This is a genomic window from uncultured Aquimarina sp. (assembly GCF_947492115.1).
Lineage (GTDB): Bacteria > Bacteroidota > Bacteroidia > Flavobacteriales > Flavobacteriaceae > Aquimarina.
Map to the genome: position 1 here is coordinate 1 of NZ_CANLMM010000009.1, position 115,343 is coordinate 115,343.

The window sequence follows — 115,343 nt, forward strand, 5'->3', positions numbered from 1 at the left end:
CGTAATCTCTCTTCTTCAGCTAGTCTTGCAGCCTCAGCCTCTTGACGTAATCTCTCTTCCTCAGCTAATCTAGCAGCTTCTGCTTCTTGACGTTGTCTCTCTTCCTCAGCTAGTCTAGCAGCTTCTGCTTCTTCATCTTTCTGCACAGAAACTTCTCTTTCTAATGATTTCTGAGATTGCTCTCTTCTTCTCTGCTCGGCCATTTCCTGCTCCAGTTTTTTCTGAGAGGCTAATCTTTCTTCCTCAGCTCGTTGTTCTGCAATCTCCAACTCAAGCTTTTTCTGTGCAGCTAATCGCTCTTCTTCTGCCTTTTGCGCTGCCATCTCCTGTTCTAGCTTTTTCTGTGCAGCTAATTGCTCTTCTTCTTCAGCTTTTTGCTTAGCTTCTGCCTCAGCAATTTGTGCTTGTCTAGCATCTTCCTCTTTAGCTGCTTCTTCAGCTTGTCTTTTCGCTTCAGCCTCTGCTTCCGCTTCTGCTTCTTGTCTTTCTGCTTCCGCTTCTCTGGCAGCTTCTTCAGCAGCTATTCTTGCCTCCTCAGCTTGTCTTCCAGCTTCCTCTTCAGCAGCTATTCTTGCTTCTTCTGCTTCTCTCGCTGCCGCTTCTTGAGCTTCTTTTTCTTCTTCTGCTCTTTTCTGCTCAGCTAATTCTAACTGAATCTTCTTCTGCGCTGCTAATCTTTCTTCTTCTGCTTTTTGCTCAGCCATCTCCAACTCCAATTTCCTTTGAGCAGCAAGCTCTTCTTCTTTTTTCTTATTCAGTAATTTTACTTCCTCTTCTCTCTGTAGCGCAAGCTCTCTTGCCTTTCTCGCTTCCTCTTCTTTTGCTTCCTGAATTGATCTCTCTAATTTATTCATTGCTCGTTGAGCCTGACTTAGAGAGTCATTCCTAGTACTTTGTAATTCTCTTATTAGTTTATTTTGATCTAAAATTTCTTTCTTCAATCTTCTTATTTCAGAATCTCTTTGTAAAGAACTTTTTGATGATAAGTTTCTTCTTTTTCTTCTACGTTCTTCTTTAGCGAAATTAAATGCCAAACCAAATTCGTGAGTTGCGCCAAATTCTGCTACACTTGCATCTCCTCCAATTCCAGGTTCTACAGTATATCCCACAGAAACAACTTTGGTAATATTAGCACCTATTCCTATTGATCCTCCATAGAAACTATTATAACCTAATTGTGCCCAACCGTATTTTTGAATTTCAAATAACACGTTTCCACCATATCTTAAATCTTGCTCACCTGGTTTAGAGGCGTAAACCATCCCTCTTAATTCATTTTCCGTTCTTCTCCAATCCAATTCAGTAGTATACATTACATGTCCAGAATATTCGAAATTATCCGTAAGCAATTCACTAGCCGTAACATTATAAGTAACTAAATTTCCAACAGAAACCCCTACATCAAAATTTCCGTAATTAAAATTTACACCTGGTCTAAGAAGAAAAACCGAACTGTTTTCATAATTATTTATGATGTCATCATCTGCTTGTGCTTGGTCTAGGTTACTTTTTAAAGCACTTTGAGAATAATTTAAATTTACACCAAAAGTGAAATTCATATCTCTGTTTAGTTCGAGATTGTATGCGTAATTTAATGTAGCCCCAAAAAACCTAAAAATTCCAACATTCTGTTGAAATAATCCAATTCCAATTCCTGTTTTTTCTTCAAATCTCGCTGAATAATTAAGGAAATATGTCTGAGAATTATCACTAAAACTGGAACGAGGATTTCTATTATAGATGTTTATAGAGTTTTTGTTTTCTCTTACTAAAGAAAACGTAGGATTAAACAAAAACCTATTATATTTTAAAGAATTATGTAACGGAATATCCGAAGGTAATATACCTGATGTATTGGAAGATCCATCTTGTGCAGATACTAGATGTGCACAAAAAATGAAAATAGATATATAGAGTATTTTTTTTATCATAAATTATCTCATTACTGTAATTGTCCCCTTTTTAACAACTGTATTACTTCTTGATATTATATAATAGTATATAAGTTCACTTGCTTGTGAGGCAGACTCATTTGGCCAATCAGCATTATAACCACCATTCTTTTGGAAATCTAACTTTCCGTTGGATGAATATATGCTTACTTCGACATCATTATCTGTAAAGGAATTTGGCAAAACCCATGAATTGTTTGCAGCATTTCCTCCAGGTGTTACAACATTAGGTATTAATTCGGATAATGCACCAGGTCCTCTAACCTCTGCGATCAGAGTATCTGTAGTACAAAGAGAGGAACTTATTCTTGCAAAGTAGTCTCCTTCTTCAGAAACCGTAAGCGTATTGGTTATTTCGCCATCGATTAATACTTCTGTACCATTTTGAATTACATACCACTCATACGTAAAATTGGTACTCGCTGGAGCTGTTAGTGTAACTGTTTGTCCATCTTCCAAAACAGCAGGATTTATATCTAAAACAATGCTATTGGATAAAAAGTCAATAGGTAAATTGTTAGAAACCGTATCTGGTAAACCTCCTGGATTAAAAATAGCCCTCAACTCGAAACTTCCTCCATTATCAGCACGAGAAACATCTAACGACAAAGAAGTCTCACCTGTAGAGACTCCATCATTAAACCACTCGAAATCAAAAAAGTTAAATTGTTCTGTAGTTAAGGGAACACGATCCCCTGTAGATGTTATACCAACCATTTCTTCTAAAGCAATAGTTATTGTGTCCTGATCACAATCGACGACCTCTCCAGGAGCAATCGTTATATCAAATCTTTCTGCTGCTACCACAACCGTTTCTGTTACTAGTTCTGACATACAAGGATCATCCGGAAATAAAGCATCAATTTCTAATCTATAATCTCCAACACCATTTGCAGGAACATCAAACGTAATAGTTGAGCCAGTAGTAACTCCTTGAATTATAATATTAGTATCACGAATCCATCTGAATGTACTTCCTATCGGGGCATCCGTCTCTACAGTTAGTGTTAAAATTTGTGTTGGTAGTAGTACCAATCCTGGCGGTAAAGGAGTTGTAATACTCGATCCTTCATTAGTAACCGTAACTGGATTTGTAACCAACGTACAATCTTCACTTAGATCTATACGTAATTCATATTCACCTCCAAAATCGTTATCAGGTAGCGTAATTGTTGGAGAAGTTTCTCCATCCAAGTCCACTCCATCTTTAATCCATTGATAACTATAAGAAAAGTCTATTTCACTAGCCTGTAAAACTTTTGTCTCATCAGGACAAAAAGAAAAATCTGGAGCTGTTGTAACAATAGAAATTTCACCAGTATTGACCAAAGACGCAGAGATCCTATTAGATTTATTAAAAACAAAAACATTATTACATAAACCTACCGAAACTCGTGCTTGGTAATCTCCTTCTTCCGTTATGAGTAGTCTTGGACTATTCTCACCAGGTATTAATGCTCCGTCCCTTAACCATTCCCAGTTAAAATTATTAACATCTACTTCGTTATTATTTTGATCTAAAACGACTACCGCCACTTCTTTAGCAAATGAAGCTACATTACAAAAAATGATATCGTCACCGCTATTCAAGCGAATTAAAAGATTATCATCATCGAAAAAATGAAATGGAATGGGGTCTGAAATTTCACTAATAATATTAGCTTCTGTAGCTATCACTCTTAGTCTATAATCGTCACTATTTGCATCCTGTGGAACAACTACATTAGGAAATTGAATAACCACTCCCGCCCCACTTGCCTCATTAGGAGGATCCACTGCCTGACCTATATCAGTAATTTCGGATGCATTCGCAAAACTTCCAGAAGGGTTGGAAAGCTGTAAAATAAAATCATTATTTGAAGGTAGTGCAACACCTGCTGACATATCCGCAGTAAAATCGAAGCTATTCGTCAATGTACCGCAAGCTTGAGCGCCTGATACCAAAGTAGGTGCTTCAATATTTCGTTGAGCTAAGGCTTCTTGAAATCCAAGAGCCAAAACAATCAAGACAAAGACTAAGTTAAGTTTCCTTCTCATAGCGATTATATCACTTAAATACGTGTGAAAATATGCACTACTAATCAAACGATTTGGGGCGTTTGTTAATAATATTGTTAATATAAATATACTAAAGTCATAAAATTATAAATTAAAAATTTATATCAAACCAAATTTTCATTTTTTTTTGTAATAATATTCTTACTAAAAGTTGAGGACAATAATTACATGTGTGAAAACCGTAGTTGATACATCTATAAAAAGATAGTAAAGCATTATTAACCAAATACTTAAATATAATCATTTTACAACAAATGTGGTTCAAAAAACTAGGAAAACAGTAGATAAATCTGAAAAAAAACAAAATTTTTATCCAAATTTCCTAAAAATACCATTGATATTCTGACATTTTATAGGATTGAAAAAAATCTAAAAACGGCAACTTTATCCGATTAAGTGTTTTTTTTTATTCCTTTTTTGAACTAATTTTTATAGCTTATCTAGAATATATGTAAGTAAAAATATTTTAGGGAATTTTCCCTAAAAATAATATAAAAAAAGAACTCACTTTACTATGCAATTTTGCACATCTTTACTTGAATATAAAACGACTTAAAACGATATTTATACTAGTAAAACAAACCAAAATCATTCTTTTTTGTGTTTATTTATACAAGTAAAACCTTCCCGCAATTTTCCTTAAGCTTCATACAATCCTTTTCTTAATTTTAACAACAAAACATAAAAAAACCCTATAATTAATATTATAGGGTACGATATGGTGTTTAACTTGGTACTATTCTTTACTTTCTTCTGATGGCTTTTCACCATTAAGTTCAGTAATAATTTTATCAGTTAAGTCTAGCTCTTCTTTAGCATAAAAGATATTCTTTACTTCTGTTTGACCATAAATGTAAGTATATCCATTCTTTTTACCATAATCTTTAATAAAATCTTCAACCTTAGCAACAATAGAATCAATCTCGGTCTGACTACCTTGTTGAATCTCTTGCATTCTAGTTTGCTGTTCTCTTTGCAGTGCTTGTTGTTTTACCATTAACTCCTGCTCTTTTTTCTCTCTATTTGATTGTGTCATGGATTTCATTATATTTTGATATCCTTGAACCTCAATTTGAAATTGTTTTGCTTTTTCCTCTAACTCTGCCCTTACTTCATTATTCTTCTTTGTCCATTTTTCTTTCGCAGCTTTCATTTCTTTAAAATCTGAAACAACTTTTGTATTATTTACAAATCCTGTTTTTTCGGCCTGCTGATTACATGAGGTCATTACAAGTAATCCTATAGCGATGCATAAAAATTTTCTCATTATTCTAAATTTAGTTCTGCGCAAAAATATCAAAGTTCAGTATATGTTATCATTATAACATCATCAAATTACCTCGTCATAAGAAAAAACAATAATTATATCTTTTACAATTATCAAAATCAATTAAAAACGACTCAAAACAAAGCATTTTAAGCTGTTTTTAGAAATTTCCTATAGATTGGGTAACTTTTATTGCAAAAATGTCCTTAAAAAACTTTAAAAACAGAATTAATCGTTTTTTAGCACATAAATATGTGAAGAATACTGTTTTGATCTTCGTGCTTTAAGATTAGATATAAAACCTAGCCGAAAAGCTTTTATAAAATTCATTTTCCCATTCCTATACTTTTCGGATAATAATGAGACATAAAAAGAATCAAATAAAAGTGGTAATGTTTTTTGAAGTTTTATTTTTTCTTCCTGAAAAAGGTTTTCTATCGCCTTTTCAGAAAAATGCCATAAATGCCTAGGTACATCATAAGCAGCCCAATGCGAATTATAGTATTCTGCATCGTATGACTTAAAATTGGGAACAGCGATTATGAGGTGACCATTTGGTTTTAAGAGTCTCTTCAATTCTTTAATTTGAGCAGACAAATCGGGTACGTGCTCAAGAACATGCCACATTGTAATCACGTCAAAATTATTAGAAGATAAGTTAGATGTCGTAGTTTCTAACAAGACTCCTTTCTTTTTTGCTTGTTCCTTAGCTTGATCGTTGGGCTCAACTCCTATTACATCCCATTTTTGTTTTTGGGCTTGCATCAAAAAATCTCCAGTTCCAGCACCAATATCTAACAGAGTGCCTGGTTGATTATTTAATTCAGTTATTAGACGAACCTTTTTTCTTAATGAGTAACTTTTTACAATGTGATACAACTTTTCGAAAAACGTTCTTTTGGAATCGGTATGAGAAATATAATCATCACTTTCATAATATCTCCCCAAGACATCTTCGGATGGTTTAGGGACTGTTACAAGCATATCATATTTTTCATCCTTATACAATTTAAACAGCTCACCAGAAACTGTATAATCTTTACATTCTAAATAATATTCGTTTTCGTTATTCATTATCTATTCTAAACCAACTAAAAATCCTTTACTATTTCTATTTATGTTCACTGATTGACATGATATTAGTTTTTGTTCTATACATCGAAAATTATAATCAAGTATTAAATGTTCCACGTGGAACTAAGATTTTGTAGCATCAAAAACTTCAATATTTAAGAGTTTGCTTAATTCTTTGGCCTTTTCTAAAGCTTTATCATACTTCTCTGATTGAAACAACGTTGTTTTTTTATTTTCCTTAAAAAAACGAACAACATACTTATCATGTCTTTCTTTTGTTCCAATGGCACTTACCGTACTCCAATCATTATTCTGCACAAAACTTCCAGAAAACACAGAAACATAATCTGGAAATTCTAAATTCAGCTTTGTCTTAAAAAGCACCAAACCAAACACAGAAAATAATTTATAATTCTCGAAATGACTATTTATCTTATAGGAAGTTGAAAATCCAAAAAAAAGAGAAGAGACAACAACCAACAATATTCTTGACCACAATTCTTCTCTTCCAAAAAAAAGCATTAAAACAGAAAACACAAAAACTATTGTTACTAAAATCTTCCCTTTTAACGCTCTTTCTTGTTTACATATTACATAATTACTCATCGACCCATATAAACTAAAAGGACAGAAATATCACTAGGCGATACTCCACTAATTCTTGATGCCTGAGAAATTGTAGCAGGTTTTATTTTCGTCATCTTCTCACAAGCTTCATACGAAAGTGATTTCAATTTTGTATAATCAAAGTCCTTTGGAATTTTAATATTTTCCAATCGATTTAGTTTGTCAGCATTATTTTTTTCTTTTTCTATATAACCTGAATATTTAACCTGTATTTCTGTTTGTTCTAACACTTCCTTGTCCAATTCATTTTTTTCAATATAATCCGCTACTTTTTCCAAGCGTCTCATATCTTCTAAATTAATTTGAGGTCGTGCAAAAATCTTGAACATTTTACCACTTTGGTTAATCGGAGAAGATCCTTTTTCCTCCAATACTGGATTCGCTTCTATAGGAGTCACACTTGTATCTTTAAAAAACTGAACAAAATTATCAGACTTCCTCTGCTTTTCTTCCATTCTTAATAAACGATCATCCGAAGCCAATCCGATTTTGTGAGCAACAGGAGTTAACCTAAAGTCAGCATTATCTTGTCTTAATAAAGTTCTATACTCTGCTCTTGATGTAAACATTCTATATGGTTCTTCTGTTCCCTTAGTTATCAGATCATCTATTAAAACTCCAATATAAGCTTCGCTTCTAGTTAAAATAAATGACTCCTCTTCTTTAACTTTTAGCGCTGCGTTTATTCCTGCCATCAAACCCTGAGAAGCTGCTTCCTCATACCCTGTAGTTCCATTTATCTGTCCTGCGAAAAATAAACCATCAATTAACTTTGTTTCCAAAGTATGTGTTAACTGCGTAGGTGGAAAATAATCATATTCTATTGCATAACCTGGTCTAAAGAATTTCACATTTTCAAACCCCACAACTGAACGTAATGCTTTAAATTGAACATCCTCTGGTAAAGATGTAGAAAATCCATTTACATACACTTCTACTGTATTCCACCCTTCTGGTTCAATAAACATTTGATGTCTTTCTTTATCGGCAAATCTATTAATCTTATCTTCAATTGAGGGACAATATCTAGGACCGATACTTTTAATTCTTCCATTAAACATTGGAGATCTATCGAACCCTTCTCTAAGTAAATCATGAACCTCCGGGGACGTGTATGTCATAAAACAAGATCTTTGTTCAGTAAGTGGTTTTGATAAATCAGAATAACTAAACTTTTCTGGATTATCATCTCCTGGCTGTTCAATCATTTTAGAATAATCTAGGGATCTTCCATCTACACGAGGTGGAGTTCCGGTTTTCATTCTTCCTGAATCAAAACCTAAATCTATCAATTGTTCTGTAATACCAGTTGCCGCTCTTTCTCCTGCTCTTCCTCCTCCAAATTGCTTCTCTCCAATATGAATCAAACCATTCAAAAAAGTTCCATTCGTTAACACAACAGTTTTTGCTTTTACCTCAATTCCCAATGATGTTCTTACTCCCACAACTTTCTCTCCTTCGATCAAAAGTCCATTCACCATTTCTTGATAGAAATCCAAATTTGGTGTTTGTTCCAAAAGCAATCTCCATTCTTCAGCAAATCTCATTCTATCACTCTGAACTCTTGGACTCCACATAGCTGGCCCCTTTGATTTATTCAACATCTTAAATTGTATAGCAGTTCTATCACTTACAATACCACTATAACCTCCTAAAGCATCAATCTCTCTTACTATTTGTCCTTTCGCTATACCACCCATTGCTGGATTACAACTCATTTGAGCTATATTTTGCAAATTCATTGTAATCAACAACGTGCTACAACCTAAATTAGCGGCTGACGCCGCAGCTTCACTTCCTGCGTGTCCTCCTCCAACAACAATCACATCATACTCTTTATCAAACATACCTGATCTACATTTGTTCCACGTGGAACATTTAAATTATATAAAAAATTTGTTCCACGTGGAACAAATTATAAAAACAAACTAAAGATGTTCCACGTGGAACATCTTTAGTTTTTCATTTTCTTTTTGTCTCATAACAAGCTTCTCTTCTTCTGTTTTGTCTTTGTAACCACAAAAATGCAACAGTCCGTGAACCATAACCCGTCTTAATTCTTCCTCAAAATCCACGTCGTATATCTCAGCATTCTCCTTTACCCGATCTACAGATATAAAAATATCACCAGCCAGTTCATTACCCATCGTATTATCAAAACTAATTATATCTGTATAGGTGTCGTGGTTTAAATATTTCTGATTAATGTCCAACAAATAATCGTCTAAACACAATATTAAACTGATTTCACCAATTGACTTCTTCTCTGAAACAGCCACCTTGTTCAACCAACTTACAGTCGACAACTCATTAATATTCGTAGCCACCGATTCATAAAAAAAATTAATCATTTTCCTTTTTAAAATATTCTTGAACCTTTCTTTTGTGATTTTGCCGCAAAGGTAATACTTGTCTGTTTAATATCTCAGTAGTATTAAAATATTGTTGCGCCTTTTGAAGTTGACTGCTTGTGTCGTTTTTAAACAATGTTTGATTTGTTTTACTTTCCCTTCTGTTCTCTTCACCCTGTTCTAATGTGGCATCTTCTAGTTTTAATAACTCATGTTTTAGATTCAACATCTTACTAAGGGTGTTATTATTAAATCCTTTTTCTAATAACTCATTTTCTACTTGCTCCATTTTCTTTAACAACGCACTACCCTTACTACCTCCTATTCCTTCTTTTTTAAGTTTATCCTGTAACGCACTCCTTAATTGCTGTTGCTGCTTATATATCTCATATAGCTCTCCATCATTATTTTCTTGTTCACTATCGGCCTCTCCTTTACCATTTTTACCATCTTTACTTTCTCCTTTTTTGTTCCCACTCTCTCCTTTTCCTTTTTCTCCATTTTCTCCAGAACCGCCTTGGTTAGACTGACCCTGTTGTTGTCCCTCCTTTTTACCCTGCTTCTCACCCTTCTCAGTTCCATCTTTCATTTGCTCATTTAATTCTCCTTGTTTCTTTATAATATCCGGTAACTGAAAACCTCTTGACTTTCCACTATTCCCCTTACCTGCAGCAGACATACTGTTTTGCATTTGGTCCAATGCCTTACTTAAAAAATACGCTAAGTCATTAGAACCCGTTACTGCATATTGTTGATTAGCGGTTCCCTGTATTACTTGATTCTCAGACAAGCGTTCTAATGATTTATCTATATTAAACTCTATATCCGTTAATTTACTAGTCACTTCATCAGATATCTTAGGTTGACGTAACGCTAATGCATATAAACTATCATCTATATGAATAAAATTTTCTCTTAAGACACTTTGCTTTTTCAGTTTTGATGAGTAAGTTGGATTATTATTATTTATTCCTTTGAAACCTTTCATTAGCCCTTCTTGTTCCATTGAAAAATCTACCAGATTATCTAGAATCTGCCTCAACATTTCCATGTCTTCCTGTTGCTGTTCTCCACCAGCCATTTGCATCTGCATCTGCATTCCACTACTCATTTGTTTCATTTTCTGAGCTGCACTTTTCTGATTTTTCTTAGCATCAGATTTGTTATTTTTATCTAGGTTATCGCTCGCTTTCTCTTGTTCCTCTTTAATCCCATCCTCATCTTTTTGCTCCTGATCCAAGTTCATAGGCTTCTTTAGTTTTTCATTATCCTTTCTTAACTCCTTCATTTCATCCTGAAACTTCTCGAACTTTTCATTTAATTTATCCTGCTTTTCCTTGGTGTTTTCTTCTTCCTTTTCAGACAACTCTTCCTGTTCTTTAGCAAGCTGACTCAACTCCTCTGCTAATTTCTCATGCTTCTGAATTACGTAATATCTTTTAGTAAGCTCCAAAAGCTGTTCTAAATTCTTCTTCAAATTCTTATTTTCTTTCGCAAGCTCCTCCAACTTTTCTGTTAATTCCTCCTTCTGGATCTTCTCTGATAACTTATTTATCTCTTCTAATAACTTTTCATTTTTCTTTAGCTTTTCCTCATTACGCTCCATCATTTCTTTTAATGCATCTTTAAAAGGTTCCTCCTCTTTCTTATCATCCAATTGCTCCAGATTATCTTTTAGCTTTTTAGAGAAATTCTGCATCATCTTTTCCTGTTCCTTTTGTCGTTTTAGATAGTCCTCTAATTTCTTTTTATCGTTAAAATCTAATTGTTTTTTTTCCTTTTGAATCTTACTAAGTTCCTTCAGATCACTTTCCTGTTCCTCGAATTTTTTCAATGATTTATTCAAACCTGAAATCGCCTCGTTTTGTTCATTTAACCTTTTCTTATCTTCCTCTAAATTTGTCAATTTTCTGAAACTAAAAACTTGGCTTTTTGTTGATTTACTTCCATTCACTCCATCATTATCATAAACTTCAAAATAAAAATCATAATTAATCCCATTATCCAAATCAATATCACCTGGAAAAACATAGATAAATTCGTCAAAAACAGAAGAATTAATACTAATCTTTTTCTTTATTTTTTCATCATCTTTATCGCTATTGTAATACACCAAATTCAGACCTCTTAAACCATAATCATCACTTACTCTTCCAAAAAAGTAAAGTGTACTATTATCTACACTATCCTTCTCTGAAGTTAAATTAATTTCTGGATACTGATCCTTAATAACATTTATGCTAAAAGATAAATTGTCATAATCCTTAATGTTCTTATTCGATGATGTTATCTGATAATCCCAATTTCCATATAACCTATTTCCATATTTAAAAGTAGATTTATCCTTCATAAACGCTATTACCGAATCTTTCGAAATCATATTAACGTATTCCGTATTTCTTGTATTCACTGACCAAGACACCTTTGTTCCTTCCGGAACTATTGCATTCCCCGAACTATTAACACTTTCATCCTTCTTTTGTGTATACTCCGGATAATCAAGATTCATTTTAAAATCCAACAATGTTGGCACTGGAACAACTTTTAATTCATAATCCTTAGAAAACACATCACTCGATGATAACCTAAAACTCATTGACTTCTTTGGCTGTATAAAAGTATATTCGAAATCCCCTACCTTCTTACTTTTCATGAAATAAGTTTCTCCCTCATAATTGATACTCACACTCTCGGGAATCACATCACCACTGGTGCCTACTTTTACAACAAAATCTTCATTCTCCAATGCATTTAAATTATCATTTACCACAAAAAATTGAAATGGTGCCGGCGGTTCATATGCCGTTCCATAGTTAATAACTCTATTATAACTTTCTGAATACCAGTTTCTTTTATTAAATAAACTTACTAGTAAAAAAACGGAAACCGGAATAATGATATACTTAAGATATTTCACATTTTTCTTAAAGTCTATTGCCGTTTTAAACGGTACAGGACTTAACTCTTGGGATTTTTGTTCTATACTCGCTAACAATAATGAAGATGAGGAATTATTTTCGCTTAACTGTAACAGGTTTAACAATTTATCATTTACTTTTGGAAAATGATCTCCTATAATTTTCGAAGCACTTTCATAATCTATACCTCTAGCAAGCTTGAATAATTTAAACAAAGGAATCACTATAAACTTCGAAAACAGACTTAACTCTACAATAACGAACATCCAAAATAATATCGTCCTCCATAGTTTACTTAACCAAAAAACATATTCTATTAACAGTGTAATCAAAAAATACAACAACCCAATAGCGGCAAAAAGAATTACGCCTTTAATCAATTCATTTGTATAATATTTCCTTATAAAACTTTCTAGTTTATTCTTGATTAACTCAAAACTGCTCATAACTTCACCTTTTCTTTTTCAGTAATTTATAAAACTACAACTTTATTTCTTATAGATTTGTTATATTTATTATAATTCAAAACCCTAGATTATAACTTGTTATGAAAGATCTTAAATACATATCTGCATATAGCATACCTTTAGTTGCAGTTTTAAGTATCTATCTAATGGATATTTATACCTACCTAACCCCTATCTATGTTTTTGGTATTATACCAATAATTGAACTTTTTACTCCTTCGTCTGAAGAAAATTTAGACCCTGATACCAGATTAACTAAATCCAAGAAAAAAATATTCGACTGGCTTTTATATATAAATCTCCCTTTGATTTATTTAATACTATTTTATGCTCTTTATACCATTTCCTCAAATGATTTAAAAACCTTTGAAATTGTAGGAATTATTATATCGACCGGAATAGTTCTTGGTGCCAATGGAATAAACGTCGGTCATGAATTAGGGCATAGATTTTCTAACGAAAGATTTATCGCTAAGGCTCTTCTACTTCCTTCATTATACATGCACTTTTATATAGAACACAATTTTGGACATCATCTTAAAGCTGCTACTAAAGATGACCCTGCTACAGCTCGTTATAACCAACCTGTATACATTTTTTGGATCACATCTGTAATTGGACAATATATAAGTGCTTGGAAAATTCAAAAAACACTTCTTAAAAAAGAGAATCGTTCATTTTTATCATTCAAAAACGATATGTTTTGGTATATGATTATCACAATATGCTATTTAGGTATGACCTATTCTTTTTTCGGTTTAACAGGACTATGGGCTACTATATCATGCGGTACTGTTGGCTTTTTACTTCTAGAAACTATCAATTACATAGAACATTATGGTCTTGTTCGTAAGAAAAATAACTCCGGACGTTACGAAAGAGTTCGCGAAATACATTCCTGGAACTCCAATCATCTACTAGGCCGTATTCTTCTTTTTGAACTTACTCGCCATAGCGATCATCATTATAGAGCCTCTAAAAAATATCAAATTCTTGATCACCATGACCAAAGCCCTCAACTACCATTTGGCTACCCTACCTCCATGGTACTTTCCTTATTTCCACCATTATGGTTTATGTTAATGAATAAACGTGTTCCACGTGAAATGAAACCTTTGTAACATTACATAATTAATTACTTTAAATCCTTTTTATACACTTTCATAAGATCGTATCTTTGTCATTTCTTTTATAACCTTACGGTTTAAAACATTTAACTATGACAAACAAACCACGTGTACGATTTGCTCCAAGTCCTACCGGTCCGCTACATATTGGTGGTGTAAGAACAGCTTTATTTAATTACTTATTTACTAAAAAAAATCAAGGAACTTTTGTTCTTCGTATAGAAGATACAGATCAAAACCGTTACGTTCCTGGAGCTGAAGATTATGTAATCGACGCATTAAACTGGTGCAATATTCCTTTTGATGAAGGTCCAGGAAAAGAAGGCAATTACGGCCCTTACCGACAAAGTGAACGAAAACATTTATACAAACAATATGCTGACCAACTTATCCAAAATGGTCATGCCTATTATGCTTTTGATACTTCAGAAGAATTAGATCTACATCGTAAACAACATGAAGAAAACGGAAAAACGTTCGTTTACAACTGGCATAATAGAGAAAAACTGAATAACTCACTGTCCTTATCGGAGAATGAAATATCGCAAAAAATTAATTCTGGCGAACCTTATGTTATTCGTTTTAAATGTCCTGTCGACGAAACTCTTCAACTTATTGACGAAGTACGCGGTACTATAACTATCGAAACTAATGTACTTGATGATAAAATCCTTTTTAAAAGTGATGGTATGCCAACATATCACCTAGCTAATATTGTGGATGATCATCTTATGGAAATTACTCATGTAATTCGCGGTGAAGAGTGGTTACCTTCTCTACCGTTACATGTGCTATTATATAGATCATTAGGATGGGAAACTCCAAGTTTTTCTCACCTACCACTTATCCTGAAGCCTACTGGAAAAGGTAAGTTAGGAAAACGCGATGGTATCAAAGGAGGTTTTCCTGTATTCCCCCTACAATGGATAGATCCAAAAACGAAAGAAATCGCCTCTGGTTATAGAGAAGATGGTTATCTACCAGAAGCTGTTATTAACATGCTAGCGTTCTTAGGATGGAATCCAGGAACAGAACAAGAAATCTTTTCCTTAACGGAACTTATTCAATCATTTGACCTTGGACGAGTGAATAAAGCGGGAGCCAAATTTGATCCTGAAAAAACAAAATGGTTTCAACAACAACATTTTCAAAATACAGACGACTCTCTACACGTGGAACAATTAAAAAATATTCTACAAAATAAGAACATATCTTCTTCCTTTGATTTAAACAAAATTGTTGGTCTTATTAAAGAAAGAGCCGTTTTTACAAATGACCTTTGGGATCTTAGCTCTTTCCTATTTATTGCTCCTTCTGAATATGATGAAAAAGCAGTTAAAAAAGCATGGAAAGAAGACACAGCATCTCTCATGCACGAACTAACAAGGATACTAACTGATATTGATGATTTTTCATCAGAAAATGTTTCCAACATCGTTAAAAGTTGGATCAAATCAAAAGAAATTGGTTTTGGTAAAATTATGATGCCTCTTCGAATATCATTAGTTGGATCTCTACAAGGTCCAGACCTATTTGAGATCATGTCCATCATTTCAAAAGAAGAAACGATTAAAAGAATTGAATCTACAATAGAAAGAATATAACATTTATTTTACGCATTATCTTACTATAGCCTGTTACACAATTAACAGGCTATTTTGTTTTATTCTGTAACGTTTATGAATAAAATCATACAGATAAAGTAATGATCTTAAACTTTGTCATCTATGGAAAAACAATATAAAGTACTTAAAATATCAAATCTTTGGTCTACTGAAAAACTTCGCAAACAGGTTGAAGATACTCTTAATAAAGCGTCCAAAGATGGATGGGAAATAATTTCTGTAGCATTCGGTACCTCTAGCAGCTCTGGAATGTCCACCGCCATGATTACTATTGCGAAATAAAATTTATCTATTTACAATTAATTAGTAAATTCAAAGTATCTAATAACATTTAATATCAAAACCAATGACACTATATTTTATACCCATAATTATCCTAGGATTTCTTATACTGGTATCCGGGATATTTACAGTAAAACAACAGACAGCAGCTGTTGTTGAAAGATTTGGAAAATTTTTAAGTATTCGTAACTCCGGATTACATTTTAAAATTCCAATCTTTGATCGAATTGCCGGTCGTATTAATCTAAGAATACAGCAATTAGACGTTATTGTTGAAACAAAAACCAAGGACGACGTATTTGTACGTCTAAAAATATCAGTACAATTCCAAGTTATAAAGGATAAGGTTTATGACGCCTTCTATAAACTAGAAAATCCACACGATCAAATTACATCTTATGTATTTGATGTAGTACGTGCAGAAGTGCCAAAGATGAAACTTGATGATGTTTTTGAAAGAAAAGACGATATTGCTATCGCTGTAAAACAAGAATTAAATGAAGCGATGGTTAATTATGGTTATGATATCATAAAAACTCTTGTTACTGATATCGATCCAGATCTTCAAGTAAAAGAAGCAATGAATAGAATTAACGCTGCAGAAAGAGAAAAAGTTGCAGCCGAGTATGAGGCTGAAGCTGAACGTATTAAGATTGTAGCAAAAGCTCGAGCTGAGGCAGAGAGTAAGAGATTACAAGGTCAAGGTATTGCAGATCAACGAAGAGAAATTGCTAGAGGTCTAGAAGAAAGTGTGGATGTTTTAAACAACGTAGGTATCAATTCTCAAGAAGCCTCTGCTTTAATTGTTGTTACCCAACACTATGATACTTTACAATCTATAGGTGAAGAAACCAACAGTAATTTAATTTTACTACCAAATTCTCCTCAGGCAGGAAGTGATATGCTAAACAATATGATTGCATCCTTTACAGCATCCAACCAAATAGGAGAAGAAATGAAACGCCAAAATGCCAAAAAAGGTATTGGTAGAAAAAACACAGAAGAATAAGAATTTCTTATTATAAAACTAAATCCGATCACCATAAATGATCGGATTTTATTTTTTTACTAATTTTCAAAATATCTAATGAGATAAATTACTAATTTTGTAAAAAAACTAAAATAAACGGTTTTAAGCGCATTTTAAAAAAAAGATATAAAATCATACTATGCAACTTTTATTTAAGCTCATAGTCTTTTATATAGATCCGTTTATGATAGATAGAACTAATTAAGAAAAATAATTAATCAATTTTTCTTATATATAAAAAACAGTCATTTATAATCGCAAGTCATGAAAAATTACTTACTCCTCTTTCTGTTAATCTCAGGAAGTGTTTTTTCCCAAAGCATGTCCAAATTAGAAAAACTAGCTTTACGAGATGCAAAGATCGTATCCAAAGCTTCTGTACAAAAAGATGTTAATACTCTTTTACTTCATACACATCCTAAAATATCCAAAAAGATAGGAAACGAACAATTGAAACAAGAATTAGAAGATACCTTTAGAGCTATGACTGCTCAAAAAATTAAAATTGTTAGTTCACAGGTTGATGAAGTAACTGATATACGAAAAGAAAAAAAAGAATATCGCTGTCTAGTAAAAAATACCATAGAAATGGATTATAATGGTCGTACGGTGAAATTTAAATCCTCTTTATTCGGATTCTATAATAAGAAAAAAGAAAAATGGTACTTTATAGACGCTAATAAATTACTAGATGATGAGGATACTAAAAAAGTATTTAAAAATTTCAATACTGATATAGAAATTCCTCAAGATGAGCAAATTGCAGATTTCTAACAGTATACATTAAAACAAAAAAAAGACGGACTAACATCCGTCTTTTTCTTTTTATGATGGTAATCAAAACTTTATAATCCTAATCCACTCGCTACTTGCTCAGCCTCTGCTCTTAATAACTCGTTAGCATCTTCTCTACCTTTCTTTATAAAATCAATAGCATCCTGATCAGGCGTTATACCCTTATGTTCTAATATAACACCAAGCGCTAAAGTTGTCACTATTCTCGTTCCTATTTTCTTAGCAGCTGTTCCATATAACGGAACCAATTCCTCAATATCAACATCTTTAGCCACTTCCAATATTTTCGATTTAAGAGCCTCTCTCTTCTCTTCTGATAAGTTGGTGTACTTCTTCCCTGCTCTTTTAATCTCATTAATAGCAGACACTTCTATCTTTGTATTCTGAGGCTTTTGAGTATTGCTATTAGTATTCTGGGTAGTAGGTTTAACTTTTGCCCAAGTATCTCTTAAACCAACAGTTTTATTAAAAATTAGGCTGTCGGGAGTACTATCAGGATCCACGTTAAAATAACCCAATCTCTGGAACTGAAATCTTTCTAAAAGTGTTGATTCTTTTAAACTAGGCTCTACATAACCCATAATTATTTGTAAAGAATTTGGGTTCAAGAATTCCATAAAATCTTTCTCCTTGTGACTATCAGGAGCCTCATCGTTAAATAACCGATCATACAATCTTATTTCTGCAGGAATCGAGTGTTTTATAGATACCCAATGTAATGTTCCTTTTACATTGCGTTTAGATTCCTCTGTGCCGCTACCCGATTTACTCTTAGGATCATACGTACAATGAATCTCAGTTATTACTCCATTACTATCTTTTATAACATTCTCACCTTTAATAATATAGGCATTCTTAAGTCGTACTTCTTTACCTAATGTAAGTCTAAAATATTTACGCCCAGCTTCCTCCTTAAAATCTTCTCTCTCTATATATAATTCTTTAGAAAAAGGTACCTTTCTATTTCCTGCAGCTTCATCTTCTGGATTATTTTCAGCCTCTAACCATTCTTCTTCACCATCAGGATAATTAGTTATAACCAGCTTTACTGGGTCTAAAACAGCCATTACTCTTGGTGCTGTTTTATTTAAATCTTCGCGAACACAAAATTCAAGTAATGATACATCTATCACATTCTCCCTTTTTGCCACACCAACAGTATCTACAAATTTTCTAATTGATGCAGGAGTATATCCTCTTCTTCTTAATCCAGAAATTGTAGGCATTCTAGGATCGTCCCACCCTTTTACTACACCTTCATTCACCAATCTAAGCAACTTACGTTTACTCATAATAGTATAACTTAGATTTAGTCTGGCAAACTCTCGTTGTTTAGGTCTAATACTTGTGTTATCATACACCTGATCCAAAAACCAATCATACAATTTTCTATGTGGTTTAAATTCTAAAGAGCACAAAGAATGTGATATATTTTCTATGTAATCACTTTCTCCATGTGTCCAATCATACATAGGATAAATACACCATTCATCACCCGTTCTATGATGAGATTTTTTAAGGATTCTATACATCAAAGGATCCCTCATAAGCATATTAGGATCTGCCATATCAATCTTGGCTCTTACAACATGTTCTCCTTCTTCAAAATGCCCATTTTTCATTTTTTCAAATAGATCCAGATTTTCTTCCACTGTCCTATCTCTAAATGGACTATTTATACCAGGTTCTGTAGTTGTCCCCTTTTGTTCTGCTATAGCCTCTGAAGATTGACTATCTACATAGGCTTTTCCATCTTTTATTAATTGAACAGTCCAATCATATAACTGCTGAAAATAATCTGAAGAATAACATTCTTTATCCCATTGATATCCTAACCAACTAATATCCTCTTTAATCGCATCCACATATTCTTGCTCTTCTTTTGCTGGATTGGTATCATCAAAACGTAAATTTACTGGAGCATTATATTTTAAACCCATACCAAAACTAATTCCTATAGCTTTAGTATGACCTATATGCAAATATCCATTTGGTTCTGGAGGAAAACGAAAACGTAAATCTTCTTGATTCATTCCATTGGCCAAATCTTCTTCGACAATATGCTCTAAAAAATTGAGTGATTTTTTTTCTTCTGTCATTTGATAAAAATAAAACACAAAACTACCTAATATTTCCAATGATACACAACAATTATATAATTACTCTTTAATTGTTACAATAACCTAATACAAAAGGGGTGTTTCCTTGTAAATTCTTTGCAAAGATTCTATTACCTTTGTAAAAAAATTTTGTGGGGTTAATTACACTAAAAAACATCAAGGTTTATGCATATCATGGATGCCTTGTAGAGGAGAAAAAAATTGGTTCTGATTATAGGGTTGATCTAAAAGTTAAAGCTGATTTAAACACATCAGCTCATTCTGACCAGCTCTCAGATACTGTTGATTATGTGCATCTTAATCTTATCGTAAAAGAAGAAATGGCTATACGTTCTAAACTACTAGAACATGCCGCAGAACGAATTTTAAATCGTATATTAGAAGAGTTACCATTGGTGGAAAAAGCCACGGTAGATGTCTCTAAAATTAATCCACCTATTGGCGGAAATGTACAAATGGTTACAATTACCAGAAGTAAAAAAAGATAAATACATCTGAAGTATTCATAAATTTTTTTACATTTGCCGTCTAAGATCAAAAAGGGTGTCGTGGCCGAGTGGCTAGGCAGTGGTCTGCAACACCATCTACAGCGGTTCGAATCCGCTCGACACCTCAAAAAAAAGTCCTGTTAAAATAACAGGACTTTTTTATTTAAAACCAGAATCTGGTGTAATTTTCTCTATTCTATCTTGAATTTTCTGCTCCATCGTATCAGGAAGCACTCCTTTTACAATCAAAAAAATTCCAAAAACAACCATAATCATACTAATACTTCTTTTGATTAGGTATGTCCGCTTTGGAGTTAGTTTTCTTTTTAGTCTTTTTGCAAGTAACATTTTAAGTATATCAACAAATAGATAGGTAATTAAAACCATTGCAAAAAATACAATGATTCTATTTGTATTCATGTCCATCTGAGGTCCAGCTACTACAATAATGCCAATCCAAAATCCTAAAACACCAATATTGATGAAGTTTAATAAGAACCCTTTTATAAACAATACTAAGTAATTATTCTTATTAATAATTTCTACGGAAGTATCTCTAAGCTTATTGTAATTTTTTCGTTCCTTGATAAAAGATATAGCACCATAGGTCGCTAAAAGCATACCTCCAAATACAAAAAGTGCAGGATCATCCTTTATTTTTTCTAATATTTGATTGGTACTAAAATATGCAATTAAAATGAAGACAATATCTGCAAAAATAACTCCAAGATCTACAGCCAATGCTGCTCTAAACCCCTTGATTGCCGCAGTTTCTAATAAAACAAAAAAAACAGGTCCAATTAAAAAGGCAAGCACAAAACCTAAAAATATTGCTGCTTGAGCATCTTGAAACATAGAAAAGTAGATATATTTCTTACAAAGTTAGAAAATACTACTTAGTTTACCTCTATAATTTTACCACCAAAAACTTTTTTTCCATCTACTTCCTTCGGATTTCCATAAATTCTAATTGTTCCACCAGCAGCAGTATTTGCTTTTACATATTCACTTGCATTAACATTAGCTCTTCCTCCTGCACTAATTTTAACCTGAGTACTTTTTGTTTTTAGATCTTCTCCCATAAATTGTCCACCAGCTTTTACAGTGACTTCTTGCTCATCAGCACTACCTTCTAAATGCAATCCACCGCCACTAACAGCTCTAGCTAACAATCTACCAGTTTTAATTTCAGCATAGATATCACCACCTTCTTGCGCTCGTAAATCTAATTCATCTGCAGAGATCATATCTTTCACCATAATCTTTGCTCCTTCATTCACATCTAACTTTGATATTGACTTATAATAGACAATTACTTCTGTATCATTATTATCCCAAGTATTGCTTAATGACATTTTTATTTTTAATACTTCATCCTTAAGCACTACATCTACTTCTCTTCTACTAATCCCCGAAATTTCAACCTTGTTTTCTGAACCCTTCAATAATTTTACTTCGATCTTATCAAAAACTTTTAGTTCATTAAAATCACCTACATTTTTAGTGATTACTTTTTGCGCTTGCAGTCCTGATACTACCAATAAAAATGTAAGAATTATTACTTTTTTCATTTCCCTATTACTTTTAGATTTGATAATTGTGTGATTTTTATTTAATAAACGATTATTACGTTTATTTTATTCTAATTCTTCTTTACTACCAAGCAATGTAAAATCTAAATGCCTCTTCACTAGATCTGCATTCTTAACTTTTACATACACTTCATCTCCTAACTGATACATTTTTTTAGAACGTTGACCAATTATAGCATATTCATCCTGATCAAAAATATAGTGATCATCATTCATGTCTTTTAATCTGATCATTCCTTCGCATTTATTACTTATAATTTCTACATAAATCCCCCATTCTGTTACTCCAGAAATTACACCTAAAAACTCTTCATCTTCATGATCTTTCATGAATTTGATCTGCATATATTTAATAGAATCTCTTTCTGCACTTGCAGCTAAATTCTCCATTGAGCTACTATGATTACACTTTTCTTCATATTCTTCTTCTGCCACAGTTTTTCCATTATCCAAATAATGTTGTAACAAACGATGTGCCATAACATCAGGATATCTTCTGATCGGTGAAGTAAAATGTGAATAATAATCAAAGGCTAATCCATAATGTCCAATATTATGAGTAGTATATTCTGCTTTACTCATACTTCGAATTGCAAGGGTATCAACCAAATTTTGTTCTTTTTTTCCTTGAACATCTTTTAACAAACCATTTAATGATTTTGTGGTTGTTTTTCGATCTCGCAAATCCAACTTATATCCGAACCTTCCAATTATGTTTTGTAAAGCAGCAAGTTTTTCATCATTAGGTTCATCATGTACTCTATATACAAATGTTTTCTTTGGATTTTGTTTTCCAACGAATTCTGCGACCTTTTTATTAGCTAATAGCATAAACTCCTCAATAAGCTTATTAGCGTCCTTAGAAGTCTTAAAAAACACTCCTACTGGGTTATTTTCTTCGTTTAAACTAAATTTAACTTCGACTTTATCAAAAGAAATAGCTCCTTTCCCCATTCTTTGAGTCCGCATTATTTTTGCTAATTCGTTCAATTTTAATACTGCATCAGCTATTTTTTGATCCGCACTATATGCATTTCCAGTTAATGAAATTTCTTTCGGAATACTGTTTTTACCAGTCTCGATGATATGTTGTGCTTCTTCATACGCAAAACGTGCATCTGAGTAGGTTACTGTTCTCCCAAACCATTGTTTTTTAATTTCTGCCTTGTTATTTAATTCAAAAACAGCAGAAAACGTATACTTTTCTTCATGAGGTCTTAACGAACAAGCATTATTTGATAATACTTCTGGTAACATGGGAACTACTCTATCTACTAAATACACCGATGTAGCTCTTTCATAAGCTTCATCATCCAGAATAGTTCCTGGTTTTACGTAATGAGAAACATCTGCAATATGAATTCCTATTTCGTAGTTTCCATTTTCTAATATTTCAAAAGAAAGTGCATCATCAAAATCTTTAGCATCTTTAGGATCGATAGTAAACGTTAGCGTTTTACGCATATCTCTCCTTTTTTTGATTTCTGATTCCTGAATGGAAGTATCTAGTTCATTTGCATAATTTTCAACTTCAGATGGAAACTCATAAGGTAATCCATATTGGGCTAAAATTGCATGAATTTCTGTATTATGTTCCCCAGGTTTACCAAGTACTTTTACTACTTTTCCAAATGGAGAATCTGCTTTTTCTGGCCAATCTTCAAGCTTTACTAAAACTTTATCTCCGTCTTCAGCATCTTTTATCTTGTTCTTAGGGATAAAAATATCTGTATACATTCTAGAATCTTGTATATTTACAAATGCATAGTTCTTCTGTATTTCTATAACTCCAACAAACTCATTTTTACTTCTAGAAATGATTCTAGAAATTTCTCCTTCGCTCTTACCTCTGCGTTTTCTTTTGTATACATAAACCTCTACTTCATCACCATTTAGTGCTTTGTTAAGATTATTATTTGGTACAAAAATATCATCCTCTAATTCCTCTACAATCACATATCCTGTTCCTTTAGAAGTTAATTCTAATACTCCTGTATAAGTGTTGATATTAGGAACTATTTTGAATTTTCCTCTATCTACCTCTTCTATCTCTTTTTTAGCCGCTAATTGCGTCAACTTTTTAATTATTTGATTTCTACTACTGGGATCATCTACCCCAAACTTGGCGGCAATCTGTTTATAATTAAAAGTTTTGTTAGGTTCTGATTTAAGTATCTTAAGTATTCCTTGTGTGATGTTTTCAATTTTGGGAGACTTTTTCCTTCTTCCTCTTCTTCTTTTTCTTTTCATTAATGTCTTTTAAATTTTATCATATAAAATTACAGCTTATCTTTTTAGGTTCACTGTTTTCTATATAAACTTTTATTTAATATTAAATTTTATTCTTGTTTAAAGTTAAAAAAATATTATATCTGTAAATCAAATGTTTACGTTTAAAATATTTAAACAAATCTTATTATTTTTCTTAAAATTTACTTAATTTTAAAATACGAAGATTGTTATTTATTCGTTTGGTACTAAGTAGTATGATACCTAAAGTCAAAAAAATTCATAAGATAATATTTCTGTTTACCCTAATATTCCTATTAGGCTTATATTATGCTACAGTATATATTGGAAACACAATGGACGAACATACAGATACCAATAAAAAATCAGAAATAAACGGTACGATCTTATCCGATAAGGAAGCAACACAAATCAACTAAGTCTTTTTTTAGATAATTTGTATATTGTAAATCATCAATTATCTGGACTTTTTTCATGAAAGATTTTATAACTATAGCAACCTTTACATATCCAAACGATTATGCAATATTACGACTTCTTTTGGAAAGAGAAGGAATTTCTTATTTTTTTGAGAATGAAACAATGATTGGCGTATTTCCATTTTACTCAAACGCTCTTGGCGGAATCCATCTAAAAATCCATCCAAAGGATAAAATTAGAGTTCAAGAAATCATAGATGATCTTAACACAAATTCTCATCTAAGAATTATCTAGTTTTATTATCCATACTTTTTATAGTTTTCAACATATATCATATATATATCTTTTTCTTTTTTTAAAATTTAAAATAAAAATGATGATTATAATATAGTGTTGATAGCGGTATAACTTTTCTATTTTTTTTTTGCTTTTTAAGTTAGATTGATTTTTCAGAAATATATTAACAACATATAAAAAGGTTAAATACTTGATAATCTTATTAGAATTAATTTTAATTAACAGATGTTCATAGTTTATAAACACATCTTTTTATTGATATTTTTGCATAAAAATCACAGTTGATAACAATAAATTAATGTTTAAAAACTTCACAAGAAAAAGTCATTAATAAATTTTGATTTGATGTCAAGACCTTTGTATTCTAATTTAAATTAAGATGTCCAAATAAAGTTTCTTTAATTTAGCAACTATTTATTCACATCCAATGTTAACAGAAGGTAAGGAGTTATTAACATTGGGGTAACGTTAAGGTAATTTATTGATTTTTTGAAGTTTACTTTTTTTGTTTGAAGTATCTTTGTTTTCAAATTATAAATCTAGAATCTTTAATAAAATAAAAATTTAAAAGTTGTGAAAATAGCTATTGGAAATGATCACGCAGGAACTGAATATAAATTCGGAATAATAACTTATTTAAAATCACAAGGAATAGAGGTTGTTAATTACGGAACAGATGAAAATAGTAGCGTAGATTATCCAGATTTTGTTCATCCGGTTGCGAAAGATGTTGATAATGGAACTGTAGATTATGGAATACTTATTTGTGGAAGTGGAAATGGTGTTTCTATGACAGCAAATAAATATAAAAATGTGAGAGCTGGTCTATGTTGGACCAAAGAAATAACGGAATTGACCCGCTTACATAACAATGCTAATGTGATTAGTATACCTGCTAGATATACTTCGTTACCACAGGCGGTAGAAATGGTTAAAACGTTTTTAACTACTGATTTCGAGGGTGGAAGACACGAGAATAGAGTTAATAAGATCTCTATGTGTTAATCATTTTCTTTTATGAGCGATATAAATTTTGAAATTAAGCGTTTTGATGGATTGTCAACTCAGGAGTTGTATAAAATTTTGCGCTTACGCGCAGAAGTCTTTGTTGTTGAACAAAATTGCGTTTATCAAGATATAGATAACAACGACCAAAAAGCACTTCATGTTATAGGTTATAAGAACGATGATATTGTGGCATACACAAGAATATTCGATGCAGGTGATTATTTTGATGAAAGCAGTATTGGTAGAGTTGTAGTTTCAGAAAAGGAACGAAAATATGGTTACGGACACGATCTTATAAAGCATAGTATCTCAGCGATAAAAGAGCACTATAAAACCGATAAAATAAAAATTTCTGCCCAATGTTATTTGAAAAGATTCTATGAAAAACATGGATTTATACAACAAGGTAAGGAGTATCTAGAAGATGGAATTCCTCATATAGCAATGATAACTTCATAAAAAATAAAACCCAGCAATAAAGCTGGGTTTTTATATGTTTACTATGAAAGTGTACTAACTATTTTAATATACTTTCATACTTAGATTTATTACCTAATATTTCTTTACTTTTTTCAATTTCAGGATTATTATTGATATAATAGTTATACAATCCTTCTCTATACGAATAACGTTTTACAATTTCGTCTGTAAGCAAGTTTGCAATTTCAGTTTTATAAGTATCTAACCCTTTTGCCTTAGAGGTTTTTATTGTAGCAAGTAATGCATTATAACTTTCTTTAATATCGGTATCCAGCTTGTCTCTTCTAGCAACTTCTAATGATTTTTTTAAAGATTTTTCTGTTGCTGTTTCATAATCAAAACCACTTTCTTTTACGAATTTTTTAAAGTCTTCATAATCTTTATCGGTAAACTTAAACTTGTTAACATCCATGTTCTCATGTTCATAATAATACTTTGTACCATAATCAAATATTGCGTCTGATTGTAATAATGAAGTGGTTATATTACTAAATTTAGAAGTTTCCATTTCGATATCTGGTTGTATTCCTCCTCCATCATAAACGGTTCTTCCATTTTTTGTTTTAAAAGCTTTAAAATCTTTTTCACTGATTCGAACTGCTTTATTGTTTTCATCTCGATTCCAATAATCCAATGCTTGAATACATCGACCACTTGGTGTATAGTATCGGGAAATAGTAATTTTAAGTTGCGTACCGTACGTTAATTTTTTTGGTCTTTGTACCAATCCTTTTCCAAAACTTCTGGCTCCTATTACTACTCCTCTATCTAAATCCTGGATACTTCCTGCAACAATTTCACTTGCAGAAGCGCTTCGACCATTTACAAGTACTACTAAAGGAATTTCGGTATCAATAGGAGTTTTTTTAGTAAAGTATTCCTTATTGTATTTTTTTACCACAGATTTTGTAGTTGTAATTAACTCTCCTTTGGGTACGAAAATATTCGTTACGTTTATAGCTTCACTTAATAAACCACCAGGATTTCCTCGAAGATCTAATATAATCTTATCAGCTCCTTTAGCTTTTAAATCTTTTAAGGCAGCTATAGTTTCGGATGAGGCTTTGTTATTAAACTTTGATAATACTATATATCCAGAATTATCATCTAGTAATGTAAAAAATGGTACTGCTTTTACTTCTATTTCTTCTCTGGTTAGTGTGGTTGTCTTAATTTGATTTTGTCTTCTGTAACTAATTTCTACTTCGGTACCACTAGCTCCTTTAAGAAGTTCTCCCGCATCTTCTTCAAAATCTGACACTGTAACATCACCTATTTTGATTATTTCATCTCCGGCTCTTAGACCAGCTTTATCGGCGGGATAATCTTTATAAGGTTCTACAATGATTATTTTATCTTTCACTGTTTTTACAGAAGCACCAATACCTGTATATTCTCCTGCATTTCTAATTTTAGAAGCTTCTACATCCTGTTCATTCCAATATTTGGTATATGGATCCAAATCATCTAGCATTGCCTTTATAGCAGTATCCATAAGTTCAGCAGGATTGGTTTCATCTACATAGTTCATATTTAATTCTTTAAACATGGTAGTGAAAATTTCAATCTGTTTTGCTATTTCAAAAAAATCAGATTTAAAACTAACAGTAGAAAATAAAATGGCTACGACAAGGGTAGAATAAAGGATTTTCTTTTTCATACTTTTTATTTTTTTAATAAGTGAAAGGATATTAAAGCTAAGAAGTCTCTATTTCCTTTACAACAAACTTTTGTAGTATTTCTTTTATTTTAGATTCTATTAATATATAGTCAGGCATTTCTTTTCCTGTATACAAGAACATAAAAGTAAAGTGATGAGAAGTGTTATTGATCACAAGATACTTATTTTTTCGATAACTTTCGCGCAACAAACGTTTTATACGATTTCTTTGTACAGCTTTTTTAAAATTACGTTTACTGACCGAAACTGATGTTTGTATCGAAGACTCATTTTTAGATGAAGTTTTTCTATATATGAGACGTACAGGATATCTAGCAATAGATTTGCCTTCGGAAAAAATTAAATCAATTTCCTTTTTACTTTTCAATCGTTCTTTAGCGCCAAAAGTTGCTGTCATATACTGATAAATGTACTGATTTAAACGTTATTTACAATTATAAACCCAGAATTGACACGATCAATTCTGGGTTTTATCTTTTAAAAACAAATTTAATATTTACGGTTGTGTTGAAGAATATTCATTATTCTTTTTGTCTACGTCTGCCATTTGCTCGGTAATATCAATTTTCAAGGATTTTATGTCAGATTTAGGTTTAGAAATACTAAATGTATATGTTGGGTGCGTCCATGTCCAATCCGACAGAACAGCTCTCTTTGTTTTAGGAAAAGGGTTTGCTTTTTCTTTTCTCATCATTCTTAAAGGAATATAAAATGATTCTTTACTACCATCGTTATATTCTACATAAATATCTATAGGCATTGGCATTAGTCCTAAACGTTCTAAGGTTACTGCGGTGGTATTTCCTTTTTCCGAAACATCTTTAATACTATAATCAATAGTATTTGTAGTTTGTGTCCAATCAGTTAAATACCAATCCAACTGCATTCCTGAAACTTTCTCCGCAATACGTTTGAAATCATTGGGTGTAGGATGTTTAAATTTCCATTGATTATAGTATTTTTTAATAGTTTTGGTTAGGTTCTCTTGTCCAATAACATATCCAAGTTGTGCCATAAAAACGGCACCTTTTGCGTAAGCAGATGCCCCATAGGCTCCGTTTCTAGAGAAACGATCAGCATGAGTAGATTGCGGTTGCTCTATTCCGGATGTGGCTAATTGAAAATATCCTTGATACATACCTTTCATAGGATTTGGTTTGTTTTGCTCCATTACCTTATCCATCGCTAAAGTAGAAATATAACTTGTAAACCCTTCGTCCATCCATTCATGTTTAGCTTCATTTGTTGCTAAAATATGCTGAAACCACGCGTGTGCCATTTCATGAGCCGTTACGCCAACTAAACTACCAAAACTTCTTTTTCCGGTTATTAATGTACACATCGCATATTCCATTCCACCATCTCCTCCTTGTATTATCGAATATTGATCGTATGGATATTTTCCTATAGTAGTACTAAAATAGTTCATTAAATCTACTGATTTAGGCTGTAGCTTTTTCCAGTTTTCTATAAATGCTTTATCGTCACTTTTCTTATATAAGAAATGAAGAACAGGACCATCAGGAACTTGTACAACGTCATGAATATATTCTGGATCTGCTGCCCACGTAAAATCATGAACATTTGGCGCAATAAAATGCCAAGCAAGCTTTTTTCCTTTTTGTTTTACTTTGGTTCCAGGTTTTTCATATCCGTATCCAATTTCTTCTGGGTTTTGAAGATACCCAGATCCTCCGAGAATATAGTTTTTATCAATGTTAATAGTTACGTCAAAATTACCCCAAACACCATGAAATTCTCGTGCTATATATGGATCTGCATGCCATCCTTCGAAATCATATTCGGCAATTTTCGGATACCACTGTGTCATAGACAAGGCAACACCTTCTTTACTATTACGTCCAGATCGACGAATTTGATTTGGAACCTGACCGTTAAATTCCATTGAGAATGTTACCTTTTCTCCTGGTGCAATTGCTTTATTGAGTTGTACCTCTAAAATAGTTCCCGCAACCTCATATTGTACTTTTTTTCCATTTTGCTTTAAAGAAGATACTTTTAGATACCCTATTTCTTCTGGAGAAAGCTTACTAATTCTATCCATTACCCTAGGATCTGGATCAGCAATATTTCGGGATCTTACATCCATTTCGCTTCCTGGTTGGAATGCATTGAAGTATAAATGATAAAAAACCTGATTTAAAGAATCTGGAGAATTATTGGTATAAACCAGTTCTTGGGTTCCGGTATACTGGAAATTTTTTACATTCATATCCACGTTCATTTTATAATCAACGTGTTGTTGCCAGTAGCTGGTGTTATTTTGTGCCGTAACACTGAAAATGGATATTAAAAATCCAATGGAGATTATTTTAGAGATCATGTTTTTTTATTTTGATAGTTTTTCAGCCAAAATAAGGGCGTTATATAGATTAACCATTTTACCGGATTTGGATAATTCGGTAAATTTATCAGACTTGATACCGTCTGATCCTACTACAACAGTTGCAGTTGTACTTAAACCACTATCCATTAAAATTTGTTTTACTTGTGTGGCCTTTAATTTAGGATAATAAGATCTAATTAATGCTGCCACACCAGATACCGCAGGAGCTGCCATTGAGGTACCCTGGAGATATTCATACGAATTTGATGGAGTAGTAGCCCATATTTTTACTCCTGGAGCAAAAGCATCTACATTACTTTTTCCGTAATTAGAAAAGCTTGCCACTAAATTAGAACCATACTCATAATTCAAAGCACCGATGGTAATAAAGTTATTAGAAATTTCAGAGGTGTTATCCGTTTGATCATTTGGATACACTGCTTTTTGATCTAGATCTAAACCTTCATTTCCTGCAGCATTCACAATTAAAACATCTTTTTCTCCTGCGTATTTTATCGCGTCTCTAACCCATTCTGGATGTGTAGAGTAGTATTTTCCAAAACTTGTATTAATTACCTTAGCTCCATTATCTACTGCGTATCTTATAGCAAGTGCAATATCTTTGTCATACTCATCGCCATTAGGAACGGCTCTAATAGCCATAATTTTTACATTTTTAGCAATTCCATTAACTCCTTTTCCATTATTACGTTCTGCTGCAATGATACCAGACACATGTGTTCCATGTTTTATTCCTTCTTTATCTGGATTAGGTCCCATGACATTGTTATTTCCGTAATTAACATCCGAAATATCATCTACATTATCTTTTACGATTGTTCTTCCATCAAAGTCTAGGTTTAGATGATAGTTTAGTTGTTCTGTAAAGTATTCGATACCACCTTCTAAATTATGAATCAAATCTGGAATTGTTTCTCCTTTTTCTAAAAAACCAAACATTTGAGATAACAAAGCAACATGTTGTTGCATTTGAGGGGTTTCAGCTTTTACGTTTAATAGTTCGTTTTGACTATAATCTTCTTTTCCCAAAACTTCGGCTATTTTTTGATGAGAAGGTTTTACCTGTTGCACGATCTGCTCATATCGTGTTTTGGTTCCAACAGCTTTTTGATATTCTTCTTCTAGTTCTGCTTTGGCGGAAATATATGTTTGATATTCTTCCTTGTCTGAAGCGCTTACTGAAGCAAAGTTTTTCCCTTCAAATTTTGGTTTTAGTTTCTTTACGATTCTAGTATATTCGAGGTTTTCATTTTCAGAATCTCCAAGAAAGTTCCAACCATGGATATCGTCAACATACCCGTTTTTGTCATCATCTTTACCATTATTTTTAATTTCTTTTGGATTCGTCCAGATAACACCATCTAAGTCTTCATGTTCAATATCAACACCGCTATCAATCACAGCAACAATAACGGTTTGTCCGTTTTTGTTTTTGAGTAATTCATTGTAAGCTCTATCTACACTCATTCCGGGAATTGTGTCTGTCTTTAGATCCGCAGAATTCCAGTTTTTTAATTGTGCTTCTGTTAATACAATATTTTTTAGAGGAACTGTGTCAATATTTTCTATTGGAGTAGAAATTATTGTAGGAGCACCACAACCCACCAATAGCATTGATGAGGCAACAGAAGCAAAGATTATTTTATTAGACTTGGGGTTCATAGCATTTTTAATTAAATATTTCATTACAAGTAAATGTTTCTTTATATCGTACACCTTTTTCGGTTTCCTGTACAGTTATTATTTCGTTATGAGCATCATGTTCCATAAACAAATACCAATTATTTTTAGCTGCATTTTCCAAAAATAGTTTTTTCTCAGGCAATGTTAATAGCGGTCTGGTATCGTATCCCATTACATACGGTAAAGGTATGTGACCTGCAGTTGGCAAAAGATCCGCCATAAACACAATGGTTTGATCTTTATAGGTTATATGTGGAATCATTTGTTTTTCTGTATGACCATCAGCAAATAGCACGCCAAAACCTAATTCAGTTTGTCTCTGGAAGGCCTCTCCTGTTCTAGAAATGAAATTAAGATGACCGCTTTCCTGAATTGGTAATATGTTTTCTGATAGAAAAGATGCTTTTTCTCGAGCATTAGGTTCGGTGGCCCATTTCCAGTGATTTTCATTACTCCATACTTTTGCATTTTTAAATGCCATTTCGTAACCCGTTTTATCTTTATTCCATGTTACGACACCTCCACAATGGTCGAAGTGTAAATGGGTAATAAATACATCGGTAATATCGTCTCTATGGAATCCCTTTTCTTTCAAAGATTTATCTAAATTATCATCTCCCCACAAGGAGTAATAACCAAAAAATTTATCAGATTGTTTGTCTCCCATACCAGAATCGATAAGAATTAATCGATTTCCTTCTTCTATTAAGAGACATCTGGCGGCAATATCTATTAGATTGTTTGCATCAGCAGGATTCGTTTTATTCCATAAAACTTTTGGAACAACACCAAACATTGCTCCTCCATCTAGTTTAAAGTTTCCTGCTTTTACAGCGTGTAATTTCATCTATTGATATGATTAATTTTAGAAATCAAATTGACTCATCATATATTCTAAAGTGGGTTCAAAATTTTTGCAAAATAGAAAAAATGTTAAGGATCAGTATTTAATTTTTCGACTTTTTAACAATCTTTCTAGGTTTTACTGCAATAATCATAAAATAGGTCCTTATTTATATACGTTTTTTGCGAAAGTAATCCATCAGATCACTAAAGTTGTTATTTGTAAAAAATGTTAGGAAACCTTTTAAGCGATCATAAATTTGATTTGCGCTATGAATTTCTAAAAAAAATCTCATATTTTGCTAATCGTAACACTTATAAATGCAACATGGTTGAATTAGCCGGTATTATTATTTTAGGAATTTTGGCACAATGGGTTGCTTGGAAATTTAAAATTCCTGCAATATTACCTCTTATCCTTATTGGCCTCTTAGTAGGTCCTATTGCTACATTATATACTGAAGACGGCACAAAACTGATACAGCCTATTTATAATGGAACCGAAGGGCTTTTTCCTGGAGAGAGTTTATTTTATTTTGTATCCTTAGCAATTAGTATTATTCTTTTTGAAGGAGGATTAACGCTTAGAAGAGATGAAATTCTTAATGTAGGCCCAGTAATCCTGAAGCTTATTACTGTTGCTGTGGTGGTAACATTTTTTGGAGCAGGATTTGCGGCGCACTATATTTTTGATCTTAGTTGGCCAATTTCCTTTTTATTCTCATCTCTAATTATTGTTACGGGTCCAACAGTAATTACTCCTATTCTAAGAAATATACCTCTCAAAAAAGATATTTCTGCAGTTCTAAAATGGGAAGGTATTTTAATTGATCCGATAGGTGCTTTAGTTGCGGTATTAGTTTTTGAATTTATTAGTGTAGGTGAGGGAGAAGCTTTTACCAAAAAGGCGTTTATAGAATTTGGTAAGATTGTTTTGTTTGGTTTCACATTCGGTTTCACATTTGCGTATGCTTTAGCTTTTGGAATCAAAAGAAAAATAATTCCACATTATCTATTAAATGTTTTTACTCTTGCTGTGGTTCTTGGGGTGTTTGTATTATCGGATGTATTTGCTCATGAGTCTGGTTTATTATCTGTGGTAGTAATGGGTATGGTTTTAGGAAATATGAATCTTCCTAATTTTGATGAATTGTTATATTTCAAAGAATCATTAAGTGTATTATTGATTTCGATCTTATTTATTCTTCTTTCTGCAAATATCAATATTGAAGAATTACAATTAATATATAACTGGGATGCTATTTTACTTTTTGCCGCTGTTGTTTTTATTGTAAGACCTTTGGGTGTTTTTCTGAGTTCGATGAACTCGGGATTAAAAACAAACGAGAAATTATTTATTAGTTGGGTAGGTCCTCGAGGGATAGTTGCTGCTGGTATTGCATCGTTATTTGGCTTGAAATTAGCTAAAAATGGTATTCCGGAAGCGGAGTATATTACTCCTTTAGTCTTTATGATCGTTTTAGGAACCGTTCTTTTAAATGCTACTACTGCAAGATTATTTGCCAAAGTGGTAGGTGTATTTTTAACGAAATCTGAAGGTATACTCATCATAGGAGCTTCTAAGGTTTCTCGTTTGATTGCTTCATATTTAAAAAAGAATCAACGCCATGTTGTATTAGTAGATAGTAACAGAGAGAATATAAAGAAAGCTAAGAGCCTTGGTTTAGAAGCGCTAGAAGGAAGTATTTATAATGACCAATTAAAAAACAATATAGAATTAAATGATATTGGATTTTTAATGGCGCTTACTGGTAACAGTGATATCAATAAGTTTGCCATTCAACAATTTAAAGATCAGTTTGGCGAAAATGGATCATTTAGACTAGTAAGTTCTGAAGAAATGAATGATCCCGATAATAATCCGGATGAGGGATTATTTTCACATACAGATGATTACAACACTTTAATGAATCTAGCAGAAAAGTATCCAAGTATTCAGGAGATTAAAATTAATGATGGAGCGCAATACGATTCATTAATTGAATTGACTAAAGAAGATGAAGATATTATTCCTCTCTTTATTAAAGGACCAAATAATTCTATAAGAATTATTTCAGCCTATAGCGAAAAAATGGAACAAATCGATGAGGGTAGCTTCTTAGTTTATATTGGAAAACCAATAGATGTAGAAGAAGTTGGTTTAATCGACAAAAAGTAGGAAAATTCGATAAAATACTCATAATTAACAAAATATTTTGTTAATTATAAAATATTACTCTATATTCGCTCACATTTAAATTTTAAAACCCAAATTATGAAAAAACTTATGTTTGTTGCCGTTTTCGGTATGGCTTTAGGATTCACTTCTTGTGGTGAGGACGATGTTGTTGATTTCGTTTGTGATGCTGTAGTAGAGGAACTTAGAGCTGACGTAGATTCAGCATTTGCTGATTGGCAGGCAGAAGAAACTCCAGCAACTTGTAGTGCGTTAAAAGACGCAATTGATTCTTTTAGATCTAGTGATTGTGGTACTGCTGATGCTTATGCAGCGCAAAGAGATGCTTTACCTGAAGATTGTTCAACAGCAGGTCAAGGAAACTAAAATCTATATATGACATTAATGAAAAAGGAGGCAATTGCCTCCTTTTTTTATACCTCTACTTTTCTTATCCATTAATTATTTTCTTTTATAAGATATACATAGACCGGGAAGTGATCACTATATCCTCCTGTATAAGCTCCATTTGCAAAACTTCGGTACGGATAACCTTTATATCTTCCTCTTGGATTGGCAAGATAGTTTTTATTAAAAACTCCTGCTTTATAATATCTGTAAGAGCTGTAGTCTTTATCTAACAGTCCCTTAGAAACAATAATTTGATCAAAAAGGTTCCAACTATCTCTCCAGGCAAGTGATCCAATTCCTTTTTTAGACATATTATACATCGGATTATATAAGCCTTTTAGTTTTACGTCCTTTTTCTCAGATTTTGCACCTAATACTTTTTTCACACTATCATTATCTGGATCATCATTCAGGTCGCCCATTGTAATTATTTTGGCGTAGGGATCAATATCAAATAAGGAGTCAATAATCTTTTTGTTTAAAGCTGCAGCCTCCTCTCTTTTATATCGACTTCGTGCTTCTCCACCACTTCTAGAAGGCCAGTGATTCACAATGACATGTATTAAATCACCGTCTAAATATCCGCTTACCAGTAATTGATCTCTGGTATACACTCGCTTTTTAGCATCATTATTACTATAAATAAGCAATTCATGCACACTAGTATTCACTGGTCTAAATAGAGATTTCTGATATAATAGTGCCACATCAATACCCCTTCGATCAGGTGAATCAAACTGCACAATTCCATAGTCTTTTGGTAGAAGAACAGGTTCATTTGCAAGATCTTCCAAAACTTTTCTATTTTCAATTTCTGCAACTCCTAAGATCGCGGGAGCGTTTTTTGTTACGTCAGCACCTATTTCAGAAATGACCTTGGCCATATTTTTTAGCTTGTCCTTATAAATTTCTTCTGTCCAATGATCTTTTCCATTCGGAGTACGATCATCATCATACGTAATAGGATCATCCAGAGTATCAAAAAGATTTTCCACATTATAAAATGCAATTGTATTAACTTTATATGTTTTCTTTTCTTGAGAAAGAACAGTAAACAAAGGACTAAGCACAAAAGCAAAAATGAATAAATATTTTGCGTTCATTATGTAATTGATTATTAACTTATTGTAAAATACATTCCAAAATTTGAGCCAAAATTAGCTTTTCTATTTAAAACATGTACTTTTGCGCGGCAGAAATGTTAATTTTTTAACTAAAACAATTATTGAATGAAAGTGTCACAACTCAAAAAGAATCTTTTCTTTTTAATGATTTTTTTAAGTTCTGTTGCTATGACTAATGCTCAGCAAACAGGATTAAAGGGTAAAATTGTTGACGCATCTACCAATGAAAATCTAACTCAAGTACTTATTACAATTGAAGGAACTTTGCTTTCTGCAACGACTAATAATCTAGGGGAGTTTGATTTTGGAGGCGTACAACTACCATTAGGAGAACAAATAGCAGTTATATCCAAAGATGGATATATCACTAAGCGTTTTCCTATAATTATTAATGAAGGAAGTGTGTTAGATCTAAAAACGATAGATCTAAATTATGATGTAAATCAGGAACAAATCCAAATAGGTACGATAAGCCTTACGGATAACGAATTAGACGATGGTGATGACGATGCATCTGCTAATGTATCGGGATTATTACAAGCATCAAGAGATGTATTCCTTAGTGCGGCAGCGTTTGATTTTAGCGCTACATTTTTCCGCCCAAGAGGTCTTGGTAACGAAAATGCCAAGGTATTGATCAATGGAATTGAAATGAATAAACTGAACGATGGAAGACCACAGTGGAGTAACTGGGGTGGACTAAATGATGTTCAGCGTAATCAGGAATTCTCCATGGGAATTTCTGCCAATGATTATACTTTCGGTGATCTGGCAGGATCGACTAATATTATTATGAGAGCTTCTCAATACAGACAAGGAGGTCGATTATCTTATGCAGCTTCTAATAGAAGTTATACCGGTAGAGTAATGGGTAGCTATAGTTCTGGATTAATGAGTAATGGTTGGGCATATACCATTTCTCTGGCTAGAAGAATGGGTAACGAGGGATATATCGAAGGAACCTTATATGATGCTAATTCTATCTTTGCAGCCGTAGAGAAAAAAATTAATGACCAACACAGCATTAATGTAACTAGTTTTTATACACCAAACAGAAGAGGTAGATCGACTGCAATTACCGAAGAAGTTTTTAGGCTAAAAGGAAGACAGTATAATCCAAACTGGGGATATTTTGATGGTGAAAAGAAAAACTCAAGAGTTCGAGAAATAGAAGAACCCGTTTTCATGTTAAATCACTTTTGGAATATCAGCGATAAAACAACGTTAAATACCAATATAGGGTATCAAACAGGTAAGATAGGAAATAGTCGAATTGATAACGGAGGTACAGAATTAGTTACTTTTAACGGAGTAGATACTTACTCTGGTGGTGGAGCCAGTAGAGATACTAATCCAATTCATCCTAGTTATTTACCAAGTTCTTTTTTAGATGATCCAAACCCTACACCATTAGATTTTCAAAATGCATTCTTAGCTCAACAAGAATTTGTAAGAAACGGGCAGTTGAACTGGAATCAGCTAATACAAGCGAATCAATTAAATGCCCAAAGAGGTGTTAATTCTACCTACATATTATATGAAGATAGAATAGATGATACGCAATGGACTTTTAATTCGATATTAAATAGCCAATTGACAGATAATATTACATTAAATGCTGCTGTAAACTATAGAACCTTAAAAAGTGAGAACTTTGCAGAAGTAACTGATTTATTAGGCGGAAGAGGTTTTTTAGATGTCGATTTGTTTGGAGCTCAACAAGATAATGATGTAGCTCCAGAAAATAGACTTAATCCAGAACAATTAGCTGATCGAGCGCAAAGTGATTTACGAAATCGTAACAGAGTTGTTGGAGTAGGTGATCGATATGACTATAATTACGAAATAGATGCTGATGTAGTTAGTGGTTTTGCACAAGCACAGTTTAAATTTAATAGAGTAGACTTCTTTTTGGGAGGTAATGTTTCTCAAACGACTTACCAAAGAAACGGATTATTTGAAAATGGATATTTTCCTGGTGAAGGACGTTTAGGATCTTTTGGTAAGAGTGATAAGTTAGAGTTTACGAATTATGGTGCAAAAGGAGGTTTTACTTATAAAATCAATGGTCGTAACCTTATTGATATTAATGGAACATATTTTACAAAAGCTCCAACGATTCGTAACTCTTTTGCAAATTCTAGACAAAACAATAGAACTATTGCTCAGTTGATAGAGGCTGAACCTACAATTTCTGGAAGTCAGGAAAGTGAAAAAGTTCAATCTTTTGATGCCAGTTATATCTTAAGAACCCCGAAATTAAAAGCAAGGTTAACAGGATATTATACGAAAATACAAGATGCAACAGAATTATCTTTCTTCTTTACGCAAGCTATCTCTGGATCTGATGTTGGTTTTGTTCAGGAGATTCTTACAGGTGTAGATAAGCAACATATAGGTGCTGAATTAGGTATTGAATATCAAATTACTCCTACGATTAAATTAAAAGGAGCTGCTGCGATAGGACAGTTTACATATGCTAACGATCCTGATTTGTTTGTGGCAAGTACCAGTAGTGATTTCTTGGGAGAAACTACAGGAGATTTGGACAGAGTGCGTTACTTTGGAAAATCTTCTCTAGAGGATTATCGTATTGCTGGAGGACCACAAAATGCAGCGCAGTTTGGTTTTGAGTATCGAGACCCTAAATTCTGGTGGTTTGGAGCAACAGCAAACTATTTTTCAAATGCATATATAGATGTAAGTCCGTTTGCAAGATCATCGAACTTTAATCAAGATGTAGATGGATTACCGTTTAACGATTATGATGAAAACATTGCAAGAGAATTATTAAGACAAGAACAATTTGATGACTATATTCTTGTAAATGCGGTAGGAGGTAAATCTTGGAGAGTAAAAGATTATTATATAGGGTTCTTTGCCACTATCAATAACATATTTGATAAGGAATACAGAACAGGAGGTTTTGAACAGGCTAGAAATGCAAATTATAGATTAGCATTAGAAGAAGCTCAGCGCGACACACCTGTTTTTGGACCAAGATATTTCTATGGGTTTGGTACTTCATACTACCTAAATGTATATGTAAGATTTTAATGATGAACACAACAAAAAAATATTATAAAATGAATTCAATTAATTTAAAGAAACTAATAAGCGTTTTAGTTTTAGCAGTTACTATTACTGCTTGTGTACAAGACGATGATTTTAGAACACCTGCGTTGGTGATAGAGGAGCCTGATTTTCCAGAGAACAGTACGTTTGTTCAAATTGGTGGTATTTTAGGTGATTTAGCGCAAGCTCAAAATGATGATGGTCCTGATGCTAAAGTTACTTTTGAAGTAGCCAACCAGTATTTAGAAGGTTATGTTGTGTCTAGTGATAAAGCAGGGAACTTTTTTGAAGAATTTGTAATTCAGAACTCACCATCCTCTCCTACTGCTGGATTAAGAGTTTTGATTGATGTAAATCCGTTATTTACAAGTTATGAATTTGGACGTAAAGTATTTATCGATTTAGAAGGGTTATCAATTGGAACAGAAAATGGAGTAGCAACACTTGGGGTGCTTTCTGGTGATGAGGTAGATCAGATTCCTTCGTTTTCACAGGAAGAGAGAATTCTTAGATCTTCCGAGGTTGCAGAAATTACACCTTTAGAAATCACGTTCGAGGAGTTTTCTGATGATTTAACTAATTTATACGTACAGATTAACAATGTACAGTTTAATCGAAATGATGTACTAGGAAATGACCCTTTAACCTTTGCTGGAGAACCTAGCGATGAGTTTGATGGAGAAAGAAACTTAGAAAGTTGTGATACGGGTGCTACCGCTGTATTAAGCACAAGTACTTTTGCTGATTTTAAATCATTAACATTACCAACACAACAAGGAAGTTTCGCAGGAGTTTTAACCAAAAACTTCTTTGGTGACACCTTTAATTTAGTGCTTAATGATGTTACAGGATTAGCATTCGATAATGAAAACCGTTGTGATCCTAATGTATTAGAGTGTGATGGAACTAGTGGTGGTGCCAATGTAGTTTTCGAAGAAGACTTTACAGGATTAAGCATTAGTGATTTAGAAGGTGCAGGATGGTTAAATGTAAATACGACTGGTGGAAGTTTAGATTATGTGGTTGGTAGTTTTAGCGGTAACCAATACGCGCAAATCTCTGGATTTAACTCTGGAGAAAGTCCATTCGAAGTTTGGTTAGTAACACCACAAATTGATCTTACAGCATCTTCTGCAGAAGAGCTGTCATTCGATATCCAAGCAAATTTTGATAACGGTAATATTCTTACAGCATTTATTACGGATAATTTTACAGGGGATGTAACCACTACAGAGTGGACGCAATTAGATGCATCTATACCTACTGGACCAAGTGGAGGTTTTGGAGATTTTGAAGGTGTCGGACCTATTAATATATCTTGTATTGATGGTAACGTTCGTATTGCGTTCCGTTATGCAGGAGCCGATCCTGGACCAACAACAAGATATCACATCGATAACATTGAGATTTCAGGAAACTAAGAGTTTCTTTGTTTACGACAACGAATAATAAAACTCCCTTAAGAAGCTTCTTAAGGGAGTTTTTTAATGGTTTAATACATGTTCCGTTAATAATCAAAAGTTACAGTGTAAGCACTATTATTTTTAGTTTTTACACGGAATCTAAACTGGTAACAAGGATTCTTAGTGTGAGAGAAACTTTGATTGTTAGAAATTAGTTTCCACTCATTTTGAATAGTAGCCCAACTACTGTTGCTATATGCTTTATACTTTAATCCATAATATACCCTTCTCCAGAAGTTATGTCTTGCAATCTCCGCTATTTGAGCTTGATTTACAGAGCTATAGTGCGTATAGTATTGCCAGCTAGCTTTGGAAGCATTTGTTTGAGGGTGATTAAAGTTGATCGCATATTTTGAATTTGGATTCGCTTTTGTAAGCTGTACTAATTCAAAGGCGATATCATTACCAGTTTCTTCAAAAGAGGCATCTTTAGCATCTCCCTCTTCAGAATCAATAGTAGTTTCTGTAAGATCCATGATGTTATGACGTACTAGGCTCTCTTTTAAAGTTTCATTAGAATGAATTTCCATTAAACTAAGGTTTTCAGTAGAATAATTGGTTAATGCTGATTGGTTATTTGCATAAATTCTTACCACTCCAGTACTACCTTCTTCTGAGCTAATCGTGACATCTTTTTGAAAGTCATAGATGTCTTTTAAAGAAAAATCAGATGTTATTGCTGATTCATCTATGATTTCATTGGATTCGTCCTTATCACAGGAAGCAAAGAATAATAATCCAAAGATTGGTAATGCATAAAATAACTTTTTCATTTGTTTGGTTTTTAAGAATAATTAATTGACTTGTTTAGCTTTTTGATACTTAGTATCCTTATTTTTTACTGTTTAATTGAAAAGAAGATTATTGTTATTGAAACTTCTTTTGGCGCCATTTGAGCTTCTTATCCTATGAGATGGATGATCTTAATACTATTCTTTTCATTTTAAGTAAAATGCGAACTCATAATTTTCTTTTTGAATTCGGATTCAAAAGTATAGGGGTAGGTATAATCAGCAAAGGAGATATTTTGTTTTGCGGAAATTTCCGCAAAACAAAATATTGAATATCAATTATTTAAGAATAAACAAAGGGTTTGTTACCAGAACAAAAAGGGGTTTATGTCCCGGCGTTTTAAAGTGAAATAACTTTATAGAAAAAAGGTGTTTGTTGGGTGTTTTTGTATGGGATTTACATATGATGTTTTAAATAAATGTAAACAGGAAAATGATCGCTATAACCTCCTTTATATTTTCCTCCAGCATATGTTCTAAAGGGCTTGCCTTTATATCGTCCTTTATAGATTTTAAGGAAGCTATCATCAAAGATATTAGCTTCGGCGAAACTATGTGTTCCTTTTTCGAACTTATGGAAGTTATTGCTAAAAATGATTTGATCAAATAGATTCCATTGGTTTTTATAGTTTAATGTTCCACGAAATCTAGTGTGTAATCTTTCCATTGGATTATAGAAATCATGACCAATAAGATGTTGTTTCACACTTTCACTACTAGGGTCATCATTAAAATCACCCATGATAATAATCTTTGCATTTGGATCTTTTTCGGTAATCCGATGAATGATTTCACGGTTTTTTTCTGCAGCGGCAATACGTTTATAAGCTGTTAATTCAGCTCCATCTCTTCTAGATGGCCAGTGATTTACCAAAATATGAATTTCTTCGTTCTGTAGTTCTCCCGTTACCCACAAAATATCGCGAGTAAAATCTCTTTCTCCATGATCATTCATTACTAGTAAAGGAACACTTTCTGAATATGTAACCGTAAATTTTTCTTTTTGATATAATAAACCAACATCTATTCCACGTTCGTCAGGAGATTCGTGATGGATTACACCGTAGTTTTTATGAATCAGGTGCTTTGTTTTTACAAGATCTTCTAAAACAGCTTTATTTTCTACTTCAGCTACTCCCAAAATCACAGGAGCCTTACCAGACTTAGCAAATCCAATATTAGAAATAGCGGTTCCAAGTTTAAACAGCTTCTTCTCATACCTTTTTTTATTCCATCTTTTTTCAGAATCCGGTAAGAAATCATCATCCAAAGTGTTAGGATCATCTTTGGTATCAAATAAGTTTTCTAGATTATAAAAAGCAATGGTATGTAGGTTTGTATCTTTTTTTTTGAAATAAGGTTTAGAAGACATGAAATAAAAATTTATTGTAGAGGCCTAAAGTACAAATTCAAATGCATACAATATTGTACCTTTGTAGATTAATTGTTGAAACAGTACGTAAGAAGTAGATCGCTGAAAAATTAGGCGCAGATGTTAGAAAAGGAAAAAATAAAATACGAAAAGGCAATACTAATAGGTATTGTTACGAAGAATCAGGATGAGGAAAAGCTAACAGAATTTTTAGATGAGCTGGAGTTCCTTACCTATACTGCTGGTGGAGAAGTGGTGAAGCGATTTACTCAAAAAATGGAGGTGCCCAATTCTAAAACATTTATCGGTTCTGGTAAAATGGAAGAGGTGTTGGCATATGTAGAACAACATGATATTGGAACTGTTGTTTTTGATGATGAATTAACGCCTGCTCAGCAACGTAATATAGAACGTATATTAAAAGCTAAGATCATTGACCGAACGAACTTGATTCTGGATATTTTTGCACAACGCGCTCAGACAAGTTATGCCCGTACACAGGTAGAATTAGCGCAGTATCAATATTTGTTACCGCGATTAACAGGTTTATGGACTCACTTAGAACGTCAGCGAGGAGGTATTGGAATGCGCGGACCAGGAGAAACAGAGATCGAAACCGATAGACGTATTGTAAGAGATCGTATTTCTTTATTAAAGAAAAAACTACTTACCATCGATAAACAAATGGCTACACAACGAGGTAATCGTGGAAAATTGGTGAGAGTAGCCTTGGTAGGATATACGAACGTGGGTAAATCTACCTTAATGAATGTAATTGCAAAAAGTAATGTATTTGCCGAAAATAAGCTATTTGCAACCTTAGACACCACAGTAAGAAAGGTGGTTATTGGCAACCTTCCTTTTTTATTAAGTGATACCGTAGGGTTTATCAGAAAACTTCCAACGCAATTGGTAGAAAGTTTTAAAAGTACCTTAGATGAGGTAAGAGAAGCAGATTTATTGCTGCACGTAGTAGATATATCTCATGGTCAGTTTGAAGATCATATCGCTTCTGTAAATAAGATCTTAGGTGAGATCGAAAGTATGGATAAGCCTACGATTATGGTGTTTAATAAAATAGATGCTTACGAGCATAAGACTATAGACGAAGATGATCTTACTACCGAAAAAACGGAAGTTCACTATACACTAGATGAGTGGAAACAAACCTGGATGAGTAGGATAGGTGATAATGCCTTATTTATATCTGCCATTAATAAAGAAAATATGGACTCTTTTAGAAAAAGAGTTTATAAAGAGGTAAGAGATATTCATGTAACCCGTTTTCCTTATAACAACTTCTTATATCCAGAGTTTGTGGAGGAGTAAAACTTACTAGAAATTTTTATTTATTTTTTAAAGTTATAAAGTTTCAAAGGCAGTAATGTCTTGGAGCTTTATAGGGAGAAATTTGCGCTCATTTTTTAAAAAGATTCGATCTAAAAATTCCCATTTTCAAAATATTTCTACAAAAATTCCTCATCTAGAGGTAACATATATTCTTTTGAAGACACTTACTAATATGTGACGGGAAATTTTAGGTTTTTTTATCAGGCTACTTTATTGATTTAAAGCAGTGTTTAAGCCTAAAGGACAAGTCATATAATAACACATTTATTTTTTAAATAAGATTAAATAGATGTGTTTATCGAATAAGTAAATTATTGTTTAACTTTAAATTTTTTAAAAATGAATGCAAATTTTTTTAAGCTATTAGAGGCTGGTAGTGTAGAATTAACACGAAATGAATTAAAAGAAACTACTGGTGGTTTTTCTATTCCAGCTGCAGTAGCTATTAGATGTGGAGATGGAAACATTTATACTTGCTCAGGAAACGATTGTACTGGACAAGACAATGTAGGCTGTTCCTGTGATGGAGGTGCGCAAAGTGTTTCTTGCGCCGATCATCCAAAGGAATAAGATCTAAAATTTTCTTGTTACGCAAGACCTTTATATTAATTAACGATATAGAAGGTCTTGTAACTTTTTAAAAATTTATTTATGAAACGAAGTTTTGTTTACACTATCTTTTTATTGACAATAATGCTTTCTTGTAAGCAAGAAAAAGATATAATCTCAGGAAAACAGAATGTTGAATTAGTTAAACAATCTGATCAAGGTCCTTTTCCGATTATGACTTCAGCATTTACCATGGTTGATTCTGTTCCATTTAATCTAAAGGGTATTCTAGATCTGGATAGCTTATCTATTCAAAGTATTAGGAGAACAAGTGAAAAAAGATTGAAAAAACTTTTGAATGATAATGAAATAGATTCTTTAACATTTAAAGAGCTTAATATAGAATGGTACGCTTTATCTGCTATTAAAGATGATAAACAAATTATTATCATAGACCAGAATCGAAATCTTGATTTTAGTGATGATAAACAACATATTATCGACAAAGAAATTAGAGAAACTTTAAGGAATAATGAAAAACTTCAAGATTCCTTTCCAACTATTATCTTTCCATACAAAAGATACATTAATGGTAAAATTTTAAATGATGACCTTAGAACAAAGGTCTTACCATATAAAAATTTCTTTTATCGAGAGAAACCAAGCGCTAAGGAATTAATGTATCTAGATCTATTATTAGTCTCTAGTAGACGTGAACATTGGCTTGGAAATTTTAAGTTAGATAGTATTCATTATAAAACAGCAATTGCCGATCATTGGAATGATTATCAGATAGTTTTTAGAGAACAAGACAAACCTTTTTATTCGCGTAGAAATAAAGATGACGAATATGAAGAATTTGTGGTGGGCGATACTGTGCAGTTAGGTTCTCATTTTATAAAAATTGATAGTGTAGGTGCTGATTTGAAAAACTTATACTTGCAAAAGTTACAAATTACCTCATTACCGCATGGGTATCGAAGAGAAGATGTAATGCGTAATTATCTTATAGAAGATATGGATGGTCGTAAGAGCAGAATTAAAGATCTTATTGGTTTTAATGATTATTTATTGATAGATTTTTGGGGGACATGGTGTGTTCCTTGTTTGCAACTTACACCGGATCTAAAGAAATTTCATGAAAATTATCCTAATGTTGCTATGTTAGGTGTGGATTTTGACTATGAAAAAGAACCAGGAGTTAAATACATAAAAAACAAAGAATTAGACTGGACACATATGTTTATTGAACGTGTTCGTAAAGATAGTTTATTACATACCAAATTAGTAGGTAAATTACGTATTGATCGATATCCAACTTTCATGCTTATCGATAAGAATTTAAAAATTATATATAGAGGAGTTGGTAAAAAAGGGTTGGATAGAATTGAAGAGCTGGTTGTAGCCTATAAAGCAAACGAAGAGTTTCAGAAAAAAAAGGAAGCGACTAATTAAAACTCATAATTTAATCCTAGTCCAAGAACTTCTCTGATTTGGAATCCGCTAGTAGCATTATCATCGTAGATGGCTTGGAATGCAAAACTACCGGAGATGTATTTATTTACGATTAAGTTGATGTTTAGCGTGTAATCAATATCGATATTATAAGGATCCTCGATATAATTAGAGTACAAATTTAGGATCTGCTCCATTGTAATGTTTTTGATAATGGGAAACTTAGCATAAGCCGCTAAGGATCCTCCAAACTCAAATCGTGAGCTTTTGCCAGCGTCTACACCAAAATAATCACCATCTACATAATCTGGAGTAGTGGTAAACTGATCGTCTACGAAAATCATACGAGAGGTTACAGGTGCTATATTAATATTTAGGTTATCGCTTTTTTTCCAAAGCAATCCTGGACCTATTTGTAAAAAAGCAGGAGAGAAAAAATGAGTTTCCTCGGTACGAATCGTTTCGTCGGTATCTGGGTCTTTGGAAAAACTATATCCCTTGGCAAATTGAGATCTAAAATTTACAAATAAGGAGTAGTTCCAATAGGATTCTGCAATCCTCTGTCCTAAACGAGAGTTCAATTCTAGACGATCATTCGTTTTGCGAGCAAAATTTTCGCCTTTTAGAAAAGTAAGACCATAATCTGCTAAAATTTTATTATCCCAAGTTAAACTGTTCTTTTTGTAGTTAATCTCATAATTAAGCGCTAGGTTTCCAGCTACGTTAGAAGTTCCTCCACCTTGCCAATCATAATTAAATGCAGATTGATTAAAAAAGAAAGAAAACTTTCCGAAGGATTTCCATCCTATATGAGGCTTTTTAACAGGCTTAGGGTTTAGTTTGTTCAAGAGTTTTTTAAGGACAATAACATTTAGTTCTTTGGGAGTATTTTGGAGTAAACTATCCAATGACCTTTCCAATCGAACTTGTATAGAATCTAGTTGTTTTACCTCTTTTTTTTCTTGACCAAAAGCTTTAATCAGTAAAAAGTATAGAAAAATAAATACAACAATCTTGCGCATGGGTAACAACGGATATGGGCACAAATATAATTTATGCGTATAGCTTATTCAAATATATAGACGTAACCTAATACCTAATGTAGCAGTGATTGTATTATGTAAACTATTATTTTTTTAGATTAGTATGCATGTATTTGAAAAATAAACTAGAAATAAAATGAACATCAAACTGCATAAGGCAACAAATGATGATATTACTTTTTTGTTGGAATTAAGAAGGCAAACTATGATTGAACATTTGGAAAAAGTAGGGTTGTTTTTATCAGAAGAACAACATTTGGCTAGAGTAAGAATTCATTTTGATCATGCATTTATAATTCTACAGCATAAAGAAAAAATAGGTGTACTAAAATATATCGAAACAGATAGTGTTATCGAAATTCTTCAACTTCAGATAACCCCTAAATTTCAGGGAAAAGGAATTGGAAATTACGTGCTTAACGATGTCATAGAACAAGCTATAGCAACCAATAAAGAAATAAGACTTAAAGTACTAAAAGAAAATCCAGCAAAGTTTCTATATGAGCGAAATGGTTTTTCGATATATGATGAAGATTCATACGAGTTTTATATGAAACTCGTGAAATGACAGAAATAAAAAAGGGTCAACTTCTTTAAGTTGACCCTTTTTTATTATACTATTTTTTTTACTTAGAATGAGTAACTTAATCCTAAGTTCCAGAAAGATTGTAATTCATTATCAGTGTTCTCTAAAGTACGTACTTCTGTTGGAGGAGGAACAAGTAAAGCGTCTTGCGCCAATGCATAGTTGAATGCTTCTTGCTTGTTACTTCTAAGACCAAAATCAAATCCAACTCCTATAGCTTTCCATAAAGTATAAGAGAAAGAATTTGTCCATGTCCAGTTAGAATAATCAGCATCCTCATAACTTACAAAAGCAGATAAGTTGGTTTTAAAGTTAATAGCACCAAACTTACGTGTGTAATCTGCAACAATTTTAGCACCTAAAGAAGACTCGTACTGAGCATCACCTTTGCTAAATACAAAATTGTAGTTCAATGGATGCACAACTACAACTAGATTGTTAATAGGAGTCCAAGTAATACCCACACCTAAATCTAAATATCCAGGATCGTTAAAGTTGTTAAGAAGCGTAGTTCTATATTCTCCTAAAGTTGAAACCGCTAATGTATTTGTCAGTTTGTAACCAAATAAAGAAGAAACAGTAAACACATCTGTAGACTCTCTAAAGCTATCATCATCTGTTGGATCATCTCTATCATCTAATTTTACCCATGCTAAATTTACGTTAGCGCTATTTCTCCAAAAATACTTTTCTTCTAATAAGTTAGCGTATGCATTTACGGTTACTCCAATAGTACCTGCATCATTATTAGGAATTCCTTGTGCAAACCAGTTATTAAAACCAGAAAGACTTCCTCCAATGGTACCAAAAGCACCGATTTTCCATCCTGGTAAAGCATCTATTTGTGCTTGGATCGCGTTAGCTCTTCCTTGTATTGCAGCAATAGAATCTTTTTTTGCAGCTAATTTTGTTTTCAATTCTTCTTCTGTTTGTGCAAGCCCTATTTGGATTCCTGCTACTAGAAAAATAAATGTGAATACGATTTTTTTCATAATCTATATAGTTTTAAGTAGTTTGTTTATCACAAAGGATATTCTAAATTTAGTAATAAACTTTGGTAAAACAAGTTCAAGGTTTATGCAAAATTTTGCGTTGGCAAATATAATTGAAGTAATACGCTTCGATATAAAAGAATAGTATTCAAGGGTGAATTTTCGATAAAAAGCACTTTTTAACGATGAAGTTGTTATTTTCTTTTAAAAAGAGGTACAGAAGAGCATGCTTCACCGTACATAATACTTTTAGCAATTGGTTGTAGTTTTTGGATAAGTTGTATGTAAGCGTTTTCAGGAATAGGCTTATTTGCACAACCTTTTATGATTAATAGCTTATCCTGATATGCTGAGACATCAAGTGTACGAACAATATCAGAAAAGAGTATAGTCTCCAGATCTTTTAATGATCCTACTGCAACATGTTTGGCAAACGGAGTTAACTTAGTTGTGAGTAATAAATATGCCCATCCAGGAATAATAGCATCACTAGAACAATGTAGCGCCACATATGCGTTCTGGTATTGACTCCAATCATGTTCGGAAACTTGCTGTCTAAATTCCTTTTCGCGAAGAATAAAACCTTCATAAAGCCAATCCTTTATATCAAATACTACTCGATCTCCTGCTGGATAGTAATCCTCAAGATCAATGGTAATAAGATTTTTGTTATTTGCAACTCTATTAATGATTTCTTCTGCCATGGTATTAGATTTTATATCCTATTTTTTCGGTAAGGGCTATTTTACTTTTGGCAAAATTGCCAGTTCCAAAACCTATTTCTTTGCCATCTTCGTTATATAATACGGATTCTGCAACATAAAGATTTTGAGATCGGAATTTTATTTTTCCAATAGCTTTAATATCTCCTTTGTTTGCAGGGCGCACTAAATTTATATTGAAGGATGTGGTTAGTACAAAAGCATCTTCAACAATTGAATTTACAGCAAAAAACGCTGCATCATCTAATAATTTGAAGTAAACAGAACCATGAATTGCACCTAGTGCGTGAAAATATTTATCGGATATAGTCAGTCCAATTTCTGATATTCCTTCAGAAATCTTAACTGTTGAGGTATCAAAGATGTTAGTATTGATATTTGCATTCAAATACATCTTTTCTAATTTACGATAATGCTCCAGATTCATTTTTACTGTATATCAGCTATGCGAAAGAATGGTTTTTGAAGCTTACTTACAGCATTCCTAATTCTAATTTTGCCTCTTCACTCATTAAATCCTGAGACCATGTAGGCTCAAAAGTGAGTTCTAACTCTACATCATTAACTGCATCTAATGATTTTACTTTTTCTCTAACCTCTTCTGGTAAAGATTCTGCAACTGGACAATTTGGAGAAGTTAATGTCATAAGGATTTTTACATCATTATCTTCATTCACAAACACATCATATATTAATCCAAGTTCGTATATATCAACAGGAATCTCTGGATCGTAGATTGTTTTAAGCACTCTTACGATTTTTTCTCCTAGTTCTGCGGTATCTATATGGGTTTCGCTCATAGTATATTTTTAGTCGTCTTTTTCTAAATAAACTTAATTAATAAAAGACGAATTAATTTAACTGAGTTTGATATGCTACAGCATACATTTTTAATTGTTTAATCATGCTTACCAATCCGTTGGCTCTGGTAGGTGATAAGTGTTCTTTTAGTCCAATCTCATCGATAAAAGCAGTGTCTGCCTCAATAATATCCTTTGGATGCTGACCAGAAAAAACTCTAATCAGAATCGCGATGATACCTTTGGTAATAATAGCATCACTATCTGCGGTGAATTCTATTTTTTCATCTTTCATTTCTGCATGAACCCACACTTTGCTTTGGCATCCTTTGATGATATTTTCATCGATTTTATATTTTTCTTCTATCAGAGGAAGGGATTTACCAAGATCAATCATGTATTCGTAGCGTTGCATCCAATCATCAAACATGCTAAATTCATCAACAATCTCTTCCTGAAGTTTTTGTATAGACATATTCCTACAATTTTTTACAAAAATACAACAAGAATCCTTGCTATTCAACACTTTCGGTTAATCATAAGATAGTATTAACTATTTGGTTTACTTTTCGAGATTGATTTTTGAGAAAGAGGATAGTAATAAAAGAAGTTTTTTTGAAATGTAGAAGATTCTTTCACAGGTTTTCTCATAACGAAATACTAATAAACCCAAACGATATACAGATGTATACCATTTGGGTCACCGTTAATCAAATTAAAATGAAAACAATTCAATTTTTAACAACCAATTGCTTCGTTGTAATACCTTTTTTGGTAAAGATTTTTAAGATATAATTACCTGATTGTATCTGAGAAGTATACGTTTCTTTATTATAAGATGTATGTATAAGAATTCCTTGTTGATTATAAAATTCAACTTTTTCGAACGTGTTCGAATTTTTGGTTCCGATTGTTATTTTTTGAGTTGTAGGGTTAGGAGAAATTACAACCGTAGGGTTTTGATCTATAATCATTTCCTGATTATTTTCTAAACATCCATTTTCATAATCAATAGCATCGGATGATAAGTCACTTATAAACTGTTCTTGTGCTGAGGTGTCATTTTTTAACTTGTAAGCAAACCAAGAATTAAGATAACCAAATACGATTTCTTGTTGTTCTTCTCTTGTTATTTGGATATTTCCTGAAGAAGAGTTTTCACCAAAGTCGCACGCAAAATTACTATTTGCATAATAACAATGTGCACCACCTAAAATATTAATGAAGTATTTACAATTAGCACCTAAACTATTGTAAATTGGGATATGATCTTCATTAGCAGGAGTAACTGCATCTCCACTTCCAGAAAAAACAATGGCATCTTCTGTAACTTCAGATGCAGGAGTTAAGGTATCGAAACGTAACTGAGCTGGCGCAAAAGTAACTAGTGTTTCTACTTCCACTAATGATGCAGCTACAGTGGCAGCTCCACCACCCATAGAATGACCGATTAACGCAGTTTTATCTGCAACAGCTTGGTATAATACGGAACTAGAATTATCATTTTCTTGCTGAATAGCGTTTACCATAAACGCTAAATCTTCGGAATACGCTATATGATTTGCAAAAATAGAACCTTCAGTATTAACAAATACTACAATATATCCTTGAGGAACTAAAGTATCATAAAAATTCTGATACGCATCAGAGCCCATAATGAAACCATGTCCAAGAACAATAACAGGAAATTGCTCATTTACCGATTGCGAAGTGTTATTGGAAATAGGGTAGTAGATCCGAGCATTTACTCTTCTATTTCTTCGATCTGCATCTCTAAAAGTTTTAGAACTAAACCCAATAGTATATTCTTGTGCTACTAGACCTGAGGATAAAAAGAGTAATGAGAAAATTGTGAGTACTAAATTTTTCATGATTGTTTATTTTTTGGTTAGTGAGATAAAACTATCCTGAAAAATTTTACTATGCAAGCATAATAAACACTTTTTAATACTGAAAACCAGTATTTTAAGTGTTGAAAAACAATAAGAATTAACAAATTTTAACAGTAACTAACTAACATTCATTAGTTTAAGAAATGATACTTACGATAGCATCATTTTTGCTTTTTTAACAGCCTCTACAAGAATATCGATTTCCCCTTTGGTATTATAGAAAGAAAATGAAGCTCTGATAGTTCCTGGTATCTTATAAAAATCCATAATGGGTTGTGCACAATGGTGACCGGTACGTACTGCTACGCCTAATTTATCCACAATAGAACCAATATCATACGGGTGGATATCACCAACATTAAAAGAAATTACCGAAGTTTTATGTTTAGAAGTTCCATAGATTTTTAAACCTTCGATTTCAAGAAGTTTACTTGTACCGTAGTCTAGTAGTTCTTTTTCGTATTCTGCAATAGCTTCAAAACCAATGCTATTCATATAATCTAAAGCCACCCCAAAGGCAATACCTCCGCAAATATTAGGTGTTCCAGCTTCGAATTTGTGAGGAAGACCAGCGTAGGTTGTTTTCTCGAACGTAACCTGATCAATCATTTCTCCACCACCTTGGTAAGGAGGTAATTTATTAAGCCACTCTTCTTTTCCGTATAATAAACCAACACCAGTAGGTCCACAAAGCTTATGCGCAGAGGCTACATAAAAATCAACATTTAGTTTTTGAACATCTGGCTTGATATGTGGACAAGATTGTGCGCCATCTATTAATACCGCCGCTCCAACCTCATGGGCTTTTTCTATTATTTCTTCAACAGGATTAATGGTTCCTAACGCATTAGAAATATGATTCGTAAAAACCAATTTGGTTCTTTCTGATAACAATTGATCATAAGCATCCATCAAAAGTTCTCCTTCTTCATTCATTGGTATCACCTTAAGAACAGCTCCAGTTCTTTCACAAAGCATTTGCCATGGAACGATATTAGAATGGTGTTCTAAAGCAGAAACGATGATTTCATCACCTTCTTTTAGTAAGCTGGAAAAACCAGTAGCTACGATATTAATACTATGGGTAGTTCCAGAGGTTAATATAATTTCGTAAGAATGTTTTGCATTAAAATGTTCTTGTACTTTTTTACGAGCAATTTCATAAGCATCCGTAGCTTCCTGTGATAATGTGTGCACGCCTCTGTGGATATTAGCATTGTAATTACTATAATAATCCACTATGGCATCAATCACTATTTGAGGAGTTTGTGAGGTGGCGGCATTATCAAAATATACAAGCGGTTTTCCGTTTACTTCTCTATCTAAAATAGGAAAATCTTGTCGTATTTTCTGTACATCAAACATATCAATTTCTTTCTGCAAAAATAGGAACTATTTCTAAGTGATATTGCTTATTTTTAAAAGGATTTAACACTTCACACAATGAAAAGATTTAAAAAGATTTTAGGTTTTATATTTATTGGATTGGTTGGGCTTATTCTGATTGCGGGTTTTTGGAATTATCCTAAGCTTACCATACTTTCCGGATATTCTGCCAAAAATATGGCTTCTTCTGTTTTTATAGGAAATCGTTCTGTAGAGTTTACAGATAGCAATGATAATAATTTTGCTCCGGTTCATTTGGCTGAAGATGAAGTAGATACCAATGAAAAATCTGCTATTGCTTCTGTTTTTGGATTAAATCAAAGAAAAGCTATCTATAGAGAAGGATTAGGAAGCGTATTGATTAATGATGGGTTTGATATAGATGCACCGTATAAAAAGCCAAAAAGAACCATGTTAAAGACGAATTTGCCTTTTCCGTATGGAAACCTACCTCAGAATGATACAGTTTTTGCTAACGTTGATTATAACAAAATAAAAAGTTCGGTTGCTACAGTATTTGATAGACAAGATGAAAGTATTAAGAAAACCCGAGCAGTAATAGTTCTTTATAAAGACCAGATCATTGAAGAAAAATATGCCGAAGGATATGACAAAAATTCGGTGCTTTTAGGATGGTCTATGACTAAAAGTATTTTAGCAACTAACTTTGGAATCTTACAAAAGCAAGGTAAAATAAACATAGCTGATAGAGCACCAATAAAAGAATGGCAAAATGATGATAGAAAAAAAATTACCATTAATAATTTGTTACAGATGAATTGTGGTTTAGCTTGGGATGAGGATTATGGGTCTATATCGGATGCAACAACAATGCTATACTTGGATGAGGATATGACGAAACCTCAAATTTTCAAAAAAGCGATCCATAAGCCTAATGAGTTTTGGTATTATTCTTCAGGAGTTTCTAATTTATTATCAGGTATTCTTAGACAGCAATTTGATAGTTATCAAGAATATCTTGATTTTCCGTATCGCGAATTTATAGACAAAATAGGAATGCACTCTATGTTAATAGAAACGGACATGGCCGGAAATTATGTAGGTTCATCTTATGCCTGGGGTACACCAAGGGATTGGGCAAAATTTGGATTGCTATACCTACATAGAGGAAACTGGAACGGAGAACAAATTTTTAATCCAGAATGGGTGGATTATGTGACTACTCCGACTCCTACTTCTGAAGGTGATTATGGAGGTCATTTTTGGTTAAATTCTGGAGGGTTTTATCAGGATGCTCCCAGAGATATGTATTCTGCTAATGGTTTTCAGGGACAACGAGTTTTTATAATTCCGTCTAAGGATTTAGTCATCGTTCGTTTTGGACTTGTTGGAGACGCAGGTGTAGATTTTAATGCATTTCTACGAGACATCAATGATGCAATAAAATAATGGTTTTAAACAAAAAACCTCTTCTAAAAATGAAGAGGTTCTATGTTGATAGTGTTCTATCGACCAAAGTAGTCGTAGTATCGTTCTGCATGTTGCTCATAACGCTTGATAAGATCGATATTTTTCTTTTCTAGATCTGTTAGTGTACCTCTAATATCGGTAGATACAGGAATATACCAATCAATATTGCTATCAAAAAAGTAGCGCATTTTGCGATTTTTGAAGGAGTACCCATGTCGGGCATAAATTAAATTTCTAAGTACCTCTAACTCTCCCTTATTAAGATTTTCGACATCAGTATTAGTTAGTTCCTGAATGGAGGCGTTAAGTTTTCCAATTACTTTAGAACTGATAGCTTCTAATTCTCCATTTTCATCATCTTGAGAGTCATATAGAGCTAAGTTATAATCATAGTCAATATCAAAAGATAAGTTTGATTCTGCATTATAAATAAATTTCCTTTTATTGAGTGTATATTCCCTTACCGTAACTGCCAAATCCTTATTATTTGCGTACCATCTTCCAATAATTTTTTCTTCATCTGGATAAATAGTAAAATCAAACTGTCCATCATATTTGTCGTCTCCAGGTTCTGTAGCCTCTACAAAAATTTTCGTTTTAAATCTAATAAGACCTTTAAATGGACGTGCGTTACCAGCTACTACAGAATGACCAAAAATGGAATCTTTCGTAATATGATTAATAGAAATATTTATTTTATTTGAATATGAAGGGTTTTTAGCCGTATTGCTAAATTCTTTAGCCTGAAAATAACCAACATAGAATCCTAATAAGTTTTGATGATCGGAGGCTTCTTTAAAAAAACGTGGTGTAAAAGGAACCATCACATTTTCTAAAATTGTGTTTTTATGAGAATACTGTTCGTCAGTTTCTTTTTCCTCTTTTTTTATAGAAGTATTTTGTTCTTTAACAATCTCACTTTCGATAACCGGAGTGATTTCCGTTTTTTCTTTCTGCACCTCTTTTTTACAAGCTATAATAAGTAAGGATAATATTAAGAATATCGTATGTTTCATTTTTTAATATATTTTAAAATAATAATTTCAGCAATTATCAGGTTCAATACCCAACCTAACCAGGCAACAATTTGATACACATCCATTGGTCTTGGTTGAAATGCAAGAACGATTATGTATTTCCAGAAACGTAAAGTTATTGCAGATAATGTTAAGGCAAAACTTCTGATCATAAAAATTTGATGCTTTTGATAATCATTTTGTTTTAAGGCTACAAACGCTTTTAAAGTAAACAAAAACCAACCTACTGCTAGTAGACAGAAAGCAAGTTGAGACCAGAACCCTCCATTGGCATAATAGCCAATCACTAAACCAGAGGGAGCCGCTAATAGGAGTATTGATACTATATAAGTCCAACCTACAATTTTATGAACTTGACTATACTTAGTTCTTATAAATCGGGAAAATTGGGTAAATCCAGCAAATAATGAGAATATAGAGAAAGTTACATGTATATAAAATGCAATTTTATAATGTGTAAAATGGATATATTGTTGTTTAATTCGTAAAAAAGCCACATCAAAGTTGACTGGAAAATACTGTACAGTGATCTGAAACATTAGTATACAGAAGAAAGTATATACTACTAATAGTGATATTTGAAATGTTATTTTTTTCTGCATAAAAACAAAAAACCTCAACAATGATATGAAGAGGTTTAATTACTTATTTTAAAAGCTTAATTTTTTTATAAATCAAAACCAATATTTACTCCTAGTTTATTGGCAATTAATTTATTGATTCTCTGTTTTAGCTGAGGTATTTTTACACTTTCCAAAACGTTATTGGCAAAGGCATACATCAACAATGCTCTTGCTTCTTTTTCTCCAATACCTCTGGATCTCATATAAAACAATGCTTGTTCATCTAATTGACCAATAGTACAGCCGTGAGAACATTTTACATCATCTGCAAAAATCTCTAATTGAGGTTTAGAGTTGATCGTTGCTTTATCACTTAATAAAATATTGTTATTAGATTGGAAGGCATTAGTTTTTTGTGCCTCTTTATTTACAATGATTTTACCATTAAATACACCTGTTGCTTTTTCATCAAAGATTCCTTTATAATCCTGATGACTTTCACAATTTGGTTCTGTATGATGTACTAAGGTATTATGATCTACGTGTTGTTTTCCTTCGAGAATAGTAACTCCATTAAGAATAGAATCTATTCCTTGACCTAGCTGGTAGAAATTTAAATTATTTCGGGTTATATTACCTCCAAAAGCAAACGTATGAACTGATGCGATACTCTGCGCTTGCTGCTGTATATATGTGTTGTCTATTAAAGAAGCAGTCTCATTATCATTTTGAATTTTGTAGTAGTCTACAATAGCTCTTTTATCAGCAAAGATTTCTGTAACCGAATTAGTCAATACAGGATTGGATGTTAAACTCTGATGACGCTCTATTATCTGTACATGTGAGTTCTCTTCAACAACTATTAAGTTACGAGGTTGTAAAAGTTGTAATGATTCTTTTCCTGTAGAGAAGTGAATAATTTGAATCGGTTTATCTGCTAGCTTATTTTTAGGAATATAGATGTAAGCTCCTTCTTTAGAAAAAGCAGTATTTAAAGAAGTTAACCCATCTTTTTGAGCAACTTTATTAAAATAATTATCTATAATCGGCTTATATTTATCATGATTTAATGCCGAGGACATTAAACACACATCGATTTTATCATGTGTAGTTTCTGATAAATGCGAAGAGTACTTTCCATCAATAAACACAATCTTATAAGTATCTAAATCGTGAAGAAAATACTTCTTTACATCTTTAAATTCTAATGCATTTTCTTCTTTTGGAAAAATACTATAATCATGTTTTAGTATTGCATTCAGCGATGTGTATTTCCAGGCTTCTTCTTTTTTTGTTGGGAATCCCTTTTCTTCGAATACCTTGATAGCTTGGCTTCTGATATCGTGAACAGGAGCATCAACATCTACAGTGTTTTCAAAAGCAAGAAAAGAAGATACTAATTTTTCTTTCAGCTCCATAACTATGCGTTTATCTCTTCTTTAATCCAATCGTATCCTTTTTCCTCTAATTGTAAGGCCAATTCTTTGGTTCCTGATTTTACGATTTTACCATCGTATAAAACATGCACATAATCAGGAACTATGTAATCTAACAATCTTTGGTAATGTGTAATAACAATTACTGCATTGTCTTTACTTTTCAATTTGTTAACTCCATTCGCTACAATTCGTAAGGCATCGATATCTAGTCCAGAATCTGTTTCGTCCAAAATGGCCAGTTTAGGTTCCATCATAGCCATCTGGAAAATTTCGTTACGTTTCTTTTCTCCTCCAGAGAATCCTTGATTAAGTGAACGAGATAAAAACTTACGATCGATGTCTAGTAATTCGGATTTTTCACGAATTTTTTTAAGCATATCCTTTGCAGGCATTTCTTCTAACCCTTGAGCCTTTCTGGTTTCATTGATAGCGGTTTTCATAAAATTAGTAACCGTTACTCCAGGAATTTCTACAGGATACTGAAATGAAAGAAAAACACCTTTATGTGCTCTTTCTTCTGCGGCTAAATCTTCTATATCTTCACCATCTAAAAGAATAGAACCTTCCGTTACTTCATATTCCTCTTTTCCAGCAACAATACTTGCTAAGGTACTTTTTCCAGCACCATTAGGACCCATTATTGCGTGAACTTCTCCGGCCTTTACTTCAAGATTAAGACCTTTTAAAATTTCTTTATCTTCAACGCTAGCGTGTAAATCCTTAATTTCTAACATTTCGTATCTTTCTTTTAAATAGTTTTTTTAGTCATTATATCTTCAGTACCACTTATTCTTGTCCAGCGGTTTCTGAAGATTTTATTTTTGTTGGTAATTCTGAGGTTGGTTCACTTACACCAACGATTTCTTTTATTTCTACAATCTCTGGCCAACCATCATCTTCGTTCTTTTTTATAATTCCTTTTACAACTACAGGAACCATGTCATATTCTTCTCTTTGTAATGGTTTTACTTTACTGTTTAATTCTTTGGCTATATCGTCTATAACCACACCATATATAAAGTCTTTTCCTTTTATAACACCTGCATCATCAATAAGTATGAATTCACCACGAATTAAAGTGGTTTCTCCATCTGAGGATTGTGATTTTTCGTTTTTACAGGAAAAAATTAAAAGACTTAAGATGATAAGAAGAAATGATTTTTTCATTTATGTGAGTTTGTTAGTTACACTTTTATCCAACAGAACCTTCTAGAGAAATTTCTAAAAGTTTTTGAGCTTCTACAGCAAATTCCATAGGTAATTTGTTCAAAACCTCTTTACTGAAACCATTTACGATTAAAGCAATTGCTTTTTCTGTATCGATTCCTCTTTGGTTACAGTAAAATATTTGATCTTCACCAATTTTACTAGTAGTCGCTTCGTGTTCTATTTGAGCGGTTTTGTTTTTCGCTTCAATATAAGGAAACGTATGTGCTCCACATTCATTGCCCATTAACAAAGAATCACATTGAGAAAAATTTCTAGCATTTGTAGCTCTGCTATTAATTTGCACTAAACCACGATAGCTATTTTGTGATTTTCCAGCCGAGATACCTTTAGAAATAATGGTGCTTTTCGTGTTTTTTCCTAAATGAATCATTTTCGTTCCTGTATCTGCTTGCTGAAAATTATTTGTCACAGCAATAGAATAAAATTCTCCAACAGAATTATCTCCTTTTAGAACACAAGAAGGATATTTCCATGTTACAGCAGATCCTGTTTCTACCTGAGTCCATGAAATTTTAGCATTCTTTTCACATATACCACGTTTGGTAACGAAATTAAATACACCACCTTTTCCTTCAGAATTTCCTGGATACCAGTTTTGAACGGTAGAATATTTAATTTCAGCATCATCTAATGCTATTAATTCTACAACTGCTGCGTGTAATTGATTTTCATCTCTGGATGGAGCGGTACAACCTTCTAGATAACTCACATAACTTCCTTCATCAGCTACCACTAAAGTTCTTTCGAACTGACCAGTACCTGCCTGATTAATTCTGAAGTACGTAGACAATTCCATAGGACACTTAACTCCTTTAGGAATGTAGCAAAAAGATCCATCACTAAACACAGCAGAATTTAATGCCGCGTAGAAATTGTCTTTTTGTGGCACAACGGTACCAATATGTTTTTTTACAAGTTCCGGATGTTCTTGTATAGCTTCAGAAATGGAACAAAATATAATACCCTTTTCTGCAAGGGTTTCTTTAAACGTAGTAGCTACAGAAACAGAGTCCATAACGATGTCTACTGCTACTCCAGCTAATTTTTTTTGTTCGTCTAAAGAAATTCCAAGTTTTTTAAAAGTATCCAATAGTTCTGGATCTACTTCATCAAGACTATTATATTTTGGTTTTTTATTAGGAGCAGAGTAGTAGGAGATATCCTGAAAATTAGGCTTCTCGTAATTTACATTAGCCCATTCTGGTTCTTCCATTTGTTCCCAAACGCGAAAGGCTTCTAATCGCCATTCGGTCATCCACTCTGGTTCATTCTTTTTTTCTGAAATTGCACGAACAATATCCTCATTCAAACCAACAGGGAATGTATCAGATTCTATATCTGTATAAAATCCATACTCGTATTCTTTGGTCTCTAGTTCTTTTTTTAAGTCGTCTTCAGTATATGCCATCTTACGAAATCCCAAGCAATGCTTATAGGATAAATTTTAAATGTTTAAAGGGAAAAACTTTCTCCACAACCGCAAGTTCTGTTAGCGTTTGGGTTATTAAAAACGAATCCGGTTCCATTGAGTCCTCCGGAATATTCTAATGTAGTACCGATGAGATATAAAAAGCTTTTTTTGTCGACAATTATTTTAACACCATTATCCTCAAAAACTTTATCTCCTTCTTCTTGATTTTTATCAAACTTCAAGTCATATGATAAGCCGGAACATCCGCCACTTTTAACGCCTACTCGAATATAATCGGAAGAAACATCGTACCCATCATCTGTCATCAACTCTACGACTTTCTTTTTAGCTGTATCTGATACCTTAATCATACTCTTATAAATAGATTAATTCTAAATTGATTGCAAATATACTACATATGTAGGTTTTATTTACATAACCTAACATTTATCTAACATATATTAGAATAGGCAATATCTATTATAATATAAAAAAGGAGATTAAAATTCGGAAAAGCGATTGTCATTTAGGAAATCATCATCTGTAAGAGTCTTTAAAAAGGCAATAATCTGTTCTTTTTCTTCTTGACTCATTGGAATTCCTTTAATCGTATTGTCTGAGTTTTTGAAAGTAGGATCTAAGGTTTCAGAATCTACCATACCATCACTATAATGATCCAAAACATCTTGTAATGTTTTTAATCTTCCATCGTGCATGTACGGAAATGTAAGCTCTATATTTCTTAGTGTTGGTACTTTAAACTTGTAGATGTCAGACTCTAATCCTGTTACTCTTTTTCTTCCTATATCATTGTATTGTGGATCGATCGGAAGACCATTGTTTCTGTACGATTGATCAGTAAACAAAGTTCCAGCATGGCAAGAGGCACATTTAGATTTAAATAGTTCGAAACCAGCTGCCTCTTGTTCTGTAAAAACAGCACCTTCATTACGCTCGATTTTATCATACTTGGTATTTGCGGAAACCATCATAATCATAAATTGTGAGAGTGCCCGAAGGATGTTTTCAGAATTAATTTCTATATTTTCAAAAGCTAGTTCAAATAGTTGAACGTATTCTGGCTCTTCTTCAATTTTTTTGATGATACTTGAAAAGGTTTCATTCATTTCCACCTCTGCAGTTATAGGTATTATCGGTTGTAGATCTAAATGCATGGCAGCTCCATCCCAAGTAAATTCTTTCATAAACGCAAGGTTGTGCAACGGTTGTGCATTTCGTGTTCCCAATGCACCATCCACTCCATGACTTACAATATGGGTATGATGTGTGAACGCAAAATCTTGGATATGACAAAACCCGCAAGAAACAACACCATCTGAAGCTAGCCTGCCATCATAAAATAGTTTTTTACCAAGCTCAAATCCTTTTTCTGTAGGAGGATTAGAACTTAAATCATAATCAAGATCTGGAAAATTAGATGGAATTTCGAATTCTAGTTTTGGATTTTGATCAATAGGGATATATTCTCCTTTATCTGAACTACAAGAAGTAAAGAAGCATATAAAAATCCCTATTGATACAAAATATTTCATCTATCAGTTTTTTATTGAATTTCGAACATAGTTTGCACATTCGTGGCGATTTTTGGTGCGTTTTCTGGATCTACCTGAATATCACTTTTATCTTCTAATGAATGTGTATTCGTGCTATCAAATATTTTAGCAACATCAGCATTAATGTTAATTGTTGATGTATTTCCATTAACGCTAATAGGATTAATTAAGTCTAATGTTATTTCTTTATAATTATCTAGCGCTTCTCCATGGCTACCTATGTGTAAAATAAAATCACTCGCGGTTCCGCCTTGAGGAGTATATGAGCCTTCAAATTTAAGAAATTTATAACCTGCAGACCAAGACCATAACATTCCTTGTTCTTCTGCAGTAGGTATAAAATTAGCAACTCCATTTAGTGGATAATTACTTTGATCTACTCCAAAACCAAATCTGATTTTGGTGTATACTCCAGCGTCAATACTACCAAGTTCGAATTGTTTAGAAGCAGGTACTTCTTCATTAATTAAAAAGTAACTATCGGCTACTGGATAGGTAAATTCATCACCATTTTCTTTTATTAAAACAATATTACTAATGATATACTTCAATTCCGCAATAGTATAGCTTTCGTTACTTTGATTAGTATACGAAGTTGAGTTGAGTACAATGGGATTATTGTCGATAGTATTAGCAAACTCTAGATTTATAGTTCCAGCTTCTACCGTATCTGTTTCATTGTCGTCTTTACAGGCAAATACAATAGTTAAAGCCAGTAGTGCAAATACGATTTTTTTCATGTGTGAGGTTTTAATTTTAGTTTATTTATATTTTATGATAACGGCATCTTTTGCTCCTTTATTTTGCGTAATATCACCATCATTACTAGCAGAACTTCCTGCCACAACAATTTTATTATCCGATGTTTGGATGACACCTGTAGCGAATTCTTCTTCAGTTCCTCCAAGAGAGTTTTTCCAGATGACGTTTCCATTGTTATCAATTAACATAGTCCATACATCACTTTGTCCTTTGTTTTGATCTACATCAATATCATTGCTACGTGAATTTCCAGTGATTACAAAGCCTCCGGATTGTATGGGATAAATTCCTCTTCCTGTATCGAATTGGGTTCCTCCTAAAGATTTTTCCCAAATAAGATTACCATTTCCATCAATCTGAATCATCCATAAATCAGCATTTCCATTGGCATTGGTTATGTTACCATCATTACTACGAGCGTCACCGACAATAACATATTTCCCGTTTCCGTCTGAAGCAATGGCATATGCCACATCAATTTCGGTACCGCCGAATGATTTTTCCCAGATTTTTGTTCCTTCAGAATTTACTTTAACTAACCAAAAGTCATAGCTTCCCTGGCTGTTGGTAATATCAAAGTCTACACTTTCTGAAGAGCCAATCATTAGGTAGCCTCCATCTTCGGTCTGCACAGCATCATAACTACGATCATTATCGGTTCCTCCAAAATAACGTCTCCATTCTGTATTTCCTGAAGCATCTAGTTTAATACCCCAAAATTCTCCAACGCCATGTTTTTCGAAAAAAGTCTTATTATCGTTTCCATCGCCATTACTAGCGGTAACGTCTAAAAATCCTGTGATAAAATAACCACCATCATTTGTTTGGACTACCGAAAATGCACGATCAATACCAGGAAACCCAAAAGATTTCTCCCATTGTAGGTTTCCTGAAGCATCTATTTTTACGATCCAATAGTCCTGCAACCCTGCATTTTCGGTTACGTCTCCATCATTGCTTCTATTATATCCAACCAAAGCATATCCATTGTCTACTGTTTGTATAATCTTTTCTCCTCGATCATCTCCAGTACCTCCATAGGTTTTACTCCAGCTTATGGAACCATCTTCAGTAAGTTTTAATACCCAAAAATCACTATCGGTTGCGGTTTTATCTGTAATATCTCCATCTGTACTTTGGGTATATCCAAAAACGGCATATCCTCCATCGGAAGATTGAACTATAGATAGTGCTTCATCTTCCTGACTTCCTCCAAAGGTTTTAATCCAATCTACGGTTCCCTGAAAACCATCATCAGGATTAGTAGGAATTGTAGGATCAGTACCTTCATCATCACTGCTGCACCCAACGGAAATCGAAGTGATAAAAACTAAAAGGATTTTATAAAAGAACTTAGAATTACGCATTTGTTATTGTTGATTTTTATCTTTTTACTAATCGTTTAATAACTTGATTGGTATCATTAAAAAACTTTAAAAGGTACACTCCAGGATTCAAACCTGAAACATCTATTGTTTTGGTAACGGTTCCTTGACTCATCAATTGTCCTGAAACAGATATAATTTCGTAAGATGCCATTTGATCCGTATTTAAAAACACTTCTAAAGTCTGTCCAGATACTGGATTTGGATACATTTTTAAAGCCAAAATATCTTCGTCTTCATCACCAAAAACAGGAATAATATTAGCAGTTACCACTTGCTCGCTATTAGATCTTGTACAAGAACCTTCATAAATTTTTACCGAAGCAAAATCTGAATTATTACCAGAACCACTATCGTTATCATTAATAAATACTAAACGATCCATGGTACCTGTATAAAAACTTCCTACAGGAATTACATAAGTTGTAAAACCGTTACCAGAATAATTATCGTAATTGGTAACACCGTAATTCTGAGTTCCGTGAACTTTAAAATATCTACTAGAGGTTAAACTGTTATCATTTTCGAAACCTACAGCATGAATTTCTCCTTGAGAAGAACTTCTAAATTCGAATTCAATAACTGTATTGGAAGTAACCGTATAATTAAAAGGAATATATTTCCAAGTATTGTTCGTTAAAGAAAGTGTAGTTCCGCTACTATTTACGCTAAAATCTCCTGCAGCATCCTGATTAGAGAATGAATTAATCTGAAAGTCTCTAAAATCTATACTATCACAGGTTGGTGGAGGAGGATTAGTGCCATCTGAAATACTAATGGCATCAATCGCAATGTCACTCTGCCATCCTTGATTTCCACTTCCTGTTAACACACTAAAACGTAATTGCACACTGGCTTCACCAGCATACGCAGAAAGATCAACGTTTGCGGCGTTCCAGTTATTTCCTTGATCTCCATTTCTACTAAAAATTGAAGACCAACTCCCTTGATTATCTACTCGCGCTTCTACGGAAAGAGAATTAATTGCGCTACCTAACATATGGTATTGGAAATCAAGAGCTGGGGATGAAAGGTTAGTGAGATTGAGACAAGGAGAATTTAGAATTGCACTTTTATTTGGATAACCTGTTCCATTCCCAGAAGCTTCCACATAAATATAAGTATTCCCGTCCGCAGCAGTACTTGGACCAGTGCCATTAGACGGAGTTCCTCCAGAATCTCTTGTCCAATTAAGATCATCTCCAGAAGCATTTTCCCAAGCTCCAAAGCTAGATTCGAAGCTCTCTTCGAATGGGAAGCTAGTGACCACTGATGAACAATCATCTCCTCCACCATCTCCAGGCTCGCTTTTTCTTACTAAGAAAAACCCTCCTTCTATATCACTAATCACAATGTTTCCACTAGCAAAATAGGGATATACATTCCAAACGCCATTAAAAGAAGCGCTATTACTTGAAGGAAAAGTATCAAAAAATCCGACTTCATTAATATTGGTATTTCCAATATCCGAAATATCGATTACTCTAAATCCAGCTCTATAATTTGCTAAATAAAATTTGTCTCCTTTTACATATCCATTATGATCTGTAGCAGCTGTAGGTCCATTGTAGATCATATGCTGTTGAGGGTTATCTAAATCTTGAAAATCAAAAATAATGGTCCGAGTATTAAAACCTACTCCTTGTTCATCTGTTTCATCTCCTAATAAGAAGTATCGCATATCATCGGTAAACCAACCTTGATGAACATAACCGATATTTGAATATCGAATGGTAGAAATAGTTACAGGGTTGGATTTATTGGTAATATCTGCTATGACTACTTCAATTTCATTACTACCGATAAGAATTTCTCTACCAGTATAATCTGAGTCAGGACCATTGTATGTAACTACCTGAGCATCGTGAGTATATGCTCTTTGTCCTCCGGATAAAAATCCACCAGCGTTTACTGGGTTTTTAGGGTCCTGAATGTTTATAAACAGCGGTCCGCCATTGTAGGGGCCTGATCCTCTTTGTGCTCCTACAACATAGGCATATCCAGAATCCTCATTGATAACAATGTTATGAGCGTTACCAAATTCTGTATATCTACTATCTGCTGAAAAAGTAACAGGTGGATTGGAAACATTACGTAATCTGGTAAGATCAAAAACCTGCATACCATGACCAGATGCTTCACTTACTATAAAAGCATGATCGCTATAAACTTTTACATCTCTCCATAAACTGTTACCCGTTGCTGTGGGTAATTTTCCGAGGTAAACAGGATTGGTTGGGTTAGACACATCTATGAATGCTGTACCATTATTGAGACCAATAATAGCATATTCTTTAGATGTTTGAGAATCTGTCCATCCCCAACTATCATTTCCTGAACTTGCGCTCATTTGAGAAAGTGAAATTCTAGACATAAGATCATAGTCGTTACAAGGGTAAGAACCAGCAAATCCGTTGGTACAAGGCGTTTGGCTTTGGCAAATAGTGGTGAATACCACAAGGCCTAAGGCTAGGGTGAGTTTTTTCATGAGTTTGTGTAATTAGAAGTTAGTTATTCTAGTTTTTTAAAAACTAGCCATTTACACAAAATTAAACTAAAAAATCCCAAAATCGTTCCTAGCTTTCCGCACTATTTCGCTGGTTTAACCATCTTATAATCAGTATTTAATTGTATGATACTGTTTTTTGTTTTTATGAATTATTAAACCTTTTATGTTTTTTAAAATTCAACAATTAGTTTAAATTTTTGAATTAATTTATGATTAGTTTTTTAGTGATATCGTTAATTTTCACTAAATATATTCCAGGTGAATAATCTAAAGGAAGCGTAACATTTTTAGCTCTGTTAAGATTATTAATTTGATTTATTTTTAAGAATTTGTTGAGTTAGTTTTCACTTTCTCTAACAAGTATAAATCCAGAATTAATATCACTAATTACAATATTTCCACTTTCAAAAAAGGGATATACATTCCAAGCCCCACTAAAACCAGCACTGTCACTACCTAGAAAAGTATCAATAAACCCAATTTCAGCCATTGATTTTGAAGCAATTGATGATATATCAATAATTCTTATACCTGCTCTATAGTTGGCTAAGTAAAACTTATTTCCTTTTACATAGCCATTATGATCAATTGCCGGAGTTGTTCCAGAATAATTCATATGAAACTTGGGATTATCTAGGTCTTCAAAATCGAACACTACAGTTCTGGTATTAAAGCCTACTCGCTGTTCATCCAATTCATCACCTAACAAGAAAAATCTTTGATCTTCTGTAAACCATCCCTGATGTGTATATCCTATATTATCATAATTGATAGTTGATATGGTTTGTGGATTATCTTTATCAGTAATATCAGCAATAACAATTTCAATTTGATTACTTCCGATTAAAATCTCTCTTCCGGTATAATCCGTATCAGGACCACTATAAGTAACAACTTGGGCGTCATGACTATAGGCATCTCCTCCTGTAGAAATAAAACCACCTGCTGCAACTGGATTTTTAGGATCTTGGATATTCACAAAATGAGGTCCGCCATTAAAGGTTCCTGTTCCTACTCCATAAGCGAAACCACTTTGTTCATTTATTACAATATTATGAGCATTTCCAAAACCAGTGTAGGTTGTATTAGCTGTAAAAGTTTGAGGAGGATTGGTCACGTTTCTAAGGGTTGTTAGATCAAAAACTTGCATACCATGTCCAGGAGCTTCACTAACTATGAAAACATGATCTTGGTATACCTTTGCATCTCTCCATTGACTACTCTGAGTGGCCGTAGGAAGTTTTCCAAGGTATATAGGACTTTCTGGATTCGATATGTCGATAAAAGCAGTTCCATTATCTAGACACATAATAGCATACTCTTTACCAGTTGTAGCATCTGTCCATCCCCAACTATCATTTCCTGCAGAAGCACTCATTTCAGATAGTGAAATAGACGAGATGAAATCGATACCACAACTTTCATAAATACCTCCATCACTTTCATTAGAACAAGCAATAGGATCTACGGGAGTTATTGTTGGGATGTTTATATCATCGTCATTACTGCAATTAATAAACAAGAATGCTATTAAAATATTTATTACCGTGGTTGGAATATTTCTCATATTGAATTTACTAATGTTTGTTAATAAGGATGCATGTTTATATAACAGATAACTTTGAGAATACCCTAAAAAAACTGTTAAATAGAAATATGTAATCTCTTTTTTCTAAAAAATTGTCCAAAAGGTAACAAAAATTAATCATTGTTGATATAGGGGTGTTAAACGATAAAAAATCAAAAAAATGGAAATGAGAATTTTGAAAAAAGCATGGGTTTTATTTTTGATAGTCTTAAGTGTAGGGTGTTCAAAAGATGATGATATATCCATAGTTACTCCTGAAGTTACTTTATTTGAAAGAGAAGGCAAGTGGTTATGCGAATTAGGACAGACGTGTGAGAATATTTATCAATTTGAGTTCAAAAAAGACTCTAAAATATCTGTTAGTGTAGAGGATATTACTGGAAATTCTACAGTATCCTTAGATTTATCGGTAGAATTTGGGCAATTCGGAGGTCCTAATCTTTTAAATAATGGGGAGGTAAGTTATTATGGTTGTACAGATCAGAACGAAGAAATTTCGCTTACGAATATTACTATAAGCGAAACGGCCATTTATAATTTCTCGGTTGCGAGAGATTGGGGATTAAGTGCTGGACTTGAAGGAAGTTATAAAGTAACTATTATATCGGATACACCGTTTATTTATAAATCGGGAATTATTCAGAATACGGAAGCAATTAATTATGAAAGGGAATGTCTGTAATTAGATTCTTAAATGTTGAAATCCCGATTTTTCGGGATTTTTTTATGTCATACAATTTCTTTGTTGCCTACCTTTGCAGGTATGATTGAAGATAAAAATACACCAAGAACTTCTCTTGCGGAATTAGGAGAGTTTGGATTGATAGACCATTTAAGTAAGCATTTTGAAATTATCCATGAATCAACAATTCGAGGAATTGGAGATGATGCTGCAGTACTTGATTTTAAAGATAAAAAATGTGTTTTAACAACAGACTTACTTATCGAAGGAGTACATTTTGATCTTTCCTATGTTCCTCTAAAGCATTTGGGATATAAGGCGGTAATGGTAAATTTATCTGATGTGTACGCCATGAATGCTACCGCGACACAAATTACGGTTTCCATTGCTGTTTCTAATAGGTTTCCTTTAGAAGCGTTAGAAGAGTTATATGCAGGAATTCAAACGGCAGCAAAAATATATAAGATAGATGTTGTTGGCGGAGATACCACTTCATCCACAACAGGATTAATGATTAGTATTACAGCTGTGGGATATGCTAATGAGGATGATCTTGTATATCGAGATGGTGCCAAAGAAAATGATCTTTTAGTAGTTTCTGGAGATTTAGGAGCTGCGTATTTAGGATTGCAAATTTTAGAAAGAGAAAAACAAGTATATAAAGCCAACCCTAATTCTCAGCCTGATCTGGATCAGTATTCTTATTTAATTGAAAGGCAACTAAAACCTGAGGCAAGAAAAGATATTGTAGAACTTTTAAAAGCATTAGAAGTAAAACCAACCAGTATGATTGATATAAGCGATGGTTTATCTTCAGAAGTTATTCATTTGTGTACAAAATCAGAAGTTGGAGTACATTTGTATGAAGAAAAAATACCATTAGATCCAGTTGTTATATCTACGTGTGAAGAATTTAAATTGAACAGTACAACGGTTGCTCTTAGCGGAGGAGAAGATTATGAATTACTGTTTACAATAAAGCAAGAAGATTTTCCAAAGATTAAAGCAAATCCTAATCTTACAGTTATAGGTCATATAACCGATAAAAAAAGCGGAATGGGACTAATAACTAGAGCCAATGAAAAAATACAATTAACTGCGCAGGGATGGAATCCGATAAAAGAATAATTTAAGAAGCAGCTTGTAAGTTTATCTTATTTTTACTTTTAGCAATCTTTTTTTCGTGAACAGAAGCTAAGGCATCATTGATCTCTTTTAATTTTGGTGTCATAACTTCCAATCTTCCTCTACTATTGGTAGTAGCTTGTTCGCCACAATGAGAACAAGTATATTCTTTTATATGGTGCGTAACTTGTTTAGACATTACATAATTATGACCGAATAAAGCGCAATACATTTTTGATACGGAGAATGACGAACGGGGGGTATGTTTCTTCATTTTTGTGGGGGTTAAAAGTTCATAATCAATACAATAATAACATTTTTTTAGTTATTAACAATAATTTGTAAGAAAATTTTTTGTAAAAATGCTATTTTTTGACCAAAAAGTGTATTTTATAGCAACTTTGCCCCATTAAAATGTATTTCATCGATAAAATTATGATTTTCACATGGTGTTTTTTGTAAGTTGTTAAATTGTTAAGAAAAGCGGAAATAATCTATTTTTTACGGCAAGAAATCGAGTAATGATTTGATGATATCCTGTTTGTTTTCTATATATGACATATGTCCACCATTCAATACTATTAAATCTGTCTTACATAGTTCGGATTCGTTTACGCTTTGTTGATAAGATAAAACAGGATCTTTTTTTCCGCTAAAGATGATTTTATCACCTTCAAATTTATGTAATGTTTCGGTGTGGTCTTTTCTAATTTTCATTCCTTCTAAGGCAGCTATTATTCCTTGAAGAGGAGTTTTAGAAGCTTCAATTTTGATTTTTTCGATTTCATTCTTGTAGGCTTCACGGTTTTTTTCGGCAAAAAGATTTGCAATCGCCATACTGGTGTATGCATTAGGGTTTTTTTTAACAATAGCAATCGCTCGACTTCGATTTATCTTTCTTTCTTTACTGTCAGGGAATGAGGTAGAGTTTAATAATACTAACCCTGATATCTCGTCTGGAAATAAATCGAGATATGCTAAGGAAACATATCCACCCATAGAATGACCTATGAATACAGGGGTTGTATTTATAGAAATATCCAATACAGCTTTAACAGCATGAGCCATATCTTCCATTCTATGTATGTAGCCAATACAGTCTGTATTTCCATGACCTAATAAATCAATAGCAATGCAAGTATATTTTTTAGAAATATCTACAATAATTTCGTCCCACATTTTTAGATTTTCTAGAAAACCATGTAATAAAACCAAAGGCGCACCTTTCCCAGTAATGTTATAATTAATTTCAATTCCTTTATATGCTAATGTCATCTGGAAATTTTATATTTCAACTTTCATATTATTTGCAAAACAATATAAACCTAACCAAATGAGACTAAATAAAGAAACTTTTATTACTGGATTTGCTTTGTTCTCTATGTTTTTCGGAGCTGGTAATCTGATACTACCGCCAAGTCTTGGATTTAAGGCAGGAGATATGTGGTTTTGGGTAACGATAGGTTTTGTAATTTCAGCTGTGTTGCTACCCTTGCTTGGTATTTTTGCTCATGCCAGGTTGCAGGGAACAATGTTAGACTTTGGAAAAAAGGTTTCACCTACATTTAGTTTATTATATTGTTTTATAGTATATGCGATTTCCATTTCATTGCCATCACCAAGAACTGCGTCGGTTACTCATGAAATGGCGATTCAACCTTTTTTTGGATCTAGCTCTCTACTAACAAGTAGTGTTTACTTTGGTATTGTTTTATTTTTTGTATTAAATCGTTCTAAAATTCTTACTGTACTAGGTAAGTTTTTGACTCCAATTATATTTATAGTAATTCTGAGTATCATATGTATTGGAATGTTTTCTGAACATGTACCGATGAATATTTCAGATTTCGAAACACCTATTATAAAGGGATTGCTAGAAGGGTATCAAACTTTTGATGCTATTGGGGCTGTTGTTGTCGGAGGAGTGGTTATCATCTCACTTAAATTGAAAGGAAAACAAAGTTTTGAAGAGAATAGAAGATTGATTAGAGATGCAGGATTGATTGCTGGTATTGGTTTGTTTATCGTTTATGCAGGATTAATATTTAATGGAGCACTTTTTAATGGAACTTTTGAAAAAGAAATAAGTCGCACTGAATTGTTATCAGGGTTAAGTTTACAAACCTTGGGAAACATTGGAAGTACTTTTTTAAGTGTTTTAGTGTCTTTAGCATGTTTTACAACGGCAGTAGGTATTGTAACAGGGACTGCAGATTTTATTAAAGGTGTTTTTAAAGAATCTCATCAAGCATATGTAATAACTGCAGTGGTTGGTTGTGTTCTTGGAGTGGTTATGGGACAGCTTGATGTACACGATATTATTGTAGTGGCTATTCCTGCATTAATGTTTATTTATCCAATAACTATTGTATTAATCTTATTAAATGTCTTGCCAGACAAATTAGCTCCTGTAGCTGTTTTTAGATCTGTAGTTTTGGTAACCATATTATTTAGTTTACCAGATTTTTTGGCTTCGATAGGCTTCAAAGATCAGGTTCAACCAATTCTAGAAATTATTCCACTTGGTATCTATAGTCTCGCATGGTTGTTACCAGCGATAACAACTTTTATCATTAGTTCAATTTTCATCAAACTTTTGAAAGCTAAACAGTAAGTATAGTTTTTTAAGCACCAAAAGGTCTTTCCAATCTATTTTTTTATTAAATTCGCGCTCTTTAACATTTATTTAAGAACAAATGTTAAGAATTGGGGATTCATAACAATAGGGAAAACAAAAACTAATGAAAAAACTAACTTTTTTTTCAGCAATTGTATTGCTGATATCGTCTTGTACCAAAGATGATTATATTCCGATTACGTCTAATTTAGATGCTGAGTTATTAAACGCTTTGGATAATGCTTCTGATGGAGAAGGTGTATCTTTTTTTATACTACCAGAGAGCGATGATTATGCTAGTATTCCACAAGATCCTTTAAATCCTATTACATCGGAAAAAGTGACTTTAGGTAAACTGTTACTTCATGAAACAGCTACTGGAGGTGTTCCTAAAATTGATGCTATGAAAGGAACTTATTCTTGTGCTTCTTGTCATCAGGCAGCAGCAGGTTTTGGGGCAGGTATAAGACAAGGAATTGGAGAATGTGGAATTGGTTTTGGAATAAGGGGTGAAGAGAGAGTAGTGAATACCAATGTTCCTGTTGATTCAATAGATGTACAACCAATTAAATCACCTACAATTTTAAATGTAGCGTATCAGGATGTGATGCTTTGGAATGGTCAGTTTGGTGGAACCGGAACTAATGCAGGAACAGAAGCTAGTTGGACTGAGATTGAGGAGAATTTCTTGGGCTTACAAGGAATAGAGGTTCAGGCAATTAAAGGTCAGAAAGTACATCGATTACAAATAGATGATGATTTTGTAAATACTTTTGGTTATAAAGAACTTTTTGATGCTGCATTCCCAGATGTAGCAGAAAATGAAAGATATACTAAACATAATGGTGCTTTGGCGATGGCAGCATATGAAAGAACTTTATTAGCAAATAGATCTCCTTGGCAAGATTGGTTAAAAGGAAATACTAATTCTTTAGATGAGAGTGAGAAAAAAGGTGCTATCGTGTTTTTTGGAAAAGGAAAATGTTATGAATGTCATACGGGGCCTGCACTAAATGACAAAGGTTTTCATGCATATGGAATGGATGATTTTGCAAATACCAGTGATGCTTTATTATTGTTTAATGCCAATATGGATAAAGTAAAAAGAGGAAGAGGTGGTTTTACTAATAATCCAGATGATGATTATAAATTTAAAACACCAACATTATACAATCTAGTGGATAATGGTTTTTATGGACATGGAGGAACTTTTACATCGGTAAAAGAAGTAATCGAGTATAAAAACAACGGTGTTCCTCAAAAAGCGGAAGTGCCTTCAGAAAATTTGGCATCTCAATTTGGAACTATTAATCTTACTGAAGAGGAAATAGATGATATGACGGCATTTATAACCAACGGTTTACGAGATCCGGAATTGAATAGATATGTTCCTGATGCTATTATCTCTGGAAGTTGTTTTCCAAATAATGATGATACTTCTAGAGTAGATCTAGGATGTGATTAATTTAGTGTAGCAATCCACCAGGTATTGCCGTAAGGATCTTTAAAGCCTGCAGCTCGAGCTCCATGATCTTCTTGCATAGGTTGCATTAGCGAAATAGCGCCTGCATCTATAGCATTAAAGTATGTTTGATCAGTATCCTTAACATAAACATACATAGATGTGTTTTGAGCAGGATATGCTTTGGAAGCTTCAGTAATCATGATGGTAGCATCACCAATCATTACTTCGGAGTGTTCAATTTTATAAGAAGTATCTACTTTGCGCATCATTTCCTGTGCGTTAAATATTTTTCTTATAAAATCAATAAAGTCATCTGCATTTTCAACAACTAGATAAGGCATAGCTTGTTGATGACCTGCTGTAATTTTCATTCGTTGCATTCGTGTTCTATAAATATTTTATATCCAACGAATAAACAGGCATAAATATTCTCTAAATTTTCAAAATAAGATCATAAAAAACCCTTGATGACTTTTTAATCATCAAGGGTTTTACATTCTATACGTGTATGTCGTTTACTATTTATTCATTAAGTCCTCGATTTCATCAGCTTCTATTGGAATATTAGCCATTAGATTAAAAGGTTCTCCTTTTTCCTGTATAACTACATCATCTTCTAATCGGATTCCAAAACCTTCATCAGGAATATAAATACCTGGCTCTACCGTAAATACCATATTTGCTTGCATCGGCTCTGTTAGAATTCCATAATCATGAGTATCCAAACCTATATGATGAGAGGTTCCATGCATAAAGTATTTCTTATATGCTGGCCAATCTGGATTTTCATTTTGAACGTCTGCTTTATCTATTAGTCCTAAGCCTAATAACTCTGAAGTCATAATTTTTCCTACTTCCACATGATAATCAGCCCAAATCGTTCCAGGGACTAGCATTTTGGTAGCTTCATTTTTTACTCGTAGTACAGCATCATATACAGCTCTCTGACGATCTGTAAATTTACCAGAAACAGGAATAGTTCTACTTAAATCACTAGAATAATTGGCATATTCAGCAGCTATATCCATTAATATAAGCTCCCCTTCCTTACATTGCTGATTATTCTCTATATAATGTAAAACATTAGCATTGTTTCCACTAGCAATAATAGGTGTATACGCAAAACCTTTAGATCTGTGATTAATAAATTCATGCAATAGTTCTGCCTCTATATTATATTCCCAAACACCAGGTTTTACAAAACTGAGTAATCTTCTAAACCCTTTTTCAGTGATATTACAGGCGGTTTGCATAAGGTCAATCTCAATAGGATCTTTCACAGAACGTAATCTTTGTAAAATTGGATTACTCTTTGCTACTGAATGAGCAGGATATTTTGCTTTCCACCATTTGGTAAAACGATCTTCTCTTGTCTCTGTTTCTACATTAGCTCTGTAATGTTCGTTGGTATTAACATAAACAGTATCGCATTGTGTCATAATCTCAAAAAAGATTTTCTCGAGATCCTGTAACCAATACACGGTTTTGATTCCAGAAGTTTCAAAAGCCTTTTCTTTCGTTAACTTTTCTCCTTCCCAAATAGCAATAAGTTCACTTGTTTCTTTGAGAAAAAGCATTTCACGGTGCTTTTCGTGTGGAGCATCTGGGAATAACACCAAAATACTTTCTTCTTGATCTACACCACTTAAATAAAAAATATCTCTGTGTTGCTCGAAAGGCATTGTGCTATCAGCACTAATAGGATATATGTCGTTACTATTAAAAACCGCAATACTATTTGGTTTCATCTGTGCTGCAAAATTCTTTCTATTTTTAATGAAAAGATTTTTATCTATTTGGTGATATTTCATTTGATATAAAGTCTTTAATGTATATTATGTGACTTCAAAAATACTAAAGCCCAAAAGATGTATTGTTAAACAATATCTAAAAATTTTGACACTACTTTAGCATTCTATACTTTCAGCCAACTAAATTTCGATCATCATGAAAACACACATCTCAACTATCTTATTGCTGTTTTTTGCAAGTATTTCTTCATTCTCTCAACAAAATGCAACGAATGCGCAAGAGATACAGAAAGGATTGTTGCAGAAAGCACAATTAGAAAAATCATCAATTGTAAAAAATGTTCCGTTCGAAAACATTGGTCCTTCGGTAATGAGTGGTCGTGTAGTAGATGTAGATGTAAACCCACAAAATACAGCAGAGTTTTATGTTGGTTACGCTTCTGGAGGATTATGGTATACCAAAAACAACGGAACAACATTCGAACCAATTTTAGATAATGCTGAAACCATTAATGTAGGTGATATTGCGGTAGACTGGAAAAAAGGAACTATCTGGGTAGGTACTGGAGAAAATAATTCCTCAAGATCTTCTTATGCCGGAATTGGAATTCTTAAATCTGATGATAAAGGACAGTCATGGAAAAATGTAGGCTTAATTGATTCACATCATATAGGAAGAATTATTATCAATCCAAATAATTCTGATGAGGTAGTTATTGGAGTTACAGGACACTTATACTCTACAAATGATGAAAGAGGCATTTATAAAACAAATGATGGAGGTAATACTTGGAACAAAACATTGTTTGTAAATAATGAAACCGGAATTATTGATGTTGCTTACGCACCAGGTAATTTTAATGTTATGTACGCTGCAGCTTGGGATAAGGATCGAAAAGCTTGGAATTTTGAAGGAAACGGAACTGGCTCTGGAATTTACAAGAGTACAGATGCAGGGAACACTTGGAATAAAATTTCATTAGATGGAAGTGGTTTCCCGACAGGAAATGGAGTAGGAAGAATAGGTTTAGCTGTTTTTGATGAAAATACAGTTTATGCTGTACACGACAGTCAATTTAGAAGGGAAAAAGGAAAAGAAACAAGTAAAAGTACAGGACTTACAAAAGATGATTTTAAAACAATGTCCGTAGATACTTTTTTAAATTTAGAGGATAAAAAACTAAATCGTTATCTAAAGACAAACGGATTCCAAGAAAAATATCGAGCAGGAAACGTGAAGCAAATGGTTCGTAGCGGTTCTGTAAAACCTATTGATCTTGCCAAGTATTTAGAAAATGCAAATGCTGCCCTTTTTGATACGCCCGTAATCGGTGCTGAAGTTTATAGAAGTGATGATGGCGGTAAAAGCTGGAAGAAAACACACACAGAATATTTAGATGATATTTTTTACAGTTATGGATATTATTTTGCTCAGATACAGGTGAATCCAGCAAATAAAGATCATATCTATATCTCTGGAGTGCCTATTTTAAAATCAAAAGACGGAGGAGCTACTTTTAAAAGTATCAGTGCAGAGAATGTACATGCAGATCATCATGCACTTTGGATAAATCCAAAAAACCCAAATCATCTAATTAATGGAAATGACGGAGGTGTAAATATTAGTTATGATGATGGAGAAAATTGGATAAAAGCAAATCAGCCAAGTGTAGGACAGTTTTATGCAATAAATGTTGATCATGAAAAACCATACAACGTTTATGGAGGATTACAGGATAATGGTGTTTGGGTTGGATCTGTTAGAGCAAAAGAAAATGTAGCTTGGCACCAAAGTGGGCATTATCCTTGGAAAAGTATTATGGGAGGAGATGGAATGCAAGTACAAATCGATAATCGAAATAGTGATATTGTATATACAGGATTCCAATTTGGAAACTATTTTAGATTAGATAGATCTACGGATGAGCAAACATACATTCAACCGAAACATGAGTTGGGAGAGTCTCCTTATCGATTTAATTGGCAAACACCAATTTTATTGTCTCCACATAATCAAGATATCTTGTATTTCGGAGGAAATAAATTAATGAGATCCATGAATCAGGGAGATGATTGGACAGCAATTTCTGGAGACCTTACTAATGGAGGTAAAAAAGGAAATGTAGCTTACGGAACATTAACATCTATTTCTGAATCTATATTTCAGTTCGGTTTAATATATACTGGAAGTGATGATGGATTAGTGTATGTAACCAAAAATTCCGGAGGCAATTGGACTAAAATTTCTAATAGTTTACCTAAAGATTTATGGGTATCGAGGGTTATCGCTTCTTCTCATAAAAAAGAACGTGTATATGTGACCCTTAATGGATATCGCTGGGATGATTTTAGTGCTTATGTATATATGAGTGATGATTATGGACAAACTTGGAAAAACATAGGAAAAGAATTACCAATCTCTTCGATTAATGTGATTAAAGAAGATCCAAAGAATGAGGATGTTTTGTATGTTGGTTCTGATAATGGAGCCTATGTTTCATTAGATAGAGGAAAGACATGGCAGGCTTTTTCCAAAGGAATTCCGAACGTAGCTGTTCATGATATTGTTATACAAGCAGATGCAAATGATCTGCTCTTAGGAACTCACGGTAGAAGTATTTACAAAACAAATATAGAGCCTTTACAAAAGTTAAGTTCTAAGGTGCTTACATCAAGTTTGTATCTTTTCCCAATGAGTTCGATAAAAGCATCTCCAAGATGGGGAAGCTCTTGGAGTAAATGGTTAGAAGCATATGAACCTTCTACAATAGTGAAGTATTATACGAATAGTGCAGAGTCCGTTACTATAAAGATAAATACTCCCAATGGCAAAACACTAAGAGAGTTTTATTCAGATTCGGATAAAGGGCTTAATTATGCTGAGTATGATCTTACAATTTCGGAAAAAGGAAGAAAAGCTTTACTAAAAGAGTTTCCAGATGAGGAAGTTTCCAAAAAGAAAAATGGAAAATATTACCTTCCTGTAGGAAAGTATGAGGTAGTTATTAGCAAAGGAGGGCAAATAGAAAAGGTTCCTTTTGAAGTAAAATAACCGACAAATAAACTTGCATTTATTAGGTAGAGGATTTATATTCACATATACATAGAAGGTAATTTGTTTTTGTCTCTATGTATAAACGTTTATTAACCAACATAATGAACACGAACCTACTATATAATGCAACAATTATTTTTGTATGCTTAGCAGCTTTTGTTTTAGCATGTTGGTGGTTATATAGATATCAAAAAAATAAAAAAACAAGCTCCTTTATAGATACACTTATAGGAGCTAGCAATCCTAAAGAAAAATCTAAGTCTAAGAACTCTGAAGAATCTGAAGCTGTGCAAAAAGCTATCCAGAATTTTAGGATGTCTGGATTAAACCACATTTTTTCTGAAGAAGAATTAGAATTAATTCATTATGATAAGCCATCTCAAATAACAGGTATACTCAGTTATTTTTCCACCTCTTTATTTGATAAAAATAATCTAGATGATGTTCTCTGGGATATTGTGGAGAACTGTATTTCTCATCTACATTTAGAAGATTGCGTGATATATATATTAGATAATTCGAGAAAAGTTCTGATCCAAAAAGCAGCTTACGGTAATAAGGATAAAGGAGGGCGAACCATATTAAGTCCGATCGAAATTTCGTTGGGTCAAGGAATCGTTGGACAAGTGGCACAATCTGGAGAGTATGAGTGTATCTATAATGTAAATTATGACGATCGGTATGTTGTTGATGATATTAGTCGTAATTCTGAACTAGCAGTTCCAATAAAAATTGATGATAAGGTGGTCGGAGTGCTAGATTCAGAACATTCGCAAGAAGGTTTTTTTAATGAACATCATATATTACTCTTTCAGCTAATTGCTAAGTTAACGGCAAAAAAACTTGCCCAGATTGATATAAAAAACACATCAAACATTACTAATGACGATGTATATTTTAAAGAACTTCATTTTTTAATGAAGGAAGCCAAGATATACAGAGATGCAAGTTTAGGATTAGAAGGGATATCAAAAATGCTAAAAGTTAGTAGTAAGTATCTTTCTCAAATGATTGCTAAATTGAATGGTTCTAGTTTTGTAGATTATGTAAACAAGTTTCGAGTAGAAGATGCCAAATCTAAACTCAAAAACCCAAAATTCTCCAATTATACTGTACTTGCAATTGGTTTAGATTCTGGATTTAACTCTAAGTCAACATTTTATTCTGCTTTTAAAAAATATACAGGCATTTCTCCTAAAGAATACAGGGCAACAGCATTAGAAACTGAATAATTTTGTAAAAAAAGTTGTTCTTTTACACTAAGAGATTGATAATTATAGATCTGCAGTAATTTTTTTCACGTAAAAACCCTGATGAAGTACCTATATAAAATCATATTATTAAATGCTTGTTTTCTAATTTTTAGCATAGTTATTACTGCGCAAGTAGAGGGAACCTATCATGTGAAACCTTATACACATTTTAATGGTCTGTCGAATAATTGGGTTTCAGATATTTATCAGGATGATGATGGTTTTATGTGGTTTGCTACTCAATATGGATTAAATCGTTTTGACGGCAAAAGATTTAAGTTATTTACCTACGTTCCAGGAGATGCAAAGGCGTTAAGAGCTAATTGGGTTCGATGCATCACTCAGTTAAAAGGTGATGATAAGTTGTATCTAGGAACTCTTGGTGGAGGAGTGAATGTCGTGAATTTATATGAGGAACATTTTGATTCTCTTTTTATCCCTAAGGATACATTAGATGATGATATTTCTATTGTAAACAATATAGTAAAGGATGCTAAAGAAAATCTATGGATTTCTTCTACCGCAGGGATATACCGTTATTATTTAAAAGATAGTACAGTAAGAAGATTTTATGATAAAAGTTCTTCGAATATTAGTATTGCTGAAGATGGATCAAAATATATACTTACACAGATATCCAAAGAAATATTTGTCGTTGATGGCGATACAGTTTTTAAACAAAATTTACCGAATGACAGATATAAAAATATCTCTGCTATTTCTAAAGATAGTTTCTTATTATATTCTAATAAAGAACTATTTATAGCGAGGAAATCCGATACGATTTGGAACCTTCAAAAATTAGGCTTCGAATCTGAATATAGAACCAGTGTGAGAGAACGTCCTTTTATTTTTAAAGATAAAAAAGGATATGTTTGGGTAAACGGAGGAGATAAAATCTATAAGTTTTCTCCAGATTTTAAGCATCAAGTGGTAATGCCTTTGCAAGAATTGCTAAATATTAAATCTTCTAAAAAGATTAAGGCAAATTGTATATTCCAAGATAGAGAAGACAATTTTTGGATTGGTACCAATTTAGGAGCATTTCAATTAATACCTCATAAGCCTTTTAGGCATCCTTTTTTAGGAACTTTAGGGCAGGTGAGGCAAGTTGTAGAATGTGGTAATAAAATATGGTTTGCACTAGGTGATGGTATTTATTCTTGGGATAAAGACCCTTCCAATCCTCCTAAAAAAATTCAAAAAAGTACCGTAAATACTATAATTTGTGCTAGTGATGAATTTTTATATGCTTTAGGAAGAGACGACAAAGATCAAACAGCTTTATTAAAAATAAATCCGAACAACGAAAATACCATACCAATTTATTTATCAGATTTAAAATTTCCGTTAAGTGTTAGTTGGAAAATTACTGAAGATAAGAATCAAAGGTTGTGGATAGGTCAATGGGATAATATCATTATTTATGATCTTAAAAGCCAAGAGTATTTTGGTATTCCTGTCTTCGAAAACAATACAGGAATAATTGAGTTGTATCCGGATAATCAAGATAATATTTGGTTAGGAAGTATAGGGAAAGGAATATTAAAATTTTCAGATGCAAGTAAGATTACAAAAAACAGTAAAGTTAAGTTTATACGATATGGACATGATATAAATGACCCAAAAAGTATAAGCTCTAATTTAATTCAATCTATTCATCAGGATCAAAAGGGATTCCTTTGGATAGGAACTGATGGAGGCCTTAATTGCTTGGATCCAAAAACCGGAGAGTTTAAAAGGTTTTTGCGAAGTGGTAAAATGTCTAATGATAAAATTTTAAACGTTACTAGCGATAAGAGTGGTGTGATATGGTTAAGTAGTATAAGTAATGGAATCATCTCTTATGATCCAGATAAAGATATATTTAAAACATATGACACACAAGATGGACTGTATGATAACTCTATGCTTTTAGGTTTTGCATACGTGGATGAACAAGGTTATGTTTGGATGGGAAGTGAAGGAGGTATTCAATATTTCAATCCCGATCAGTTGACTTTTTCAACTGAAAAAAAACCAAACCTAGCCTGGTTATCGTATACGAAATTCAGATCCGATACAACTATAGTATCTAAGTTTCCTAAAAAACAAGGATTAGTTGATAATGAAATTAAAGTATATCCAGAAGATCAGAGTATTACATTTGATTTTCGGGCTTTAACCTTCGAAAGATCACAAAATGTTAGATATCAATTTTGGCTAGAAGGATTTCATCAGGATTGGCTTCCCATTCAATCTGATGGAACTGTTACACTATCTTATTTACCAAAAGGGAAGTATACTCTAAAGGTTAAGGCATTTGATATAGATGATGCTTGGGAAATAGGAGATAGTGTTGAATTATCAGTAATACCGCCATGGTATAAAACGAACCTTGCTTATTTGCTATATAGTTTTTTATTATTCTTAATCGTTTTTGCATTTTATAAAATACAATTAAGAAGAAAAATTGCCGAAACAGAGAAAGAGTTTGTAAAAGACTTATCTCAATCTAAAACCCGGTGGTTCAATCAGATTGCTCATGAATTTAGAACACCGCTTACAGTAATTTTAGGGGCAACTGATCAAATTAGAGAGAAACTGACTAATTCTTCAGAAAAGAATACCAATGGACATCTCTCTCAGATTGAAAATCAAACCCATCATCTATCTAATCAAGTTCAAAAGATTTTAGAAATTGCTCAAATGCAAGACAATCAGTTGGAGATTCATGTGAGTGATGGAGATTTTGTAGCTTTCCAAAAGTACCTTTTTAACTCATTTGCCTCATTAGCTGATCAGAAAAGTATTGCGTTAAAATTTACAAGTTCAGATGAATCTGTTTTTGCATCTTTTGATGAAGATAAATGGAGAAAGATTAGCTCTAATCTAATTTCTAATGCTATTAAGTACAATCGCATTAATGGAACTGTTTCTTTAGATATAAATATTGATAAAAATAATAATACGGTTACAATTGATATAAGGGATACAGGAATTGGAATTGATAAACAGTTTCTTTCTAAATTATTTGATCCTTTCTCTAAAGAAAACACCGAAGACCCAAAAGGTGTTGGGTTAGGACTTACACTGACAAGGGAATTAATTCAATTGTTAAAAGGAACAATTACAGTGGATAGTAAAAAAGACAAAGGAACTTCTTTTAGAATAACTGCGCCTTTAGATTTAGTTCCCGAAAGCAATAAAATCATAGAGCAAACAGATGATTTTATTATGGATCCTGATAAACCTATGGTGCTTATAGCCGAAGATCATAAAGAGGTAAGATCATATGTTCATTTTTGTTTATCTCCAGATTTTACAATTATAGAAGCAGAAAATGGACTTATTGCCTGGGAGCTATGCAAAAAACATATTCCTGATCTCGTAATATCTGACGTAATGATGCCAGAATGGGATGGAATTAGATTAGGAACTGAAATCAGAAATGATCTAGCAACCAATCACATTCCTTTTATTTTATTGACCGCAAAATCTGGGCAGTCGAATCAGTTAGAAGGTCTGAAAATTGGAGCCGATGCATACTTAACAAAACCCTTTGATAGAAGCGAATTAATGATCAGGGTTGACAACCTGATCAAAACACGAAAAAAACTACAGGAAAAATACCAAAGTGGTGACACAATGATAACATCAGAAAATGAAAAGATTGATCATTTTATGAAAGATGTTATGCAGATTATTGAAGAGGAATTGGATAATGACGAATTTGGGGTGCCTCGATTAGCAGAAAGATTACACATTAGTAGAGTTCATTTATTTAGAAAAATCAAAAATTTGACTGGGTTACCACCAACCAAGTTCATAAGAAAAATTCGTTTGCAAAAAGCACATGAATTCGTATTAAGAAATGAACTATCTATATCCGAGATTGCATACCAAACGGGTTTCAAAGATCCCGCATATTTTACACGAGTATATGTAGAAGAGTTTGGAAAACCACCTTCAGAATTTAGAAATAAATAGTTAGAATCCCTTTGTTTATAGTGTTTCTGAGCTAGATGTAACCAGAGTACAAGTCTATGTAACCATAGTGCAATACAATTTTTTAATCTCGTTTTACCTTGGTTGATATAATTAAAGTGACAAAATAAGATGTATTGATTTTTAGTGTCTACTAAAGTCAAGATCATGTTTTGTAATGGACAAAAAAACAAGGTTATGAATATTCAGGAAAACAAAAACAACAGGATTGTTAATTCGATTCATGGATCAATTTGGGTATTACTCTTACTTATAATTACTAGAATATCGAAAGATAATATCGGAGAGTTAGATTTTACTATAATTATCTATACCATAATTAGTTTGATCTCTTTTGTGATATTTTGGTTGTTTAGAGTTCGTTACATCTCTCTCTTTGCCTTACAAAACATAAATAGAGAATTTAGTTCGCCGAAAAAAAGAACTACATCACCGTTTCACAGTTACTACGAAACTTCCGTAGTAAAGTCAAGAAGAAAAGCGAATGATGCGCCAAGGAAACAAGAAGAGCCAGAATCTAAGAAAGAAATAACAAGCATACCATATCTTGAAGAAGTATTTTTAGACTTTGACAGTAATATATTAGAAAGAGCACCGATCCAAACTATATCCGTATTAAGTTACTTTGCTACCTCTCTTTTTGAAAAAAATAATGTAAATGATGTTCTTTGGGATATTGTAGAAAATTGTATCGCTCACCTTCATCTAGAAGATTGTGTGATTTATATGCTCGATAAAGAAAAAGAATACCTGATTCAAAAAGCTGCTTTTGGAAATAAAAATAACGGCGAAAAGAAAATTGTTAGCCCTATAAAAATAAAAGTAGGAGATGGTATCGTTGGCGCCGTTGCAAAATCCAAAAATTACCTACGAATTGATGATCTTAGAACAAATGACACATATATAGTAGATGATGTTTCGCGTTTATCAGAATTATCGGTTCCGATTTTTATTGATGGTGCTATTGTTGGCATTTTGGATTCTGAACATTCTGAACGAGACTATTTTACAGATGATCACGTATTTTTATTTCACCTTATTGCCAAGCTTACTGAGAAAAAACTAAAACAAATATGCAGTAACAATACTTCTTGTAGAATTACTGATGATAATATTTATTATAAAGAATTGGAATTTTTAATGAGAGAAGCTAAGATATATCAAGATCCTCATCTAGGATTAGACAGTGTAGCTAAAAAGTTAAAAATTAGCAGTAATTATTTGTCTCAGCTGGTAAATAAATTGACTGGGAAAAATTTTGCAGATTATATCAATACTTTCAGAGTTGAAGATGCAAAAGCGAAATTGAGAAATCATAATTTTATAAACTATACAATTATAGGAATAGCACTAGAATCTGGATTTAATTCGAAGTCTACATTTTACAGTGCGTTTAAAAAGCTTACCGGTATATCACCAAGCGATTATAGAAAGAATGGTTAAAAGTGTCCCGTTTTTTTGAAAGTCAAACTTTCCGGACATTATATTCTATAGCAAGAATTATTTTTAGTTTGGTTAATAGATAACATGCATTTTTATACCAGTAGAGATGGTATTAATTAGTGCTAGGTTATTTTTTGTGCAAAAGCAGTTTGTAATGACAGGTTTTTTTGTCCAATCGCTTTTCATTACTATAGGATCCTCATTAAATATTCTAGTTATTTTTATTGAGGGTCCTTTTTTAAATTAGAGGATAATAATTTAAGCGATGATTACAAGATTATTTAACCTAAGAAAATAATAAGGTTTGCATATGAGAAGATTTATATTATTTGTGATTTGTTCCTTGTCTACTAGTTTCTTTGGATATTCTTGTTTCTGGGATTACGACACTGTCGAAATGGAAAGAATGCAATTTCCTAATGTAATCGAGTTAATATCTGGAAAATTTTTGAGGCATTCTCCAGAGTTTTATCGATGGAGAATAGCAGACAGAGAAGAAAAGCTTAAAAGGTTTCCAGATAGCCTAGAATTATACGATGATCTTGCAGTTGCTTATTCTAAAATTGGAAATGACTCTAAAGCAATTCAGATTATTCTAAAGAAGGATAAGATTGCTCCAAATAATTATACAACATATGCTAATCTTGGTACTTTTTATATTCATAATGGTCAATTAGAAAAGGGAATTGAATATATAGATAAGGCAATTGCTATAAATCCAGATGCTCACTTTGGGAGAGAGATCTATCAAAAATATCTTGTGGAATATGTACAAAGTAAAATGAAAAATGGAAAAGTCATATTACCGTTATCTCAAGGATTTGATACTTCAAGAGGAACATTTCCGATAAAGACTTTTAATAATTTTTATTCTTTTTTAAGTAACAAATACTATAACAAAAGTGGAGATAATTTAAAAAGTAAATCACTACCCAATAAAGAGCTTCAAAAAGCAATTAAAGGAATTATGGGGATGATGAAGTTTGGGAATTACGACTCACCTGTTTTGCTAGAATCACTCGGAGATTTATTAATGGCCGATGGTTGGAAAAAGGGAGCAAGACAGTTAGCTGCGAGAGCGTATTTTAAGGCGTCCTATCACAGTAAAGAGAAAGCCACAAAGTCATTATATGATCAAAAAATTGCACTTACACTTTATTATCAATACACCAAAAAAGGAGGAAGTCGATTTACGATCGATGCTTTAGAAAAATCATTAAAAGAAGAAATTGCAGAAGGAGAAAAGTATTATGAAGAAATACGTAAGGCTGAAATAGGATGGATAACCAATAGAAAAAACCCAGAGGTTGAGTTTTCGAAAAAGTATTACAAAAAACCTTCGGTAGGAAAAATAAAACAAGAAGCAAGTACTCCAACCGAAAAAGTAGAAAGTCATTATCATAAGTATAGACCTAAGACATCAGACACTCTAAAAAACCTTCCCAAAGACACTCTCGTGTTAAATGAAGCTATAGCAAGTAAAGGAGATGTGATTACTGAAATAAAACAAACCGAAAAAAACACTAATACATCAAGAATACCTATCGCGATTTATTTTATAATTCCAGTTTTGATAATCATTCTTATCTATGTTGTAAAAAGCTGGAAGAACTAAGTTTTTTTAGAGATTAAACCTTTTTAAAATGAAATATGTAATGCTATGTATGGTATTCATAGGTGTTTGTCGATCTCAGGCACAACATTGTTTCTCGGATATGTCTTCAATTATAATAATAGATGTTCGTGATATTAGAACAGGAGAAAAAATTCATGGTTTGACAATTAATATTACAGATGCTAAGGGAGTAGAATATGTAAAGAATAAATTTATAGTTACACAAAAAATTGATGAGGTAATAACAAATCATCCTGGTTTAAGAAAGTTCCCTTCATATCATGATTATTATGTGCTAAAATTTGTTGAAAATGCTCAAAATTTACATGGAAAATTTATAACCATAAAAGACACACAAGTCAAAAACAGAGAAGGTTTCGAGAGTAAAACTGTACAGATCAAACGGAAACACTGTCAAAGCCTTTGTGTCGAGAATCCGATTTGGCAGCGTAAAGATTTGGTCAATAAAATGAAAATCAACGTGTGGTTAAAAAAGAAAGCCTACCATGACAAGAACTAAATAATATCCGAATTCTTTGAAATTCAAACTTCTCGGACACCTAAAATAAGACCTGGGTTTATTTTTGATCAGATATTTTAATAATGTGTGATATGAGAAATGAATTTAGAATCAAAGGTTTCTTAAGACTATTGGTAGTGTTTTTTGCAGTTTGTAGTTGTGAATTAAAAGAAGATTTTACCAATGAGCCCCATTCTTTAGTTTCTTCAGAAAAAGTTGTAACTACTGATCAGCCTAGCTTTTCAAATACTGTGGTAAATGGAGAAACTCCTTATGGAGGAAGAGCAGCTCATACCTCTACTATTTTTGATAATAAAATGTGGGTGATTGGTGGCGTACAAAATCAATTTACTTATAATGATGTTTGGTGTAGTAAGGATGGCAAAGATTGGGAAGAAGTTACCCCAAGCGCACCATTTTCAGTTCGCTACGGACATGCGATGACCGTTGCTGATAATAAGATGTGGATTGCAGGAGGTACACAGGGAAATAAATATTTGAATGATGTGTGGTTTAGTAAAAACGGAAAAGATTGGATGCAGTCACAAAAAAACGCTCCTTTTTCTGCTCGTAGATGGCATACATTAGCCAGCCTAGAAAATAGAATGTTTTTGATTGGTGGGTTAAGTGATAATTTTGATGTAAAAGGAGATGTATGGACTAGTAGTGATGGTATACAATGGAACCTGATAACCAATCTGGCTCCATTTGGAAGGCGCTATGGACATGCTACAGTAGTATATGATAATAAAATATGGGTCATCGGAGGACATGATGATAGTGGAAATTACCTTAATGATGTTTGGTACTCTACAAATGGATTTCAATGGAATTTAGCCAGCGTAAATATTCCATTTTCTCCTAGAAGGAATCATGCAATAACTTTTAATAAAACAGGAATGTGGTTAACGGGTGGTATAGGACCACAAAATGACTATTATGATGACATTTGGTTTAGTCAAGATGGAATGGTTTGGGAGAAGATAAACGTTAAGAAAAATTTTCCATCCAGAGGCTATCATACTTCGGTTTACAATACAAACAAATTATGGATTCTAAACGGTTTTAGTCTACAAAATGGAGCTGTTTATTATGATGATATTTGGGGATATGAATAGTGTTTTATTGCGAAGTAAGTAAGTTAAGCGATAATATGAAATCGATAAAGATTTTAATAGTTTTGATAACGGTAATAGGCTGTAGAAATGACAATTTTTTATTAGACAGTACACCACCATTATTTACGATTCCTCCAATACCGATAGCGCAAGTTAGTTCATTCATTCCATTTGGACAGTTTCTTACCCCTACTCAGCAAAATCCAGCGATTGAATATTTTGGTAATCAATCAGATATACCAGTGGTATCGGTTTCAGAAGAAATTGTAGCAGATGTTAGAAGAAACCCAACTATTGATGATTTTGAAATATGGATAAAACCAAGTAATAATGCTACTTGGCTTATTATATATGATCACGTTGTTGAGGTTACTATTTCAAAAGGAGATCAAGTGCAAACAGGTAGTTTATTAGGAACAATTGGTCTTGGAAATAGGGTTGAACTTCAAGTTAATGATGATCAAAATATAGCACATTGTCCCTTGCAATTTGGAACTTCAAGCTTTATACAGCAACATATGAATTTATATGAAGAATGGTGTGTTGAAGAAACTGTTACGCCATAAAAAAACTTAAAAATAAAGGAAAAACTTAAATCGAAAATTATGAGATCTATTAAAATAACAATACTTGTTCTTCTTGTATGTCAAACTATTCTAAATGCACAAAAGATGAATTCAATAACAGTAATAGGAGAAACTAATATGCAACCTGAGATTAACGAGTATATTGTAAATGTAGAATTCAGAGAGATCGTTGGAGATAGTTACAGAAATATAAAAGGAAAAACAGTAGATGATGTAGCTAAAGAATTTGCAGCTTCATTAAGTAAAGTAAATATCGATTTTAGTCGTTTTGAAGAGGATGAGCTGTATCGGATTACATCATATAGCTATAACACATCTAGGTTTTATTTTTATAAAACTACCTCTTTAGATGAAGTAAAATTGGTTTTGAGTCAGAGTATGGAAGGCGTTACAAATACAAAAGTTGATATTATATCTAAAGAAATGGCCCATGAAGAAATGGGAAAACTGAGTAAAGATGCTATTGATGATGCCAGAAATTCAGCCACTAAAATTGCTGAGAATATTGGGGGAAATATTGGAGAGATTATTAAAATTGAAAACCATAATAATAAACAGAAATATTTTAATTCGATGGCAATAAAAACACCAATAAAGTATTATGTTACGGTAACTTTTTCTCTTAAATGATATTTTTAGCTATATATCAAAAAATGAAGTTGATCAAGGTTCTAGCGTGCGTTTTTTGCTTATCATTTCTTTTTATTCAGTGTGAAAACAAAAAATCTAAAAGAGAGCCTAAAAAGAATATAGTGCTATCAGCTTCAAAGGAGGTTAATTTAAAAGATACCCTAAAGATTGGATATACATATTGGTGGCCACAAAGTGGTCCGTTTATTGGAAATTGTGGTGAAAAATATAGCTTGGTTTTTTTAGGGACAGTGGATAAGATCTATAATAAAACAGAACAACCTCACTACACAGCTCGGAAAGGAGTAATAAGAGTGGATGAGGTTCTTACTTCTATAGAGTCCACAAACAGCTCGTATCATGAACAAAACTATGTCATATCAGATTGTTTTGCTGATGTAGATGTTAAAGAAGGAGATAGTGTTATTGTATTTTGTTATGAGTATGAAGGAAATTATAGTACTCCTGGCGGAAAATCTATACTTAAAATTGAAGATAACAATGACCCTGTTGTGGTTTCTATAAAAGAATATATCAAGTCTGAGCAAAACCCTTTGACCATAGAAAAAGATATACCGTTGTGGAAGAAATATCAATTAGATACTGCTTTAAAACAGTTGATTTCTTGTAGAGAATCATATCAATAATATCTTAGGTGTTTACCCTTAAAAACGTCCGAATTTATTGAATTTCAAATATTTCGGACATCCTTAAAACGACACCTAATTAAGTTTGTACCATTAACTTAAAATACTTTTTTAAAATGAAAGCAATGAAAAATTTAATGGGATGTGTATTAGTTATATTACTATCTGCAAGTGTTATTTCCTGTGAAGGCGAAGATGGAGCTGTAGGGCCGCAAGGTGAACAGGGACCACAAGGAGAACAAGGAGATCAAGGGCCGCAAGGCGATCAAGGAGATACAGGAACGGCAAATGTTATTTACTCAGACTGGATTGCTAGAGACTTTGTGTTAGATGGTGCTCAACAATCAAATTTTCAAGGATTAGATGTACTTAGCAGTTCAGAATTTAATCTTGCATCTGATGTGGTATTAGTATACGGAAGAAATGGAAATGATACTGATTATGAGATATATCAATTACCTTATTTATTGGCATCTCAAAATGAATATTATCTATTGAGGCTATTGGATACTACAGGTGGAGCTTCATTACAAGTCGAAGCTAGTACAACTGACAGCGGCACTAATCTATTTACATTCTTCAATGATTTTAGATATATAATTATTCCTGGAGGACAAACAGCAGGAAGGTCAGCTCAAGATTTTGAGAAAATGTCATACGAGGAAATAACTGCTCTTTTTGATATAAAATAAACAAAAAGATTATGATACAAAATTTCCTAAAGTTCAACTTTGGGGAATTTTGTATTATCTCTAAGACCATCCGAACAAACTGTATTTCCTTTTTATGAATTAAACACCAAAAAAAGAAGAAGATGATAATTTACGGAAGCAAATCAGTACACCTAAAATCAGAAAGATCAGAAATTTCCGTTTGTCCAAATTGCGGAACACAAGGATCTTTAGTTTTAAGTGTTTATAGAAGACATGCGCATATTTTCTGGATTCCATTATTCCCAATAGGAAAAAAGGGATTGTCTCAGTGTCAACATTGTAAAAATGTTCTTTATACCAAAGAAATGCCTTTGTCAATAAGAAAAGAGTATAATCTATTAAAAAATAAAGCAAAAGGCCCACTGTGGCAATATGCAGGTTTAGGCATATTAATAATTACAATTGTTTGCGCCGCGATATCAGTACAACTAGAAAGTTAGTACCTTAGTGTCTAAAATATTTGGTTATGACACTTACGATGGGTATTCCAGCATTACTTTTTCCTGCAATTTCTCTCACGATGCTAGCGTATAATGCTAGGTATCTTGCAATCGCAGCATTGATAAGACAATTGCATAAGGAATATTTAGATTCCAGATCTAAGAATACAGGATTACAGATTAAGAATTTACGAAAGCGATTATGGCTGATAAGAAATATGCAAGCCATAGCAATTATTAGCTTTCTTACGAGTGTAATTACAATGTTTTTGTTATATGTTGAGAAAAACAGTTTAGCAAATTTAATATTTGGCATCAGTCTTTTTGCACTTATGATTTCACTTTTTTTATCTTTTATAGAAGTGCAAATTTCCACCAAAGCATTATCAATAAGGTTAGACAGAATAGAGGAAAATAACTAGAAATTCTTATCTTGTTAGACATATTTGTTTTAACCAACCTCGCATGCTCCAGAATGAACTTTTTAATAACGTAATGCAAGATTTCAATACGGGTTATTGGCAATTGCTGAAGGATCCGTATAGAGAAAATTGGTCGGATAAATTTTATGAAGTTTTAGGGTATTCCAAGGAAGATGTGAAGTCTGATTTTGATTATTTTATATCGAAACTTATTCACGAAGAAGATGTAGCTTTATTTAGAGACAATTTTCTTAACTACAGAAATAATAACACCAATTTTAAACAGCACATTAAGATTCGTAACAAAAATGGACAGTATCTATTTTTTCGATGTGCTACGAATGACGAATTACCTGTGAACATAAAAGCAGGGGTACAGTTTTTATTTTTTTTCGAAACTAACATAGAGCCTGACCGAACGATAAAAAAGGATAACTTTTATTATAAAGAGACTGCACAGATGACTTCTACAGGGAGTTGGTATGTGGATTTTCAGAAAAGAGAAAGTTACTGGGATTTTGAGACCTATCGTATTTTAGAATACCCAGAAGATTATAAACCATCTTTAAAAGATTCTGCGGATTATTATACCGAAGATCATAGACAATTAGCGGCGGATTGTTTTTTTAATTGCGCTATGATGGGAACTCCTTTTAATACAGAAATAAAAATGGTCACTGCTAATAAAAGAGAGTTTTGGGCAAGAGCAATCGGGAAACCAATTTACAATGAAGGGAAAGAAATAATTGGTATTCGAGGTGTTTTTCAGGATATAGATGAAATCAAAAGAAAGGAAATAAGTTTACAGAAATCGGTAGATATTATAGCCGCTCAGAATTCTAGACTCTTTAACTTCGCGCATATTGTTTCTCATAATCTTAGATCTCATACAAGCAACTTATCATTATTAGTTCAACTCATAGAAGATATAGAAGACCCTAAAGAGAAAGAAGGGCTCATTAAGGAAGTAAAGACAATTTCTGATAATCTAAATACTACTATAGAACACCTAAATGAGGTGGTTACGATACAAACAAACAATAAACAAGAACGAGTTGCTGTATACTTTAATGAGGCACTAAAGTTAGTAGTTAATGGAATTAGTCATATGATTAGTAACAGTAATTGCCAGATTCGACCAGATTTTACCGAAGTTGAACAAATAAATTACATACCAGCGTATTTAGAAAGTATTTTGCTGAATTTGATTACTAACGCAATAAAGTATAAGCATCCAGAACGTGATCCTGTGATTGTTATTAAAACATATAACGAGAATGGAAACGCGTACTTAAAAGTTTCTGATAACGGAAGAGGGATTGATTTGACTCTTTTTAAGGATAAAGTATTTGGTATGTACAAGACGTTCCACTATAATAAAGATGCAGTGGGTATTGGGTTGTTTATGACCAAAAATCAAGTAGAATCTTTGGATGGAACTATCACAGTTGATAGTGAGGTAAATGAAGGAACGACATTTACTATAAAATTTTAAAACACACAATTCTTATAAAATGGGCGATAAAATAGGAATAGCATGTATCATCGATGATGATAGTGTCTATGTAAATTTGGTAAAACGAATAATTGAAGCAAAACACCTTTGCAAAAACTTATTAGTTTTTGAGAATGGCAAAGAAGCATTAAGCTATTTTGAAGCTATCTTAAGTAATATGGATGAGGAAAATCTTCCAGAAATAATTTTTCTTGATCTTAATATGCCAGTAATGGATGGATGGCAGTTTTTAGAACAATTTTGTGGGATAAAGAATAAGTTTGGTAAAGTGATCACCCTGTATATTGTGAGTTCTTCTATCAATCCAGTGGATATTAATAAAGCAAAAGAAATCAAAGGCGTAAAAGATTACTTAATTAAACCCATAACTATAGAAGATCTGGAAGGTATTTTTAATGCTTCAGCCTAAAATAAAACGACTTCTGAATTATAATCATCAGAAGTCGTTTTTTGTTTCTTTCTATAGCAAAGAGGTTCTTTTACATAAGTGATACTCTTAAGGTATTTACCATTCCTTTTTCTATTACAGGCATGGCTGCTAGATTGATAAGCATATCGCCTTTTTCTACAAAACCTCGTTCTAATGCTAAATTATTAACGTCATGAACTGTTTCGTCAGTACTTACATATTTATCATAATAAAATGCTTTAACGCCCCAAAGAAGACTTAGTTGTGATAATATTCTTCTATTACTGGTAAATACTAAAATATGAGCTCCTGGTCTCCAGGCAGAAATCTGAAAAGCGGTATAACCACTATTAGTTAATGTACAGATAGCTTTGGCGTTAATATCGTTGGCCATATGTGCTGCATGGTAACAAATAGATTTAGTAATGAATCGATTAGTTCTTATATGAGGAGGATCCTGAGGAACCTGAATAAGCTCAGAGTTTTCTACACTATTAATTATTTTAGTCATAGTAGCGATAACTTGTACAGGATATTTACCTACCGAAGTCTCTCCGGATAACATAACTGCATCAGCGCCATCCATTACCGAGTTGGCAACATCATTTACTTCTGCACGAGTTGGGGTTAAACTATCGATCATGGTCTCCATCATCTGCGTTGCTATAATAACAGGTATCCTAGCCGTCTTAGCTCTAAGCACTAACTTTTTCTGAATTAAAGGAACCTCTTGAGCAGGAATTTCTACACCTAGATCTCCTCTGGCAACCATAAGACCATCGCAATAAGCAACAATCTTATCTATATTTTCTACACCTTCAGGTTTTTCGATTTTTGCAACGATAGGAATCTTATGTTCGCTGTGTTCCTTAATAAGATCTTGTAATTCTATAAGATCCTGAGCATGTCTAACAAATGATAATGCAATCCAATCTACTTCTAGACTACAGGCAAAAATTGCATCTTTTACGTCCTTTTCTGTAAGCGCAGGTAAAGAGATATTCGTATTAGGTAAGTTAACTCCTTTTTTAGACTTTAAAGGACCTCCCTGAATTACTTTTGCCTTTATTGTATCCTTATTATTAGAAGAAACAACTTCAAAAATTAATTTACCGTCATCTAATAAAATTCTTTCTCCGGATTTTACATCTTTTGGAAAGTTCGCGTAGTTCATATAAACGCTGTCGGAAGTTCCTTCAAAAGGTTCTCCAGTAACAAAATTTATATGATCTCCATCATTAACAATAATATCACCTTTCATGACACCAACTCGTAATTTTGGACCTTGTAGATCTGCTAAAATAGCAGCATTAAACCCATGTTTGGCATTTAAGTCACGAATCATTTTTACTCGCTCTTTTACATCTTCATAATCAGCATGCGAAAAGTTGATTCTAAAAACGTTTACACCAGCTTCTAGCATTTTTTTTAGTACATCTTTCGTGCTTGTAGCGGGTCCAAGCGTTGCCACTATCTTAGTTTTTTTGGAGTTTGGCATTATTCAAATATTAAGTTGTTCTTTGATTTTAGTTGAGTATAATCCACAGCGTAAGCAGTTACAATTTGTGGAATAGTAAGTAGATTTTCTATGAGAGCTTTACTTGAAAATTGGGAAGTTTCAGCTTCTACCTTTAAAAAGTAATCTACATTTTTTAGTTCAGGAATTAGATATTCTGTAATAGCTCTTTCTGAAGCAGTCGATGCAAATAAGCCTTCAGCTGCTATCGTATCGGACTTAATTTTTGTTTTAAATTTATTTCCCAACAGACTATACATATTATATCTAAATTGATCATGATACTGAAACATCGGAAAACTTGCCGTATGTGTCTCATGTTCAAAATTTATATCTTCTTTTTTTCTGAAAAGTCGTAAGTCTAGATGCTTATTTAAAATAAAAGCTAATCTGTAGGTAGCTATCGAACTATGAACGGCAATAAGCTCATAATCATCATCAATAACATCGTCTAAAACCAGCCTTTGGATTGCCATTAGAATTTACATTTTTCCAAAATTATCGAGAAATATACAAATAAAATCTCCTTAGAAGTTTAATAAAAGATAAAGATATTATACGAAAACGATTGAGTTAGTATCTTTTAGGATTCTACACCTCAAACTTGCTATAAAATGAGAATTTAATAGTCTATTAACAGCTTAATAAAACAGAAATTAAAGAAAAGTTAGATTTTATGGGAAATTGATTTTTGACTGAAATGCGAAATAAGCTCTCTTGGATGCTTTTTCTTCAGCTTTTTTCTTTGAAGTTGCTCTGGCTTTTGCTACTACTTTATCGTCTATCCAGAGTTTTACCGCAAAATGTTTCATTTCGTCTTTTCCAGTATCTTCATAGATTTCATAGTTAAAATTCTTTTTAACTTTTTGACACCATTCTATAAGTAAACTTTTGTAACTAATTATTTGTCCTTCTAAACTTTCTATGTCAACATATGGATTAATAACGGATTCATGTATAAAACGTTCACAATAAACAAATCCTCGATCGAGATAAATGGCGCCAATTAAAGCTTCGAAGAGATTACCGTGGATATTAATACCAAATTGAGATTTTGGAATATTAGTACGAACAAGATCTATTAACTTAAGATCTTTGCCTAGTTCATTCAGGTGTTTCCTACTTACTACTTTAGCGCGCATTTTGGTAAGATATCCTTCGTTTCCTTCTGGAACCTCCTTAAATAAATGGGCAGCAATAACACTACTTAGCATAGCGTCACCAAGGAATTCTAAACGCTCATAGTTTATTGCATTTCCCTTTTTGTCTTTAAGATTTAAAGACCTGTGAGTAAAAGCCTTTTCGTAAGGCCCAATGCTTTTTGGTTTAAAACCCAATATGTTTTGGATTTTAGAAAAAAAATTCCCGTTCTTGTCAGAGCGGGAATTTAGTATGTTGCGAATAACACTCATTATTATTCGTCTAATTTTTTAAATAACACACATGCGTTATGACCTCCGAAACCAAAAGTATTACTCATAGCGTATGTAATGTCACGCTTTTGAGCTTTGTTTAAGGTCAAATTCAACGTAGGATCTATATTTTCATCCACAGTAGTGTGATTGATGGTTGGAGGCACCAAACTATTTTGCATAGCAAGTATAGAAGCAATTGCTTCGATAGCACCTGCAGCACCTAGTAGATGTCCAGTCATAGATTTTGTTGAATTTATATTAATGTTCTGTGCGTGATCACCAAATACTTTAGTAATTGCTTTTAATTCTGCAACATCACCTAATGGTGTGGATGTTCCATGAGTGTTTATAGCATCTACTTGTTCCGGTTGAACACCTGCATCTCTCAAACAATTGAGCATTACACGCTCTACTCCTATTCCATCAGGATGAGGAGCTGTCATATGATATGCATCACTAGACATACCACCACCTACAACTTCTGCATAGATTTTAGCACCTCTTGCTTTTGCATGTTCATATTCTTCAAGAATTAAAGCACCACCACCTTCTCCTAATACAAAACCATCTCTGGTTGCATCAAAAGGTCTGGAAGCAGACTCTGGACTTTCATTTCTTGTAGAAAGTGCGTGCATCGCATTAAATCCTCCCATACCAGCAATTGTTACAGCTGCTTCACTTCCTCCTGTAACAATGATATCACAATGCCCCAAACGAATATAGTTTAAAGCATCTATCATTGAATTTGCAGATGAAGCGCAGGCTGAAACCGTAGTATAGTTTGGTCCCATAAAACCATTTCGTATAGAAATATGTCCTGGAGCTATATCGGCGATCATTTTTGGAATAAAGAAAGGATTGAAACGAGGAGTTCCATTTCCATTAGCATATCCAATAACTTCTTCTTGAAAAGTTTCTAATCCACCTATACCAGCACCCCAGATAACACCCACTCTGAATTTATCAACCTTCTCAAGGTCGATAGCAGCATCTTTTATAGCTTCTTCAGAAGCGACAATAGCATACTGCGCAAATTTATCTAATTTGCGTGCGTCTTTTCTATCAAAATAGTCTGTGGGATTGTAATTTTTGACTTCGCAAGCAAATTTAGTCTTGAAATTTTCAGTATCAAAATAAGTAATAGGAGCGCATCCGCTTTTACCGTTTGCTAAACCATCCCAATACTCCGAAATATTGTTACCGATGGGCGTTAATGCCCCTAGTCCTGTGACTACAACTCGCTTAAGATTCATATAATGTTGTGAAGTTATTTACTTTGCGTCTTCAATATAAGATATTGCTTGACCAACTGTTGCAATGTTTTCAGCTTGATCATCTGGAATTTGAATATCGAATTCTTTTTCGAATTCCATAATCAACTCTACAGTGTCTAACGAATCAGCGCCTAGGTCATTTGTGAAGCTAGCCTCAGTTACAACCTCATTTTCGTCTACTCCTAATTTGTCAACGATTATCGCTTTTACTCTTGATGCAATGTCTGACATAATGTTTAATTTTAATTTTTTAATTAGGTCGCAAAAATAAAAAACTTTATTTTAAAACCCCATAATCCTCTAAAAATGTATTTGTAATTTATCAAATATATGGAAGTATTGGCTTTTTGCTGCCTAAAAATGGATAATAATTATTTTTTTTGTGCTCTCTAAACTAACACTCTATTGCTATGAAGCGTATCATAATTTTTGCTTCCGGTTCCGGTACCAATGCCGAAAATATTATTAAGTACTTTCAAGAACGCAAGAATGCAGAGGTAACACATGTGTTCTCTAACAACCTGCGTGCCAAAGTTTTAAAACGAGCTCATGACCTTAAAGTAAAGGCGTTACACTTTGACAAAGAGTCATTTTATGGTTCTAATGATGTATTAAATGTGCTAAAAGATGCCGAACCAGATATCATTGTCTTGGCAGGTTTTTTATGGATATTTCCTAAAAAGATCATTGATGTTTTCCCAGATAAAGTGATTAATATCCATCCCGCATTACTTCCAAAATACGGAGGAAAAGGGATGTATGGAAACCATGTACACGAAGCGGTTATTAGAAACAGGGAAAAAGAGAGTGGTATTACCATTCATTTTGTAAATGAACACTACGATGAGGGTGGAATTATTTTTCAGGCAGAAACTGCTATAAGCGAAAAAGATACTGCTGAGGATTTGGCAAAGGCTATCCATACTTTAGAATATAAATACTTTCCTGTCGTTATAGAAAAGGTTTTAGGTTTAAGAGATGAAATCTGATAATCAGTTTTAATTTAAAAGTATATTTATAGTTATTAGAAACATGGCCAAAAAGGAAAAGTTTTATGTCGTTTGGGAAGGACACAAGCCTGGAATTTATAACAAATGGGATGATTGTAAAGCTGCCGTAAAAGGATATGCAAATGCGAAATATAAATCTTTTGAATCTTTTGACCTGGCCAAAAAAGCGTACAATGGAAATTATGAGGATTATAGAGGAAAGAGCAAACCAAAATCTTCTTTAACTCCAGAACAATTATCAAAAATTGGAGAGCCTAATTTATATTCTATTGCGGTTGACGCAGCTTCAAGCGGGAATCCTGGTAAAATGGAATACAGAGGTGTAGATACTCAGACAGAAAAACAGCTTTTTCATCAAGGCCCTTTTCCTCAGGGGACAAATAACATAGGTGAGTTTTTGGCGTTAGTGCACGGTCTTGCATACCTTAAAAAGAAAGGGAGTGATCGGATTTTATATACGGATTCTAAAATAGCGATGGGTTGGGTAAAACAAAAAACCTGCAAGACCAAACTAAAGAGAAGTTCTAAAAATAAGCAAATGTTTGATTTAGTTGATCGGGCGATCATATGGCTTAAAGAAAACACGTATACAACCAAAATTGTTAAATGGGAAACAAAAGCTTGGGGTGAGATTCCAGCAGATTTTGGAAGGAAATAAACTCCTATTTAACGTACTTTAACAAGACCCTTTTGTAATTCAATTTATTTTTTTTCTACTAAATCATTATCGAGTATTGAACCTAATGACTTAGAAATGAAAAAAATAAATATCAAAAATATATCTTTCTTTTTACTCATTTTGATTCCGCTAACCATATGGAGTCAGGATGGATGGAGTCTTTCTAAGGATAGTGAAGGAATAAAAATATGGGTTAGAAATTATGAAGATAGCCGATATAAAGAATATAAAGCGATAACATCTATTAAAACTTCCTTGGACAAGGTAATACAAGAGTTGTTAACAGCTCCACGGTATAATCACAACTGCGAAGATGGAGTTAGTCATTTGGTTAAGGTATCTGACAATAAAGACTATATTTTTTATGTAAAGAATGATTTTCCTTGGCCTATAACGGATAGGGACGTGGTTTCTAAATTAAAATTGAATAAGATTTCTAATAATAAAGTAGAATTAAGCATTAGATCTGCATCAACAGAGGTTCCAGAGGTGAAAAATACACTTAGAGTGCAGGAATTGGTTGGACATTGGCTATTAGAAGAGAAAAATGGTTATGTTCAAGTCACTCAACAACTTTATGTAAATCCTGAAGGTACTTTACCTTCCTTTATTACGAATTCATTATTAGTACTTGGACCTTTTAGAACTTTTAAAAATCTTAGAAGTACCTTAGAAAATCTAAATTCTTGAAGAATCAACGTTTAAATTAGAATTACATTTCGAACGTAAACTTGATATAAAAAAAAGCTCTAGATCTGTATCTAGAGCTTTTGTATGAATTATTTTTTATTTATTAAGCACCGCAAGGTCCTAGATTACTCCATCCAGTGCTAGTTCTTTGATAAAGAGTTCCGTTATAAGTTACTTGGTCACCAACAGAATATGATGTGTTTCCGTTATAAGGAGCTACACCGTCACAAGGATCCGAGCTACCACATTCACCAAGATTACTCCACCCAGTACTAGTTCTTTGGTAAAGTGTACCGTTATAAGTTACTTTATCTCCTGTAGCATATGAAGTGTTTCCGTTATAAGGAGCTACACCTGCGCAGATATCTCCAGAATCTGGAAATGGATAAATTGTTCCAATAAATGCCTTATCAGTTGCAGATAACTGTGTGTTAGATCCAACTGCAACTCTATCTAGAGTATGTTCTGCAGGAATTGGATAATGCATAATTGATAATGGATCATATTCGCTATAATTACTGATACTAGCATCATAACGTCTAAAAAGATTGTTGTCTACTTGTGCTTGCGACCAATAATTAGGAGCACCAGCATAATATGCATATACAGCATCTTTATCCCAGTTAATTCCAGCAACTGGGTTTTGGTGTTCATGGATTAAACCTAAAGCATGACCAAACTCATGAATAGTTGTTCTTCTAAATTCGGTATCAGTAGTATTGTCGTTAAACCATCCAAAGTGCATACTATGTGCATAACTATTAGAATCTGTTCCTAGGTATGACCAAGAACCAGCTTCATCGGCATATTGCCCTTCTCTAAAAGCAATTTTTATATTGGCACTTCCAGAGGTAACCCATTGGAATTTTAAATTAGCGTACTTTTCCCATTCAACCGCATACTGTCTTACTTTGGATTGTACAAAACTATTTCCATTTAAGAATTTTACACGGATAGTTTGTCCAGGTTCCCATTGTTTAGCCTTTACACTTGTAGCTTTAGCACCGTTAGGAGCATCCCATTTAGCAATACATACGTGTGCAGATTTTGAAAAGTCGATTTCGTTCGTCTCTAATACATCTTCTGTGTCCTTGTCACAATTGGTTAGAGAAAAGGAGATTAGGGCAGCTAGCGCAAGTCTAGCTATCTTACTTTTTTTCATAATTATGTTGAGTTTATGTTAAAGTTATGACAAATTTAACATTATTTTAGTAGGAATCCAAGTTTTTTTGAAAGAAAAGAAGTTTTTAACATAAAATCATTATGGCATATCCACAAAAACTATTCAAAATAAATATGAGCCGCAATGTAACATAAAAAAGGTTTATACAAAGCTTTTAGTTGGATAAAAAAGGACATAATATCTAAGTAATCGTTTTAAAGTTTTTAGTAAAAAGTAAAGCGTATATTTGCAAAAAATTATTAAGCTATTTTATGAGTAAATTACTTATTGTAGGTTCCGTTGCTTTTGATGCTATTGAGACACCTTTTGGCAAAACAGATAAGATATTGGGCGGAGCTGCTCCGTACATTGCACTTTCTGCTTCCAACTTTAACATTCCATCTGCAATAGTTTCTGTGGTTGGAGAAGACTTTCCTAAGGATTATTTTAAAACATTAGAAGCGAAAAATATTGATACATCTGCAATAGAAATCGTAGAAGGAGGTAAAACTTTTTTCTGGAGTGGTAAATATCATAATGATTTGAATTCGAGAGATACATTAGAGACTCAACTAAATGTATTAGCAGATTTTCAACCAGTGGTTCCAGAAAATTATAAGGATGCGGAGATTGTAGTATTAGGAAATTTAAATCCGTTGGTACAGCTTAGTGTTTTAGAACAGTTTAAGGAGAAGCCTAAGTTGGCTATTTTAGATACTATGAATTTTTGGATGGAGGATGCTTTTATAAATGACTTGCATAAAGTTATTTCTAAAGTAGATGTTATTACCATAAATGATGAGGAAGCAAGGCAATTAAGCGGAGAGTACTCTTTGGTAAAAGCTGCAAGAGCAATAGAAAAAATGGGTCCTAAATATGTGGTGATTAAAAAAGGAGAACATGGGGCTTTATTATTTCATAAAGACCAAATTTTCTTTGCACCAGCATTGCCATTAGAAGAGGTTTTTGATCCTACAGGAGCAGGTGATACTTTTGCAGGAGGTTTTGCAGGGTATTTAACCAAAACAGGAAACCTTTCTTTCGAGAATATGAAAAATGCGATTATTCACGCATCCAATTTAGCATCGTTCTGTGTAGAGAAATTTGGAACAGAAAGAATGGAAAATTTGGAAAGGGACGAAGTTCAAAAGCGACTTAAACAATTTAAAGAGCTAACACAATTCGAAATAGAATTATCATAGTTTACAATAAATAGCCCTTTTCGATTTTAGTGAGGGCTTTTTTTAATTAATGATTTATTTAGAGCAAACCTACTACAACACAACAATAGAATTTTTGGAATACAATGAGTGATGCCTTAAAACATGAATGCGGAATAGCATTTATAAGATTACTGAAACCATTAGAGTATTATAAGGAGAAATATGGTAGTGCATTTTACGGAGTTAATAAAATGTACCTCATGATGGAAAAACAGCATAATCGCGGACAAGATGGTGCTGGTTTTGCAAGTATTAAATTAGACAGACCGCCTGGAGAAAGATATATAAGTAGAGTTCGATCAAGTGCTTCCCAGCCTATTCAGGATATTTTTTCACAGATTAATGATCGAATTAACAAAGAGCTTGTAGAGCATCCGGAGTATACGGATAATGTTGATTTACAAAAAAAGAACATACCATATATAGGAGAAGTTCTCTTAGGGCATGTGCGTTATGGGACTTTTGGTAAAAATAGTGTAGAAAGTGTGCACCCTTTTTTAAGGCAAAATAATTGGATGCATCGTAATCTTATCGTCGCAGGTAATTTTAATATGACAAATAATAATGTCTTATTTGAAAATCTGGTGAGATTAGGGCAGCATCCTAAGGATCATGTGGATACCGTAACAGTAATGGAAAAAATTGGTCACTTTTTGGATTCTGAAGTTGCCAAGTTATATAAAAAGCTTAAGAAAGAAGGATACAGTAAGGTAGATGCTTCTCCACAAATCGTAGAGCGATTAAACGTTGCTAAAATTTTAAAGAAATCTTCTAAAGATTGGGATGGAGGGTATGCTATGGCAGGAATGTTAGGTCATGGAGATGCATTTGTTCTTAGAGACCCAGCAGGAATTAGACCCGCTTATTATTATCAAGATGATGAAGTAGTCGTGGTAGCTTCCGAGCGACCTGTTATTCAAACAGTATTTAATGTTCCTTTTGATCAGGTAATCGAATTAGACCCTGGTAAGGCAATTATAGTTAAGAAAAATGGAAAAACATCTATAAGTAAAATTATGGATCCGTTAGAAAGAAAAGCTTGTTCTTTCGAACGTATTTATTTTTCTAGAGGTAGTGACGCAGAAATATATAAAGAACGAAAGAATCTTGGTAAGCTTATTATGCCACAGGTATTAAAAGAAATAGACCATGATACCGTAAATACTGTATTTTCTTTTATTCCAAATACTGCCGAAACTTCATTCTACGGAATGGTAGAAGCAGCCCAAGATGAACTTAATAAACAAAAGAACGAGACGATTCTTGCAGAAAAAGATTCGCTCACTGATGAACGTTTATCCGAAATACTATCTGCAAGATTAAGAACCGAGAAATTGGCAATAAAAGATGCTAAGCTCAGAACCTTTATTACTGAGGATAGTAGTAGAGACGATTTAGTTGCACACGTATATGATGTTACATATGGGGTGGTAAAGTCGGAAGATAATTTGGTGATTATAGATGATAGTATAGTTAGAGGAACGACGCTTAAAAAGAGTATTATTAAAATGCTTGATAGGTTAAATCCGAAAAAGATTATAGTTGTATCCTCGGCACCACAAATACGCTATCCAGACTGTTATGGAATAGATATGGCCAGACTAGAAGGTTTAATTGCTTTTAAGGCTTCTTTAGAGTTATTAAAAGAGAATGGCAATTATAGCTTAGTAGAAGAAGTTTATAAAAAGTGTAAAGCACAAGAAAACTTAGCAGATGAAAAAGTTCATAATTTTGTAAAAGAAATATATGAAGGGTTCACAGATCAGGAAATAAGTGATAAAATTGCAGAACTTTTAAGTGATGAGACTGTTGGCGCAGAAATAAAAATTATCTATCAAACCGTGGACAACCTTCATAAGGCATGTCCTAAAAACCTTGGCGATTGGTACTTTACTGGAGATTATCCTACTGCAGGAGGGAATCGAGTTGTAAATAAGGCATTTATAAACTTTTTCGAAGGAAAAGATGAAAGAGCTTATTAAAAAATAAAATATCTTGTTGTTAAAATCAGTTAATTTGTGTATTTCAACAAGTATTTTGGCTTTTCATCTAAAACATTTTTCCACATTGAAATAACGCTTTATATTAGCAGAGCCATAGCATAAGTAGGTTAAGTTCATGGTAGATTTGGGGCAAAAAAAGGTGGACTTTCCACCTTTTTTTATTTTAGAACATTTTGTAAAAATTGATATATAAAAAAAGAGTCATAACATTATTATGACTCTTTTTGTTTTGTAGTATATATTAGATATTACTTCCCTTGAGCATATCTAGTTGAAACTTCATCCCAGTTGATTACATTAAAGAATGCACTAATATAATCTGGTCTGCGATTTTGATAATTTAAGTAATATGCATGCTCCCATACATCTAGGCCAAGAATTGGAGTTCCACCACAACCTACATTAGGCATTAATGGATTATCCTGATTAGGAGTTCCACATACTTCTACTTTACCTCCTTCGTGAACACATAACCATGCCCATCCAGAACCGAATTGTGTTGCTGCTGCTTTAGAAAAAGCATCCTTAAATGCATCAAATGAACCAAAAGCGCTATTGATAGCTTCTGCAAGTTCTCCAGATGGAGCTCCTCCTCCGTTCGGAGACATTACTTCCCAGAATAAGCAGTGATTATAATATCCTCCACCATTATTTCTAACAGCACCGTTAGACATATCAAGGTTGATAAGGATATTTTCTATAGTCTTGCCTTCTAAATCTGTACCAGCAATAGCAGCATTTAATTTACTTGTATATCCAGCATGATGCTTATCATGATGAATTTCCATTGTTCGTGCGTCTATATTAGGTTCTAATGCATCAAAGGCATAGTTTAATTTTGGTAATTCAAATGACATAATCTATTTTTTAGTTAATAAGAAAAATGAAACCAAAGTTAGGAATAAGAGTTATGAATAAAAATTAATATTTGTTATAAATTAATTAAATCAAAATTTTTTCATTTCATTGATTAATATCGTAGTCTAATTCATTTTTACGAGTGATTCATGTTTGAAAAATAGTCTTTTTTGATACTTTAGTAAAAAAACAAACTATTGAATTCTAAGTACCCTTTTACAATTTATAATGCTGCTGCTGGAGCTGGAAAAACCTATACTTTGGTTAAAGCTTACTTAATAGCTCTTTTAACAGGAGAATTTAAGGATACTTATAAGAATATTTTGGCAATTACTTTTACAAATAAGGCAGTTGCAGAAATGAAAACAAGAGTTTTAGAAAATCTTGTTGGAATAAGTCAGGAAAATCCAGTAGCTAAATATGAATACTTATTAAATGATATTGTTCAGGAAACAAAAATTGAAGAGCATATCATAAAACAAAAATCAGATAGAATTCTAAAAAGTATTTTACACAATTATGCTGCTTTTGATATTGTCACTATTGACACCTTTACTCATAGAGTTATCCGCACTTTTGCTCGGGATTTAGGGATTCCTATGAATTTTGAAATTGAAATGGATACAGAATCCTTGATTGAAGAATCCGTGGATGCTGTAATTGCTAAGGTTGGTGACGATAAAATGTTAACAGATATTATTATCGATTTTGCGCTTAGTAAATTGGAAGACGATAAAAATTGGGATATTACTGTAGAATTAAACAAAGTAGCGCGCCTATTGTTTAGTGAGAATGATAGAATGCATCTGGATAAACTTGCTCAAAAAACCTCTGAGGATTTCGAAAGTTTTAAGAAAAGTCTGGGACAAAAAATTTCAGAATTAAAAACGGATATTATTTCGACTTCTGAAGATATTTTGAAAAAAATAGAAGAGCAAGGTCTAGAACATAAAGATTTTACTAGAGGATCAGTTCCAGGGCATTTTAAAAAATTAGCAGAAGGAGACTTAAAAGTTGATTTTAAAGCTGCTTGGAAACAAAATATTCAGTCTGCATCATTCTACAATGCTAAGTTAGAGGATTACAAAAAGAAAAGTATAGACGGTCTTCGGGATGATATCGAACGTGCTTTTTTAGGCACAAAAGAGCAAATAGTACATATAAAGTTGTATGATAATATTATCAGAAATCTAATTCCCCTTTCTGTACTAAATCTCATTAATAAAGAACTTCAGGAAATAAAAAAAGAAAGAAGTATTTTATTGATTTCTGAATTTAATAAAATTATTAGTGAGGCCATTCAAGATCAACCTGCACCTTTTATTTACGAACGTCTAGGAGAACGATATAGAGATTATTTTATAGATGAATTCCAAGACACTTCCGAATTGCAATGGAATAATATAATACCATTAATTGATAATGCAATTTCTTCAGAAACGTTAAGTGGTAAAAGAGGTCAGGTAACAATTGTTGGCGATGCTAAACAAGCAATTTACAGGTGGCGAGGAGGAAAAGCAGAACAGTTTATTGACTTGTCATTAGATCATAATCCGTTTTCGGTACAAGAAAAACAGGTTCTAAATTTACCAAGAAACTATCGTAGCCATCAAGAAATCATAAAATTCAATAATGACTTCTTTACCTTTTTATCTAATGACTTTAGTAACGATCTTCACAAAAAATTATACCTATTAGGAAATAATCAAGAGTATAATACTAAGAAAAAAGGTTTTGTACATCTTTCTTTTATTTCGGCTAATAATATTGCAGAGGAAAATGAGGTTTATCCAGAAAAAGTATATGAATATGTTTTAGAGCTGCAAGAAAAAGGATATCTGCTAAATGAAATTTGTATTTTAACAAGAAAACAAAAAGAAGGAACGACAATAGCAGATTTTCTAACTGAAAAAGGCGTTCCTATTGTTTCTTCCGAAACCTTGTTGCTTAAAAATGATCCAAGAGTTGGTTTTATTGTGAATATGCTTACCTGGTTCATATACCCTCATGAGCTTTCTGCTAAAACTAATGTCTTATATTTTATTGCAGAGCAATTCTCTATTACACAAAAACATAGTTTTTTTGATAAATTGATTTTTAATAGTCGGCAAGAATTCTGTGATGAATTGAAGATTTTAGGAATTGATTTTAGCTTTTATCAATTAGAAATCAAACCTTTTTATGAAGCGGTAGAATATATCATTAACTCTTTTGAGTTATCTAAGGTGTCGCCTGCTTATGTTCAGTTTTTTTTAGACACGGTTTTTGGATACACTCAAAAACAAGCTGAAGGTATCATTGGGTTTTTGTCATATTGGGAACAGAAAAAGGAAAAGTTAAGTATCATAGCTCCCGAAGGAGAAGAGGCGATTCGAATTATGACCATACATAAATCCAAAGGATTAGAATTTCCTTGTGTGATTTATCCATATGCGAATATCGACATATATAGAGAAATTGAGCCCAAATCTTGGTTGCCAGTATCAAAAAAAGACTTCAATGCTTTCGAGGAGGTATTTATAAGTTACAATAAGGAATTATCCGAGCTGGGAACTAAAGGAGCAAAAATAGTTCAGGAACGTGAGTCCCAATTAGAATTAGATGCATTTAATCTTTTATATGTTGCATTAACAAGAGCAGAAGAGCAATTGTATGTTATTTCCAAAACTGAAATAAATTCTAAAGGAGAAACCAATCCGAATAAGTTTTCTGGTAAGCTTATCAATTATCTAAAACATATTGGCCAATGGAATGACGAAGAATCTATTTATACTTTTGGAATAGATGAAAAACCGTTTCAAGAAGAACAATTAGATAGCACTAAAACAAAAAACTTTACACTTAGTAATTTACAAAGTTCTAAAAAGAAATATAAAGTAAATATTGTAACTAATGCTGGCAAACTTTGGGAAACAGATCAAGAAACAGCTATAGAAAAAGGTAACATTATTCATGAAATGATGGCTTCTATTGTTACTCATGGAGATATTGATGAAGCGGTAGAAAAGGGTTTCGAAACAGGGTTAATTAACCATCTAGAGAAGAATTCAATATATAATGATATTAAAAAGGTTATTGAACATCCTGAGTTGTCTACATATTTTTCTGAAGAGTATACCATATTAAATGAAAGAGATATTATTTCAGGCGGTAATATATATAGACCAGATAGAGTGCAAATAAATTCCGAGAATAAAGCAACAATACTGGATTACAAAACTGGAGAATATAATTCGGCACATTCAAAGCAAATAGAAACGTACGGTTTTCTGCTTCAACAAATGGGATATGAAGTGGAAAATAAGATTTTAGTGTATTTCAACGATAAAATCATTCTAAAATATGTTTAATTAACAATTATTTTCGCAATTACTAGTAGAATTTTACGGATAAAAAATATTTTTATCTTATAATTGTAGCGTAATTAAGAAAATTATAGCATTAAATTTTACTTAGTTAGGTGGTTTTTTTCACATTTGAGGGGTTCTTGATAAGGTAAAATTAAACCTTAAAAACTTCGCAAAGGTCGATAGACACTGGCCTATTAAGAAAAATTTATTAGTTTTGTCTTTGACAGTAATTTTTAACATATTACATTTGCTCTAATTAACACTTAAAAATTAAATTATTGAATATGAAACATCTTAGCAGATTTTTAGTGGCTTCGTTATTAGTACTTGGGTTTAGTACTGCGAATGCACAGGATGAAAACAACCCTTGGGCTGTATCGATTGGCGTTAATGCTGTTGATATATTTCCTACCGGAGGAGATTTACCTGTACAAGGGGAGATCTTTGACGAGTTTTTTAACGCTAGTGACCACTGGAATATTCTTCCATCTGTTTCTAAATTATCTGTTGGTAGATATATAGGAGATGGATTTACATTTACCGTTGCAGGTACAGTTAACAGAATTGACAAATTTGGAGAAACAGCTGACGGAACTGATGTAACCGTTGATGATTTATCATACTACGCTGCTGACGGTAGAATTAGCTATAGCTTCAAAAACGCTTTAAAATCTAAATGGTTCGATCCTTACTTAGGTGTAGGTGGAGGTTACACTTGGGTTGATGAGATTGGTGCTGGAACTTTAAATGGTTCTTTAGGTGTTAATGTTTGGTTAACTGAAAACTTAGCTTTCAATTTACAAACTACTTATAAGCATGTATTCGAAGATTACGAGACTGGAGCTTATCCTCCAACTCACTTCCAACACTCTGCTGGTCTTACTTTCGCTTTCGGAGGTAAAGATACTGATGGAGACGGTGTATTCGACAAAGATGATGAGTGTATCGACGTTCCTGGTTTAGCAGAATTTAACGGATGTCCTGATACTGACGGTGATGGAATCACTGACGCTAAAGATGACTGTCCAGATGTTGCTGGTACTGCAGAATTTAATGGATGTGCTGATACTGACGGTGACGGAATCCCTGATCCTAAAGATGAGTGTCCTACAGTTGCTGGTTTAGCTAACTTAAACGGATGTCCTGATGCAGACGGTGATGGAATCACTGATTCTAAAGATGGTTGTCCAAATGAAGCAGGTCCTGCAGCAAACAACGGATGTCCTTACCAAGATAAAGATGGTGACGGAGTATTAGATAAAGATGATAACTGTCCAGATGTTGCTGGTACTGTAGCTAACAACGGATGTCCTGAGGTAACTGAAGAAATCCAAAAGACATTAAATGAGTACGCTGCTCAAGTATTATTTGATTCTGGTAAATCTACTATTAAAGATCAGTCTACTAAAGTATTAAATGATATCATTGGTATCTTAAAAGAGTATCCAACTGCTAAGTTTACAGTAGAAGGACATACTGATAGCCAAGGTGCTGCTAAAGCTAACCAAAGATTATCTGATGCTAGAGCTAACGCTGTTAAGAACTTCTTAACTAGTAACGGTATCGATCAGTTTAGATTATCTGCTGTTGGTTACGGAGAAGACAGACCAATCGCTTCTAACAAAACAAGAAAAGGTAGAGCTCAAAACAGACGTGTAGAGATCAACTTAGTAAAGTAATTATTCTTTAGTAAGTATTAATAAATACATATACAAAACGTCCCGATTATTCGGGACGTTTTTTATTTTTAGTAAGTGGATAGTTTTTTAAAAGAAGTCATATCAGAGATCGAAAAAAAGGATGATAATGTAAGTAATCTTATTTTTATTCTTCCTAGTAAAAGAGCAGGACTTTTTCTCAAACGAGAATTATTAAAAAGGCATGTAGATAAAACATTTTTTGCTCCGATTATATTAAGTATAGAAGAATTTATTACTCAATTATCGGGATTACGCCAGATAGATACTATCCAAACATTATTTGATTTCTATGAAACCTATCTTACTACGCATACGCATCTCGATAAAGAAAATTTAGAAGTATTTAGTAGTTGGGCGCAAACACTCATACAAGACTTTAATGAAATCGATAGGTATTGTATAGATCAAAAAAGCTTTTTTTCTTATCTATCCAGTATTCAAGATTTAAACCATTGGTATCTTCAAAAGGAGAAAACAGAACTTATACAGAAATACATAAGTTTTTGGAACAACCTATATGATTATTACAACAATTTTAAAGATAAGCTTTTGAAAAAGAAAGTGGGTTATCAAGGTTTGTTGTATCGAAGAGCCTCAGAAAATATATCAGATTATATAAAACACACCAAACAAAAACATGTTTTAGTAGGTTTTAATGCGCTAAATAACGCCGAACAGATTATTTTTCAATCCCTGTTAGAAGCTAATATTGCAGATATATACTGGGATGCAGATTCGTTTTTTGTAGATAATAGATATCATGAAGCTTCCTTGTTTTTAAGAGATTATAAGAACAACTGGAACTATTACAAAGAACATCCTTTTAAATGGATACGAGATAATTTTTCATCGAATAAAGAGATAAATCTTATTGGTGTTCCTAAGAATGTGGGGCAAGCAAAGTTAGCAGGTAAAATATTAAACGGTATTCCCCAAAAGGACTTGGAAAAAACAGCATTGGTATTAGCAGATGAATCATTGTTGTTACCTGTACTTAATTCATTGCCAGATTCTATTGATTCATTAAATATTACCATGGGATTACCTTTGAAAGAGGTTCCTCTTTCATCTTTTTTTGAGTTATTATTTACCCTTCATAAAGCAACTCACCCTAAAGGCTTGTATTATAAACTAGTTTTGGAAGTATTAAATAATCAAGCTTCGCAGTGGTTATTAGGTAATGTAAGAAACCATCTTATTGGTAAAATTACCAAAGAGAATTTAGTATATATATCATTAGAAAAGCTTCAAGACGATATAGCTGAAGCTAAAAAAGAGCTTATAGAATTGCTTTTTTCTCCTTGGAAAAATGCACAAGACGCTATAGAAAATTGCAGAAAAATCATTCAACTATTGAAAGGGGATCTAGACAAGGAGCAAAATTCGATGGAACTTGAGTATGTCTATCATTTTCATCTTGTATTTAATAGATTACTGACACTTTGCAGCACATATCAATATGTAAATACCATAGCATCTTTATATTATTTGTATAAGGATGTTGTGAATTCAGACACACTGGATTTTAGAGGTGAGCCTTTTAGAGGGTTACAATTAATGGGGATGCTAGAATCACGATGTTTAGATTTTGAGACGGTAATTATCACTTCTGTTAATGAAGGTGTGTTACCAGCTGGGAAAAACATGAATTCTTTCATACCTTATGATCTTAAAAGGGCATACAATCTGCCAACATATAAGGAAAAAGATGCAATTTATACCTACCATTTTTATCGCTTAATTCAGAGAGCAAAAAAAGTATATCTCATTTATAATACCGAGGACGAAGGAGTTGGTGGAGGAGAAAAAAGTAGGTTTGTGTATCAATTAGAGATAGACAAGATTGATAATCATAATATATCCAATTATATAGCATCTTCCGAGATACCTAAACTACAAGCAGAACCAATTACTATAAAAAAAGACCAGACTATTCTTGCTAAAATAAAGGAATTAGCGCTTAATGGATTATCTCCCTCTGCTTTGACTACTTATATTAGGAATCCTATAGAATTTTATTATAAATATGTATTAGGAATTCAAGAAAGTGATCAGGTAGAAGAAACGATTGCGGCAAATACTTTGGGAACGGTAATACATAACACACTAGAAAATCTATATAAACCCTTAGAGAATAAACTAGTTTCTGTACAAGATATTACTGCAATGATAGCCCAGATTGATACAGAAATCAAATATCATTTTCGTAAAGAGTATTCGAAATTAGATATTACACAAGGTAAAAATTTGCTAATTTTTGAAGTAGCTAAGAGATATATCTATAATTTCTTAAAGTCTGAAGAGAAGTTATTAAAATCAGGATCAACATTAAAAATTATAGCAATTGAAAGTAACTTGAAAACTCAACTCAAGATTCCTGAGCTTGATTTTCCTGTTTTTATAAAAGGAAAAGTGGATCGCATCGACGAATTAGATGGAGAACTGAGAATTATAGATTATAAAACTGGAAAAGTTCAGAAAAGCGATGTAGTATTAATGGATTGGAACGTACTTACAGAAGATTATAAATATAGTAAGGCTGTGCAAGTATTGGCATATGCTTATATGCAATATAATGAGAATAGCGCATCAGAACCGTTTAAAGCAGGAATTATCTCATTCAAAAATCTTAAAGAAGGGTTTTTGAAATTTGGAACTAAAACATCAGTAAGAGGTAAAGTAGATTATGAAATTACATCCGAAGTATTTCAGGAATACTTACTCGAACTTAAAAAATTGATCTCAGAAATCTCTAATTTGGATCTTCCCTTTATAGAAAAAGAAATATGATAACAAAAGTAAAGAATCAGATAGTACAAGGAAAACATAACAAACCAATTCTTACAGATGTATTTTATGATGATACGAAAAAGGAACAAGCTGTAGTAATTTTTTGTCATGGCTATAAAGGCTTTAAAGATTGGGGAGCTTGGGATTTGGTTGCGGAGAATTTTGCGGAAGCAGGTTTTTTCTTTATAAAATTTAATTTTTCTCATAATGGCGGAACGACAGAAGAACCTATAGATTTTCCTGATCTAGATGCATTCGGAAAGAATAATTATCTGATCGAGTTAGATGATCTTTCCTCGGTGTTAGATTGGGTTGCCGCTTCAGATTCTTTATACAAAAAGTTTATCAATACTCAAAAAATCATTCTCATAGGGCATTCCAGAGCTGGTGGGATTACGGCAATCAAAGCTTCAGAAGATATAAGAGTTTCAAAATTAATTACTTGGGCTAGTGTTTCAGATTATGAAGGTAGGTTCCCAAAAGGAGAGGTATTTGACCGTTGGAAGAAAGAAGGAATATATTATATCGAGAATGGGAGAACGAAGCAAAAAATGCCACACGAATTTCAGTTTTATACCTCTTATGAAGAAAATAAAGAGAGACTTACTATCGCTAGGGCTGTAAAGAATATCAGAATCCCTCATTTGATTATTCATGGTACTGCCGATCCTACAGTTGATGTTCAAGAAGCAAAAGAAATACACACATGGAATCCAAAAAGTGAGTTGTTCTTGGTTAATGAGGCAGATCATGTTTTTG

General features: G+C 32.9%; 97 protein-coding genes, 1 tRNA gene and 1 pseudogene (1 of these 99 running past the window's edge). 47 read left to right on the top strand and 52 right to left on the bottom strand.

The annotated features are described in order from the left end of the window. The 8 genes from Q1A73_RS20760 to Q1A73_RS20795 form a co-directional block, all read right to left on the bottom strand. On the bottom strand, window positions 1-1,931 hold a 1,931-nt coding region (locus tag Q1A73_RS20760), incomplete at its 3' end, for a PorP/SprF family type IX secretion system membrane protein (protein WP_299609669.1). A gap of 3 nt (window positions 1,932-1,934) precedes the next feature. Beyond that, window positions 1,935-3,989 (bottom strand): gliding motility-associated C-terminal domain-containing protein, encoded by a 2,055-nt coding sequence (locus tag Q1A73_RS20765; protein WP_299609671.1) that lies wholly within the window; start codon window positions 3,987-3,989, stop codon window positions 1,935-1,937. A gap of 757 nt (window positions 3,990-4,746) precedes the next feature. After that, window positions 4,747-5,277 carry an OmpH family outer membrane protein gene (locus Q1A73_RS20770; RefSeq protein WP_299609673.1) on the bottom strand — a complete coding sequence of 177 codons (531 nt, stop codon included), beginning with the start codon at window positions 5,275-5,277 and terminating at the stop codon, window positions 4,747-4,749. 228 nt (window positions 5,278-5,505) lie between these two features. Next, window positions 5,506-6,351, bottom strand: a complete 846-nt coding sequence (locus Q1A73_RS20775) for a class I SAM-dependent methyltransferase (protein WP_299609675.1) — start codon at window positions 6,349-6,351, stop codon at window positions 5,506-5,508. A 123-nt stretch (window positions 6,352-6,474) separates the two neighbouring features. Next, window positions 6,475-6,957: a hypothetical protein gene (locus Q1A73_RS20780; protein ID WP_299609677.1), complete on the bottom strand. Its 483-nt coding sequence runs from the start codon at window positions 6,955-6,957 to the stop codon at window positions 6,475-6,477. Beyond that, entirely contained in the window at window positions 6,954-8,825 is a 1,872-nt protein-coding gene (gene mnmG, locus Q1A73_RS20785) for a tRNA uridine-5-carboxymethylaminomethyl(34) synthesis enzyme MnmG (RefSeq protein ID WP_299609679.1), read from the bottom strand. Before mnmG ends, Q1A73_RS20780 begins: the two co-directional genes overlap by 4 nt. Window positions 8,826-8,906: 81 nt before the next feature. Next, window positions 8,907-9,329: an rRNA maturation RNase YbeY gene (gene ybeY / locus Q1A73_RS20790; RefSeq protein ID WP_299609681.1), complete on the bottom strand. Its 423-nt coding sequence runs from the start codon at window positions 9,327-9,329 to the stop codon at window positions 8,907-8,909. Next, window positions 9,322-12,693 carry a DUF4175 family protein gene (locus tag Q1A73_RS20795; protein ID WP_299609683.1) on the bottom strand — a complete coding sequence of 1,124 codons (3,372 nt, stop codon included), beginning with the start codon at window positions 12,691-12,693 and terminating at the stop codon, window positions 9,322-9,324. The genes ybeY and Q1A73_RS20795 overlap by 8 nt, the downstream gene beginning before the upstream one ends. Window positions 12,694-12,794: 101 nt before the next feature. Between Q1A73_RS20795 and Q1A73_RS20800 the strand changes: the two genes are divergently transcribed. The 5 genes from Q1A73_RS20800 (at window position 12,795) to Q1A73_RS20820 (ending at window position 17,552) form a co-directional block, all read left to right on the top strand. Beyond that, entirely contained in the window at window positions 12,795-13,835 is a 1,041-nt protein-coding gene (locus tag Q1A73_RS20800; protein WP_299609684.1) for an alkane 1-monooxygenase, read from the top strand. Between the two features lie 98 nt (window positions 13,836-13,933). Beyond that, window positions 13,934-15,445 (top strand): glutamate--tRNA ligase, encoded by a 1,512-nt coding sequence (gene gltX, locus Q1A73_RS20805; RefSeq protein ID WP_299609687.1) that lies wholly within the window; start codon window positions 13,934-13,936, stop codon window positions 15,443-15,445. A gap of 123 nt (window positions 15,446-15,568) precedes the next feature. Next, window positions 15,569-15,748 (top strand): DUF4177 domain-containing protein, encoded by a 180-nt coding sequence (locus Q1A73_RS20810; RefSeq protein ID WP_299609689.1) that lies wholly within the window; start codon window positions 15,569-15,571, stop codon window positions 15,746-15,748. Between the two features lie 64 nt (window positions 15,749-15,812). Then, window positions 15,813-16,757: an SPFH domain-containing protein gene (locus tag Q1A73_RS20815; RefSeq protein WP_299609691.1), complete on the top strand. Its 945-nt coding sequence runs from the start codon at window positions 15,813-15,815 to the stop codon at window positions 16,755-16,757. A 285-nt stretch (window positions 16,758-17,042) separates the two neighbouring features. Next, entirely contained in the window at window positions 17,043-17,552 is a 510-nt protein-coding gene (locus Q1A73_RS20820; protein ID WP_299609694.1) for a hypothetical protein, read from the top strand. Between the two features lie 71 nt (window positions 17,553-17,623). Here the strand turns inward: Q1A73_RS20820 and Q1A73_RS20825 are convergent, their stop codons facing one another. Then, entirely contained in the window at window positions 17,624-19,672 is a 2,049-nt protein-coding gene (locus Q1A73_RS20825; protein WP_299609697.1) for a glutamine--tRNA ligase/YqeY domain fusion protein, read from the bottom strand. Window positions 19,673-19,824: 152 nt separating this feature from the next. On the opposite strand from Q1A73_RS20825, the gene folB reads away from it, so the two are divergent. Next, entirely contained in the window at window positions 19,825-20,181 is a 357-nt protein-coding gene (gene folB, locus Q1A73_RS20830; protein ID WP_299609700.1) for a dihydroneopterin aldolase, read from the top strand. Between the two features lie 54 nt (window positions 20,182-20,235). After that, a tRNA-Cys gene (locus Q1A73_RS20835) sits at window positions 20,236-20,306 on the top strand. Between the two features lie 34 nt (window positions 20,307-20,340). Here Q1A73_RS20835 and Q1A73_RS20840 read toward each other — a convergent pair. The 3 genes from Q1A73_RS20840 to rnr all read right to left on the bottom strand — a co-directional run bounded on the left by Q1A73_RS20840 (window position 20,341) and on the right by rnr (window position 24,023). Beyond that, window positions 20,341-21,036, bottom strand: a complete 696-nt coding sequence (locus Q1A73_RS20840) for a LysE family transporter (protein ID WP_299609702.1) — start codon at window positions 21,034-21,036, stop codon at window positions 20,341-20,343. Between the two features lie 41 nt (window positions 21,037-21,077). Continuing rightward, window positions 21,078-21,752, bottom strand: a complete 675-nt coding sequence (locus Q1A73_RS20845; RefSeq protein WP_299609705.1) for a head GIN domain-containing protein — start codon at window positions 21,750-21,752, stop codon at window positions 21,078-21,080. A gap of 66 nt (window positions 21,753-21,818) precedes the next feature. Then, a complete protein-coding gene (gene rnr / locus Q1A73_RS20850; protein ID WP_299609708.1) occupies window positions 21,819-24,023 on the bottom strand; it encodes a ribonuclease R in 2,205 nt (734 codons plus the stop codon). Window positions 24,024-24,497: 474 nt separating this feature from the next. Between rnr and Q1A73_RS20855 the strand changes: the two genes are divergently transcribed. From Q1A73_RS20855 to Q1A73_RS20865, 3 genes are all read left to right on the top strand, one after another. Further along, window positions 24,498-24,737: a DUF2007 domain-containing protein gene (locus Q1A73_RS20855; protein ID WP_299609711.1), complete on the top strand. Its 240-nt coding sequence runs from the start codon at window positions 24,498-24,500 to the stop codon at window positions 24,735-24,737. A gap of 576 nt (window positions 24,738-25,313) precedes the next feature. After that, entirely contained in the window at window positions 25,314-25,745 is a 432-nt protein-coding gene (rpiB, locus tag Q1A73_RS20860; protein WP_299609713.1) for a ribose 5-phosphate isomerase B, read from the top strand. Between the two features lie 12 nt (window positions 25,746-25,757). Next, complete coding sequence (locus tag Q1A73_RS20865) at window positions 25,758-26,207, top strand: GNAT family N-acetyltransferase (protein ID WP_299609715.1); 450 nt, start codon at window positions 25,758-25,760, stop codon at window positions 26,205-26,207. Between the two features lie 58 nt (window positions 26,208-26,265). Here the strand turns inward: Q1A73_RS20865 and Q1A73_RS20870 are convergent, their stop codons facing one another. From Q1A73_RS20870 to Q1A73_RS20890, 5 genes are all read right to left on the bottom strand, one after another. Continuing rightward, complete coding sequence (locus Q1A73_RS20870; RefSeq protein ID WP_299609718.1) at window positions 26,266-27,888, bottom strand: S41 family peptidase; 1,623 nt, start codon at window positions 27,886-27,888, stop codon at window positions 26,266-26,268. Window positions 27,889-27,925: 37 nt separating this feature from the next. After that, the gene (gene rnpA / locus Q1A73_RS20875) at window positions 27,926-28,306 is read right to left on the bottom strand and encodes a ribonuclease P protein component (protein WP_299609720.1); all 381 of its coding nucleotides are present in this window, start codon (window positions 28,304-28,306) and stop codon (window positions 27,926-27,928) included. A 99-nt stretch (window positions 28,307-28,405) separates the two neighbouring features. Continuing rightward, complete coding sequence (locus Q1A73_RS20880; RefSeq protein WP_299609722.1) at window positions 28,406-30,253, bottom strand: M1 family metallopeptidase; 1,848 nt, start codon at window positions 30,251-30,253, stop codon at window positions 28,406-28,408. A gap of 6 nt (window positions 30,254-30,259) precedes the next feature. Beyond that, a complete protein-coding gene (locus Q1A73_RS20885; protein ID WP_299609725.1) occupies window positions 30,260-31,963 on the bottom strand; it encodes a S8 family peptidase in 1,704 nt (567 codons plus the stop codon). Then, window positions 31,947-32,807, bottom strand: a complete 861-nt coding sequence (locus Q1A73_RS20890) for an MBL fold metallo-hydrolase (protein WP_299609727.1) — start codon at window positions 32,805-32,807, stop codon at window positions 31,947-31,949. The genes Q1A73_RS20885 and Q1A73_RS20890 overlap by 17 nt, the downstream gene beginning before the upstream one ends. Window positions 32,808-33,131: 324 nt before the next feature. Between Q1A73_RS20890 and Q1A73_RS20895 the strand changes: the two genes are divergently transcribed. Both Q1A73_RS20895 and Q1A73_RS20900 read left to right on the top strand, forming a co-directional pair. After that, window positions 33,132-34,982 (top strand): sodium:proton antiporter, encoded by a 1,851-nt coding sequence (locus tag Q1A73_RS20895; RefSeq protein ID WP_299609730.1) that lies wholly within the window; start codon window positions 33,132-33,134, stop codon window positions 34,980-34,982. 96 nt (window positions 34,983-35,078) lie between these two features. Continuing rightward, the gene (locus Q1A73_RS20900; RefSeq protein ID WP_299609732.1) at window positions 35,079-35,366 is read left to right on the top strand and encodes a hypothetical protein; all 288 of its coding nucleotides are present in this window, start codon (window positions 35,079-35,081) and stop codon (window positions 35,364-35,366) included. 71 nt (window positions 35,367-35,437) lie between these two features. Here the strand turns inward: Q1A73_RS20900 and Q1A73_RS20905 are convergent, their stop codons facing one another. Next, entirely contained in the window at window positions 35,438-36,493 is a 1,056-nt protein-coding gene (locus Q1A73_RS20905; RefSeq protein WP_299609734.1) for an endonuclease/exonuclease/phosphatase family protein, read from the bottom strand. A 126-nt stretch (window positions 36,494-36,619) separates the two neighbouring features. Between Q1A73_RS20905 and Q1A73_RS20910 the strand changes: the two genes are divergently transcribed. Both Q1A73_RS20910 and Q1A73_RS20915 read left to right on the top strand, forming a co-directional pair. Beyond that, window positions 36,620-39,571, top strand: coding sequence for a TonB-dependent receptor (locus Q1A73_RS20910; RefSeq protein ID WP_299609737.1), 2,952 nt, complete (start codon window positions 36,620-36,622; stop codon window positions 39,569-39,571). A 29-nt stretch (window positions 39,572-39,600) separates the two neighbouring features. Further along, window positions 39,601-41,010: a DUF5689 domain-containing protein gene (locus tag Q1A73_RS20915; RefSeq protein WP_299609740.1), complete on the top strand. Its 1,410-nt coding sequence runs from the start codon at window positions 39,601-39,603 to the stop codon at window positions 41,008-41,010. Between the two features lie 86 nt (window positions 41,011-41,096). On the opposite strand, the gene Q1A73_RS20920 is transcribed toward Q1A73_RS20915, so the two are convergent. Both Q1A73_RS20920 and Q1A73_RS20925 read right to left on the bottom strand, forming a co-directional pair. Beyond that, the gene (locus tag Q1A73_RS20920; RefSeq protein ID WP_299609743.1) at window positions 41,097-41,825 is read right to left on the bottom strand and encodes a hypothetical protein; all 729 of its coding nucleotides are present in this window, start codon (window positions 41,823-41,825) and stop codon (window positions 41,097-41,099) included. Between the two features lie 415 nt (window positions 41,826-42,240). After that, window positions 42,241-43,215, bottom strand: coding sequence for an endonuclease (locus Q1A73_RS20925; RefSeq protein WP_299609746.1), 975 nt, complete (start codon window positions 43,213-43,215; stop codon window positions 42,241-42,243). A 120-nt stretch (window positions 43,216-43,335) separates the two neighbouring features. Between Q1A73_RS20925 and hflX the strand changes: the two genes are divergently transcribed. The 3 genes from hflX (at window position 43,336) to Q1A73_RS20940 (ending at window position 46,569) form a co-directional block, all read left to right on the top strand. Beyond that, the gene (gene hflX, locus Q1A73_RS20930; RefSeq protein ID WP_299609749.1) at window positions 43,336-44,544 is read left to right on the top strand and encodes a GTPase HflX; all 1,209 of its coding nucleotides are present in this window, start codon (window positions 43,336-43,338) and stop codon (window positions 44,542-44,544) included. Window positions 44,545-44,904: 360 nt separating this feature from the next. After that, on the top strand, window positions 44,905-45,135 hold the full coding sequence (locus Q1A73_RS20935) for a hypothetical protein (protein WP_299609752.1): 231 nt from the start codon (window positions 44,905-44,907) through the stop codon (window positions 45,133-45,135). A gap of 81 nt (window positions 45,136-45,216) precedes the next feature. Further along, a complete protein-coding gene (locus Q1A73_RS20940; protein ID WP_299609755.1) occupies window positions 45,217-46,569 on the top strand; it encodes a TlpA disulfide reductase family protein in 1,353 nt (450 codons plus the stop codon). Here Q1A73_RS20940 and Q1A73_RS20945 read toward each other — a convergent pair. Beyond that, window positions 46,566-47,591, bottom strand: a complete 1,026-nt coding sequence (locus Q1A73_RS20945; protein ID WP_299609758.1) for a DUF3078 domain-containing protein — start codon at window positions 47,589-47,591, stop codon at window positions 46,566-46,568. The two genes, Q1A73_RS20940 and Q1A73_RS20945, sit on opposite strands and share 4 nt — an antisense overlap. A gap of 157 nt (window positions 47,592-47,748) precedes the next feature. Here Q1A73_RS20945 and Q1A73_RS20950 point away from each other — a divergent pair, with 157 nt between their 5' ends. Continuing rightward, window positions 47,749-48,180, top strand: a complete 432-nt coding sequence (locus Q1A73_RS20950) for a GNAT family N-acetyltransferase (protein WP_299609760.1) — start codon at window positions 47,749-47,751, stop codon at window positions 48,178-48,180. Between the two features lie 62 nt (window positions 48,181-48,242). Here Q1A73_RS20950 and Q1A73_RS20955 read toward each other — a convergent pair whose 3' ends face one another. From Q1A73_RS20955 to Q1A73_RS20985, 7 genes are all read right to left on the bottom strand, one after another. After that, window positions 48,243-49,190, bottom strand: coding sequence for a DUF3078 domain-containing protein (locus Q1A73_RS20955; protein WP_299609762.1), 948 nt, complete (start codon window positions 49,188-49,190; stop codon window positions 48,243-48,245). Window positions 49,191-49,384: 194 nt separating this feature from the next. After that, window positions 49,385-49,894 (bottom strand): DUF2480 family protein, encoded by a 510-nt coding sequence (locus Q1A73_RS20960; RefSeq protein WP_299609765.1) that lies wholly within the window; start codon window positions 49,892-49,894, stop codon window positions 49,385-49,387. 4 nt (window positions 49,895-49,898) lie between these two features. Beyond that, a complete protein-coding gene (locus Q1A73_RS20965) occupies window positions 49,899-50,339 on the bottom strand; it encodes a PaaI family thioesterase (RefSeq protein ID WP_299609767.1) in 441 nt (146 codons plus the stop codon). 46 nt (window positions 50,340-50,385) lie between these two features. Next, window positions 50,386-50,712, bottom strand: coding sequence for an SUF system Fe-S cluster assembly protein (locus Q1A73_RS20970; protein WP_299609769.1), 327 nt, complete (start codon window positions 50,710-50,712; stop codon window positions 50,386-50,388). Between the two features lie 52 nt (window positions 50,713-50,764). Beyond that, the gene (locus Q1A73_RS20975) at window positions 50,765-51,187 is read right to left on the bottom strand and encodes a SufE family protein (protein WP_299609771.1); all 423 of its coding nucleotides are present in this window, start codon (window positions 51,185-51,187) and stop codon (window positions 50,765-50,767) included. Window positions 51,188-51,443: 256 nt separating this feature from the next. Further along, on the bottom strand, window positions 51,444-52,583 hold the full coding sequence (locus Q1A73_RS20980) for a T9SS type A sorting domain-containing protein (RefSeq protein ID WP_299609773.1): 1,140 nt from the start codon (window positions 52,581-52,583) through the stop codon (window positions 51,444-51,446). Window positions 52,584-52,754: 171 nt separating this feature from the next. Beyond that, window positions 52,755-53,969: a cysteine desulfurase gene (locus Q1A73_RS20985; protein ID WP_299609991.1), complete on the bottom strand. Its 1,215-nt coding sequence runs from the start codon at window positions 53,967-53,969 to the stop codon at window positions 52,755-52,757. A gap of 78 nt (window positions 53,970-54,047) precedes the next feature. Here Q1A73_RS20985 and Q1A73_RS20990 point away from each other — a divergent pair, with 78 nt between their 5' ends. Beyond that, a complete protein-coding gene (locus Q1A73_RS20990; protein ID WP_299609775.1) occupies window positions 54,048-55,400 on the top strand; it encodes a serine hydrolase in 1,353 nt (450 codons plus the stop codon). A gap of 56 nt (window positions 55,401-55,456) precedes the next feature. Here Q1A73_RS20990 and Q1A73_RS20995 read toward each other — a convergent pair whose 3' ends face one another. The 13 genes and pseudogenes from Q1A73_RS20995 to Q1A73_RS21055 form a co-directional block, all read right to left on the bottom strand. After that, window positions 55,457-56,437, bottom strand: a complete 981-nt coding sequence (locus tag Q1A73_RS20995) for a YARHG domain-containing protein (RefSeq protein ID WP_299609777.1) — start codon at window positions 56,435-56,437, stop codon at window positions 55,457-55,459. Next, complete coding sequence (locus tag Q1A73_RS21000) at window positions 56,434-56,997, bottom strand: DUF2306 domain-containing protein (protein ID WP_299609779.1); 564 nt, start codon at window positions 56,995-56,997, stop codon at window positions 56,434-56,436. Before Q1A73_RS21000 ends, Q1A73_RS20995 begins: the two co-directional genes overlap by 4 nt. Window positions 56,998-57,125: 128 nt before the next feature. Continuing rightward, on the bottom strand, window positions 57,126-58,439 hold the full coding sequence (gene sufD / locus Q1A73_RS21005) for a Fe-S cluster assembly protein SufD (protein ID WP_299609781.1): 1,314 nt from the start codon (window positions 58,437-58,439) through the stop codon (window positions 57,126-57,128). Window positions 58,440-58,441: 2 nt separating this feature from the next. After that, window positions 58,442-59,194 carry a Fe-S cluster assembly ATPase SufC gene (gene sufC / locus Q1A73_RS21010; protein WP_299609783.1) on the bottom strand — a complete coding sequence of 251 codons (753 nt, stop codon included), beginning with the start codon at window positions 59,192-59,194 and terminating at the stop codon, window positions 58,442-58,444. A gap of 52 nt (window positions 59,195-59,246) precedes the next feature. Further along, a complete protein-coding gene (locus Q1A73_RS21015) occupies window positions 59,247-59,627 on the bottom strand; it encodes a hypothetical protein (RefSeq protein ID WP_299609785.1) in 381 nt (126 codons plus the stop codon). A gap of 25 nt (window positions 59,628-59,652) precedes the next feature. Further along, window positions 59,653-61,098: a Fe-S cluster assembly protein SufB gene (sufB, locus tag Q1A73_RS21020; protein WP_299609787.1), complete on the bottom strand. Its 1,446-nt coding sequence runs from the start codon at window positions 61,096-61,098 to the stop codon at window positions 59,653-59,655. A gap of 44 nt (window positions 61,099-61,142) precedes the next feature. Beyond that, window positions 61,143-61,472 (bottom strand): iron-sulfur cluster assembly accessory protein, encoded by a 330-nt coding sequence (locus tag Q1A73_RS21025; RefSeq protein ID WP_299609790.1) that lies wholly within the window; start codon window positions 61,470-61,472, stop codon window positions 61,143-61,145. 129 nt (window positions 61,473-61,601) lie between these two features. Next, complete coding sequence (locus Q1A73_RS21030; protein WP_299609792.1) at window positions 61,602-62,654, bottom strand: cytochrome c peroxidase; 1,053 nt, start codon at window positions 62,652-62,654, stop codon at window positions 61,602-61,604. 11 nt (window positions 62,655-62,665) lie between these two features. Next, window positions 62,666-63,415 (bottom strand): MbnP family protein, encoded by a 750-nt coding sequence (locus Q1A73_RS21035; RefSeq protein ID WP_299609795.1) that lies wholly within the window; start codon window positions 63,413-63,415, stop codon window positions 62,666-62,668. A 21-nt stretch (window positions 63,416-63,436) separates the two neighbouring features. Beyond that, the gene (locus tag Q1A73_RS21040; RefSeq protein ID WP_299609797.1) at window positions 63,437-64,804 is read right to left on the bottom strand and encodes a hypothetical protein; all 1,368 of its coding nucleotides are present in this window, start codon (window positions 64,802-64,804) and stop codon (window positions 63,437-63,439) included. A 16-nt stretch (window positions 64,805-64,820) separates the two neighbouring features. After that, a complete protein-coding gene (locus Q1A73_RS21045) occupies window positions 64,821-66,092 on the bottom strand; it encodes a T9SS type A sorting domain-containing protein (protein WP_299609994.1) in 1,272 nt (423 codons plus the stop codon). Between the two features lie 36 nt (window positions 66,093-66,128). Then, a pseudogene (locus tag Q1A73_RS21050) lies at window positions 66,129-67,310 on the bottom strand (choice-of-anchor B family protein); the annotation flags it as partial. 358 nt (window positions 67,311-67,668) lie between these two features. Next, window positions 67,669-68,898, bottom strand: coding sequence for a choice-of-anchor B family protein (locus Q1A73_RS21055; RefSeq protein ID WP_299609800.1), 1,230 nt, complete (start codon window positions 68,896-68,898; stop codon window positions 67,669-67,671). A gap of 187 nt (window positions 68,899-69,085) precedes the next feature. Here Q1A73_RS21055 and Q1A73_RS21060 point away from each other — a divergent pair, with 187 nt between their 5' ends. Together Q1A73_RS21060 and thiL are read left to right on the top strand one after the other, a co-directional pair. Then, window positions 69,086-69,601: a hypothetical protein gene (locus tag Q1A73_RS21060; protein WP_299609803.1), complete on the top strand. Its 516-nt coding sequence runs from the start codon at window positions 69,086-69,088 to the stop codon at window positions 69,599-69,601. A gap of 81 nt (window positions 69,602-69,682) precedes the next feature. Beyond that, complete coding sequence (thiL, locus tag Q1A73_RS21065; RefSeq protein WP_299609806.1) at window positions 69,683-70,729, top strand: thiamine-phosphate kinase; 1,047 nt, start codon at window positions 69,683-69,685, stop codon at window positions 70,727-70,729. 1 nt (window position 70,730) lies between these two features. Here the strand turns inward: thiL and Q1A73_RS21070 are convergent, their stop codons facing one another. Together Q1A73_RS21070 and Q1A73_RS21075 are read right to left on the bottom strand one after the other, a co-directional pair. Next, window positions 70,731-71,000: a hypothetical protein gene (locus tag Q1A73_RS21070; RefSeq protein WP_299609808.1), complete on the bottom strand. Its 270-nt coding sequence runs from the start codon at window positions 70,998-71,000 to the stop codon at window positions 70,731-70,733. A 227-nt stretch (window positions 71,001-71,227) separates the two neighbouring features. Beyond that, window positions 71,228-72,001, bottom strand: coding sequence for an alpha/beta hydrolase (locus Q1A73_RS21075; protein WP_299609811.1), 774 nt, complete (start codon window positions 71,999-72,001; stop codon window positions 71,228-71,230). Window positions 72,002-72,059: 58 nt separating this feature from the next. Here Q1A73_RS21075 and brnQ point away from each other — a divergent pair, with 58 nt between their 5' ends. Further along, window positions 72,060-73,340 carry a branched-chain amino acid transport system II carrier protein gene (gene brnQ / locus Q1A73_RS21080; protein ID WP_299609814.1) on the top strand — a complete coding sequence of 427 codons (1,281 nt, stop codon included), beginning with the start codon at window positions 72,060-72,062 and terminating at the stop codon, window positions 73,338-73,340. Between the two features lie 127 nt (window positions 73,341-73,467). After that, window positions 73,468-74,808, top strand: a complete 1,341-nt coding sequence (locus tag Q1A73_RS21085; RefSeq protein ID WP_299609816.1) for a cytochrome c peroxidase — start codon at window positions 73,468-73,470, stop codon at window positions 74,806-74,808. Here the strand turns inward: Q1A73_RS21085 and Q1A73_RS21090 are convergent. Beyond that, window positions 74,805-75,179, bottom strand: coding sequence for a VOC family protein (locus tag Q1A73_RS21090; protein ID WP_299609818.1), 375 nt, complete (start codon window positions 75,177-75,179; stop codon window positions 74,805-74,807). The genes Q1A73_RS21085 and Q1A73_RS21090 overlap by 4 nt on opposite strands. Before the next feature lie 147 nt (window positions 75,180-75,326). Beyond that, entirely contained in the window at window positions 75,327-76,619 is a 1,293-nt protein-coding gene (locus tag Q1A73_RS21095; protein WP_299609821.1) for an aminopeptidase P N-terminal domain-containing protein, read from the bottom strand. Window positions 76,620-76,755: 136 nt separating this feature from the next. On the opposite strand from Q1A73_RS21095, the gene Q1A73_RS21100 reads away from it, so the two are divergent. The 15 genes from Q1A73_RS21100 to Q1A73_RS21170 all read left to right on the top strand — a co-directional run bounded on the left by Q1A73_RS21100 (window position 76,756) and on the right by Q1A73_RS21170 (window position 94,914). Further along, on the top strand, window positions 76,756-79,611 hold the full coding sequence (locus Q1A73_RS21100) for a glycosyl hydrolase (RefSeq protein ID WP_299609822.1): 2,856 nt from the start codon (window positions 76,756-76,758) through the stop codon (window positions 79,609-79,611). Between the two features lie 104 nt (window positions 79,612-79,715). After that, window positions 79,716-80,846: a helix-turn-helix domain-containing protein gene (locus Q1A73_RS21105; RefSeq protein WP_299609825.1), complete on the top strand. Its 1,131-nt coding sequence runs from the start codon at window positions 79,716-79,718 to the stop codon at window positions 80,844-80,846. Between the two features lie 81 nt (window positions 80,847-80,927). Next, window positions 80,928-84,836: a hybrid sensor histidine kinase/response regulator transcription factor gene (locus Q1A73_RS21110; protein WP_299609827.1), complete on the top strand. Its 3,909-nt coding sequence runs from the start codon at window positions 80,928-80,930 to the stop codon at window positions 84,834-84,836. Window positions 84,837-85,031: 195 nt separating this feature from the next. After that, entirely contained in the window at window positions 85,032-86,297 is a 1,266-nt protein-coding gene (locus Q1A73_RS21115; RefSeq protein WP_299609830.1) for a helix-turn-helix domain-containing protein, read from the top strand. Between the two features lie 310 nt (window positions 86,298-86,607). Next, on the top strand, window positions 86,608-87,912 hold the full coding sequence (locus Q1A73_RS21120) for a hypothetical protein (protein WP_299609832.1): 1,305 nt from the start codon (window positions 86,608-86,610) through the stop codon (window positions 87,910-87,912). Between the two features lie 28 nt (window positions 87,913-87,940). Then, on the top strand, window positions 87,941-88,432 hold the full coding sequence (locus Q1A73_RS21125; RefSeq protein ID WP_299609834.1) for a hypothetical protein: 492 nt from the start codon (window positions 87,941-87,943) through the stop codon (window positions 88,430-88,432). A 92-nt stretch (window positions 88,433-88,524) separates the two neighbouring features. After that, entirely contained in the window at window positions 88,525-89,550 is a 1,026-nt protein-coding gene (locus tag Q1A73_RS21130) for a kelch repeat-containing protein (protein ID WP_299609838.1), read from the top strand. A 35-nt stretch (window positions 89,551-89,585) separates the two neighbouring features. Continuing rightward, complete coding sequence (locus tag Q1A73_RS21135) at window positions 89,586-90,116, top strand: hypothetical protein (protein ID WP_299609839.1); 531 nt, start codon at window positions 89,586-89,588, stop codon at window positions 90,114-90,116. Between the two features lie 105 nt (window positions 90,117-90,221). Further along, window positions 90,222-90,767: an SIMPL domain-containing protein gene (locus Q1A73_RS21140; protein ID WP_299609842.1), complete on the top strand. Its 546-nt coding sequence runs from the start codon at window positions 90,222-90,224 to the stop codon at window positions 90,765-90,767. A gap of 122 nt (window positions 90,768-90,889) precedes the next feature. Next, on the top strand, window positions 90,890-91,414 hold the full coding sequence (locus Q1A73_RS21145) for a hypothetical protein (protein ID WP_299609845.1): 525 nt from the start codon (window positions 90,890-90,892) through the stop codon (window positions 91,412-91,414). A 125-nt stretch (window positions 91,415-91,539) separates the two neighbouring features. Continuing rightward, the gene (locus Q1A73_RS21150) at window positions 91,540-92,106 is read left to right on the top strand and encodes a hypothetical protein (RefSeq protein ID WP_299609847.1); all 567 of its coding nucleotides are present in this window, start codon (window positions 91,540-91,542) and stop codon (window positions 92,104-92,106) included. A 122-nt stretch (window positions 92,107-92,228) separates the two neighbouring features. Continuing rightward, the gene (locus Q1A73_RS21155; protein WP_299609850.1) at window positions 92,229-92,567 is read left to right on the top strand and encodes a zinc-ribbon domain-containing protein; all 339 of its coding nucleotides are present in this window, start codon (window positions 92,229-92,231) and stop codon (window positions 92,565-92,567) included. Between the two features lie 26 nt (window positions 92,568-92,593). Beyond that, entirely contained in the window at window positions 92,594-92,989 is a 396-nt protein-coding gene (locus Q1A73_RS21160) for a DUF2721 domain-containing protein (protein WP_299609852.1), read from the top strand. A gap of 43 nt (window positions 92,990-93,032) precedes the next feature. After that, the gene (locus Q1A73_RS21165) at window positions 93,033-94,484 is read left to right on the top strand and encodes a PAS domain-containing protein (protein ID WP_299609855.1); all 1,452 of its coding nucleotides are present in this window, start codon (window positions 93,033-93,035) and stop codon (window positions 94,482-94,484) included. A 19-nt stretch (window positions 94,485-94,503) separates the two neighbouring features. Beyond that, window positions 94,504-94,914 (top strand): response regulator, encoded by a 411-nt coding sequence (locus Q1A73_RS21170; RefSeq protein WP_299609858.1) that lies wholly within the window; start codon window positions 94,504-94,506, stop codon window positions 94,912-94,914. Between the two features lie 70 nt (window positions 94,915-94,984). Here Q1A73_RS21170 and pyk read toward each other — a convergent pair whose 3' ends face one another. The 5 genes from pyk to Q1A73_RS21195 form a co-directional block, all read right to left on the bottom strand. Then, window positions 94,985-96,412, bottom strand: a complete 1,428-nt coding sequence (gene pyk, locus Q1A73_RS21175; RefSeq protein ID WP_299609859.1) for a pyruvate kinase — start codon at window positions 96,410-96,412, stop codon at window positions 94,985-94,987. Beyond that, complete coding sequence (locus Q1A73_RS21180; RefSeq protein ID WP_299609862.1) at window positions 96,412-96,906, bottom strand: IPExxxVDY family protein; 495 nt, start codon at window positions 96,904-96,906, stop codon at window positions 96,412-96,414. Before Q1A73_RS21180 ends, pyk begins: the two co-directional genes overlap by 1 nt. A gap of 198 nt (window positions 96,907-97,104) precedes the next feature. Then, on the bottom strand, window positions 97,105-97,842 hold the full coding sequence (gene rnc, locus Q1A73_RS21185) for a ribonuclease III (RefSeq protein ID WP_299609863.1): 738 nt from the start codon (window positions 97,840-97,842) through the stop codon (window positions 97,105-97,107). A gap of 2 nt (window positions 97,843-97,844) precedes the next feature. Next, window positions 97,845-99,098, bottom strand: a complete 1,254-nt coding sequence (gene fabF / locus Q1A73_RS21190; RefSeq protein WP_299609865.1) for a beta-ketoacyl-ACP synthase II — start codon at window positions 99,096-99,098, stop codon at window positions 97,845-97,847. 18 nt (window positions 99,099-99,116) lie between these two features. Beyond that, a complete protein-coding gene (locus tag Q1A73_RS21195; protein ID WP_027394586.1) occupies window positions 99,117-99,350 on the bottom strand; it encodes an acyl carrier protein in 234 nt (77 codons plus the stop codon). Between the two features lie 179 nt (window positions 99,351-99,529). On the opposite strand from Q1A73_RS21195, the gene Q1A73_RS21200 reads away from it, so the two are divergent. From Q1A73_RS21200 to Q1A73_RS21210, 3 genes are all read left to right on the top strand, one after another. After that, window positions 99,530-100,108 carry a phosphoribosylglycinamide formyltransferase gene (locus Q1A73_RS21200; protein ID WP_299609867.1) on the top strand — a complete coding sequence of 193 codons (579 nt, stop codon included), beginning with the start codon at window positions 99,530-99,532 and terminating at the stop codon, window positions 100,106-100,108. A 43-nt stretch (window positions 100,109-100,151) separates the two neighbouring features. Next, on the top strand, window positions 100,152-100,787 hold the full coding sequence (locus Q1A73_RS21205) for a ribonuclease H family protein (protein ID WP_299609868.1): 636 nt from the start codon (window positions 100,152-100,154) through the stop codon (window positions 100,785-100,787). Between the two features lie 96 nt (window positions 100,788-100,883). Next, complete coding sequence (locus tag Q1A73_RS21210; protein ID WP_299609870.1) at window positions 100,884-101,498, top strand: START domain-containing protein; 615 nt, start codon at window positions 100,884-100,886, stop codon at window positions 101,496-101,498. Between the two features lie 103 nt (window positions 101,499-101,601). Here Q1A73_RS21210 and Q1A73_RS21215 read toward each other — a convergent pair whose 3' ends face one another. Further along, entirely contained in the window at window positions 101,602-102,660 is a 1,059-nt protein-coding gene (locus tag Q1A73_RS21215; protein ID WP_299609871.1) for a carbohydrate-binding protein, read from the bottom strand. 272 nt (window positions 102,661-102,932) lie between these two features. Here Q1A73_RS21215 and Q1A73_RS21220 point away from each other — a divergent pair, with 272 nt between their 5' ends. Both Q1A73_RS21220 and Q1A73_RS21225 read left to right on the top strand, forming a co-directional pair. Next, the gene (locus Q1A73_RS21220) at window positions 102,933-103,862 is read left to right on the top strand and encodes a PfkB family carbohydrate kinase (RefSeq protein WP_299609874.1); all 930 of its coding nucleotides are present in this window, start codon (window positions 102,933-102,935) and stop codon (window positions 103,860-103,862) included. A gap of 104 nt (window positions 103,863-103,966) precedes the next feature. Beyond that, entirely contained in the window at window positions 103,967-105,865 is a 1,899-nt protein-coding gene (locus Q1A73_RS21225; protein ID WP_299609876.1) for an amidophosphoribosyltransferase, read from the top strand. A gap of 269 nt (window positions 105,866-106,134) precedes the next feature. On the opposite strand, the gene Q1A73_RS21230 is transcribed toward Q1A73_RS21225, so the two are convergent. After that, window positions 106,135-106,743 (bottom strand): superoxide dismutase, encoded by a 609-nt coding sequence (locus tag Q1A73_RS21230; RefSeq protein WP_299609878.1) that lies wholly within the window; start codon window positions 106,741-106,743, stop codon window positions 106,135-106,137. A 198-nt stretch (window positions 106,744-106,941) separates the two neighbouring features. Between Q1A73_RS21230 and Q1A73_RS21235 the strand changes: the two genes are divergently transcribed. The 4 genes from Q1A73_RS21235 to Q1A73_RS21250 all read left to right on the top strand — a co-directional run. Beyond that, window positions 106,942-110,094 (top strand): UvrD-helicase domain-containing protein, encoded by a 3,153-nt coding sequence (locus Q1A73_RS21235; protein WP_299609880.1) that lies wholly within the window; start codon window positions 106,942-106,944, stop codon window positions 110,092-110,094. A 284-nt stretch (window positions 110,095-110,378) separates the two neighbouring features. After that, entirely contained in the window at window positions 110,379-111,773 is a 1,395-nt protein-coding gene (locus tag Q1A73_RS21240) for an OmpA family protein (protein WP_299609883.1), read from the top strand. A gap of 75 nt (window positions 111,774-111,848) precedes the next feature. Then, window positions 111,849-114,584, top strand: a complete 2,736-nt coding sequence (locus Q1A73_RS21245) for a PD-(D/E)XK nuclease family protein (RefSeq protein ID WP_299609886.1) — start codon at window positions 111,849-111,851, stop codon at window positions 114,582-114,584. Continuing rightward, window positions 114,581-115,343, top strand: the 5' portion of a protein-coding gene (locus tag Q1A73_RS21250) for an alpha/beta hydrolase (protein WP_299609888.1). Its footprint extends 86 nt past the window's final position; 763 of the gene's 849 nt are visible here — the first part of the coding sequence; its start codon is at window positions 114,581-114,583; its stop codon lies off the right edge, out of view. Before Q1A73_RS21245 ends, Q1A73_RS21250 begins: the two co-directional genes overlap by 4 nt.

Bases quoted from the DNA above. Each gene is read 5' to 3' on its own strand.
- Q1A73_RS21210 (WP_299609870.1), top strand. From the start codon at position 100,884: ATGAAAAAAATAAATATCAAAAATATATCTTTCTTTTTACTCATTTTG.
- Q1A73_RS21220 (WP_299609874.1), top strand. From the start codon at position 102,933: ATGAGTAAATTACTTATTGTAGGTTCCGTTGCTTTTGATGCTATTGAG.
- fabF (WP_299609865.1), bottom strand. From the start codon at position 99,098: ATGAATCTTAAGCGAGTTGTAGTCACAGGACTAGGGGCATTAACGCCC.
- Q1A73_RS21125 (WP_299609834.1), top strand. From the start codon at position 87,941: ATGAAATATGTAATGCTATGTATGGTATTCATAGGTGTTTGTCGATCT.
- rnpA (WP_299609720.1), bottom strand. From the start codon at position 28,306: ATGACAGCAACTTTTGGCGCTAAAGAACGATTGAAAAGTAAAAAGGAA.
- Q1A73_RS21035 (WP_299609795.1), bottom strand. From the start codon at position 63,415: ATGAAAAAAATCGTATTTGCACTACTGGCTTTAACTATTGTATTTGCC.
- Q1A73_RS20770 (WP_299609673.1), bottom strand. From the start codon at position 5,277: ATGAGAAAATTTTTATGCATCGCTATAGGATTACTTGTAATGACCTCA.
- Q1A73_RS21055 (WP_299609800.1), bottom strand. From the start codon at position 68,898: ATGAGAAATATTCCAACCACGGTAATAAATATTTTAATAGCATTCTTG.
- Q1A73_RS20935 (WP_299609752.1), top strand. From the start codon at position 44,905: ATGAATGCAAATTTTTTTAAGCTATTAGAGGCTGGTAGTGTAGAATTA.
- Q1A73_RS21060 (WP_299609803.1), top strand. From the start codon at position 69,086: ATGAGAATTTTGAAAAAAGCATGGGTTTTATTTTTGATAGTCTTAAGT.
- Q1A73_RS20880 (WP_299609722.1), bottom strand. From the start codon at position 30,253: ATGATCTCTAAAATAATCTCCATTGGATTTTTAATATCCATTTTCAGT.
- rnr (WP_299609708.1), bottom strand. From the start codon at position 24,023: ATGAAAAGAAAAAGAAGAAGAGGAAGAAGGAAAAAGTCTCCCAAAATT.
- Q1A73_RS20965 (WP_299609767.1), bottom strand. From the start codon at position 50,339: ATGAATCTGGAGCATTATCGTAAATTAGAAAAGATGTATTTGAATGCA.
- Q1A73_RS21160 (WP_299609852.1), top strand. From the start codon at position 92,594: ATGACACTTACGATGGGTATTCCAGCATTACTTTTTCCTGCAATTTCT.
- Q1A73_RS20780 (WP_299609677.1), bottom strand. From the start codon at position 6,957: ATGAGTAATTATGTAATATGTAAACAAGAAAGAGCGTTAAAAGGGAAG.
- Q1A73_RS20815 (WP_299609691.1), top strand. From the start codon at position 15,813: ATGACACTATATTTTATACCCATAATTATCCTAGGATTTCTTATACTG.
- brnQ (WP_299609814.1), top strand. From the start codon at position 72,060: ATGAGACTAAATAAAGAAACTTTTATTACTGGATTTGCTTTGTTCTCT.
- Q1A73_RS21100 (WP_299609822.1), top strand. From the start codon at position 76,756: ATGAAAACACACATCTCAACTATCTTATTGCTGTTTTTTGCAAGTATT.
- Q1A73_RS21225 (WP_299609876.1), top strand. From the start codon at position 103,967: ATGAGTGATGCCTTAAAACATGAATGCGGAATAGCATTTATAAGATTA.
- Q1A73_RS20910 (WP_299609737.1), top strand. From the start codon at position 36,620: ATGAAAGTGTCACAACTCAAAAAGAATCTTTTCTTTTTAATGATTTTT.
- Q1A73_RS21110 (WP_299609827.1), top strand. From the start codon at position 80,928: ATGAAGTACCTATATAAAATCATATTATTAAATGCTTGTTTTCTAATT.
- ybeY (WP_299609681.1), bottom strand. From the start codon at position 9,329: ATGATTAATTTTTTTTATGAATCGGTGGCTACGAATATTAATGAGTTG.
- Q1A73_RS20995 (WP_299609777.1), bottom strand. From the start codon at position 56,437: ATGAAACATACGATATTCTTAATATTATCCTTACTTATTATAGCTTGT.
- Q1A73_RS21115 (WP_299609830.1), top strand. From the start codon at position 85,032: ATGAATATTCAGGAAAACAAAAACAACAGGATTGTTAATTCGATTCAT.
- Q1A73_RS20800 (WP_299609684.1), top strand. From the start codon at position 12,795: ATGAAAGATCTTAAATACATATCTGCATATAGCATACCTTTAGTTGCA.
- Q1A73_RS21180 (WP_299609862.1), bottom strand. From the start codon at position 96,906: ATGGCAATCCAAAGGCTGGTTTTAGACGATGTTATTGATGATGATTAT.
- Q1A73_RS21040 (WP_299609797.1), bottom strand. From the start codon at position 64,804: ATGCGTAATTCTAAGTTCTTTTATAAAATCCTTTTAGTTTTTATCACT.
- Q1A73_RS20980 (WP_299609773.1), bottom strand. From the start codon at position 52,583: ATGAAAAATTTAGTACTCACAATTTTCTCATTACTCTTTTTATCCTCA.
- thiL (WP_299609806.1), top strand. From the start codon at position 69,683: ATGATTGAAGATAAAAATACACCAAGAACTTCTCTTGCGGAATTAGGA.
- mnmG (WP_299609679.1), bottom strand. From the start codon at position 8,825: ATGTTTGATAAAGAGTATGATGTGATTGTTGTTGGAGGAGGACACGCA.
- Q1A73_RS21205 (WP_299609868.1), top strand. From the start codon at position 100,152: ATGGCCAAAAAGGAAAAGTTTTATGTCGTTTGGGAAGGACACAAGCCT.
- sufD (WP_299609781.1), bottom strand. From the start codon at position 58,439: ATGGAGCTGAAAGAAAAATTAGTATCTTCTTTTCTTGCTTTTGAAAAC.
- Q1A73_RS20920 (WP_299609743.1), bottom strand. From the start codon at position 41,825: ATGAAAAAGTTATTTTATGCATTACCAATCTTTGGATTATTATTCTTT.
- Q1A73_RS20950 (WP_299609760.1), top strand. From the start codon at position 47,749: ATGAACATCAAACTGCATAAGGCAACAAATGATGATATTACTTTTTTG.
- Q1A73_RS20990 (WP_299609775.1), top strand. From the start codon at position 54,048: ATGAAAAGATTTAAAAAGATTTTAGGTTTTATATTTATTGGATTGGTT.
- Q1A73_RS20940 (WP_299609755.1), top strand. From the start codon at position 45,217: ATGAAACGAAGTTTTGTTTACACTATCTTTTTATTGACAATAATGCTT.
- Q1A73_RS21120 (WP_299609832.1), top strand. From the start codon at position 86,608: ATGAGAAGATTTATATTATTTGTGATTTGTTCCTTGTCTACTAGTTTC.
- Q1A73_RS21095 (WP_299609821.1), bottom strand. From the start codon at position 76,619: ATGAAATATCACCAAATAGATAAAAATCTTTTCATTAAAAATAGAAAG.
- Q1A73_RS21195 (WP_027394586.1), bottom strand. From the start codon at position 99,350: ATGTCAGACATTGCATCAAGAGTAAAAGCGATAATCGTTGACAAATTA.
- Q1A73_RS21075 (WP_299609811.1), bottom strand. From the start codon at position 72,001: ATGACATTAGCATATAAAGGAATTGAAATTAATTATAACATTACTGGG.
- Q1A73_RS21130 (WP_299609838.1), top strand. From the start codon at position 88,525: ATGAGAAATGAATTTAGAATCAAAGGTTTCTTAAGACTATTGGTAGTG.
- Q1A73_RS21135 (WP_299609839.1), top strand. From the start codon at position 89,586: ATGAAATCGATAAAGATTTTAATAGTTTTGATAACGGTAATAGGCTGT.
- gltX (WP_299609687.1), top strand. From the start codon at position 13,934: ATGACAAACAAACCACGTGTACGATTTGCTCCAAGTCCTACCGGTCCG.
- Q1A73_RS20795 (WP_299609683.1), bottom strand. From the start codon at position 12,693: ATGAGCAGTTTTGAGTTAATCAAGAATAAACTAGAAAGTTTTATAAGG.
- Q1A73_RS21215 (WP_299609871.1), bottom strand. From the start codon at position 102,660: ATGAAAAAAAGTAAGATAGCTAGACTTGCGCTAGCTGCCCTAATCTCC.
- Q1A73_RS20810 (WP_299609689.1), top strand. From the start codon at position 15,569: ATGGAAAAACAATATAAAGTACTTAAAATATCAAATCTTTGGTCTACT.
- Q1A73_RS20895 (WP_299609730.1), top strand. From the start codon at position 33,132: ATGGTTGAATTAGCCGGTATTATTATTTTAGGAATTTTGGCACAATGG.
- Q1A73_RS21015 (WP_299609785.1), bottom strand. From the start codon at position 59,627: ATGAAAAAATCATTTCTTCTTATCATCTTAAGTCTTTTAATTTTTTCC.
- sufB (WP_299609787.1), bottom strand. From the start codon at position 61,098: ATGGCATATACTGAAGACGACTTAAAAAAAGAACTAGAGACCAAAGAA.
- Q1A73_RS21030 (WP_299609792.1), bottom strand. From the start codon at position 62,654: ATGAAATATTTTGTATCAATAGGGATTTTTATATGCTTCTTTACTTCT.
- Q1A73_RS21240 (WP_299609883.1), top strand. From the start codon at position 110,379: ATGAAACATCTTAGCAGATTTTTAGTGGCTTCGTTATTAGTACTTGGG.
- Q1A73_RS20855 (WP_299609711.1), top strand. From the start codon at position 24,498: ATGAAAGATTTTATAACTATAGCAACCTTTACATATCCAAACGATTAT.
- Q1A73_RS20960 (WP_299609765.1), bottom strand. From the start codon at position 49,894: ATGGCAGAAGAAATCATTAATAGAGTTGCAAATAACAAAAATCTTATT.
- Q1A73_RS20905 (WP_299609734.1), bottom strand. From the start codon at position 36,493: ATGAACGCAAAATATTTATTCATTTTTGCTTTTGTGCTTAGTCCTTTG.
- Q1A73_RS20840 (WP_299609702.1), bottom strand. From the start codon at position 21,036: ATGTTTCAAGATGCTCAAGCAGCAATATTTTTAGGTTTTGTGCTTGCC.
- sufC (WP_299609783.1), bottom strand. From the start codon at position 59,194: ATGTTAGAAATTAAGGATTTACACGCTAGCGTTGAAGATAAAGAAATT.
- Q1A73_RS21150 (WP_299609847.1), top strand. From the start codon at position 91,540: ATGAAAAATTTAATGGGATGTGTATTAGTTATATTACTATCTGCAAGT.
- Q1A73_RS21000 (WP_299609779.1), bottom strand. From the start codon at position 56,997: ATGTTTCAGATCACTGTACAGTATTTTCCAGTCAACTTTGATGTGGCT.
- Q1A73_RS20870 (WP_299609718.1), bottom strand. From the start codon at position 27,888: ATGAAAAAGAAAATCCTTTATTCTACCCTTGTCGTAGCCATTTTATTT.
- Q1A73_RS21200 (WP_299609867.1), top strand. From the start codon at position 99,530: ATGAAGCGTATCATAATTTTTGCTTCCGGTTCCGGTACCAATGCCGAA.
- Q1A73_RS20915 (WP_299609740.1), top strand. From the start codon at position 39,601: ATGAATTCAATTAATTTAAAGAAACTAATAAGCGTTTTAGTTTTAGCA.
- Q1A73_RS21230 (WP_299609878.1), bottom strand. From the start codon at position 106,743: ATGTCATTTGAATTACCAAAATTAAACTATGCCTTTGATGCATTAGAA.
- Q1A73_RS20820 (WP_299609694.1), top strand. From the start codon at position 17,043: ATGAAAAATTACTTACTCCTCTTTCTGTTAATCTCAGGAAGTGTTTTT.
- Q1A73_RS20970 (WP_299609769.1), bottom strand. From the start codon at position 50,712: ATGAGCGAAACCCATATAGATACCGCAGAACTAGGAGAAAAAATCGTA.
- Q1A73_RS20865 (WP_299609715.1), top strand. From the start codon at position 25,758: ATGAGCGATATAAATTTTGAAATTAAGCGTTTTGATGGATTGTCAACT.
- Q1A73_RS20945 (WP_299609758.1), bottom strand. From the start codon at position 47,591: ATGCGCAAGATTGTTGTATTTATTTTTCTATACTTTTTACTGATTAAA.
- Q1A73_RS20885 (WP_299609725.1), bottom strand. From the start codon at position 31,963: ATGAAATATTTAATTAAAAATGCTATGAACCCCAAGTCTAATAAAATA.
- Q1A73_RS21155 (WP_299609850.1), top strand. From the start codon at position 92,229: ATGATAATTTACGGAAGCAAATCAGTACACCTAAAATCAGAAAGATCA.
- Q1A73_RS21085 (WP_299609816.1), top strand. From the start codon at position 73,468: ATGAAAAAACTAACTTTTTTTTCAGCAATTGTATTGCTGATATCGTCT.
- rnc (WP_299609863.1), bottom strand. From the start codon at position 97,842: ATGAGTGTTATTCGCAACATACTAAATTCCCGCTCTGACAAGAACGGG.
- Q1A73_RS20985 (WP_299609991.1), bottom strand. From the start codon at position 53,969: ATGTTTGATGTACAGAAAATACGACAAGATTTTCCTATTTTAGATAGA.
- pyk (WP_299609859.1), bottom strand. From the start codon at position 96,412: ATGCCAAACTCCAAAAAAACTAAGATAGTGGCAACGCTTGGACCCGCT.
- Q1A73_RS21105 (WP_299609825.1), top strand. From the start codon at position 79,716: ATGAACACGAACCTACTATATAATGCAACAATTATTTTTGTATGCTTA.
- Q1A73_RS21165 (WP_299609855.1), top strand. From the start codon at position 93,033: ATGCTCCAGAATGAACTTTTTAATAACGTAATGCAAGATTTCAATACG.
- Q1A73_RS20955 (WP_299609762.1), bottom strand. From the start codon at position 49,190: ATGAAAAAAATCGTATTCACATTTATTTTTCTAGTAGCAGGAATCCAA.
- Q1A73_RS20975 (WP_299609771.1), bottom strand. From the start codon at position 51,187: ATGTCTATACAAAAACTTCAGGAAGAGATTGTTGATGAATTTAGCATG.
- Q1A73_RS21170 (WP_299609858.1), top strand. From the start codon at position 94,504: ATGGGCGATAAAATAGGAATAGCATGTATCATCGATGATGATAGTGTC.
- Q1A73_RS21140 (WP_299609842.1), top strand. From the start codon at position 90,222: ATGAATTCAATAACAGTAATAGGAGAAACTAATATGCAACCTGAGATT.
- Q1A73_RS21025 (WP_299609790.1), bottom strand. From the start codon at position 61,472: ATGATTAAGGTATCAGATACAGCTAAAAAGAAAGTCGTAGAGTTGATG.
- Q1A73_RS20900 (WP_299609732.1), top strand. From the start codon at position 35,079: ATGAAAAAACTTATGTTTGTTGCCGTTTTCGGTATGGCTTTAGGATTC.
- Q1A73_RS20845 (WP_299609705.1), bottom strand. From the start codon at position 21,752: ATGAAAAAAGTAATAATTCTTACATTTTTATTGGTAGTATCAGGACTG.
- Q1A73_RS21090 (WP_299609818.1), bottom strand. From the start codon at position 75,179: ATGAAAATTACAGCAGGTCATCAACAAGCTATGCCTTATCTAGTTGTT.
- hflX (WP_299609749.1), top strand. From the start codon at position 43,336: ATGTTAGAAAAGGAAAAAATAAAATACGAAAAGGCAATACTAATAGGT.
- Q1A73_RS20890 (WP_299609727.1), bottom strand. From the start codon at position 32,807: ATGAAATTACACGCTGTAAAAGCAGGAAACTTTAAACTAGATGGAGGA.
- Q1A73_RS20925 (WP_299609746.1), bottom strand. From the start codon at position 43,215: ATGTCTTCTAAACCTTATTTCAAAAAAAAAGATACAAACCTACATACC.
- Q1A73_RS20775 (WP_299609675.1), bottom strand. From the start codon at position 6,351: ATGAATAACGAAAACGAATATTATTTAGAATGTAAAGATTATACAGTT.
- Q1A73_RS20765 (WP_299609671.1), bottom strand. From the start codon at position 3,989: ATGAGAAGGAAACTTAACTTAGTCTTTGTCTTGATTGTTTTGGCTCTT.
- Q1A73_RS21070 (WP_299609808.1), bottom strand. From the start codon at position 71,000: ATGAAGAAACATACCCCCCGTTCGTCATTCTCCGTATCAAAAATGTAT.
- Q1A73_RS20825 (WP_299609697.1), bottom strand. From the start codon at position 19,672: ATGACAGAAGAAAAAAAATCACTCAATTTTTTAGAGCATATTGTCGAA.